The organism is Candidatus Limousia pullorum (assembly GCF_057405065.1).
Genome location: NZ_CM171614.1, coordinates 284,284 through 399,626, shown reverse-complemented (window position 1 = coordinate 399,626; position 115,343 = coordinate 284,284). Strand labels below are relative to the sequence as shown.

At 41.2% G+C, this 115,343-nt stretch carries 97 protein-coding genes, 2 tRNA genes, 1 other RNA gene and 2 riboswitches (2 of these 102 only partly in view); of the genes, 65 read left to right on the top strand and 35 right to left on the bottom strand.

Going from position 1 to position 115,343, the window contains the following annotated elements; all coding sequences use genetic code 11:
* Positions 1 to 600, top strand: the 3' portion of a protein-coding gene (hemB, locus tag CGICJO_RS01795; RefSeq protein WP_486499413.1) for a porphobilinogen synthase. 366 nt of this gene lie to the left of the window's left edge; 600 of the gene's 966 nt are visible here — the last part of the coding sequence; its start codon lies off the left edge, out of view; it ends in the stop codon at positions 598 to 600.
* Positions 601 to 622: 22 nt separating this feature from the next.
* The gene (gene hemL / locus CGICJO_RS01790; protein ID WP_486499984.1) at positions 623 to 1,894 is read left to right on the top strand and encodes a glutamate-1-semialdehyde 2,1-aminomutase; all 1,272 of its coding nucleotides are present in this window, start codon (positions 623 to 625) and stop codon (positions 1,892 to 1,894) included.
* A 53-nt stretch (positions 1,895 to 1,947) separates the two neighbouring features.
* Here the strand turns inward: hemL and CGICJO_RS01785 are convergent, their stop codons facing one another.
* Positions 1,948 to 3,999: an RNA polymerase sigma factor gene (locus tag CGICJO_RS01785; protein ID WP_486499412.1), complete on the bottom strand. Its 2,052-nt coding sequence runs from the start codon at positions 3,997 to 3,999 to the stop codon at positions 1,948 to 1,950.
* Positions 4,000 to 4,484: 485 nt separating this feature from the next.
* Between CGICJO_RS01785 and CGICJO_RS01780 the strand changes: the two genes are divergently transcribed.
* The 12 genes from CGICJO_RS01780 (at position 4,485) to CGICJO_RS01725 (ending at position 24,437) form a co-directional block, all read left to right on the top strand.
* Positions 4,485 to 4,733, top strand: coding sequence for an IreB family regulatory phosphoprotein (locus CGICJO_RS01780; RefSeq protein ID WP_087378515.1), 249 nt, complete (start codon positions 4,485 to 4,487; stop codon positions 4,731 to 4,733).
* Between the two features lie 14 nt (positions 4,734 to 4,747).
* Positions 4,748 to 5,038, top strand: a complete 291-nt coding sequence (locus CGICJO_RS01775; RefSeq protein WP_087378513.1) for a hypothetical protein — start codon at positions 4,748 to 4,750, stop codon at positions 5,036 to 5,038.
* Between the two features lie 59 nt (positions 5,039 to 5,097).
* Positions 5,098 to 5,203, top strand: a riboswitch (TPP riboswitch).
* 267 nt (positions 5,204 to 5,470) lie between these two features.
* Positions 5,471 to 6,784, top strand: a complete 1,314-nt coding sequence (thiC, locus tag CGICJO_RS01770) for a phosphomethylpyrimidine synthase ThiC (protein WP_486499411.1) — start codon at positions 5,471 to 5,473, stop codon at positions 6,782 to 6,784.
* A 50-nt stretch (positions 6,785 to 6,834) separates the two neighbouring features.
* Positions 6,835 to 7,476 (top strand): thiamine phosphate synthase, encoded by a 642-nt coding sequence (thiE, locus tag CGICJO_RS01765; protein WP_486499410.1) that lies wholly within the window; start codon positions 6,835 to 6,837, stop codon positions 7,474 to 7,476.
* Positions 7,473 to 8,132, top strand: coding sequence for an HAD family hydrolase (locus CGICJO_RS01760; RefSeq protein ID WP_486499409.1), 660 nt, complete (start codon positions 7,473 to 7,475; stop codon positions 8,130 to 8,132). The genes thiE and CGICJO_RS01760 overlap by 4 nt, the downstream gene beginning before the upstream one ends.
* Positions 8,132 to 8,911 carry a bifunctional hydroxymethylpyrimidine kinase/phosphomethylpyrimidine kinase gene (gene thiD, locus CGICJO_RS01755; protein WP_486499983.1) on the top strand — a complete coding sequence of 260 codons (780 nt, stop codon included), beginning with the start codon at positions 8,132 to 8,134 and terminating at the stop codon, positions 8,909 to 8,911. Before CGICJO_RS01760 ends, thiD begins: the two co-directional genes overlap by 1 nt.
* 195 nt (positions 8,912 to 9,106) lie before the next feature.
* Positions 9,107 to 10,933: a DUF885 domain-containing protein gene (locus tag CGICJO_RS01750; protein WP_486499408.1), complete on the top strand. Its 1,827-nt coding sequence runs from the start codon at positions 9,107 to 9,109 to the stop codon at positions 10,931 to 10,933.
* Positions 10,934 to 11,322: 389 nt separating this feature from the next.
* A complete protein-coding gene (locus tag CGICJO_RS01745; protein WP_486499407.1) occupies positions 11,323 to 20,055 on the top strand; it encodes a DUF7601 domain-containing protein in 8,733 nt (2,910 codons plus the stop codon).
* A gap of 69 nt (positions 20,056 to 20,124) precedes the next feature.
* On the top strand, positions 20,125 to 21,993 hold the full coding sequence (locus CGICJO_RS01740; RefSeq protein ID WP_486499406.1) for a SpaH/EbpB family LPXTG-anchored major pilin: 1,869 nt from the start codon (positions 20,125 to 20,127) through the stop codon (positions 21,991 to 21,993).
* 98 nt (positions 21,994 to 22,091) lie between these two features.
* A complete protein-coding gene (locus tag CGICJO_RS01735; protein WP_486499405.1) occupies positions 22,092 to 22,952 on the top strand; it encodes a class C sortase in 861 nt (286 codons plus the stop codon).
* On the top strand, positions 22,942 to 23,790 hold the full coding sequence (locus CGICJO_RS01730; RefSeq protein ID WP_486499404.1) for a class C sortase: 849 nt from the start codon (positions 22,942 to 22,944) through the stop codon (positions 23,788 to 23,790). The genes CGICJO_RS01735 and CGICJO_RS01730 overlap by 11 nt, the downstream gene beginning before the upstream one ends.
* Positions 23,787 to 24,437 (top strand): LPXTG cell wall anchor domain-containing protein, encoded by a 651-nt coding sequence (locus CGICJO_RS01725; RefSeq protein ID WP_486499403.1) that lies wholly within the window; start codon positions 23,787 to 23,789, stop codon positions 24,435 to 24,437. The genes CGICJO_RS01730 and CGICJO_RS01725 overlap by 4 nt, the downstream gene beginning before the upstream one ends.
* A gap of 47 nt (positions 24,438 to 24,484) precedes the next feature.
* Here the strand turns inward: CGICJO_RS01725 and CGICJO_RS01720 are convergent, their stop codons facing one another.
* Entirely contained in the window at positions 24,485 to 24,796 is a 312-nt protein-coding gene (locus tag CGICJO_RS01720) for a YbjQ family protein (RefSeq protein WP_486499402.1), read from the bottom strand.
* A 337-nt stretch (positions 24,797 to 25,133) separates the two neighbouring features.
* Here CGICJO_RS01720 and CGICJO_RS01715 point away from each other — a divergent pair, with 337 nt between their 5' ends.
* Both CGICJO_RS01715 and CGICJO_RS01710 read left to right on the top strand, forming a co-directional pair.
* Complete coding sequence (locus tag CGICJO_RS01715) at positions 25,134 to 26,510, top strand: citrate/2-methylcitrate synthase (protein WP_486499982.1); 1,377 nt, start codon at positions 25,134 to 25,136, stop codon at positions 26,508 to 26,510.
* A 41-nt stretch (positions 26,511 to 26,551) separates the two neighbouring features.
* A riboswitch (Fluoride riboswitch) is annotated at positions 26,552 to 26,625 on the top strand.
* A 151-nt stretch (positions 26,626 to 26,776) separates the two neighbouring features.
* Positions 26,777 to 27,955, top strand: coding sequence for a cation:proton antiporter (locus CGICJO_RS01710; RefSeq protein ID WP_087378488.1), 1,179 nt, complete (start codon positions 26,777 to 26,779; stop codon positions 27,953 to 27,955).
* 47 nt (positions 27,956 to 28,002) lie between these two features.
* Here CGICJO_RS01710 and cimA read toward each other — a convergent pair whose 3' ends face one another.
* Genes cimA through CGICJO_RS01695 form a run of 3 tightly spaced genes read right to left on the bottom strand, consistent with a single transcriptional unit; the run spans position 28,003 to position 31,107 of the window.
* A complete protein-coding gene (gene cimA / locus CGICJO_RS01705) occupies positions 28,003 to 29,604 on the bottom strand; it encodes a citramalate synthase (protein WP_486499401.1) in 1,602 nt (533 codons plus the stop codon).
* Positions 29,605 to 29,661: 57 nt separating this feature from the next.
* A complete protein-coding gene (locus tag CGICJO_RS01700) occupies positions 29,662 to 30,357 on the bottom strand; it encodes a 5'-methylthioadenosine/adenosylhomocysteine nucleosidase (RefSeq protein ID WP_486499400.1) in 696 nt (231 codons plus the stop codon).
* A gap of 15 nt (positions 30,358 to 30,372) precedes the next feature.
* Positions 30,373 to 31,107 (bottom strand): 16S rRNA (uracil(1498)-N(3))-methyltransferase, encoded by a 735-nt coding sequence (locus CGICJO_RS01695; RefSeq protein ID WP_486499399.1) that lies wholly within the window; start codon positions 31,105 to 31,107, stop codon positions 30,373 to 30,375.
* A gap of 130 nt (positions 31,108 to 31,237) precedes the next feature.
* Here CGICJO_RS01695 and CGICJO_RS01690 point away from each other — a divergent pair, with 130 nt between their 5' ends.
* The 5 genes from CGICJO_RS01690 (at position 31,238) to CGICJO_RS01670 (ending at position 36,385) form a co-directional block, all read left to right on the top strand.
* On the top strand, positions 31,238 to 31,786 hold the full coding sequence (locus CGICJO_RS01690) for a CinA family protein (RefSeq protein WP_486499398.1): 549 nt from the start codon (positions 31,238 to 31,240) through the stop codon (positions 31,784 to 31,786).
* A 177-nt stretch (positions 31,787 to 31,963) separates the two neighbouring features.
* On the top strand, positions 31,964 to 33,697 hold the full coding sequence (gene malQ / locus CGICJO_RS01685; RefSeq protein WP_486499397.1) for a 4-alpha-glucanotransferase: 1,734 nt from the start codon (positions 31,964 to 31,966) through the stop codon (positions 33,695 to 33,697).
* 395 nt (positions 33,698 to 34,092) lie between these two features.
* The gene (locus tag CGICJO_RS01680; RefSeq protein ID WP_087378476.1) at positions 34,093 to 34,830 is read left to right on the top strand and encodes a sigma factor; all 738 of its coding nucleotides are present in this window, start codon (positions 34,093 to 34,095) and stop codon (positions 34,828 to 34,830) included.
* Positions 34,827 to 35,450 (top strand): anti-sigma-I factor RsgI family protein, encoded by a 624-nt coding sequence (locus CGICJO_RS01675; protein ID WP_486499396.1) that lies wholly within the window; start codon positions 34,827 to 34,829, stop codon positions 35,448 to 35,450. Before CGICJO_RS01680 ends, CGICJO_RS01675 begins: the two co-directional genes overlap by 4 nt.
* Before the next feature lie 116 nt (positions 35,451 to 35,566).
* Positions 35,567 to 36,385, top strand: coding sequence for a PepSY domain-containing protein (locus CGICJO_RS01670; protein ID WP_486499395.1), 819 nt, complete (start codon positions 35,567 to 35,569; stop codon positions 36,383 to 36,385).
* 74 nt (positions 36,386 to 36,459) lie between these two features.
* Here CGICJO_RS01670 and CGICJO_RS01665 read toward each other — a convergent pair whose 3' ends face one another.
* The 6 genes from CGICJO_RS01665 to CGICJO_RS01640 all read right to left on the bottom strand — a co-directional run bounded on the left by CGICJO_RS01665 (position 36,460) and on the right by CGICJO_RS01640 (position 40,539).
* Positions 36,460 to 37,656, bottom strand: a complete 1,197-nt coding sequence (locus CGICJO_RS01665; RefSeq protein WP_486499394.1) for a class I SAM-dependent rRNA methyltransferase — start codon at positions 37,654 to 37,656, stop codon at positions 36,460 to 36,462.
* Positions 37,657 to 37,728: 72 nt separating this feature from the next.
* On the bottom strand, positions 37,729 to 38,532 hold the full coding sequence (locus CGICJO_RS01660; protein ID WP_486499393.1) for a Cof-type HAD-IIB family hydrolase: 804 nt from the start codon (positions 38,530 to 38,532) through the stop codon (positions 37,729 to 37,731).
* Between the two features lie 136 nt (positions 38,533 to 38,668).
* Positions 38,669 to 38,744 (bottom strand) — tRNA-Ala (locus tag CGICJO_RS01655).
* A gap of 129 nt (positions 38,745 to 38,873) precedes the next feature.
* Positions 38,874 to 39,395 carry a GNAT family N-acetyltransferase gene (locus tag CGICJO_RS01650; RefSeq protein WP_486499392.1) on the bottom strand — a complete coding sequence of 174 codons (522 nt, stop codon included), beginning with the start codon at positions 39,393 to 39,395 and terminating at the stop codon, positions 38,874 to 38,876.
* A 31-nt stretch (positions 39,396 to 39,426) separates the two neighbouring features.
* Positions 39,427 to 39,696 (bottom strand): hypothetical protein, encoded by a 270-nt coding sequence (locus CGICJO_RS01645; protein ID WP_486499391.1) that lies wholly within the window; start codon positions 39,694 to 39,696, stop codon positions 39,427 to 39,429.
* A 21-nt stretch (positions 39,697 to 39,717) separates the two neighbouring features.
* Positions 39,718 to 40,539, bottom strand: a complete 822-nt coding sequence (locus CGICJO_RS01640) for a hypothetical protein (RefSeq protein ID WP_486499390.1) — start codon at positions 40,537 to 40,539, stop codon at positions 39,718 to 39,720.
* A gap of 335 nt (positions 40,540 to 40,874) precedes the next feature.
* On the opposite strand from CGICJO_RS01640, the gene hrcA reads away from it, so the two are divergent.
* The 7 genes from hrcA (at position 40,875) to CGICJO_RS01605 (ending at position 48,717) form a co-directional block, all read left to right on the top strand.
* A complete protein-coding gene (hrcA, locus tag CGICJO_RS01635) occupies positions 40,875 to 41,903 on the top strand; it encodes a heat-inducible transcriptional repressor HrcA (protein WP_486499389.1) in 1,029 nt (342 codons plus the stop codon).
* 54 nt (positions 41,904 to 41,957) lie between these two features.
* On the top strand, positions 41,958 to 42,512 hold the full coding sequence (locus tag CGICJO_RS01630; protein ID WP_486499388.1) for a nucleotide exchange factor GrpE: 555 nt from the start codon (positions 41,958 to 41,960) through the stop codon (positions 42,510 to 42,512).
* Positions 42,513 to 42,572: 60 nt separating this feature from the next.
* Positions 42,573 to 44,438: a molecular chaperone DnaK gene (gene dnaK, locus CGICJO_RS01625; RefSeq protein WP_486499387.1), complete on the top strand. Its 1,866-nt coding sequence runs from the start codon at positions 42,573 to 42,575 to the stop codon at positions 44,436 to 44,438.
* 207 nt (positions 44,439 to 44,645) lie between these two features.
* Positions 44,646 to 45,797, top strand: a complete 1,152-nt coding sequence (dnaJ, locus tag CGICJO_RS01620; protein ID WP_087378454.1) for a molecular chaperone DnaJ — start codon at positions 44,646 to 44,648, stop codon at positions 45,795 to 45,797.
* A 113-nt stretch (positions 45,798 to 45,910) separates the two neighbouring features.
* On the top strand, positions 45,911 to 46,828 hold the full coding sequence (gene prmA, locus CGICJO_RS01615; protein WP_486499386.1) for a 50S ribosomal protein L11 methyltransferase: 918 nt from the start codon (positions 45,911 to 45,913) through the stop codon (positions 46,826 to 46,828).
* A gap of 144 nt (positions 46,829 to 46,972) precedes the next feature.
* A complete protein-coding gene (locus tag CGICJO_RS01610) occupies positions 46,973 to 47,665 on the top strand; it encodes a hypothetical protein (RefSeq protein WP_486499385.1) in 693 nt (230 codons plus the stop codon).
* Between the two features lie 218 nt (positions 47,666 to 47,883).
* Positions 47,884 to 48,717, top strand: a complete 834-nt coding sequence (locus CGICJO_RS01605) for an Mrp/NBP35 family ATP-binding protein (RefSeq protein ID WP_087378448.1) — start codon at positions 47,884 to 47,886, stop codon at positions 48,715 to 48,717.
* A gap of 84 nt (positions 48,718 to 48,801) precedes the next feature.
* Here the strand turns inward: CGICJO_RS01605 and CGICJO_RS01600 are convergent, their stop codons facing one another.
* Together CGICJO_RS01600 and CGICJO_RS01595 are read right to left on the bottom strand one after the other, a co-directional pair.
* Positions 48,802 to 50,418, bottom strand: coding sequence for a dockerin type I repeat-containing protein (locus CGICJO_RS01600; protein ID WP_486499384.1), 1,617 nt, complete (start codon positions 50,416 to 50,418; stop codon positions 48,802 to 48,804).
* Positions 50,419 to 50,436: 18 nt separating this feature from the next.
* The gene (locus CGICJO_RS01595; RefSeq protein WP_486499383.1) at positions 50,437 to 51,930 is read right to left on the bottom strand and encodes a DUF4874 domain-containing protein; all 1,494 of its coding nucleotides are present in this window, start codon (positions 51,928 to 51,930) and stop codon (positions 50,437 to 50,439) included.
* Between the two features lie 291 nt (positions 51,931 to 52,221).
* On the opposite strand from CGICJO_RS01595, the gene CGICJO_RS01590 reads away from it, so the two are divergent.
* The 8 genes from CGICJO_RS01590 (at position 52,222) to CGICJO_RS01555 (ending at position 60,612) form a co-directional block, all read left to right on the top strand.
* On the top strand, positions 52,222 to 53,094 hold the full coding sequence (locus CGICJO_RS01590) for a helix-turn-helix domain-containing protein (RefSeq protein WP_486499382.1): 873 nt from the start codon (positions 52,222 to 52,224) through the stop codon (positions 53,092 to 53,094).
* Positions 53,095 to 53,258: 164 nt separating this feature from the next.
* Positions 53,259 to 54,320: an aldose epimerase family protein gene (locus tag CGICJO_RS01585; protein ID WP_486499381.1), complete on the top strand. Its 1,062-nt coding sequence runs from the start codon at positions 53,259 to 53,261 to the stop codon at positions 54,318 to 54,320.
* Positions 54,321 to 54,341: 21 nt separating this feature from the next.
* On the top strand, positions 54,342 to 54,734 hold the full coding sequence (locus tag CGICJO_RS01580) for a DUF2500 domain-containing protein (protein WP_486499380.1): 393 nt from the start codon (positions 54,342 to 54,344) through the stop codon (positions 54,732 to 54,734).
* Between the two features lie 61 nt (positions 54,735 to 54,795).
* Positions 54,796 to 56,070 carry a galactokinase gene (locus tag CGICJO_RS01575; protein ID WP_486499379.1) on the top strand — a complete coding sequence of 425 codons (1,275 nt, stop codon included), beginning with the start codon at positions 54,796 to 54,798 and terminating at the stop codon, positions 56,068 to 56,070.
* A 598-nt stretch (positions 56,071 to 56,668) separates the two neighbouring features.
* Positions 56,669 to 57,730: a galactose ABC transporter substrate-binding protein gene (locus tag CGICJO_RS01570; RefSeq protein WP_486499378.1), complete on the top strand. Its 1,062-nt coding sequence runs from the start codon at positions 56,669 to 56,671 to the stop codon at positions 57,728 to 57,730.
* A gap of 143 nt (positions 57,731 to 57,873) precedes the next feature.
* Complete coding sequence (locus CGICJO_RS01565) at positions 57,874 to 59,382, top strand: sugar ABC transporter ATP-binding protein (protein WP_486499377.1); 1,509 nt, start codon at positions 57,874 to 57,876, stop codon at positions 59,380 to 59,382.
* A gap of 16 nt (positions 59,383 to 59,398) precedes the next feature.
* Positions 59,399 to 60,421, top strand: a complete 1,023-nt coding sequence (locus CGICJO_RS01560; protein WP_087377042.1) for an ABC transporter permease subunit — start codon at positions 59,399 to 59,401, stop codon at positions 60,419 to 60,421.
* A 29-nt stretch (positions 60,422 to 60,450) separates the two neighbouring features.
* Positions 60,451 to 60,612 (top strand): hypothetical protein, encoded by a 162-nt coding sequence (locus CGICJO_RS01555; RefSeq protein WP_158096224.1) that lies wholly within the window; start codon positions 60,451 to 60,453, stop codon positions 60,610 to 60,612.
* A gap of 138 nt (positions 60,613 to 60,750) precedes the next feature.
* Here CGICJO_RS01555 and CGICJO_RS01550 read toward each other — a convergent pair whose 3' ends face one another.
* The 4 genes from CGICJO_RS01550 to CGICJO_RS01535 form a co-directional block, all read right to left on the bottom strand.
* Positions 60,751 to 61,095 carry a type II toxin-antitoxin system PemK/MazF family toxin gene (locus CGICJO_RS01550; RefSeq protein ID WP_087377066.1) on the bottom strand — a complete coding sequence of 115 codons (345 nt, stop codon included), beginning with the start codon at positions 61,093 to 61,095 and terminating at the stop codon, positions 60,751 to 60,753.
* A gap of 122 nt (positions 61,096 to 61,217) precedes the next feature.
* Positions 61,218 to 62,192: an NAD(P)H-dependent glycerol-3-phosphate dehydrogenase gene (locus CGICJO_RS01545; RefSeq protein ID WP_486499376.1), complete on the bottom strand. Its 975-nt coding sequence runs from the start codon at positions 62,190 to 62,192 to the stop codon at positions 61,218 to 61,220.
* 106 nt (positions 62,193 to 62,298) lie between these two features.
* Positions 62,299 to 62,493: non-coding RNA, 6S RNA (gene ssrS / locus CGICJO_RS01540), on the bottom strand.
* A 47-nt stretch (positions 62,494 to 62,540) separates the two neighbouring features.
* Entirely contained in the window at positions 62,541 to 62,843 is a 303-nt protein-coding gene (locus tag CGICJO_RS01535) for a DUF1292 domain-containing protein (protein WP_087377037.1), read from the bottom strand.
* A 260-nt stretch (positions 62,844 to 63,103) separates the two neighbouring features.
* Here CGICJO_RS01535 and CGICJO_RS01530 point away from each other — a divergent pair, with 260 nt between their 5' ends.
* From CGICJO_RS01530 to CGICJO_RS01485, 10 genes are all read left to right on the top strand, one after another.
* Complete coding sequence (locus tag CGICJO_RS01530) at positions 63,104 to 65,038, top strand: NAD(+) synthase (RefSeq protein ID WP_486499375.1); 1,935 nt, start codon at positions 63,104 to 63,106, stop codon at positions 65,036 to 65,038.
* Between the two features lie 15 nt (positions 65,039 to 65,053).
* Positions 65,054 to 65,539 (top strand): LURP-one-related family protein, encoded by a 486-nt coding sequence (locus tag CGICJO_RS01525; RefSeq protein WP_486499374.1) that lies wholly within the window; start codon positions 65,054 to 65,056, stop codon positions 65,537 to 65,539.
* 28 nt (positions 65,540 to 65,567) lie between these two features.
* Positions 65,568 to 66,047, top strand: a complete 480-nt coding sequence (locus CGICJO_RS01520; protein ID WP_087377031.1) for an Lrp/AsnC family transcriptional regulator — start codon at positions 65,568 to 65,570, stop codon at positions 66,045 to 66,047.
* Between the two features lie 7 nt (positions 66,048 to 66,054).
* Positions 66,055 to 67,239, top strand: a complete 1,185-nt coding sequence (locus CGICJO_RS01515) for an aminotransferase class I/II-fold pyridoxal phosphate-dependent enzyme (protein WP_486499373.1) — start codon at positions 66,055 to 66,057, stop codon at positions 67,237 to 67,239.
* A 17-nt stretch (positions 67,240 to 67,256) separates the two neighbouring features.
* Positions 67,257 to 68,144, top strand: coding sequence for a 4-(cytidine 5'-diphospho)-2-C-methyl-D-erythritol kinase (gene ispE, locus CGICJO_RS01510; protein WP_486499372.1), 888 nt, complete (start codon positions 67,257 to 67,259; stop codon positions 68,142 to 68,144).
* Between the two features lie 63 nt (positions 68,145 to 68,207).
* Complete coding sequence (spoIIR, locus tag CGICJO_RS01505) at positions 68,208 to 68,807, top strand: stage II sporulation protein R (RefSeq protein ID WP_486499371.1); 600 nt, start codon at positions 68,208 to 68,210, stop codon at positions 68,805 to 68,807.
* 89 nt (positions 68,808 to 68,896) lie between these two features.
* Positions 68,897 to 72,247 (top strand): PD-(D/E)XK nuclease family protein, encoded by a 3,351-nt coding sequence (locus tag CGICJO_RS01500; RefSeq protein ID WP_486499370.1) that lies wholly within the window; start codon positions 68,897 to 68,899, stop codon positions 72,245 to 72,247.
* Positions 72,247 to 75,837 (top strand): helicase-exonuclease AddAB subunit AddA, encoded by a 3,591-nt coding sequence (gene addA, locus CGICJO_RS01495; protein ID WP_486499369.1) that lies wholly within the window; start codon positions 72,247 to 72,249, stop codon positions 75,835 to 75,837. Before CGICJO_RS01500 ends, addA begins: the two co-directional genes overlap by 1 nt.
* A gap of 62 nt (positions 75,838 to 75,899) precedes the next feature.
* Positions 75,900 to 76,217 carry a LysM peptidoglycan-binding domain-containing protein gene (locus CGICJO_RS01490; RefSeq protein WP_158096223.1) on the top strand — a complete coding sequence of 106 codons (318 nt, stop codon included), beginning with the start codon at positions 75,900 to 75,902 and terminating at the stop codon, positions 76,215 to 76,217.
* A 14-nt stretch (positions 76,218 to 76,231) separates the two neighbouring features.
* On the top strand, positions 76,232 to 76,471 hold the full coding sequence (locus CGICJO_RS01485; protein WP_087377018.1) for a helix-turn-helix domain-containing protein: 240 nt from the start codon (positions 76,232 to 76,234) through the stop codon (positions 76,469 to 76,471).
* 41 nt (positions 76,472 to 76,512) lie between these two features.
* Here CGICJO_RS01485 and CGICJO_RS01480 read toward each other — a convergent pair whose 3' ends face one another.
* Entirely contained in the window at positions 76,513 to 77,928 is a 1,416-nt protein-coding gene (locus CGICJO_RS01480) for an AI-2E family transporter (RefSeq protein ID WP_486499368.1), read from the bottom strand.
* 23 nt (positions 77,929 to 77,951) lie between these two features.
* On the bottom strand, positions 77,952 to 78,800 hold the full coding sequence (locus tag CGICJO_RS01475; RefSeq protein WP_486499367.1) for a PHP domain-containing protein: 849 nt from the start codon (positions 78,798 to 78,800) through the stop codon (positions 77,952 to 77,954).
* Between the two features lie 244 nt (positions 78,801 to 79,044).
* Between CGICJO_RS01475 and CGICJO_RS01470 the strand changes: the two genes are divergently transcribed.
* The gene (locus tag CGICJO_RS01470) at positions 79,045 to 79,614 is read left to right on the top strand and encodes a hypothetical protein (RefSeq protein ID WP_486499366.1); all 570 of its coding nucleotides are present in this window, start codon (positions 79,045 to 79,047) and stop codon (positions 79,612 to 79,614) included.
* A 35-nt stretch (positions 79,615 to 79,649) separates the two neighbouring features.
* Here CGICJO_RS01470 and galE read toward each other — a convergent pair whose 3' ends face one another.
* The 3 genes from galE to CGICJO_RS01455 form a co-directional block, all read right to left on the bottom strand.
* Entirely contained in the window at positions 79,650 to 80,663 is a 1,014-nt protein-coding gene (galE, locus tag CGICJO_RS01465) for a UDP-glucose 4-epimerase GalE (RefSeq protein ID WP_486499365.1), read from the bottom strand.
* A 155-nt stretch (positions 80,664 to 80,818) separates the two neighbouring features.
* Positions 80,819 to 82,057: a DNA recombination protein RmuC gene (locus CGICJO_RS01460; RefSeq protein WP_486499364.1), complete on the bottom strand. Its 1,239-nt coding sequence runs from the start codon at positions 82,055 to 82,057 to the stop codon at positions 80,819 to 80,821.
* A 97-nt stretch (positions 82,058 to 82,154) separates the two neighbouring features.
* The gene (locus CGICJO_RS01455; RefSeq protein WP_486499363.1) at positions 82,155 to 83,084 is read right to left on the bottom strand and encodes a S1 RNA-binding domain-containing protein; all 930 of its coding nucleotides are present in this window, start codon (positions 83,082 to 83,084) and stop codon (positions 82,155 to 82,157) included.
* Positions 83,085 to 83,290: 206 nt separating this feature from the next.
* Between CGICJO_RS01455 and CGICJO_RS01450 the strand changes: the two genes are divergently transcribed.
* The 6 genes from CGICJO_RS01450 to CGICJO_RS01425 all read left to right on the top strand — a co-directional run bounded on the left by CGICJO_RS01450 (position 83,291) and on the right by CGICJO_RS01425 (position 88,947).
* On the top strand, positions 83,291 to 84,253 hold the full coding sequence (locus CGICJO_RS01450; RefSeq protein ID WP_486499362.1) for a peptidylprolyl isomerase: 963 nt from the start codon (positions 83,291 to 83,293) through the stop codon (positions 84,251 to 84,253).
* A 33-nt stretch (positions 84,254 to 84,286) separates the two neighbouring features.
* Positions 84,287 to 85,144, top strand: coding sequence for an HAD family hydrolase (locus CGICJO_RS01445; RefSeq protein ID WP_486499361.1), 858 nt, complete (start codon positions 84,287 to 84,289; stop codon positions 85,142 to 85,144).
* 343 nt (positions 85,145 to 85,487) lie between these two features.
* Positions 85,488 to 86,444, top strand: a complete 957-nt coding sequence (locus tag CGICJO_RS01440; RefSeq protein ID WP_486499360.1) for a metal ABC transporter solute-binding protein, Zn/Mn family — start codon at positions 85,488 to 85,490, stop codon at positions 86,442 to 86,444.
* Positions 86,444 to 87,184: a metal ABC transporter ATP-binding protein gene (locus CGICJO_RS01435; protein ID WP_486499359.1), complete on the top strand. Its 741-nt coding sequence runs from the start codon at positions 86,444 to 86,446 to the stop codon at positions 87,182 to 87,184. Before CGICJO_RS01440 ends, CGICJO_RS01435 begins: the two co-directional genes overlap by 1 nt.
* Positions 87,177 to 88,097, top strand: coding sequence for a metal ABC transporter permease (locus tag CGICJO_RS01430; protein WP_486499358.1), 921 nt, complete (start codon positions 87,177 to 87,179; stop codon positions 88,095 to 88,097). The genes CGICJO_RS01435 and CGICJO_RS01430 overlap by 8 nt, the downstream gene beginning before the upstream one ends.
* The gene (locus CGICJO_RS01425) at positions 88,081 to 88,947 is read left to right on the top strand and encodes a metal ABC transporter permease (protein ID WP_486499357.1); all 867 of its coding nucleotides are present in this window, start codon (positions 88,081 to 88,083) and stop codon (positions 88,945 to 88,947) included. Before CGICJO_RS01430 ends, CGICJO_RS01425 begins: the two co-directional genes overlap by 17 nt.
* A 45-nt stretch (positions 88,948 to 88,992) precedes the next feature.
* Here the strand turns inward: CGICJO_RS01425 and CGICJO_RS01420 are convergent, their stop codons facing one another.
* The 3 genes from CGICJO_RS01420 to CGICJO_RS01410 all read right to left on the bottom strand — a co-directional run bounded on the left by CGICJO_RS01420 (position 88,993) and on the right by CGICJO_RS01410 (position 92,279).
* Complete coding sequence (locus tag CGICJO_RS01420; RefSeq protein ID WP_486499356.1) at positions 88,993 to 91,206, bottom strand: polyribonucleotide nucleotidyltransferase; 2,214 nt, start codon at positions 91,204 to 91,206, stop codon at positions 88,993 to 88,995.
* Positions 91,207 to 91,388: 182 nt separating this feature from the next.
* Positions 91,389 to 91,652, bottom strand: a complete 264-nt coding sequence (gene rpsO, locus CGICJO_RS01415; protein ID WP_087376993.1) for a 30S ribosomal protein S15 — start codon at positions 91,650 to 91,652, stop codon at positions 91,389 to 91,391.
* 183 nt (positions 91,653 to 91,835) lie between these two features.
* Positions 91,836 to 92,279 (bottom strand): helix-turn-helix domain-containing protein, encoded by a 444-nt coding sequence (locus CGICJO_RS01410; RefSeq protein WP_486499355.1) that lies wholly within the window; start codon positions 92,277 to 92,279, stop codon positions 91,836 to 91,838.
* 295 nt (positions 92,280 to 92,574) lie between these two features.
* Between CGICJO_RS01410 and CGICJO_RS01405 the strand changes: the two genes are divergently transcribed.
* Together CGICJO_RS01405 and CGICJO_RS01400 are read left to right on the top strand one after the other, a co-directional pair.
* Positions 92,575 to 92,651 (top strand) — tRNA-Thr (locus CGICJO_RS01405).
* A gap of 87 nt (positions 92,652 to 92,738) precedes the next feature.
* Positions 92,739 to 93,278 carry a DUF4358 domain-containing protein gene (locus CGICJO_RS01400; RefSeq protein ID WP_486499354.1) on the top strand — a complete coding sequence of 180 codons (540 nt, stop codon included), beginning with the start codon at positions 92,739 to 92,741 and terminating at the stop codon, positions 93,276 to 93,278.
* A gap of 89 nt (positions 93,279 to 93,367) precedes the next feature.
* Here CGICJO_RS01400 and trhA read toward each other — a convergent pair whose 3' ends face one another.
* Positions 93,368 to 94,021 carry a PAQR family membrane homeostasis protein TrhA gene (trhA, locus tag CGICJO_RS01395; RefSeq protein ID WP_087376987.1) on the bottom strand — a complete coding sequence of 218 codons (654 nt, stop codon included), beginning with the start codon at positions 94,019 to 94,021 and terminating at the stop codon, positions 93,368 to 93,370.
* A 303-nt stretch (positions 94,022 to 94,324) separates the two neighbouring features.
* Between trhA and nagA the strand changes: the two genes are divergently transcribed.
* Together nagA and nagB are read left to right on the top strand one after the other, a co-directional pair.
* Positions 94,325 to 95,458, top strand: a complete 1,134-nt coding sequence (nagA, locus tag CGICJO_RS01390) for an N-acetylglucosamine-6-phosphate deacetylase (protein ID WP_486499353.1) — start codon at positions 94,325 to 94,327, stop codon at positions 95,456 to 95,458.
* Positions 95,459 to 95,538: 80 nt separating this feature from the next.
* Positions 95,539 to 96,306 carry a glucosamine-6-phosphate deaminase gene (gene nagB, locus CGICJO_RS01385; protein ID WP_486499352.1) on the top strand — a complete coding sequence of 256 codons (768 nt, stop codon included), beginning with the start codon at positions 95,539 to 95,541 and terminating at the stop codon, positions 96,304 to 96,306.
* 130 nt (positions 96,307 to 96,436) lie between these two features.
* Here the strand turns inward: nagB and CGICJO_RS01380 are convergent, their stop codons facing one another.
* From CGICJO_RS01380 to CGICJO_RS01370, 3 genes are all read right to left on the bottom strand, one after another.
* Positions 96,437 to 97,429, bottom strand: a complete 993-nt coding sequence (locus CGICJO_RS01380) for a sensor histidine kinase (RefSeq protein ID WP_486499351.1) — start codon at positions 97,427 to 97,429, stop codon at positions 96,437 to 96,439.
* A gap of 13 nt (positions 97,430 to 97,442) precedes the next feature.
* On the bottom strand, positions 97,443 to 98,114 hold the full coding sequence (locus CGICJO_RS01375) for a response regulator transcription factor (protein WP_486499350.1): 672 nt from the start codon (positions 98,112 to 98,114) through the stop codon (positions 97,443 to 97,445).
* Positions 98,115 to 98,284: 170 nt separating this feature from the next.
* A complete protein-coding gene (locus tag CGICJO_RS01370; protein ID WP_486499349.1) occupies positions 98,285 to 98,995 on the bottom strand; it encodes a DDE-type integrase/transposase/recombinase in 711 nt (236 codons plus the stop codon).
* Between CGICJO_RS01370 and CGICJO_RS01365 the strand changes: the two genes are divergently transcribed.
* The 8 genes from CGICJO_RS01365 (at position 98,964) to CGICJO_RS01330 (ending at position 107,543) form a co-directional block, all read left to right on the top strand.
* Complete coding sequence (locus CGICJO_RS01365) at positions 98,964 to 99,083, top strand: AraC family transcriptional regulator (protein WP_486499348.1); 120 nt, start codon at positions 98,964 to 98,966, stop codon at positions 99,081 to 99,083. The genes CGICJO_RS01370 and CGICJO_RS01365 overlap by 32 nt on opposite strands.
* Before the next feature lie 247 nt (positions 99,084 to 99,330).
* Positions 99,331 to 100,470, top strand: coding sequence for a cysteine desulfurase family protein (locus tag CGICJO_RS01360; RefSeq protein ID WP_486499347.1), 1,140 nt, complete (start codon positions 99,331 to 99,333; stop codon positions 100,468 to 100,470).
* Between the two features lie 21 nt (positions 100,471 to 100,491).
* On the top strand, positions 100,492 to 101,664 hold the full coding sequence (thiI, locus tag CGICJO_RS01355; RefSeq protein ID WP_087376970.1) for a tRNA uracil 4-sulfurtransferase ThiI: 1,173 nt from the start codon (positions 100,492 to 100,494) through the stop codon (positions 101,662 to 101,664).
* 40 nt (positions 101,665 to 101,704) lie between these two features.
* Positions 101,705 to 103,519 (top strand): class B sortase, encoded by a 1,815-nt coding sequence (locus CGICJO_RS01350; RefSeq protein ID WP_486499346.1) that lies wholly within the window; start codon positions 101,705 to 101,707, stop codon positions 103,517 to 103,519.
* A gap of 12 nt (positions 103,520 to 103,531) precedes the next feature.
* Positions 103,532 to 103,972 (top strand): hypothetical protein, encoded by a 441-nt coding sequence (locus CGICJO_RS01345; protein ID WP_486499345.1) that lies wholly within the window; start codon positions 103,532 to 103,534, stop codon positions 103,970 to 103,972.
* Positions 103,973 to 104,498: 526 nt separating this feature from the next.
* Complete coding sequence (locus CGICJO_RS01340) at positions 104,499 to 105,263, top strand: ABC transporter ATP-binding protein (protein WP_087376962.1); 765 nt, start codon at positions 104,499 to 104,501, stop codon at positions 105,261 to 105,263.
* Positions 105,260 to 107,296: an ABC transporter permease gene (locus CGICJO_RS01335; RefSeq protein ID WP_486499344.1), complete on the top strand. Its 2,037-nt coding sequence runs from the start codon at positions 105,260 to 105,262 to the stop codon at positions 107,294 to 107,296. Before CGICJO_RS01340 ends, CGICJO_RS01335 begins: the two co-directional genes overlap by 4 nt.
* A gap of 19 nt (positions 107,297 to 107,315) precedes the next feature.
* The gene (locus tag CGICJO_RS01330; protein WP_087376958.1) at positions 107,316 to 107,543 is read left to right on the top strand and encodes a hypothetical protein; all 228 of its coding nucleotides are present in this window, start codon (positions 107,316 to 107,318) and stop codon (positions 107,541 to 107,543) included.
* A 90-nt stretch (positions 107,544 to 107,633) separates the two neighbouring features.
* On the opposite strand, the gene CGICJO_RS01325 is transcribed toward CGICJO_RS01330, so the two are convergent.
* The 6 genes from CGICJO_RS01325 to CGICJO_RS01300 all read right to left on the bottom strand — a co-directional run.
* Complete coding sequence (locus CGICJO_RS01325) at positions 107,634 to 109,832, bottom strand: hypothetical protein (RefSeq protein ID WP_486499343.1); 2,199 nt, start codon at positions 109,830 to 109,832, stop codon at positions 107,634 to 107,636.
* Positions 109,829 to 110,710: an ABC transporter ATP-binding protein gene (locus CGICJO_RS01320; protein ID WP_486499342.1), complete on the bottom strand. Its 882-nt coding sequence runs from the start codon at positions 110,708 to 110,710 to the stop codon at positions 109,829 to 109,831. The genes CGICJO_RS01325 and CGICJO_RS01320 overlap by 4 nt, the downstream gene beginning before the upstream one ends.
* 35 nt (positions 110,711 to 110,745) lie before the next feature.
* Entirely contained in the window at positions 110,746 to 111,912 is a 1,167-nt protein-coding gene (locus tag CGICJO_RS01315; protein ID WP_486499341.1) for a hypothetical protein, read from the bottom strand.
* Between the two features lie 82 nt (positions 111,913 to 111,994).
* Positions 111,995 to 113,515, bottom strand: coding sequence for a hypothetical protein (locus CGICJO_RS01310; RefSeq protein ID WP_486499340.1), 1,521 nt, complete (start codon positions 113,513 to 113,515; stop codon positions 111,995 to 111,997).
* A 27-nt stretch (positions 113,516 to 113,542) separates the two neighbouring features.
* Positions 113,543 to 113,974: a hypothetical protein gene (locus CGICJO_RS01305; protein WP_486499339.1), complete on the bottom strand. Its 432-nt coding sequence runs from the start codon at positions 113,972 to 113,974 to the stop codon at positions 113,543 to 113,545.
* A 236-nt stretch (positions 113,975 to 114,210) separates the two neighbouring features.
* Positions 114,211 to 115,343, bottom strand: partial view of a hypothetical protein gene (locus tag CGICJO_RS01300; RefSeq protein ID WP_486499338.1) — the 3' portion only. It continues 385 nt past the right edge of the window; only the last 1,133 of its 1,518 coding nucleotides appear in the window; its start codon lies off the right edge, out of view — the gene reads right to left on this strand; it ends in the stop codon at positions 114,211 to 114,213.

The following is a 115,343-nucleotide window of genomic DNA, read 5'->3' as shown; positions in this document are numbered from 1 at the left end:
CACGGTCACTGCGGAATTGTCAACGAAGGCGAAATCTTAAACGATGAAACACTTCCATACCTTGCAGAAATGGCTCTCACCTGCGTTCAGGCCGGAGCTGATATGGTTGCCCCGTCAGATATGATGGACGGAAGAGTTGAATATATAAGAAAGGTTCTTGACAATAACAACTTTAAAAATGTGCCGATTATGGCATACAGCGCAAAATATGCCTCCGCATATTACGGACCTTTCAGAGATGCCGCACACTCTGCCCCAAAGTTCGGCGACAGAAAAACATATCAGATGGATTTTGCCAATGTAAAAGAGGCAATGAGAGAGATTTCCAACGATATAGAAGAGGGCGCAGACATTGTAATGGTAAAGCCTGCTTTGGCTTATCTTGACGTTATAAAGGAAGCTTCCCAGAGATTTGACGTTCCTGTTGCCGCCTACAATGTAAGCGGAGAATATGCAATGGTAAAAGCGGCGGCTCTTTCCGGCTGGATTGACGAAAAGAGAATTGTTCTTGAGAACCTTTACGCCATAAAGCGTGCAGGCGCAAATATTATAATAACCTATCACGCCATTGAAGCTGCTCAGTGGCTGAAAGAAATTTAAAGATTGATTAAGGGTGAAGAAGTTGAATACCGAAAAGTCACACAGTCTTTTTGAAGAGGCAAAAAAATATATGCCCGGCGGAGTTAACAGCCCTGTCAGAGCTTATCAGGCGGTAAAGAGAGAACCGCTGTTCATAAAAAGAGCAGAGAAAGGTTATATATACGACGTGGACGGAAATTCCTATGTGGATTTTGTATGTTCATGGGGCCCGGGAATTTTGGGTCACAGCCACCCTCAGGTTATAGCCGCGGTGCAGAAAGCCTGCGAGGACGGACTTACCTTCGGCGCTCCCACCGAAAAGGAAACAATACTTGCAAAATTGATTTCCTCATTGATGCCCTCAATGGAAATGATGCGCCTGGTAAACTCCGGAACAGAGGCGGTTATGAGCGTTGTCCGTGCCGCCAGGGGATTTACAGGAAAAAATAAGGTAATCAAGTTTAACGGATGTTATCACGGCCATTCCGACTGTATGCTGGTAAAGGCGGGCTCGGGACTTTTGACCCAGTCAATACCATCCGGCGCAGGTGTTCCCGAAAACTGCACAAAGGATACCTTGATTGCAGAATATAACGATATTTCCTCTGTGGAAAAGCTTATAGAGAGCAACAAGGGAGAAATTGCCTGTGTGATAATCGAGCCTGTTGCGGCAAATATGGGCGTTGTTCCTCCTAAAAAGGAATTTTTGCAGGAGCTTAGAAAGCTCACCGAAGACAACGGTATTCTTCTTATTTTCGACGAGGTTATAACAGGTTTTCGACTTGCTTTGGGCGGAGCTCAGGAGTATTACGGAGTAAAGCCGGACTTGACTTCTCTTGGAAAAATCGCCGGCGGCGGTATGCCTTTGGCGGTGTACGGCGGCAGACGTGATATAATGGAAAACGTGGCTCCGATCGGTAAAGTGTATCAGGCGGGAACTCTTTCAGGAAACCCAATCGCCGTAACCGCAGGAATTGAAACACTTAAAATTCTCAGAGAGAATAAAAATATATATACAGAGCTTGAAAAGAAATCAGAGATTTTGGAAAAAGCCTTTAAAGACTCAGGCTTTAACGTGAACCGTGTGGGTTCTCTTCTTTGTCCTTTCTTTACCGATAGAAAGGTGGAAAGCTATACTGACGCACTTTCAAGCGATACGGAAAAATACGCAAAATATTTTTCATTTATGCTGGAAAAGGGAATATATATAGCCCCGTCCCAGTTCGAGGCGATGTTTGTATCTTACGCCCACACAGATGAGGACATAGAGAAAACAGCCGCCTGTATCCGTGAAGCCGGAAAATATATGTTTTAAATAATAAAGGACTGCATTTTGAATTGCAGTCCTTTTTGTTTTAACTTATTATTTTAATCCGGAAATGCGGAGGGGTTTGCCCTGTGGAACTGATTTGAAGCATCTGTTCCCATTGTATATGTGTATTCCGAAGCAGAGGAAATCACAAAGCTGTCGTTTTCTATTGTTGCCCTGTGGAAATTCTCCTCTCCTGTGCCACGGCTGAAATTATAGACAAAAAGTCCGTTGCCGTCCTCAGGGATTAAAAGATTTAAAGCGGATAAATCATCTGAGATTGTTTTAAGAGTGTAGGTGTCGCCCTGGTGGTCATAGCCGTATACCCTGTAATTGTACACTATAAAAGGACCTTCCGCAGCTCTTGCCGCCACAACAAGCTCCAGCTTTCCGTCATTGTTAAGGTCACGTATGAAGTATGAATATTCGCCGTTGTAACTGCTGTCAGGATAGGTTGTAAAGGCAAAACCGGATTCCTTGGCTTTTACTCTGTTTATTGTGTCCTGATACAGTTTGTTTACTTCATCCTCGCTGTCCTGACTTGATTGAGAGGATTGGCTGTCCTGAGTCTGGGATGTTTCGGCTTCGGTTGGTTCCTCTTCTTCGCTTCTCTCGTATATGTCGGTTATCTGATAGAGTCCCTCGCTGTTTGGAACTAAAACGGCTTCCTTGTAGAGGGTGTAGCTTCCGCTGCCGCCGCCTGAGGTGTAGTTATAGGTGAAATCTATTATAAGTTCATCGTCGGTATACTTGGCAGATGTTATGTCGGAAGTAATCATATGTCCCACTGTGGCAGGGGAAAATATAATTGCGTCGCCGCTTACATATGCGTTGGCTTGTGAAGCGTTGTCTGCGGTGAATCTAAAGTCTGTAAATGAAGAGAACAGTCTGTTTACATCGCTGAGAGAATACATTGCTTTCCAGTCGGAGGTGTTTCCTAAATCGGCAACGTAATTTCCGTTGCGGCCTGAAGGCTCACAGAGATAATTCAAAAGCTCTGCATAACTTTGTGTGGGAACACCGTCGGTCATTTCCTTAGGACCATAGGAAAGAATATATTTAAACTCGTCCATTGTAAGATTTCCCGCAATCATAGTTGGGTACATCTCTTCGGTAAAATCTTTTGGCTCAGTGTTTTCTGTGGTCGGCTCAGTGGTTTCCGTGGTGGACTCTGTTGTTTCTACAGTTTCTGTTATGGCTTCCGCGGGCTGATTGTTTGAGTTTCCTGCAAGCTTTACAGCCACGGTGGCTCCTCCCGCAACTATAGCCACTGAAAGCAAACCTATCAGAGTTTTTCCCAGGGCGGTGTGAATAAAGGTGTGGCCTGCGGCGGTTTTTGCGCCGGCAGAGGCGGCTGATTTTCCTGCTGCTGTCTGGACGCCTTTGCCAACGTGATTTGCGGCTTCTCCTATGGAATTTAAAATTTCCTTTTTGCAGACTTCTTTTGCTATGTTTGCGGCGGTCTGGATTTCCGGGAAAAATTTTTCCTGACGGAGCAAATACAAAAGCAGAGAAATCGGGGAGATACCCAAAAGCTTGTAGCCTTTCTGTTCAAGCTCGTCGGCTTTTTTCTTTAATGCTTTTCTTCCGTAATTCAATCGGGACTTTACGGTATTTTCCGGAATTTCAAAGGATTGAGCAATGTCCTTTATGCTCTGACCCTCAAGGTAAAACATGAGAATACACAATCGCTGTTCATCTGAAAGACTGTCTATCATCTCTCTTACAAGCTCCTGAGTTTCTTTTTTTGTGTAGTTAAGCTCAGGCTGGTAATCTCTGTTTTCGTCTTCCTTATCGTAAATAAAGCTGTCGTCCTGGTCTTCCGGCTCTATCTGGGAGAATAATGTAGGATTTTTCTTTGAAAGAAGATTTTTTGCAGTGTTGGCGACTATTCTGCTGAGCCAAGAACGGAAGCTCTCCGGGTCTTTCAATGTGGGCAGATACTGCCATGCTTTGATGTATGCGTCCTGAACAACGTCCATAGCGTCTTCTTTGTTTTTTGTGTATTTAAGAGCTATGTAGTACATGTCGTTCTGTGTTTCCTCGTATAAAGTCGCCAATGCTTCTTTATTTCCGTTTACGGCGTCAGTTATTGTTTTTGTGTAATTCATTTTCGTTACCTCTCTTTATAATGTTTTCGTATATTTTTTCCTTTGTTTCTCTGTCTGTCTTGTTTTCACAACGCTCTTTTTTCAAAAGGGCGGAAAACCATTTTAATACATTAAGCTCTGTCATAATAACGCTTGCTTTCATTAAAAAAGCAGACCGGAGAAGAGGAAAGAATTAAGATTATTTTTTTCATGTTGATTACTCCTTTTGTTTGTAATTTTTGGTTGTTACACTATATAGACAAGTCAAAAGGAGAAAAGGTTTTAAGTTTTCAAAAAAATTTTTATTTTTTATCATTTTTATTTTGATACCTGATATAATAAATGTCAAGAGAAAATAAATTTATTATAAATCAGCATAGAAGTCAGTTAAAAGAGTTTGTGTATTAAAATTCACATAATTGTCACAAACACATCAAATTTTGTACCTTATACTATTGTAATATGTTAATAATTGTAGTATAATAACATAGTTAGGAGGTGTTTCCATGCACGACAGAACAATGGTATTTTCGTTGCAGAATGAAAAAGACGATCAGATTAAAACATCTATGAAGATAGTTTATGAGGCGCTCAAGGAAAAAGGTTATAATCCTATCAATCAGATAGTTGGTTATATTCTCTCTGAGGACCCCACTTACATTACAACTCATAATAATGCGAGAAACATTATCAGTAAAATTGACCGTGATGATTTGCTGGAAGCACTTGTGAAGTCCTATCTAAACTTAAAGTAGTAGGAGGTTTTACAGTGACTAAAAAGAAGTTTTTTACCTATAAGGGTAAGCCATTGGTTCGCTGCGGTGACGAGTTGTACTACGGCAGTATGGCTGACCCTTTTGTTATAAGACTTGCAATCAAAAGCAAAGAAGAGATAAACGGTCTTGAAACCGCAACAAAGGTTTCTGTTCAGCTGTTAAGCACCGACCAGGATTTAAGCCCAAGAAGAAGAATAATAAAATCCAGCGAAAAGCCGGGACTTTATGCGGCAATAGATATAGCCGATATCTGGCTTGAAAGAGCTTTGTCGGGCAAGGGCTGATAAAAGGAAAATGTTGACACTGTATAATTTTGATGTTATACTTTGTCTGTAAAATTTAATAGGATGAACCGGGGAGCTTGTGTGCAGGCTGAGAGGAAGTGAAAGCTTCGACCCGTATACCTGATTTGGGTAATGCCAACGTAGGAATTTTCAAAAAAACTTTAGCGATACCCCAAAAAGGTATCGCTTATTTTTTTTTATTTTCTATGACCCGACAAAGGAACGGATTATTGAAAAAAAGAATAATAAAACCTAATTGAAAGCGAGCCATTCCAAAGATTTAGGAAAAGGTTTCGCCCGCCTTGTAATGAAGTTTAATTTTAAGGAAAAGCCCTGCAAGGCGGAAACAAAAGTTTCGCCCGCCTTGAAACGGTGTTTATTTTTAAGCAGAAGTTTTGCAAGGCGGAACTAAAAAAGAAAAGGAGAAATGGTATGAGAGAGTATTATACACAGATGGAAGCGGCCAAAAAGGGGATAGTTACACCTGAAATGGAGATTGTTGCCGCAAAGGAAAATATGGGCGTTGATAAGCTTATGAAGCTGGTTGCCTGCGGACAGGTTGCAATCCCTGCAAATATCAACCATACATCACTGTCGCCGGAGGGAATCGGTTCAGGACTTAAAACAAAAATCAATGTAAACCTGGGTATTTCCGGCGACTGCAAGGACTACAGCGTGGAAATGCAGAAGGTTGATATGGCTATAAAGTTTGGCGTTGAGGCTATTATGGACTTGAGCAACTACGGTAAGACAAATACTTTCCGTCAGCAGCTTATTGAGAAATCTCCTGCAATGATAGGAACTGTTCCTATGTACGACGCTATCGGTTATCTTGATAAGGACTTGCTTGAGATTTCAGCAAAGGACTTTTTGAAGGTTGTTGAAGCCCACGCAAAAGAGGGCGTTGACTTTATGACAATCCACGCAGGTATCAATAAGAGAGCGGTTGAGGCTTTCAAGCGTGAGGGAAGAAGAATGAATATCGTTTCCCGTGGCGGCTCTTTGCTTTTCGCATGGATGGAAATGACAGGAAATGAAAACCCATTCTATGAGTTCTATGACGATGTTCTTGAAATCCTCCGTGAATATGACGTTACAATCAGCTTGGGCGACGCTTTAAGACCAGGCTGTATCGACGACAGCTCCGACGCAGGACAGATTGCAGAGCTTATCGAGCTTGGAAATCTTACAAAGCGTGCATGGGAAAAGGACGTTCAGGTTATGGTTGAGGGCCCAGGTCATATGGCAATGAATGAGATTGCAGCCAATATGGTTATGCAGAAGAGAATTTGCCATAACGCTCCTTTCTATGTTTTGGGACCGCTTGTTACAGATATCGCTCCGGGCTATGACCATATAACATCAGCAATCGGCGGAGCAATCGCCGCAGCTAACGGTGCAGACTTCCTCTGCTATGTAACACCTGCCGAGCATTTAAGACTTCCTGATATCAACGACGTTAAAGAGGGAATCGTGGCAAGCAGAATTGCCGCTCACGCCGCAGATATTGCAAAGGGAATCCCAGGGGCAAGAGATATCGACAACAAGATGTCAGACGCAAGACATAAGGTTGACTGGGAAGAGATGTTCAGCCTTGCAATAGACGGAGAAAAGGCAAGAGAATATTTTGAAAGCACACCTCCAAAGGATAGACATACCTGCTCAATGTGCGGTAAAATGTGCGCAGTAAGAACCACCAACATGATTTTGGAAGGAAAAAAGGTAGAATTCTGCACAGAGAAATAATTTTGTGATATAATAAAGCCGTATTATTTATTTACATACGGAGGTACACAATGAGTATATCAAAGGAAACCATGCTGCTTTACGGAGTCACCGACAGGGGAAACCTCCACGGAAAAACTCTTTTGCTGCAGGTGGAGGAAAGCTTAAAGGGCGGCGTTACTTTGGTTCAGCTCAGGGAAAAGCACCTGAGTTTTGAGGAGTTTTTGGAAGAAGCCAAAGAGATGAAAGAGCTTTGCCATAAATACGGAGTTCCGCTGCTTATAAATGACAATGTGGAAATCTGCATAGAAAGCGGAGCCGACGGCGTTCATGTGGGACAAAAGGACATGGAAGCCGGAGCGGTAAGGGAAAAGCTTGGCAAGGATAAAATAATAGGAGTTTCCGCAAGAACAGTGGAACAGGCAATGGCGGCACAAATCGCCGGCGCTGACTATTTGGGAGTTGGAGCGGTTTTCTCAACCTCCACAAAAGAGGACGCAAAACCTCTTGACCACGAAATTTTAAAGGCTATAATCAAAGCGGTAGATATTCCGGTGGTTGCCATAGGCGGAATCAGTTCCGAAAATGTTTCACAGCTTAAAGGAACAGGAATAGACGGAGTGGCGGTGGTTTCCGCAATTTACGGCAAGGAAAACCCAAAGGAAGCCGCAGAAAATCTTAAAAGACTTGTTTCGGAAGTGGTAAAAGGATGAATTTCCCCAGTGAAATAACCGGAGCAATTTTCGACGTAGACGGAACTCTTTTAAATTCCATGAGGGTGTGGGAAGGCTTGGCGGAAAGATACCTCATGTCAAAGGGAATTACACCGGAAGAGGGACTTAGCCAAAAGCTAAAAACCTGCACGGTTTCCCAGGCGGCGGACTATTACAGAACTCATTACGGTTTGGATTTGTCCACAGATAGAATTATCTCGGAAACCAACGATATAATAAGAGAATTTTATGAAAATCAGGCGGAAATGAAGCCGGGCGTAAAAGAGCTTTTAAATAAATTTTCAAGTATGAAAATAAAAATGTGCGTGGCAACCGCCACCGACAGAGAGCTTATAGTTCCGGCACTGAAAAGAAACGGGATTTATGATTGCTTTTGCGCAGTTCTTTGCGGCGATGACATAAAGACAGGAAAGGACAGTCCGGAAATCTTTTATAAAGCTTTGGAAATTCTCAAAACCGATATTAAAACAACATGGGTTTTTGAGGACGCTCTCCATGCGGCGCAGACCGCAAAAAAAGCCGGTTTTAAAGTCGCTTGCGTATATGACAGCTGTTCCCATGAAAATCAGCCGGAGCTTGTGAAGCTTTCCGACCTGTATTTAAAATCTTTTGATGAATTGGATTTGATAAAATGATAAAAAAAGTATTGACCATCGCCGGTTCCGATTGCAGCGGAGGAGCCGGTATTCAGGCTGATATAAAGACAATTACCGTTCATAAAATGTACGCCATGAGCGTTATCACAGCTTTGACCGCTCAGAATACCACAGGTGTTTACGGCGTTATGGAGGCAACTCCCGAGTTTGTAGTCCAGCAGATTGACTGCGTGTTCAACGATATAAGACCTGACAGCGTGAAAATCGGCATGGTTTCAAATAAAGACATTATAAAGGTGATTGCCGATAAGCTTAGAGAGTACAAGGCGGAAAATATTGTGGTTGACCCGGTTATGATTTCCACCAGCGGAAGCCGTTTGATGTCCGAGGACGCTTCTCAGATGCTTATAAATGAGCTTTTGCCATTGGGCAGAGTTATAACCCCGAACCTCCACGAGGCTCAGGCTCTCTGCGGCTTTGAAATAAAGAGCCACGAGGATATGAAAAATGCAGCTGTTAAAATAAACGAAATGACAGGGGCAAATGTTTTGGTTAAAGGCGGACACCTTGAGGATACCGCAGACGATTTGCTCTATGGTGACGGCAAGTTTTATGTGTTCCCCGGTGAGAGAATAGACAATCCAAACACCCACGGAACAGGATGTACACTTTCCTCAGCCATAGCCTGTAACCTTGCCGCAGGAAAAAGCCTTGAAGAAAGCGTAAAATGCGCCAAGGAATACATAACAGGAGCTTTGAAAGTAAACTTCGACTTAGGCAAAGGCAGCGGCCCCCTTATGCACAATTATCTTTTGTGATTTTAAAATTTAATACATATTTGCAGCGTCGGAAACGGCGCTGTTTTTTTATTTGAAGTTAGTCTGTATATTCTGTGAAGATTTACTAAATAATTATTGTAAGACTGAGATTTTTGTTGTTTTTCGGCAAAATGATGATATAATTATTTATAACTGTATAGGTATTGCGTGATTATAAGGAAAGGGTTGATTTTATTGAAGAAAAAAATCTCGAGGGAAGCTTTTAAAAAGGCTTTGGCTCTGCTTCTCTGTGTGATAATGGCTTTTGGTTTTTCCGGGTGCAATCTGATAGGTATGACCGGAATGATTACAGATGTTTTGCTTAACCAGGGAACTCAGGAGGAGTTTGAAGAGCTGGTGGAAACAATGGCTGTGGAATCCGCCGAAAGCTCATATATGACCACACATATTATGATGGAAAATCCGGAGGATTACGGCGTTGATAAAAGCCTTTGTCCTTTGGAATTGTCCCCTCATTTTGACGACAGCACATGGGAGGAAAGTAAGGAATCACTTGAATATATGAAATCTGAGCTGAAGAGATACAATCCGAAAACCTTGTCGAATGATATGCAGGCGATTTATTATTATCTGGAATTTTATATCGAATCTTCTTTAAGGCTCAGCCAGGATGAGTTCAGATATTACGGCTGCGCATTTGAGTCAATTAGTGGAATACAAGCCCAGCTGCCCAGTGTTTTATCAGAATGGGATTTCCGTTCGGAACAGGATATAAAGGATTTAATAGAGATTATCAGGGACATTCCCGCCTATATTGATTCACTGATAGATTACACAGAAATTCAGGTGAGCAGAAAGGAATGGACTGGAGACGCCCAGGAGGTTACCGACTACTGTCAGGATATAATCGACCAGGGCGAGGATTGCTCCATGCTTCATGGAATGCTTAATAATATTAAAAAGGTTGATTTGACCGAGGAACAGCTTGACCGGTATACAAAAGAGATTACCGAGGTTTACAACGAATGCATTATACCTGCATATCAGAGTATAATCGACGAGATGAAAAGCATAGATGAAAGCGTTCAGCCCAGAAGTATTTGGGAGCTTGAGTACGGTCAGGAATATTACGAAGCTCTGTTTTATTCACAGACAAGTGTGGACGAGGATATCGACGATATTGTAAGAGAGCTGAACAGCCTCAGACAGCAGATTCTGTATCAGCTTCAGATGATTATATATGAAAATCCCCAGCTTGCCACAACTTTGGGAGAGGATATAACAACAGGCTTTAGCAGCTATGAAGAAATAATAGAGTATTTAAAGGGAAGATACCAGGAGGATTTCCCTGCAATAGATTTTCCGGACTATGTTGCCGACCCGCTGGAAGAGGATATGGAGGTTGAGGGAGTTGCGGCGTACTTTGTTATTCCTGCCCTTGACCAATCTTCACCTATGAAAATACGAGTAAATACAAGCTCCCAAAGCGATGTGTCCTCGGCAAGCACCTTTACCACAATAGCTCATGAGGGTGTTCCGGGACATATGTATCAGACTGCCTATTCTTACGAGAATTTAAGCCCATGGGCAAATATTCTCTGTGGATTTACCGGATATACAGAGGGTTATGCAACATATGTTGAGTTATACAGCCTGCAATATCTTTCCGATGTTGAGGGTATTTCCGATGATGACCTGAACTTTTTAAGACTTTACAATATGTACGACTATTTTACAGTAGCATATCTTGATATACAGGTAAACTATCACGGCATGACATTGGAGGAAATGGCAGCAGAGCTGGGATATTCCGTAAATGATGCGGAAACCCTGCAGCCTGTGTATGACCAGCTTGTATACAATTCTGGAATATTCCTGCCATATTATATAGGCTTTTTGGAGTTTTACCAGCTGAGAGAGGACGCACAACAGGCGTTAGGTTCAAAGTTTGACGATAAGTCTTTCCACGAGGCAATCCTAAAAAGCGGTTCAGTGCCCTTTAACGTAGTTGAACAAAACGTAGAGGAATATATATCCTCAAAACAGTTTGCAGCAGCATAAATTGAATTTTATAAAATAGTATTTAAAAGCGTTTAGAATTCGTTGATTTCAATGAATTTTAAACGCTTTTTATTTTTGATTAATATACAAAATTGTTTTTTGGTGTATTTATAGAAATTTTGAAAAGTTTTTTTGCTATTTAGTACAATCAATTCTGATAAGTCTATAATTTACTGATATATTTTAATATTTCAATTATGCAAAAAAAGCGAATGTAAAAAAATGGTTTAACAAACTTTTTGAATTGGAAGTATCTCTTGTAAAAGAATTGTAAAACAATATTATTATAAAAATTAAAGGGATCTCTCGAAGGGTTTTTGAATTCTTTTGTATGATATTGCTTGATATAAACCTATAAAAAAGCTTTAAGTGCTTTTTTGTGCTTTGTTTTGGCTTTTGAAAGTCTTAGTATTGCAGCTGCTGTCGATGAGCCGGATAATAGTGACAAACAACAAACCATAGCCGTAAAGGATATATCCGGAAATAACAATCTCGTATTCTCTATAGCCGGTATGGAGGAAACTCAGGATGAGCTTGCGTATAATCTGAGCTTGGATTTTATGGTTGAAAATCCTCAGGGTGACTATAAGGTGAACCCGGGGGATAAATTCAGCTTTAGTCTGCCGTCAGATATTTTCACCGCTGAAGATACACAGGAAGCGGTGGCAATTTACAGCGAATCCTCAGCATCTTTTGGTGATATAAAAACCGAGGTGAAAGGAGAAAAGATTGCAGAATATACTGTGAAATCTCAAGTAGTTGAGGTTGTGTTCTGTGATTATACCGAGCAGGTGGAGAATATCCAGTCATTGTTTGGTAGAATAATGATAAAGATAAATCTTATGAGAAAAGCTCTGACCTTTGAGGAACAAAAGTCAAAGTGGGATATTCAAACACTTGAGGACGGAACTGTAAGAAGTCTGGAAATACAGCTTCCTGCAAGACAAACTGTTGAGTGGTCTGAAAGAACAGAACAGTTCACAGTGTCACAGACAGACAACGGCGAAAACGAAAAGACAGTTCAGTTTTCATTTAACGAAAGCAAGGACAAATTCCCTCCTATGGAAGGAGATACAGCTGTAATTGCCGTAGGTGAGGAATGGCAGATTAAATCAGAGAAGATCGATGCTGAGCCGGCAGAAGCTGAAAATGCGGAAGAGTCTGAAGCTGAGAAATCTGTTGTTACAAATTATCTTTTAGTTGAAGGCAACACAGAGCCTTTTGCTTTGTACAAATTAGAAAACGGCAATCTGGTTATTACATTTGAAAAGGAAGTTGAAAACATCGACGATATTTCAAAAATAAATGGTCAGATTTCTTTGGAAAAGATTCCTGAGCCGACTGAAGAAGAGACTGCCGAAACAACTGAAGAGATTACAACGGAAGAGGTTACAGAGCCTGCAACAGAGGAAACAGCTCAGACAGAACCTACAGAGGAATCTTCACAGGCAGTTTCAAACGCTGAGAATAACTCCGATGTGTCTTTGTTGGCAGACGACTATGACATTGATGAAAACGGAGTTTTAATTAAATTTACAGCATATAACTCACAGGCTGAAGAACAGGATATTTATTGGATAGACAATAATAATTCCAATAATGTAAGACCCGATGTGGATGATGTAAAGGAACAGCTTTATAACAACGTAAAGTTTACCGCTACATACACATATACAGAGAACAATGAGGAGCATATAGGAACGTTCACAAGAACCTTAGCTGAGCTTGGTGTTGATAAAAGCAAAGTGACAGTTACAGATTTGGGCGGAACAAATCATTATGTGTTTAATGTTGCTAGTTCAGGTCTTCCGTCAGCAGCAAAAATTACTGTTGAGGATAAGACATATGAAAATATAAAACTTACATGGGATTACACCCTTGATACAGAGCTCTACAGAGATCAATATTATTACGTTGATGTAAATGAAAATACTGTAGATCAGTGGCCTAGTTCAGGCGAAAATTTTGGCTGGTATTTCTCAAAATCCATGGATTACAGCATAGACATTGAAGTAAGACATGGACAGCAGGCTATGTATGGTATAGATGAGGTTATTGCTGATTTGTACCACTTCTACTATGTTACAAATGTTTATGTAGATGGAGAGCTTGTAGAAGATCATTCAGCTATAAGTGATTTGACAAGTCGAAATGATATTGTTTGGGGAGAATGGGATTACGATACAAATACATTTAAGGGAACAAATACCTTTACAGTAAAACATCTTCCTATGTACAATCTTGACGGTTCAGAAATTTTGTATTACATAGACAGACCTGAAGAGGGCGAAGAATCTAAAAAGATAGAAAGTCTTATTTACAACGGAGAAGACCTTCTTCCAGGTGATGACTATCTTTTGGAAACAGTTGAAAACGACTTGGTTTCCAACTTCGGAACAGATACAGAACGAGTACATACAGGCGGTTTGCTCATCCTCACAAGAACAGGATATAGAGAGTATAACGCAACTAAAGAATGGCACGACGAAGCGGACAGCAGTACAAGACCAAGGCTTGAGTTCCAGCTTTGGCGTGTTGCGTATAGACCTGGCGATGACCTTTCTACTCTGTATCAGTCAGCAACACCTGTAAAAGATAAAACAGATAAACAGACTGCAACCTTTGTTATTGAGGCAAACAGTACAGAAGATACACAGCAAATATCTTTTGAAGAAATGTTTAATCCGATTGCAGGAATAAAAGAAGGTTATCTGCCTAAATACGATAAGGAAGGTTATCCCTATATATACTTCACAAGAGAGTATATGAGCGGAGAAGGTGTATCAAAATATAAGGTTGTATACGGAAGCGTTCAGCCTGACGGAACAATAAAGGATACTCTTCTTTATGACCAGACCGAAAGAGACGGTTTCGACAACAGTATTTATAACGGAGGAACTGTAAGTAATATACTTATCGGAAATGTAACGACATCGGTTGAAAAAATTTGGGACGCAGCCGCTTTCCAGAGCGCATTGACAGATGTAAGGGTTGTTTTAAAACTTCAGTGCAGACCGGTTGATGCAGATCAAGGAGATGAAGACAACTGGGTTGATACAGAAATAACCCATGAAATGGACAACTTCATCGCTGAAAATCTTGAACAAAGTTACTCACAGAGTATGTCGAAGTATGATAACTTCGGACGTGAACTGGAATACAGATGGGTTGAAGAGGAAATATATCAAGGAGAAAACAATGATACCAACCTATTGAACCCTGACGGAAGTTTTATCCTTAATCAAAATGGATATGAAGTTTATTATAATTCCACGTTGTCAATAGATAAAACAGAGGCTGGTGTGTATCACACGTCTATTCTTAATAAGATTGAAGATAAGACAGAGGTTATCGCAATAAAGGAATGGAGCGATGAAATACCTATAGAACAGAGAACACCTGTTGAACTTATGCTCTATAGGGCAGGGTACGATTCCACAAGATATCCTTTAAGAACCATAAGTCAGAGAAACTTTGAAATCGACGGAAATGTGGATGAAGAACCTACACCGCTTTATATATTTGCAGATGGAACAGGAAACCATTTTCTTGCGGGCTATGTTCAGGAAACAGAGCCTTGGAAAGCTCACTTTACAGAGCTGGACAGATATGATAAAGACGGACATCCATATGACTATATTCTTCTTGAGGAAACACATGGAAACTGGTATACAGATTATTCCACAACAACTGATGATAAAGGAATAATAACCACAGTTATCACCAACAGCCCTCCTGTTGTAGATATATTTAAGATTTATCTGCGTAAACGCTGGATAGACGATGGTGACGCACAGCACAGAGAAGATGTAACCTACACTATATACTGCCAGGAAGATGACGGAAGCTTTACGGAAATCGCAAAACAGGTGATTACAGCTCAGGATAACTGGTGGAAGCGGGTTAATCTTAATGCGAAGTATAAAGACAAAAAATTACTTGTTCTTGAAACACAAGTAGGAAACGTTAGGATAGACTACTTTGACCAAGAAGGAAATCCAATGGACCCAGGAAGTATTAAAACAATTTTCAATATACAAAATGGAATAAACGAGGATTCTCCATTTATACAATATGAAACAGACTATCATAAATATGAAGCTACATATATGATGGTTCAGCTGGAAAATCTTAATTTCTATACTGTTTCCAACAGACGTCTGGGAAATATAGATATTACCGTTGAGAAAAACTGGGTTGACGGTGAGGATGAATATATTTCTAACGAGACACGTAAGAAGTTTATATCTGAACTTAAAAATCTGGGATACAAGCTTGTTTTGAAATTGGAGTTTGCTCCCGGATACGAAGATAAGGGCGATATTGATTACGAAGAAAATACAGTTACCATGGTAAATGAAAAAGAACCTATTAAAGATAACAACAACAATTATGTTTCAGCAGTTCAGGATGTTTCAAAAGAAACAGCAAACTCCACATACTATTTCTGGAATCTTCCAAAATATGATGAGTTTGGAACACTTGTAAGTTATCAGGTTACTGAGTATGTCTATGATGAAGCTAAAAATGAGTATTATTCTTTAGATGAATTAAAAGCTAATGGAATTATAGATACAGAGTATAATTCAAACTCTTATCAGGTAAGCTATGAGCTTTCAGAAGGTCATCATAAAAATGACAAACAGGGAGTTGCAGTTACTAATGGTTTGTCAGGAAGCAAAGAAATCTTTTTCAGAAAAGAATGGAAAGATGCTTATCGCTATAAAAACGGTGAACGTCCTGACATATACTTGTATCTTTACAGAGTAATTCATGTGAAAGATGAAGAGGGTAATGTGGTTGAAAAAATAGAGAACATCTATTTGGATAGTAAGTGGAGTTTCCATAATGATGTAAACTATTCAACCTGTAACTTCGGTTCGATGCCTAAATATGACTCTTTGGGATATGAAATTTTCTATTATGCCCGAGAGAAAATGAGAATCAATAAAGAAATATTTGACTATACTGAGGTTGAATATAAGTACTGGGAAGACCCTTCCGATAATTCGGTAATTGATGAGGAACATCCTAACTGGGAAGAATACCGTGATATAGGTACCGAATACGGCGGCCTGCTGTCTACAGAAAAAGATAAAACATTGCTTAGAGAGTATGTAGAAAACGGCGAAAAAGTTTACCTGCTGAAAGAAAGAGGAATGTTCGTAAATAAAATTGCCGCAAATGTAACCATAGACGGTAAAAAGATATGGGCAAATCTTCCATCAGGATTTTTGCAGGCATATCTTCCGGAAGTAAAGTTTTCTATCTATCAGTTTATAGAGGATACAGACCCGGGAAATGACGAAGATTTAAACCAAGAAACTCCGATAGCAACGCTTACAGTGAACGACTGGTCAAAACAGCTTGTTAAAGGTGAATATCACTTTATGATTTCTTACGATGGTGAAAATACCAATAGCATAGATAGTGAAGGTAATTTGGTGGCTGAACCTGTTGGGGAAGACCAAGGAAGACTTCCTAAGTATGATGATAACGGTGAGCTCCATATTTACAGACTTCGTGAAGAGGTTATAGGCTTGAACGGTTCAGATGCAAATGACATTAAACTTGTATTTAAACAGCCTGTAATAAATAACTACGCTATCACAAACGGTTATAATCCTCAGCTGGGAAGTGTAAGTGTAAGAAAATGGCTTGATACAACGCCGTTTAATGACGACGAGGAAAAGCCGACAATCTATTTTGCCCTTACACGAACATATAAAAACGATGAAGGAAATGTTGTTTCCGACCCGCATTTCATACAAGTTATGAAAATGGACTACAAAGACTTTGTAAACGGAGTTGCCGATATAACATTTAAAGACCTACCGATTTATGCGCCGAACGGAAACTATTATACCTATAAAGTTGCCGAAAATGCTAATAAGCTTATGCAGGGCGGTTACGATATGACCGCAGGCAATGGACTTTTGGCACAGGATGCAAACGGAAAATACACTGTAACTGACGACAATAAAGACGGTATAGTAGAGGTTGACGGACTTATTCCTATAAAGAATAACGATGATGGAACTATTCCTGATCCACCTGCACACCCGAACAGCAATCTTACAAACTGGGCTACATTTAAAAACGTGTACAACACAGGTGATGACGCTGCACTGTATTTCGGAAAAGAGTGGGTTGACAATAACAATACAAACGGTTCAAGACCTAAAACTCTAACTTTTGAAATATACAGAAGCGCAGACGCTCAGTCAGGACAGGGAAACGCTATTTCTGAAACAAAAATAGGCACATTTACAGTAACTATGCCCGATAATTGGAATGAGATAAACAGTATTAGCAATAATCCTGCAAATGAAAATATAACCATTGATAACACATCTATAGAGATGGTTAAAAACTTAGATATTTCAGTAATATCAGCCTCCGGAAATTCTGCCGACTGGACAGGCACAGGTGATTTTGCAACATCCAAATATTGGCTGTTCCAGCTTGAGGGATTGGAGATTTATGCGCCTAACAGTATGCCGTGGAAGTACAAAATAACTGAGATTGACACAGGTTTAAATGGCTACAACATAGCTATAGGCTCCGATGGTGTCCAGTTCACATATTCAAAGGGAACAAATAGTTACAACACAATGGGAAATGCAATTTCAAAATTGTTTAAAAACAGTGTTGAAACCTCATATACTATGTGGAAGAACTGGAGAAAAGATATCGGCGACTTTCAGAATTCAACAAATAAAACAGGATATAATATAAAGCTTGATTCAACATTATATGTTGCGGGAGTTCAGGCAGAATCTGACGGAACAGCTCCGGATGCTGAACAGTATAATAATCCTGATTTGTGGAAAACTGTTACCTCTTCAGAATTTAAAGATATTCTTAGTGCATACAACGTACAGGAAACCAGAAGCGTCACAATAAATAACGGCGCAACTTTGGGAGCGAAGGATGCGGCAAGCAGTATATTTGCTGAACATCTTCCTGTGACGGTTATGTATAACGGCAATGTTTACTATCTCAAATATTATATGATTGAAAGTAAACTCAGCTTTATAAATTCTTCAAATACTACCGTTTATTATGAGGAATTCACACCGACATTTAAACTTTATAATAAAAAGGGAAAAGATTATCCAGACGTTTCAAGAATAGGTTTTTATCTTGATACACAGTCATATATTCTTAAGGATACAATCCATTATATTTATGAGGAAACTGCATTAAATATTTTTGAACCTGTTGTTTCCAGTGAAGAAATTCTTGATAATATCCACGTTGCAGGACTAAGGTCAGTGTATACAAATACACAGGATAGTACAACGGATAAATCTATTTACCCATATATTAACTTCTATGATGGAAATACCAAAAAGGAAAGCACTTTTGTTAACCTGTATGGCGAAACAAATCTTAAGGCTGAGAAAACTTGGGTGGATGACGCCGAGAATATTTATGGTACAAGAGAACCAAACGGTGACGGATGGAAGATTGTCTTTAATATACAATATAAAGACAAGAACGACCCAAGCAGTTCCTGGGAAAACTTTAAATATGGAAGCAATGCTGCTGCCATAACAATTACCGGTGAAAACAGCGAGGATAACAAGAGCAATACAGTTACTAATCTTCCGGTATTGGGTGTTTTACCTAATGAGGACAACACAGGTTATGATATTGTGAAGTTTGAGTATTGTGCAAGAGAAGTTTACAACAGCATAGTCATAAATAATGAGGAAATCTACAGAGATATCTATAAGGCTATTTATGACGAAGATACTCAGCCTGATGCAGAGAATAACCTTTATACCTCATCTGTAACAAACCATATGATAACCATTGAGCTTGAAGCCACAAAGAATTGGGAGGATACATACGGAGAAATAACTCCGATTGATATGATTTCACCTGTTACCTTTGAGCTTCAGTATCAGGATACAGCCGGTCAGTGGACTTCATTTAATACACCTGCAAAGGTTACTTTAAATGGTGAACCTGATGATGTTGACCAAAGTGACCTGCCGGCTTGCTATGAGGACATAGCATGGCACGCAGTATGGAACTTTGTTCCAAAGGTTATGCCGGGTTCAGCAACTACCGGAGAGGGAGACGCTAAGCAGACAATCTACAGAATAGTAGAAACATCTGAAAATGCATATCCAACTGACGGTGATACTGAATTGAATAAGGATAATACAGACCCGACGAAAGAAAATGCATACTCAATCACCAATGAGCTTACAGAGCTTAGGATTGAAAAGGTGGTTGAAAAGTATGTTGACGGAGCTGTTGTAAATGATAAGTTTATTTTCACAATTTCCGGAGATATGGACAATATCAATCTTTATTATAAAAAGTATAATAAGGGTAACGGAGCTGCAGTGCAGGATGAGCTTGCAGAGCAAGGTCAGATGGTAATTGCTTCGGGAAAAACAAACTTTGAACTTTCCGATAATCAGTATATTGTAATCTATGGTTTGAAGAAGGGTAAAACCTATACTATAACCGAAAATTCCGGAAAATATACAGCTTTCTATAAGGTAAACAACGGAACGGAAACAGAGGGAAATACCGCCTCGGTAACTATTCCTAACAGCAAGCCTGCCGATATGGATTACGTACTTTTTACCAATAAGCGATTTGGCAAGATAACAATCAATAAGGTTGATGAGAATGATAAAAAGCTTAACGGAGCTACTTTCCTCCTGGAGAAAAAGGTAAATGATTCAGCCACAGGAACTGAAAGCTGGGAAGAAGTAGAAAGAAAAGTAACCGGAGCTGACGGAGTTGACGGTGTTGCTGTATTCGACAAGCTTGACCTTAATGTGAATTATAAGATTACAGAGCTTAGTTCCGCAGACGGTTATAACAAGCTTATCAATCCTATAGAAGTATATCTGCCGCTTGGAAGTGATACTAAGGGCGAAAATCCGTTGTATGATACAGAGATAAACGGACTATATTACTACGCCGAAATAACATACACAATCGGAAACAATGCATCCCTTGAAATCCCGACAACAGGCGGAAGCGGATTCTTTAATCCGGGTATTTTAGGAGTATCAGCTCTTATTCTCGTAGCATTCTTCTATGTAATAAGAGAAGACAGAAAACGCCGTAAGGCAAAATCAAAGCTTTAATATTATGCAGATTAGAGGACATCTGCTTAATAGAATAAAAACAAAATTTTTGAAAGAAAGGTGTAAAAAATGAAGACAAATAAACTGTTTAAAAAACTGATTGCTTTCTTTATGACAGCGGCATTGGCAGTAGGATGCTTCTCAATGACAGCGTCCGCAGCCGCAAAACCTTTGAATGAGGCTGATGTAACAATCGCAGACACAGCCTATTACAAAAGCCTTATAGGAGCTGCTGCTCCTGATACTGCTACAATCAATATCAGCAAGTACGTTGAGGTTGATAATTCTGATCCTGCACAGGCAGATACAAATGCACCTGTAAGAGGAGTAGATTTCAGCATTTGGAAGATTGGTGATATCTTCCAGGTACAGGATGGAACTGATACCCTTATGGCATATGGTATTTCAGATTCATTGGCAAAAACTATAGGACTTATCGGTGACTACACCGTAACAAAGGACGGAGAATACGTTCTTGTTAAGGACTACAAAGAAATAAATGAAGCCCTTATGAAGACATTCCCTGAAGGTTATAATGATGAATTGGGCTACAATATTACAGACGATAATACAAAAACTACAAATGATAACGGTCTTGCTACTTTTACAGAACAAGAATATGGTCTTTATCTTGTAGTTGAATCAAGCGTTGCAGAGGCAGAAATTAAAGACGCAGAAGGAAATTGGAATTGGATAACAATCACAAGAAAGCAGGCTCCTTACGTTGTTTCTGCTCCTATCTATGATGATACAGCTGATAAATGGCTTGCAGAAATCAATGCAACAGCAAAGAACGTAACAGGTACAGCTGATATCGACAAGAAGATTGTTCGCTCCTATGACGGAACACTTGGATATGCTGACGGAGAAGTTCTCAATGATACTGACGTAACAAATGTTAACGATGTTGTAGAGTTTAAATTTATATCAAAGGTTCCTGACCTTACAGACAGTAAAGATAATACAGCTATTGATATTGACAAATATGTAATCACCGACGCAATAAGCAAGGGTCTTACACTTCCGGAGTTCTCTGCTGAAAATATTGTAATCACAGATAATAAAACAGGTACAGCTCAGAATTACACATTTGATACTGATTATACAGTGACTAAAGTAGATATAAATAATATAGGCGCAACTACCGGCTCTGACTCATATGCAAAAGGAAGCGCATTTACAGTAACATTCACAGATAAGGGTCTTGAAAAGCTTACAAATCTTGCAAAATCTATGAGTGACGGTGAAGTTTACGTTTACTACACAGCTACAGTAAATTCTGGTGCAGTTGTGGGAGTAGAAGGTAACCCAAACAAGGTTAAGCTTACATTCCAGGCAGGACAGAGCCATGAAATTGATACAACATGGAAAGAAGTAAAAGAATTTATCTTCGGTATGGAAGCAAACAAGCTGTTTGACAATGCTCAGAAAAATGATTTGGCAGAAAAAGTTAGATTTAAACTCTATATGGATGAAGCTTGCACACAGGGTGTTGTAGTTACAGGAGATAACGGAAATTATGTATACAGCGGTTCCGGAGAGGCAACAGAACTTAAGCTTGACGGAAACAGCAAGCTCTACATAAAGGGTGTTCCTACAGGCGTTGACCTCTATTTGAAAGAAACTGCAACATCAACAGGCTACAACAAACTCCAGAATCCTGTAAAAGTTAAGCTTGTTCCTGCTTTTGATGCAACAGACACTGACGAATACACAGGACTTCTTTCTGGACTTCTTTCTAATGGTTCAACAGTTAATGATGAGGCAGCAACATTGACAAATCCTGCAACAGCTGTTACATTTATAATTAACAATACCTCCGGCTTCAAGCTTCCTGAAACAGGCGGAATGGGCGCATGGATATTCGCAATCCTTGGTGTTCTTGTAATCGGCGGCGGCGTAACATTCTATGTTATTACACGTAAAAAGAGAGCATAATTTAAGGAATAAAATAAATTAAAAATCCGCAAATAATTGAAAGGTACAGGGAGTTTTTATGCTCCCTGTACACTGGCAGAAAGGACTGATCCCCTTAAATGAAAAAATCCGTAAGGGTGACAATTACTGTTTTTGTTGTCGCCATAGGCATATGTCTTGCGGCATATCCGTTTGTCAGCAATTATCTTTATGAGCTTCGTCAGGACGAGGTTATAACAGATTATGTGACGGATGTGGAAAATCAAGGGGACAGAGCGGTAGAAGAGGAAAAACAAAAAGTAGTAGAATATAATAAGAGCCTTTTAAATGCCAATGTTGTGCTTACCGACCCGTTTGACCCTGACGCAATCAGAAACGCACAGGCAGAGCCATATAATTCTCTGCTTAATTTAAACGGCGACGGAGTTATGGGATTTTTGTACATACCTGCTATAGATGTGAGGCTAAGTATTTATCACGGCACAAGCGCAGAAGTTCTGGAAAGCGGCGTAGGTCATCTTGAATATACCTCAATGCCAATGGGCGGAGAGGGAACACACACGGTTATGTCTGCACATACAGGACTGCCGGGAAAGAAACTTTTCACAGACCTTGAATTATTGGAGGAAGGCGACATATTCTACATATATGTTCTGGATGAGGTTTTGGCATATCAGGTTGACCAGATAAAGATTACCGAGCCTGATGACGTTTCAGAACTTTCAATTTATCACGACAAAGATTATGCTACTCTTGTAACCTGTACACCATATGGTGTAAATTCTCACAGACTTTTGGTAAGGGGAGAGAGAATCCCTTACGAAGAGGCAGAGGCGGTTTCCCAGGAAACAGAGAAAAAAACCGGAAGCCAATGGATGAGACAATATTTTTACGGAGTAATTGTGGGCTTGATAATTTTCCTTATTTTGCTTATGATTTTCTTTAAGCTCCGTTCATGGAGGAAAAAATATGAAGGATAGCACAAGAAAGAGAATTTTATTTCTGTTTGTACTTGTGGGGCTGATGATTATAAACTATCCTTTTGTAAGTCAATGGGTAAATAAAGGAAGCGAAAGCCGGGTAATTAACAATTACGAATCCATAGTACAAAATATGTCGGAGGATGAGAAAGCCGAGATTATCACTTTGGCAAATGAATACAACCAGCGGCTTGCCCAAAGTCAAACCGGAATTACCGACGCTTTTTCAACTGCATATAAAGCCGATGAAGAATATAACGAACTTTTAAATCCGGGCGGCGACGGAATAATGGGATATATAAACATACCGAAAATAGATGTAAATATACCCATTTATCACGGCACCTCAGCATCTGTTTTGGAAAGCGGAGCGGGTCACCTTTACGGAAGTTCATTGCCGGTTGGCGGAGAAAGCACACATGCAATCCTGTCTTCTCACAGCGGACTGCCGTCAAAGGAGCTTTTCACAAATCTTGACCAGCTTGATACTACGGATTACTTTTATATAAAAGTAATGGGTGAGACACTTGAATATCGCATTGATTCAATAGAAACGGTATTGCCTAATGAAACGGAAAGTCTTGTGATAAAACAGGGCGAGGATTTGGTAACTTTAGTGACATGTACGCCGTACGGAGTAAATTCTTACAGGCTTCTTGTAACGGGACACAGGGTTTACTCTGTAGAGGGAGAAGAAGCGGAAAGCACTCCGGAGCATATCGAAGAGGGCATAAGCGGCATGCTTAAAATAATATTTATAATTTCTATAATAGTATTGATTTTAGCGGGGAAGATTCTTCTTTTTCCCTGCCGTAAAAGGGAAAGGAGGAAACAATGAAAAGCAACTTCAAATTTAAAAAGTTGATATTTGCAGCTGTGTTGATTTTCTGTCAGCTTGTTTCCTTTGTAAGTGTCAGCGCCGCAGCAACCGGCGAAAAGGGCAGTATCCATGTGAATTTAAACGACCTGGGTACAGACTTTGAGGGAGTAGAGCTTACCTGCTATCAGGTTGGCGTGCCTCTTGGAAGCAATGCTGTTGAATGGACCTTGACTGAAGAGTTTAAGTCCTCAGGTGTGGTTTTTAACAAATTGGAAACTGCTCAGGACAATATAAACGCTGCTTCTAAACTCAGCGCAGTTGCAAAGGAAAACGGTGTTGCAGGAATTACTGCAGAGTCCGATAAAAACGGAGTGGTTAAATTTGATAATCTGGATATGGGAATATATCTGATTGTTCAGACAGACTCCGCAGATTACGGATTGGTAAATTCTTTCCTTGTATCTGTTCCATATAAAAATGCGGAGGGCGACTGGGTAATGGATGTTGAAACCCAGACAAAAGGAGAAAGCTTTGAGCCTACTCCTCCGCCTCCTCAGACAGGACAGGAAAACAATAACAATATGCTGCTGATATTTATCTGCGGAATATCTGTTATTTTAATAGGTGTTATGTTGTTTGCAGGTAAAAGACAAAAGACAGAATAAAAAAATTCGCCGGCAGGTTTTCCTGCCGGCGTTCTTTATAAATATAATTATTTGTATCTTACCGCTGTTCCGTAAGCCATTATTTCTGCTGAACCCTGCATAATTTCAGAGCTTGTATATCTTACGCCTACTATAGCGTCAGCACAAATTCTTGCGGCGTCGTCTATCATTCTCTGAGTTGCGATTTCTCTCGATTCTCTCATCATCTCGGTATATTCTGTAACTTCTCCGCCCACGATGTTTCTAAATGAAGCCATAAAATCTTTTCCCATGTGTTTTGCCCTTACGGTGCTTCCCGTAACAATTCCCAAAGCCTCAAACTGAACGCCGGGGATAAAATCTGTAGTAACCAATAACATATGTATGTCCTCCTTTGGTTAAAAAATTACAGTTTGATTATAACATTTTTTTAATTTTTAGTCAATATTGCGGAGAAATATAGCTGTGTTTTTTAAAATAATATAAGCTTTGATTATATTTTATTTTTTATAAGTCATAAAAGAGGGAAACTTTGGTAAAAAACGGAAAATTAGGGTAAAATAAAACTGTGAATGCAGGATTTTGAGTTTATTTATTCATTTTTATTTTTAAAAACTTAGAAAATTCAAGTATTTGTAAAATATTTAATTTTAATTGAAAAATATATTGATTATTCCTGCATATGGTGGTACAATAACAAATGGTAAAAACAAATTCATGGGAGTGATTGCAGTGCAGAACAGCTACAGCGATTTAATACCGGAAATTTTAGAATACAGTGAACTTTGTAAGAAAAACGGAAAGATTGACCCTGAACTTTACAATAAATATGATGTAAAGAGAGGTCTTAGAGATAAAAACGGTAAAGGTGTTTTGACAGGCCTTACCGAGATTTCAGAAATTAACGCCTTTGAAGTTGTGGACGGCAAAAGAGTTCCTATTGACGGCCAGCTTTTCTACAGAGGTTATAATATAAGCGATTTGGTAAACGGATTTATCAACGACAAGCATTTTGGCTTTGAAGAAATAACCTATTTGCTTCTTTTCGGCGAGCTTCCAAACAGGGAACAGCTTAAAAAGTTTAACGAGCTTTTGGGTTACTACAGAACTCTTCCAAACAGCTTTGTAAGAGATATAATCATGAAAGCCCCAAGCCGTGATATTATGAATGCCCTTTCAAGAGAGGTTTTGACACTTTATTCCTATGACCTTAAAGCCGACGACACTTCTATTGAAAACGTGTTAAGACAGTGCTTGCAGCTTATTGCACTTTTCCCTGTTTTGTCTGTTTACAGCTATCAGGCATACAACTACTACCACGACAATCAGAGCTTGTTCATACATTCTCCTCAGCCTAATCTTTCAACTGCGGAAAACTTTCTCCACATGCTCAGACCTGACAGCTCATACACAATGCTTGAAGCAAAGCTTCTTGATATGGCTTTGGTACTTCATGCAGAGCACGGCGGCGGTAACAACTCCACCTTTACAACACACGTTGTAACAAGTTCAGGCACAGACACATATTCAGCCATTGCGGCGGCTTTGGGTTCACTTAAAGGACCTAAGCACGGCGGCGCAAATGTTAAGGTTGTTCAGATGTTTGATGAAATCAAGGAAAATGTCAAGGACTTCCACGACTACGACGAGGTTGAAGCCTTTGTTTCAAAAATTCTCGATAAGGAAGCATTTGACAGAACCGGTCTTGTTTACGGTATGGGTCACGCAATCTATACAAAGAGCGACCCACGTGCAATGGTATTCAAGGGTTATGTTGAGAGCCTTTCCAAGGAAAAGGGCAAAGAGGATGAGTTTGCTCTTTATCAGAATGTTGAAAAGGCAGCAGAAAAGCTTATTTCCCAGCGCAGACATACATTCAAGGGCGTTTCTGCAAATATCGATTTGTACAGCGGCTTTGTTTACAGTATGCTCAATCTGCCACTTAAGCTTTATACACCGCTTTTTGCAATCGCAAGAGTTACAGGCTGGAGCGCACATAGAATTGAAGAACTGGTAAATCCAAGCAAGATTATCAGACCTGCTTATGAAAATGTACAGCCAAGACATGAGTACAAGACAATGGACGAAAGATAATTGTTTTATCTTGTAATTTATAAATAAATATGTTATTATAAAAAGGTAAGGGGAATGAAGTTCTCCCCGGGATAAATCCCGAACCGCAATTATTGCTGATGACTTCTGCGAAATTTCCACGCAGAAGTTGTCGGCTTTTTTTGTTTTATAATAATGTATAAAGCAGAAAGCTTGCCTGGAGCGGTAAAGGGATTCCAAAGGGACCACCGTCCCTTTGGCAGGAGGTTTGGAGGGCAGAGTCCTCCAAGGAGAGGAGTTAAAATTTTATGTTGAGAAGTTTGGCGTTAATTTTTCTTGTGGGTCTGCTTATGGGAAGTATTTTTAATAAATTGAAGCTTCCCTCACTGCTGGGCATGATAATAACCGGAATGATTTTAAGTCCCTATGCTTTAAATCTTCTTGACCCGTCAATTATGGGAATATCGGCTGATTTAAGGCAGGTGGCGCTGGTTGTAATTCTCACCAGAGCAGGTCTGTCGCTGAATATTGAGGATTTGAAAAAGGTGGGACGTCCGGCAATTTTGATGTGCTTTGTGCCTGCATGTTTCGAGATTGTAGGGGTAATTTTAATAGCCGTACCGCTGCTTGGGGTTTCTGTTACGGAAGCCGCAATAATGGGAAGCGTGCTGGCGGCGGTTTCTCCGGCGGTTGTAGTTCCCAGAATGTTAAGAATAATGGAAGAGGGCTACGGTGTGAAAAAAAGTATACCTCAGCTTATTTTGGCAGGCGCTTCCGTTGACGATGTTTTCGTAATAGTTTTGTTTACAGCCTTTACATCCATAGAAAGCGGCGGAGAGGTTTCTCCCGTGTCCTTTGTTCAAATTCCAATATCAATCCTTTTGGGCGTGGCTTTGGGTCTTGTATGCGGACTTGCCCTTATATGGTTTTTCAAAAAGTTCCACATGAGGGATTCGGTAAAGCTTTTGATTTTTTTGAGTATTTCCTTTTTGCTTATTGAACTGCAAAATGAACTTGAGGGAATAGTTCCTATATCGGGACTTTTGGCTATAATGAGCATGGGCGTTGCCCTTTATAAATGGTACAATGTGCTGGCGGTTCGACTTTCCTCAAAATATAACAAGCTGTGGGTAGCGGCTGAAATTCTGCTCTTTGTGCTGGTGGGCGCAACTGTCGATTTAAACTATGTGGCAACTGCGGGACTTTTGTCTGTATGCGTTGTGGTTTTCGCTATGATGTTCAGAATGGCAGGTGTTTTCTGCTGTCTGCTTAAAACAAAGCTTGATAAAAAAGAGAGAGGCTTCTGCATGGTGGCTTATACACCAAAAGCCACAGTACAGGCGGCAATCGGCGGAGTGCCACTTTCAATGGGTCTTGCCTGCGGAAATCAGGTTTTAGCCCTTGCGGTAATAGCCATACTTATAACCGCACCTTTCGGAGCTATCTGCATTGATAAGCTTTATAAAAAGCTTTTGAAAAAAGAATAACAAAACAATAAACGCCATGCAGAAATAAAAACTGCATGGCGTTTGTTTTAAACATTTACCGGAATAAGGGTGACTGCGTTGTCTACAGTGTCCTTTATAAGCTTGTACTCTATGGACTCGGTGAGGGCAAGTCTTGAGGCGTCCACAACGTCGCCGGAAACTCCTATTGTTGTCCAGATACGCTTGCCGTCGGTGGAGGTTATCAAAACTCTTACCGGTGCGGCGGTGGCTTTTTTGCTCTCCATAACTCTAACCTTGTAGTCGATAAGCCGCATTTTCACAAGGCTTGGGTAAAATACCTCAAGGGCAAAACGCAGAGCCTTGTCAAAGGCGTTGATAGGGCCGTTTCCCTCTGCCGCCATAAGCTGGGTTTTGTCGCCCACCTTTACCTTTACTGTGGCGGTGGCTGAACATCCCTCTTCGCAGGGTCTGCCTGTTACAATCTTATAATTGAGAAGCTCGAAAAAGTTCTTGTAAGCTCCCAGACAGCGGCGGATAAGCATTTCAAAGGAGCTGTCCGCACCCTCGAACTGATAGCCCTGAGCCTCAAGCTTTTTAAGCTCTTCCAAAACCTTGAGAGTTTCGGGACTGTCCTTTGTTATGTGAGGATTTATTTTTTTAATCTCCTGCAAAACTGCGCCACGTCCGGTGATTTCGCTCATGAGAATTTTTCTTGTGTTTCCCACGGTTTCCGGACTTATATGCTCAAAGCTTCTGGAAAGCTTCAAAACTCCGTCAGCGTGCATACCTGCCTTGTGGGCAAAGGCGGCAGTTCCTGTGTAAGGCTCGTTTCTCTTTATGCTGATGTTGCATATCTCCGCAATCTTTCTGGCGGAGGGAGTAATCTTGGAAAGTTTTCCCTCGGGTATGCAGGTTTTGTTAAGCTTTATGGTGAGATTTGGGATTATGGTGGAAAGGTTTGCGTTGCCGCATCTTTCGCCGAAGCCTAAATATGTTCCCTGAACGTGGGTAGCTCCGGCTTTTACCGCCATAACTGTGTTGGCAACAGCCATACCCCTGTCGTTGTGGGTGTGTATTCCTATTTTATCCGGGAAAAGGCTGTTCATTTCCTGACAGATTTCAAAGATTTCATCGGGGAAAGCTCCGCCGTTTGTGTCGCAGAGTACAAGGGCGTCTGCGCCTGCATCGTAGGCGGTCTGCAAAACCTTTACGGCGTATTCCTTGTTGTCCTTGTAGCCGTCAAAGAAATGCTCTGCGTCAAAGAAAACCTCTTTGCCTTTGTCTTTGAGATATTTTACCGTGTCGTATATCATGCTGAGATTGGTTTCACCGTCTGTAGCAAGGATTTCCGTCACGTGGAGAAGCCATGATTTTCCGAAAACCGCCACGGCTGAGGTTTCGGTATCCAAAAGAGCCTTTATGTTTTTGTCCTCTTCAACGGTTTTGTCCTTGCGCCTTGTGCTTCCAAATGCCACAAGGGTGGAATGTTTAAATTTTTTCTTGGTTTTCACCATTTCAAAAAATTCCATGTCCTTGGGATTTGAAAAAGGGTTTCCCGCTTCTATGTAATCTATTCCCAAATTGTCAAGGGCGGTGGCTATAGCAAGCTTGTCCTGCAATGAAAATGAAATGCCCTCTCCCTGAGCTCCGTCACGGAGAGTGGAATCAAGTATTACAACTTTGTCCATTTATCTCGCCTCTATCATTTTTATTTTTCCTCTAAAAGTTGTTTTTAGCAAATGTAATTAAATATTTGATATGTATTCTTCAATAACCGCTATGGATTTTTCTGCGGCTGATTTGCAAAATTCCATGTAGTCTGTTCCCTCGTTGGATTTCAGGTCGTCGGAAATGCTTCTCAGAATAGAGAAAGGAACTCCGTTTCTGTAGCAAACCTGTCCGACGGATGCGCCCTCCATCTCACATGCCATTGCTTCAAAGGTTTTGCCGATTTTAAGTCTTTCCTCAACATCGGAAATAAACTTGTCGCCGGAGGCTATAGCTCCTGTTAAAACAGTTGTGTTTTCAAGCTTTTTGCAGGCTGAAAGAAGTCTGTTTGTCACGTCCGGGTCGGAGGGGATGTAGATAAGATGTTCATCGTTGAAGCTTATCTGTCCCAAAGGGTCGCCCAGGGCTGTTATGTCCATGTCGTGCTGTAAAACCCTGTCGGAGATAACAATGTCACCTACGGAAAGCTTCTCGCTGAGAGAGCCTGCAACACCGCTGTTTACAATGGACTGGGGTTTGTATAAATCAATCATAATCTGGGTGGACATGGCGGCATTTACCTTGCCTATGCCGCATTCAGCCACAACAACGTCCTTGCCGTGGATTTTTCCCTTTGTAAACTCGATTTTTGCCACGGTTGTTTTTTCTATGTCGCTCATCATATTTTTAATGCCGTCGGCTTCAATAGCCATGGCGCAGATAATTCCTGTCATGTTAAAAATCCTTTCTCAATCCATATTTCCTGTTTCGTACATAATTATTGTGAGAGCCGCCAAAGGCGCTGTTTCCGCACGCAAAATTCTTTTTCCAAGGGTAGCGGTGGTTCCACCTGTTTTCAAAAACTCTGAAACCTCCTCAGGGTCGAAGCCGCCCTCGCTTCCTATGAAAATTCCCAGAGATTCGATATCTTTAATTCCCGAGTCGGAAATTTTTTCTCCGCCCTTTTCATAGAACAATATGTTTTTGCTGTTTTCTCTGCATTGCTCCAAGGCTTTTTTAAAGTCCAGAGGTTCGCCGATTTCAGGTATAATTCCTCTGTGGGACTGCATTGACGCCTGCTGGGCGATTTTCTGCCAGCGCCGGCACTTTTTCATAAGGCTTTTTTGGTCGGGTCGGGAAACACAGCGTTTTGTAATAACCGGCACAATCTTGAAAACTCCAAGTTCAACTGCCTTTTGGATTATGGTGTCCATTTTGTCGCCTTTTGTAAGAGCCTGATAAAGTGTGACCTTTATTGAAGCCTCGTTTTTGCAGGGCTGGCTGTAGAGGATTTCCGCAGTTACAACGCCGTTTTGAATTGATGTTATTTTGCAGAAATGCTCCTGTTCATTGGAGTCGCAGACGGCTATTTCTTCACCCTGAGCCATTCTCAGAGAACGCTCAATATGGCGTCCGTCCTCTCCGTCAATTATAATGTTTGTTTCTTCCCTGTCCACAGGGCGGTCTATAAAAAATCTGGGCATAAAACCTGCCTCTTTTCTTAGAAAATTCTAACATATATAATAACAAAATTGAGAGTAAATTGCAACCGAGCTTTCTTTCCCTTTTATCTCAAAAGGTGTATAATGTATAAAAGCAAAGGAGGTCGGCTTTATGAAAACCGAAAGAATAATAAACGAACAGTACGTTGATGAAAAATGCAGAGCTTACGGAATTTCACAGGATGAAATCCAGACAGAGCTTGTAAAAAAACTCACCCAAAAAGGAATAAAAATCTCAACAGCGGAAAGCTGTACAGGCGGCCTTGTTTCCAAAAAGATAACGGAGGTTTCGGGAGCTTCTGAAATATTTGAGTGCGGTGTGTGCTCCTACGCCAACGAGATAAAAAACAGGGTTTTGGGCGTTGAAAATTCTGTTTTGGAAAAATACGGCGCAGTGTCCTATGAAACCGCCTGCCAAATGGCACAGGGCGTGAAAAACCTTGCAAAGGCACAGATTGGAATATCCACAACAGGAGTTGCAGGCCCTACAGGCGGAACCCCTGAAAAACCGGTGGGACTTGTATACATGGGAGTATGTGTAAACGACAGCGTTTTTGCGGTGAGAGGGGAGTTTTTCAAAACCTCAGGAAGAGAAAACATAAGGGAAGCTGCGGCAAAAACGGTTTTGCTGTTGGCTTTTGAAGAGGTTTCAAAGCTATAATTTTATAGGCGTATTTTGGTTATATTGTAGAAAAAATACAAAAAGACTTGAATTTTATTTCATTATATGGTAAAATTAACAAGCTTTGATTTTTCCCTTTTCTGATTTTTAAAAACTGAAAAGGGAAAAGTCTTTATTATATATTTTTTTGCAATAACCGAAACGGAGCTGATATAAATGGAAACTGTAAACAACAAAAGAGCGGCGGGAATACTGATGCCTATATCATCTCTGCCGTCACCCTATGGAATAGGAACAATGGGCAAGGAAGCAAGAAACTTTGCAGATTTTCTCAAAAAATCCGGACAGAAAATCTGGCAGATACTGCCTGTAGGCCCAACAAGCTACGGCGACTCACCTTACCAGTCATTTTCCACCTATGCGGGAAACCCATACTTTATCGACCTTGAAGCATTGTGGGAAGAGGGACTTTTGAAAAAGAGCCTTATCGAGTATTTTAACTGGGGCGAACATGAAAATTACGTTGATTACGAGAGAGTTTACAAGTGCAGATTTGTTGTGCTTGAGGACGCCTGCGCAAGATTTTTCGGAAACAAAAACAATCCGGAAAAGGATGCCTATGAAAGCTTCTGCGAGAAGAACAAGGACTGGCTTGAGGACTATGCACTTTTCATGTCAGTAAAGGCTGAGTTTGAAAACAAGGCATGGACAGAATGGGACGACGAGGAAATCCGTCTCAGAAAGCCTGAGGCTTTGGCAAAATACAGGGTTAAGTGCGCAGATAAAATTCTTTTCTGGAAATTTGTTCAGTTTAAATTTTATCAGCAGTGGGAAAAATTCAGAGGCTATGTAAACTATCTGGGAATAAAAATTCTGGGCGATATGCCTATTTATGTTGCTATGGACAGCGCAGACACCTGGGCAAACCCGGATGTGTTCTGGCTTGACGAAGAGGGCAAGCCGGTGCGTGTTGCAGGATGTCCGCCGGATTATTTTTCAGCTAAAGGTCAGCTTTGGGGAAATCCTCTCTATAACTGGGATTACCTGAAAGAAACCGGCTATGAATGGTGGATAAAGCGTGTAAAGGCGGCAACCGAGCTTTTCGACATAACAAGAATAGACCACTTCCGTGCTTTTGATACATACTATGCAATTCCGTATCCTGCCGAGGACGCAGTAAACGGCGAATGGCTCAACGGCCCCGGAATTGAGTTCTTTGAAAAGCTTAAAGCAGAGCTTGGTGACCCTGAGATTGTTGCAGAGGATTTGGGTTCACTTGCAGACAGCGTTTATGTGCTTTTGGAAAAAAGCGGTTATCCCGGCATGAGAGTTTTCGAGTTTGCTTTTGACGGAGACGACCGCAACGGATATCTGCCACACAACTACTGCGAAAACTGCGTTGCCTATACAGGAACCCACGACAACGATACACTTAGAGGCTGGTTTGAGAAAGAACCTGCTCTCACATTGGGCAGAATTTACAGCGAATGTTATCCCGATAAAGTTCCTGAAATAGAAGAAGAGGAGCCGAAGAAAACCAAAGAGGAAATCGAGAAGGAAGAAAGAGAAGCAAAGGAATTAAAGGAAAAGCTTGAAAAGCTTACTCCAGAAGAGCTTGAAGAGTATAACAAAAAGCTTGAGGAAGAGAAAAAGAAAAAAGAGCGTGACCGCAGACTTACTATAAAATACAAGCAGGACGCAAAGCTTGCAGAGGATTTGAAGCTTTCCGACGAAGAAGTTCTTGACATGATTCTCACAGCCCTTTATAATTCAAAGGCAAACACAGTTATAATTCAGCTTCAGGATATTTTGTGGCTGGGAAGCGAAGCAAGAATGAATACACCTTCCACCTTGGGCGACAACTGGAAGTGGAGAGCAAGCAGAGAATATCTCACAGATGAAATAGCTGAGCGTTTAATGAACTATGCTAAAAACTCAAACAGAATATAACACTTCGATGTGTGGTTTGATTACTTTTGTGAGGTAATAAACAGGGTGAAATTGTGATGTATTCTGAAAATTTTATTAAAATTAGTTGACAATTATGAAAAAATATATTATAATTTAACACAGTTGAAGACATTTCAGGTGTTTTTAACACTGAACATTCTTTTCATCATTTTTTTCATTCTTCCTTGTTTTATTTTTATGTGCCCATCCCGCAAATTGGCACATAATTACAGATTGTATTGTCGTGAAATACATCTGGTGAGAAACGGAGAAACCGCAGGCAGTAGGTCTGCGGTTTTCTTTTTATATAAAAAATTTATTTTAAACACCGAAAAATTGATTTTTTCTGCGTAATCTATTATTATAAGAGTGAATAATAAGTCAGGGGTGAGAAAATGGCGGATAAAAACAACGAATTGATGGAAATGATTTACAAAGCGAAAAACAATTCCCGTGAAGCGGACAACCTTGTGCGCCTTTACATGGGTTTTATAAAGTCTGAAACCACAAAGTTTTTAGGCAGAGAGGCGGTGCTGGGTCAGGACGATGAGCTGAGTATTGCCATGATTGCTTTTCATGAAGCGGTGCTTGACTACAGCCGTTTTAAAGGGCCTTTTATAAATTATGCTCGTTTGCACATTAAACACAGGCTTATAGATTTTTACAGAAAAGAGAAACGTCACCGTGGCTTGATTTCTCTTGATACGGAAACGGAATACGAGGACAGTCCCGCCCTTGTTGATACTTTGGAGGAAACAAAAAACGAGCTGGAGGAGTTTAAGGCTTTAAGCGATACAAAGGCGGAAATTAAGGAGTATTCCACCCAGCTTGAGAAATTTTCCGTTGATTTAACAGAAATCGCCGAAAACACCCCAAAGCAAAAAAGAACATTAAACGCCTGCTTTAAAGCTTTGGAATACATGGTAAACGACAGCCGCCTAATGGAAAACTTTCTTAAAACAAGAAAAATCCCCATAACGGAGATTTCAAAGAACACCAAGGTGGATAAAAAGACTTTGGAACGCCACAGAAAATACCTTGTGGCAATTACTCTTGCTTATACCAACGGATACGACATTATCAGAAACCACATTAAGGGAATAAACCCTAAAAAGGAGGGAGAAAATCCATGAAATATCTTGTAATGGAACGACACGAAAGCTATGTTATTGTCCTTGACGAAAACGGCAGATTTTTTAAGGTTGCAAATATGGATTATGCTCCCGGCCAGACTTTGACAAAGGTTGTGCCAATGGAGGATATAAAAGCTAAAAGAAAAAAACGAATGGGCTTTTTGGCTCTGTTTATAGCGTTGATTGCCATTGTGGGAATAGGGGCATGGTTTTTACTGTTTTCCGGGGTTATTTCCGGCGGCGGTGACTCAAGGGTCTACAGGTTCTATATGGGCGGAGATATTGCGGTCACCTGCGACAGCGAAAATAAGGTGACAAAGATTGAGGGTCTTGACGAAACGGGAAAGGCAGTTTCTCAGGTTGATATAGAAAATAAAAATATTACGGATATATCTATCGAGCTTCTTGAAAAGGCTTACTCAATGGGTTATCTTAACGAGGACAGCGAGATTTTTGTGGCTATTGAGAATGAGTATAACGACGACAACCCTGCCCTTGAAAGAGCGGCGGACAGCCTTGAAAATTACGCCGAGGAGAAATACGATATAGAGGTTGAAAAATCATCTTGGGATGATTATCTTAAAGATACATCAAATCAAAAATATCAAATAGATGATTAAATAAAAAAATTTAAAAAAATTTTTATGAGACCCCGATTTTAGAAAATTTTCTGCGTATTCTTTTTATGAAAACAAAATAAAACAGTTTTTCAAATAAAGAAAGCGAGGAATTGATTATGAAAAAAACATTATTTAAAAAGACAGCGGTTTTGGCAGTGGTATTGACATTGGCGGTTTCTGTATTTGCAGGCTGCGCAGGTTCACCGGCGGCTACAGAACCACAGCCAACAACACAGAACCAGGTTGAAACAACAGCTGAAAGCACTTCAAATACACAGACAACAGGCGAAATCTCACTTGAAGAGGCAAAGACAATAGCTTTGGAATATGTGGGAATATCACCCTCAGACACAGATATCTACAAGGCTGAGCTTGACGATGGAGTTTATGAAATCGAATTTATCTACGACAACTTTGAACACGAGGTTGATGTAAGTAAAACCACAGGCGAGGTTGTAAGATATAAAAAGGATGCAAACTACATGGGCAACGGAGACAGCCAGACAGCTCAGAATGAGATTGACTTGGAAACAGCCAAAAAAATAGCCTATGAGTACGCAGGTGTTTCAGCGGAAAACGTGACAATGTATAAAGAACAGCTTGACGACGGAGATTACGAGATTGATTTTTCCGACGGAACCTATAAGTATGAGGTTGACGTGAGAAAAGCAACAGGCGAAGTTGTAAAGTTTGATAAAGAAACCATTAACAACATCCCTTCATCAACAAGTGCTGGCTCAATAAGCTTTGACGAGGCTCTGAACATAGCCTATAACCATGCAGGAATTTCAGCGGACGCAGTGACCAAAAAGGAAATAGAGCTTGACCACAACCGTTATGAAATTGAGTTCAAAGCAGACGGCTATGAGTACGAATATGAAGTTTCCCTGGACGGAACAATTTTAAAATCCGAAAAGGACAGAGATTTCTTTTAATAGTTAATTATAAAAATATAACCCATGATTATGTTTAAATCCATAATCATGGGTATTTTTATTGAGTAAAGTTTTTAATACTCATTGCAAACCTGGAAAATGTAGAATTTCAGGTAATATGACTCGTCAGCCGCCCAGAGTATTGGATGGTCTGGAGCCTGTGTTCTGAATTCAACCTGACGGAGTCTCTTGTGTACATTTTTTGCCGCCTGACCGATTGTCTTTGTGAAAAGCTCGTAGGTCATAAAGTGGGAGCATGAACAGGTGACTAAAAATCCTCCGTCCTTAACAAGCTTCATGGCTCTTAAATTTATCTCTCTGTAGCCCTTTGTGGCGTTTTTAACTGAGTTTTGAGACTTTGCAAATGCCGGAGGGTCAAGTATAACCACGTCGAATTTTTCGCCCTTTTCCTCAAGCTCAGGAAGAAGCTCGAAAACGTCACGGCAGATAAACTTAACCTTGTCGGAAAGTCCGTTAAGCTCTGCATTTTTTGTTGCCTGTTCAACTGCAAGCTCGGAGGCGTCAACGCCTAAAACACTTTCAGCTCCCGCAATTCCTGCGTTGAGAGCAAAAGAACCTGTGTGGGTGAAGCAGTCCAAAACAGATGCGCCCTTGCAAAGCTTTTGAATTGCAAGACGGTTGTATTTCTGGTCAAGGAAAAATCCGGTTTTCTGACCGTTTTCAATGTCCACATGATATTTAACACCGTTTTCGGTTATGATAACGTCTGTGTCAAAGGGCTTGCCCAAAAATCCCTTGGTGCGTGGCATTCCCTCCAAAGACCTTACCTTTGCGTCGCTTCTCTCATAAACTCCACGGATTTCAATTCCGTCCTTTTTCATTTCTTCCACGAGAAGTGACATTAAAAGCTTTTTGTGAATGTCAATTCCCAGAGCCAAGGACTGAACCACCAAAACATCGGAAAACTTGTCAACAACAAGTCCGGGGAGAAAATCTGCCTCGCCGAAAATCACACGGCAGCAGGAGGTGTCCACAGTCTTTTTGCGGTACTCCCATGCGTTTCTAACTCTCTCACGAAAAAAGTTTTCGTCGATTTCAGCTTCAGGATTTCTTGTAAGCATTCTAACTCTGATTTTTGAATTGCTGTTTATAAAACCCTTGCCCATTGGGTAATCGTCAAAATCCAGCACATTTACAATGTCGCCGTTTTTATAATCCCCTTTAACCTTGGAGATTTCGTTGTCAAAAATCCACATTCCGCCGGATTTTAAAAGTCTGCCTTCGCCTTTTTTTAATATTACGTTTGCCATAAAGCTCAATTCCTCTTCTTTTTTCTTTGTTCTGATTATAACATAAATTTCAATAAAATAACAAGGCGTACATTAAATATGATTTAATATAAATTTCTCGATTGCTAAAGCCACGCCCTCGTTATCGTTGGAAGCGGTTATGTAACCGGCGGCTTTTTTTACTTTTTCCGAGCCGTTTTCCATGGAAATCCCAAGACCTGCGTATTCAATCATTGCAAGGTCGTTGTCGCCGTCGCCTATAGCTATCATCTCTTCGACTTTAATGCCGTAAAGCTTGCCCAAAAACTCCATAGCTGCCGCCTTTGAAACACCGCTGTTAAAAAACTCCAAAAACTCAGGCTTTGAGGTGCAGAATGTAACCTCATTAAAGCTCTCATTTTGTAAAGCTTCCTGAAAGCTTTTTATCTTTTCCGTATCGTCGTACCAGAGAATTTTTGTAACGCCCTTTTTCGCAAGAGCTTCTTTACTGTCAATCAAAATGGGTTCAACTCCGGAAAGCCTTTTGTATTTGTTTACCCTTTCGTCAATGCGGTTCACAAAAAGCCGGTTTTCGCACCAAAGACAGATTGTGACGGAGCGTTCCTCTCCTAACTTTAAGATTTTTAAAGCGTCATCTTTTTCCAACGCTTTGTGGAAAAGTATTTCGCTGTTTTCGGGATTTACAATCATAGCCCCGTTGTAGGTGATTGCAGGAAAATTAAGGGGCAGAAATTCGCCGTATTTTAGTATGCCCTGAATTGGTCTGCCTGAGGATACGGTAAAAACAACGCCCATGTCAACAGCCTTTTTTATGGCTTTTGAGGTTTTAGGACTTATTTTTCCATCACTGTTTAAAAGAGTCCCGTCCATATCTGCGGCAATAAGTTTGTATTTCATATAATCACTTCATTTTCTTTTGTTGATATTTTCATTATACCATAAAATCAAAAAAAGTTTTAGTTGTACATTTTATATTTATATTTTATAGAAAATTTAAAATCCGCAGTGTGTTTTTGCAGACTGCGGATTTTTTTGGTGGACCTGGAGGGGTTCGAACCCTTGACCTCTCGGATGCGAACCGAACGCTCTCCCAGCTGAGCTACAGGCCCATTGCTTTTATATTTTTATATTATATCACTAATTTAGAATTTGTAAATTCAAAAAATAAACCCCAATGTGAGCGAGCCATTCCAAAGACTAAATAAAAGGTTTCGCCCGCCTTGAAATGGGGTTGATTTTTAAAGAGAAGTTTTGCAAGGCGGAGTTAAAAGACGAAACATAATGTATGTGTCGGTGTATGTGTTGTCTGGGTTTTTGTATCCGCCGGGGACGGTTGCTAAAATCTTAAAGCCCAAACGCTGATAGAGCTTTATCGCCGCATAGTTTGTGCTTACAACTGCGTTGAACTGTATTCCTCTGAATCCCGCCTTTTGCCCCTCTGTTATGGAGTCCTCAACTAAAAGTCTGCCGAGACCTTTGCCTCTTGCGCTTTTGGTGAGTCCGTAAGAGCAGTTTGCTATGTGTCCGCAGTTGCCTGCGTTGTTGGGATGAAGAATGTATATTCCAATCATCTTATCGCCATCAAAAAGACAGGCGGTTCTTGTCTGGCTTTTGAAAAACTCGTCAGCTTCCGTTTCTGTAAAAGGCACGTTTTGCGGAAAGCTGTTTTGCTCCTCAACAACCTCGTTCCAGATTGCGGCTGCGTCTTTCAGATATTTTTCTTCATAAGGAATGATTTTGTGATTTTCGTTTTGGGTCAACTTTAAGACTTCTTTCCTTTTTAATTTAATGTTATTTATCATCGCTGCTGCGAACTTTTTTAAAGTAGATGATTACACCTACAATCAAAAACAGCGCTATTATAACTCTGTATACAATGGCTGCCGTGCCGGAAAACAGGTCGGCGGTCATAAGCTGGTCGGCAAGACTCCATCCGAACATGAAAAATAACAGCAGACTTATATAATAACAAAACTTGTGTACCGTTTTACCCATATAGACAAGATAAATTCCTATAACTGCCCATACTGCGGTAAAAAGATAACCTGTAAATTGATCCATGTAATTCCTCCGGATTTATTATTATTTTCTGTATCTTCTGCCCCTTAATGTTTCTAAGTCATCATCGTCATCGTCAAAATCAACATAAAGGTCATCGTCGTCGTAATCGTCGGGGAGTTCTTCCTCTTCTTCCTCATCATCCAGCATATCGTCGTCGAAGTCGTCGTACAAATCAACCTCTTCTTCGTCCTCGGTATCCTCGTCTGTATTATCATCGTCGTAATATTCCAAGTCCTCGTCGGTGATTTCTACGTTTTCCAGCTCGTCTGCTTCGTTCTCGTCCTCATCGTCGAACTCGCTGTAAAGCAGGTCCTCATCATCTATGCTGTATTTAGATGCGCCCTTACTGTTTTCTTCAAATCTGCTGCTCTTTTTAGGAGCGACAGGTTCATCGTCAATATAGGTTGATGTGATTTCCGGTTCTTCTGTTTTTTCGGTATAACGCTTTTTCTTTGTTGAAGCTATAACAGAATCGAAATCCTCGGAGTCATCCTTGTATCTTGGCTGACGTCGTTTTGGTTCAGCTTTCTTTTCTTTAACAGGAGTTGACTTTTTGGCTTTAACAGGTTTTTTGCCTGAATTGCCTTTGTTTTTCTGAGAGGTGAAATAAATAAAGAGAAAATACAGACAGAAAACAAAGCTTCCGATGTAATTCAAAACAGTCATAACCTGATTTGTAGGGAAAAGCTGATTTACAGGGTAGCTTAAAAGAGTCCAGATACCCTGATATGCCATATAAACACCGAAAGGCTTAAAAAACGGGTACTTTCTGAACTTTGGCATAAAAAGAATTATTGCGGAGATAAAATACATTACCGCACATATGATTGTAAATATTATCATAATGAAAATCTCCTTTGTCTGCGAATAATAGCTGTAGTTTAACAGACTACTAAATAAATACTTTATGTTAATTATATCTTTGTTTAACAGTGGTTGTCAATCGGTTTTTATTGTAATGTGTCAAAAAATATCATAAATCATTAAATATGGTGATATACAGCATTTATCGGATTTACTTTTCCTTATATGAAAGAAAGGTGAATAGAAAATGAATATTAAAAAATTTAAAATAAACACTTGACTTTTGCTGACTTTAATGGTACATTATAGATGTAGTTAGCACTCGGGTTTATAGAGTGCTAATGAATAACGGCGATTGATTTGAGGTGAGTGAAATGCAGCTTACACAGAGAAAACAAAAAATCTTATCCGCCGTTGCAGAAAACTATCTGATGACCGGTGAACCGGTGGGCTCCAAGTTTCTTCAGACCGAAACGGATTTGAATGTATCCTCGGCAACAATAAGAAACGAGCTTGCGGACCTTTCCGCAATGGGTTATCTTGAACAGCCTCACACTTCCGCAGGAAGAATCCCCACTTTGATGGGACTTAGGTATTATATAGATAACCTCATGGAGATAAAGCCCATAAACCCCAGGGTTGCAGAGTACATCACAAGGTCGCTGGAGTCGCATTCTGAAGCTCCTGAAAGCATATTGTCCGAAGCCTCAAAGGTTGTGGCAACGGTCACGGGACTTACAGCGATAACCACAACGCCTCCTTCTGAGGACGTGAGAGTTCACAGACTCCACTTTGTACAGACAGGAAGGCACACGGGAATGACGGTGCTTGTGACCTCCTCGGGAATGATTAAGACCCAGCTTTTCAGAACAGAGTTTGTTTTAACTCCTGAAATGCTCAGGGTGTTTGATGCGGCTTTAAACGAGTGCTTTGCGGGAATGCCCCTTGAGGACATCACCATTCCCTTTATCCAGACCACGGCGGCATCATTCGGAAATCTTTCATTGTTTATGCCAAGCGTGCTGGTTTCGGTAAGTGAAGCGGCTCAGCAGGCGACAAAAACCCAGATGACAGTTTCCGGTATGACTAATCTTATGTTCTCCGGCGGAGAATATATGACAGATGTAAGGGCGGCAGTTAGTTTTTTAAACGACAGAGAAAGACTCTCTGAACTGCTCCATACAAAGGTTTCCGAAAACCGTATATTTATAGGTGAGGAAAGCGGAGAGCCGGAGCTTAAAAACTGCTCGCTGGTGGTATCGAGATACGATATTGCAGGCAGAACGGCGGGAGCCGTAGCAGCGGTAGGAATAGGAAGAATTGATTTTGCGGCGGTTATGTCGGTTGTAAAGTTTACAGCAGAGAAAGCCGGAAATCTTATAAATGAACTGGTTGAAGTTTAAAAGTTAACTATAATATATAAATAAAAATCCCTTTCATTTTAAGGAGATGAAAACATGGGTAAGAAAAAAGAAGAGAAGAACACCGAAGCTCAGGAAACCAAGGTTCAGACTGAGGCTGAGGCAAATCAGGAGCCTGTGGAAGAAACACAGGACAAAAATGCAGAAGAGCTTAAAAAGGCTCAGGACGCATTGGCGGCTCAAAAGGACAGCTATTTAAGACTTGCCGCAGAGTACGACAACTACAGAAAGCGCACTCAGGCGGAAAAGCTTTCAATTTATGACGACGCTACCGCAAAGGCAGTTGAACAGCTTTTGCCTGTAGCAGACAGCCTTGATATGGCACTGATGAATATGGGCGACGCTCCGGATGAATTTAAAAAAGGACTTGAGCTTGTAAAAAATCAGCTTGCCGCATCACTTGCTAAATTAAAGGTTGAGGTTTTCGGAGAAGTTGGAGAAGAGTTCAACCCGGAAATTCACAACGCAATTTCCACAGCGGAAAATGCAGAACTTGGTAAAAACACAATCTCTCAGGTTTTCCAGAAAGGTTACAAAATAGGAAACAGAGTAATCAGACACGCAATGGTGCAGGTTGCCAACTGTGACTGATAAAAATTAAACAGACAACATACTAATTTATGATATAAGTATTATCGGGAGGAATTTATTATGGCAAAGACAATAGGTATAGATTTAGGTACAACAAACTCTTGTGTAGCAGTTATCGAAGGCGGCGAGCCTGTAGTTATCCCTAACGCTGAGGGTTCAAGAACAACTCCGTCAGTTGTAGCATTTAAGGGCGGCGAGAGACTTGTAGGTCAGGTTGCAAAGCGTCAGGCTATCACAAACCCTAACACAGTTTCTTCAATCAAAAGAGAAATGGGCTCCGACTACAAGGTAAATATCGAGGGCAAGAGCTACACACCACAGGAAATTTCCGCTATGATTCTTCAAAAGCTTAAGGCTGATGCAGAAGCATATCTGGGCGAGAAAGTAACACAGGCAGTTATCACAGTTCCTGCATACTTCACAGACGCACAGCGTCAGGCAACAAAGGACGCAGGTAAGATTGCAGGTCTTGACGTTAAGAGAATTATCAACGAGCCAACAGCTGCGGCTCTTTCATATGGTATAGACAAGGAAAAAGACCAGAAGGTTATGGTTTACGACTTGGGCGGCGGTACATTCGATGTATCCATCATTGAGATGGGCGACGGCGTTCAGGAAGTTTTGGCAACAGCAGGTAACAACCGTCTCGGCGGCGACGACTTTGACCAGAGAATTATCAACTGGATGATCCAGGGCTTTAAGTCAGAAACAGGCATCGACCTTTCAGGCGATAAGATGGCTATGCAGAGACTTAAAGAAGCTGCTGAAAAGGCAAAGATTGACCTTTCAGGTATCACAACAGCAAGCATTAACCTTCCATTTATCACAGCAGACGCAACAGGTCCTAAGCACCTTGACATGACTCTTACAAGAGCAAAGTTCAACGAGCTTACTTCAGACCTTGTTGAAAGCACAATGGGTCCGGTTAGACGTGCTCTCTCCGACAGCGGACTTCAGATCGGCGAAATCGATAAGGTTTTGATGGTTGGTGGTTCTTCAAGAATTCCGGCTGTTCAGGAAGCTGTTAAGAACTTTATCGGCAAAGAGCCATTCAAGGGCATCAACCCTGACGAGTGCGTTGCAGTAGGTGCTGCTATCCAGGGCGGCGTTCTCGGCGGCGAAGTTGAAGGACTTCTCCTTTTGGACGTTACTCCGCTTTCACTTGGTGTTGAAACAATGGGCGGCGTTATGACAAAGGTTATCGACAGAAACACAACAATCCCAACAAAGAAGAGCCAGATTTTCTCAACTGCTGCTGACAATCAGACACAGGTTGAAATCAACGTTCTCCAGGGTGAGCGTGAATTTGCAAGAGATAACAAGCAGCTCGGTCTCTTTACACTTTCCGGCATTGCTCCTGCAATGAGAGGTGTTCCTCAGATCGAAGTTACATTTGATATAGATGCTAACGGTATCGTTAACGTATCCGCTAAGGACCTTGGCACAGGCAAGGAGCAGAAGATTACAATCAGCTCTTCAACAAACATGTCCAAGGACGATATCGACAGAGCAGTTAGAGAAGCAGAGCAGTATGCAGCAGAGGATAAGAAGCGCCGTGAAGAGGTTGACGCTAAGAACGAAGCTGAGAACATGGCATATCAGGCTGAGAAGCTTGTAAACGAGAGCGGCGACAAGATGGATGCTGCCGACAAGGAAGCTCTCAAGACAAAGGCTGCTGCTGTTAAGGACGCTATCGCTAAGAACGATAAGACAATGATTGACGCTGCTAAGGAAGACCTCCAGAAGAAGCTCTATGAGGTTTCTTCAAAGATGTATCAGCAGGCTGCTCCACAGCAGAACCCACAGGGCGCACCTGACATGGGCAACATGGGCGGCAATCCTTACGGCCAGGCTCCAAACGGCGGCGCACAGCCAAACGGAAACGTTTATGACGCCGACTTTACAGATGTTGACGGTCAGAACTAATTGATTGAAAATACTAAAAGGCGGCGGCAGTAATGCTGTCGCCTTGACTTGTGATTTAAGATAAAATAAAAAATCTTTAAAAATACTTGACAGACAGCGGTGTTATTAAATATATTATTATAGGTCTGACATTGTCAGAGTCAAAACCTTGTTATGGTTTTACGGTGCAAAACGACTGCATTATTTTTTAAAAGTTAGGTGAGAAATTTGGCAGATAAAAGAGATTATTACGAGGTTCTGGGTATCAATAAGGATGCCTCAGAAGATGACATAAAAAAAGCTTTCCGTAAAATGGCTAAAAAATATCACCCTGACCTTAACCCCGGTGATAAAGAGGCGGAAGCTAAATTTAAAGAGGTAAACGAAGCCTACGAGGTTTTGTCGGATAAGGAGAAAAGGGCAAGATATGACCAGTTCGGCCATGCAGGAGTTGACCCCAACTTCGGCGCAGGCGGAGCAGGCGGCAGTCCTTTCGGTCAGGACATTGACCTTGGAGATATATTCAACAGCTTTTTCGGAGGTTTCGGCGGATTTGGCGGCAGAAGAAGCGCAAATCCTAACGCCCCTGTCCGTGGCACTGATGTTGAAACAACAATTTATATTTCTTTTGAAGAAGCTGCAAAGGGCGCTAAAAAACAGGTTAATTACAATCATATTACAACCTGTGACGAGTGTAACGGCACAGGCGCACAGAAAGGCACTTCACCGAAAACCTGTCCAACCTGCGGCGGCTCTGGTCATGTTACAATAAATCAGAGAACACCTTTCGGCGTTGTTCAGACCTCAAGAGTCTGCGACACCTGTAAGGGCAAGGGAAGAGTTGTTGATAACCCATGTAAGAAGTGCGGCGGCAACGGCAGAGTTAAGAGAAACGGAACAGTTGACGTTACTATTCCCGCAGGTATCAATGAGGGTCAGATTTTAAATGTAGCCGGAAGAGGCAACAGCGGTACAAACGGAGGCCCGGCAGGCGACCTTCATGTATATATAAATGTAAGACCTCACCCGATATTCGAGCGCCGTGGTGACGATGTATGGTGTGAAATCCCGATTACATTTGCTCAGGCGGCTTTGGGTGCAGAAATCACCGTTCCTACAATCGACGGAAAGATAAAGTACAGCGTTCACGAGGGAACACAGCCTAACGATATCTTTAAGCTTAAAGGCAAAGGTATTCCGCATCTTGGCGGAAGAGGCAGAGGCGACCAGTATGTTAAGGTCACAATCGAAGTTCCTAAGAACCTTACAAATGCTCAGAGAGAGCTTATTAAGAAGCTTGACAACTCAACGGGAGAGAAAAATTATGCCCGGAGAAAGGGCTTCTTTGAGAAGATAAAGAGAATGTTTGAAGAGAACTGATACATTTGCATAAACAGACGCCATGTAAGAGATTATAAAAATAATTGTTTCACAACATGGCGTCAATTTTGTATATAATAAAATCGTTAAAACAGACAGAAAGGAAGAGAGGCATGGAGTGGACAGAGATAAATATTTCAGTTTTGCCCCAGGATGCGGATAAGGCTGGAGATATTGCCCAGATGGTTGTACCTTACGGAATTTATATTGAGGACTACACAGGACTCGAGGAGCAGGTTCAGGAGATTGCGCATATTGATTTGATTGATGAGGAGCTTCTGCAAAAGGACAGAAGCCGTGCAATTATCCACGTTTATATAAGCCCAGAGGAAAATCCCGCAGAGGCTATTGCTTTTCTCAGCGAAAGATATACAGCAGAGGGTATCGACCATAAAATCGAAACAAATGGCTGTGAGGAAGAGGACTGGCTCAATAACTGGAGACAGTATTTCCACCCAACACCAATAGGAGAGAAGCTGCTTATCCGTCCTACATGGAGAGATAACTACGATGCAGGCGAAAGAATTGTTTTGAATATTGACCCGGGTCTTGCTTTCGGTACAGGCAACCACGAAACAACAAGACTCTGCCTTGAAACCTTGGAAAAATATATCCACGGCGGAGAAAAAATGCTTGACGTTGGCTGCGGAAGCGGTATTCTGGCTATTGCAGGTCTGCTTTTGGGAGCTAAAGAGGCTCTCGGTGTAGATATCGACCAGATGGCAGTAAAGACAGCAGAAGAAAATGCAGAAATCAACGGAGTTGCCGACAGATTTAATGTTGTGTGCGGAAACCTTACAGATAAGGTAAGCGGAAAATACGACGTCATCGCCGCAAATATTGTGGCTGACGCCATTATCATGCTTTCATCAGGGGTTAAAAACTTTATGGATGAAAACACAGTTTATATTATGAGCGGTATAATCGACACAAGACGTGACGATGTGGTAAATGCAATTAAAAATGATTTTGAAATCGTTGAGGAAATCGCAGACAACGGCTGGGTATGCCTTGTGGCAAATGCAAAATGATAGTTTTTAAGAAAATAAAAGTGGTTTATATGTAAACGAACTGTTATTTTTGTACATCATTATAATTTTGTCAAACACTTATCACATTGATATAATAATATATACGTTGTTGAAGAAATTATAAAACGGTCGGAGGTTTCAAAAGTGAAGAAAAACAACAAAAGAGATACTATAAACCTGTTCTTTTCAGCGTTTCTTGTAACCGCTTATGTTATTTGTTCATTTTTCTTTTCTCAGCTGGCATCTACAATGAATCCAAATATGAGCGGAATTATAAATGTTTTGATTTATTCCGTTTTCGGTGTGATTCTTTTCTATGCCACAAGAGTGGGAGAGGGCAAACAGGTTTTGCGTTTCAGTCCAATGACCCTTGTATTTCTTGTTCTTCCAACATTCTACATAATTTTGGCTTATCTTATTCCGGCAATGCCTTTCGGAAGCGCTATTGCTGAAAATGCCCTGATTATGACTGTGGCTGCTGTGGCTTTCGGTTATGGTTTGCCTTATACTTTTGTCAGCGGATATGAAATCGCTCCGGAAGAGGAAGAGCAGCAGGAAGAAGAAAATGCTGTAGCACTTCTGGAGGATAAGACAGCTTCTGAGGATAGCACTGAGGAAACAGAGGAAGCTCAGGCAAGCGAAGAAGAGATGGCTGACTTGGAAAATACAGAATATTTTCCGGAAGAAGAACAGGAAATCCTCGGCGAGCAGGATATGCTGGACGCAGAGAACAATGCGGAAGAAGCAGCTTTCTATTACGGCGAAGAAGCTGAAAAAGAGGAAAGCTCTGAGGACAGCGATGAAGCAGAGGATGAAAAGTCAGAAAAAGTTGACTAAAATTCTCCTGTGTGCTTGATATTTTAAATTATTGGTGTATTATTGTTAGAGTGGCAATACGACTGGTAATTTAATTTCTCTAAAACTTAATTAAGAGAAAATAAAACCATAGGGAGCGAATTGCCCGTATGGTTTTTATTTTCCCGTTTTGGAAATTTGATTATGTGTGTATTATAGGGTATAATAAAGAAAAGTAAAAAAATTCGGAGGGATTAAAAATGGGTTGTACTCACGATTGCTCAAGCTGCGGAGAGAATTGCAGCGGAAAGACAAACAGCCCCGAAAGCCTTATTGAAAAGCTTAACGACCTCAGTTCCGTTAAAAAGGTAATTGCGGTTGTTTCAGGTAAGGGCGGAGTAGGCAAAAGCATGGTTACTTCCATGATGGCTGTTACATTTAACAGAAGAGGTTTTAAAACAGCGGTTTTGGACGCAGACGTAACAGGCCCGTCAATTCCAAAGGCTTTTGGTATTAAAGGCAAGTGCCTTGGAAACGAGTTCGGTATAATTCCAAGAACATCAAAGACAGGTATCGACGTTATGTCAGTAAACCTTTTGCTTGAAAACGAAACAGACCCGGTTATCTGGAGAGGTCCTGTTATTGCAAATACAGTAAAGCAGTTCTGGAAAGACGTTATCTGGAAGGATGTTGACTACATGTTTGTTGATATGCCTCCAGGAACAGGCGATGTTCCACTTACAGTTTTCCAGAGCCTGCCTGTTGACGGAATTATCGTTGTTACATCACCGCAGGATTTGGTTTCCATGATTGTTGGAAAGGCTGTTAAGATGGCAGAAATGATGAACGTGCCGATTTTGGGTATCGTTGAAAACTACAGCTATTTCATGTGCCCTGACTGCGGCAAGAAGTACAGCATTTTCGGCGAAAGCCACATTGACGAGATTGCCAAGGAATACGGCACAGACGTTTTGGCAAAGCTTCCTATTGACCCTGATATGGCAAAATGCGCCGATACAGGTACAGTAGAGCTTTATCCGGGAAATCTTTTGGAAGAAGCAGCGGATATTATCGAGAATAAACTTAATAAATAAAACAGCTAAGCCGGCATCATTTAAGATGCCGGCTTTTAATGTTAAAAAAGAAGATTTATGAAGAAAATATGGTTTGCTGTTTTATCACTTGCTGGAAATTGCAATCTGAATTGAGGTTGCGTCCTTGATTGATATTACTCCATCATTGTCAACGTCTGCAAGGTACTCATCAAAGAAATCTGTTTCCTGCAATAATTCCACAATGTGCTTTTGTATAAGTGTAACGTCCTCAATTTCAAGGGAACCGCTGTGGTTTACATCTCCCTTTTCATACTGAGCAAGTCCGTCAAAAGCGGAAATTGCTTCTGAAAGGAGCTGGGTAATTGTATCAATTTTTCCCTGATTTGCAAGAATTGAAGTTTCCTGATTTTCAGCAGGTGAAAGAACAATTTTCAGAATATCCAAAAGGTCTGGGTAATCGGAGGAGGCAGGATTTTTAATTATTGAATTTGCCTTATTTATAAGATCATCCATTGCAGAGGTGTCTGTGTCATAAAGTCCGTCCCAGAGGATTTCATAAACTGTAAAGCTTTCAGCTGTAGAACTGTTGATTTTAATTCTGAATTTTGAAGCTGTGCAGGAGTCAAAGGTAATTTTGTGTCCCTCTGTTCCCTGTACGTCACAGCGGTAGTTAAAATCTGTAGCTGCGGCGATTTCTGTCCATACTCCGTCGATTTCAGCTTCCGCACTCATATTTAAAGTGAATTTATCTGATGAGGAGGCAAGGAGTGTAAGTCCTGTAGCGTTGAGATTTCTTCCGGAAAAATCAAGTGTCAGATAAGCAGGATTTTCACTGTCTGTAAAGGAAACGGTCATTCCTGTTGAAATCTGTCTGTCTGTAAGATATGCTGTGTTTCCCAAAGATACTGTGAGATTTTCGGCTTCTGCGGCAGGTGCGTTCTCCATTGGGTTTTGTGAGGAGGTAAATTCCTCTATTGCAGTTTCTATCTGCTCAATCAGTACAGGAATGTCATCTGCTGTTACAAGTCCTGCGTCAAGCTTTTCCTTTATCTCATTTGTAACAGCATTAAGGCTGTCAACTGCGTCCTGAGAAAATTCTCCGCCCTTATCGCCTATGAGAACCTGTGATACAAGCTTTTCCGCCTGAGCTATTGCGTCTGTAAGTGGCTTAAATTCTGTAACTATGTATCCGTTTGGACGCATAAGGTGCATACAGATTTTATCTGACCATGAATGATATGCGCTGTTGATTTTTACTCTGAATTTCATGGTGGTAACAGGTTCGGTGAGAGTGATTTCAACCTCTTCTTCTGTTCCGCCTGAGGTTTGCCATGGTACTTCAATATTTTCCTGTGCAGTTACCCACTGACCGTCCTTGAAATACTCAAGGCTGATATTTTTTACTGCCTGGTCTTTTGGCCACCAGCCTACAAGTGTCAATGACTCTATCATAACCTCGTTGCCGTAGTTGTATACGATGTATGCGTCCTGCATGTTGTCGCTTCCGGGACCGAAGTCAAAATCTCTCATGGTCGGAGCTGTTTCGCTGTGGGGCGGATTGTCCACAAGATAGGTTGTGCTTCCTCCTCTTACCTGAAGATTTTCAAGGGTTATTTCAGGGATGTTAAGAGGTTTTTTCTCATCTCCGTCTGCCGCCAAAAAGCTTTGACAGGACATAACCAAAAGCATTATGGCTATCAATGATGATAAAACCCTTTTGGAAGTTTTAAAAGCTTTCATTTGTACAATCTCCCTTCATTATATCAAGTCGCCAAGGATGTTGTATCCGTCGGTGTATTCTATGTTGTTGGCAAGTCTTGCTGTATCGCCGTTTCTTGAAGAGAGTCTCAAAGCAAGTCTGTAGCCTCTGCCGTTTTCCGGACGCTGAAGCTCTATTGTCTTTTCAACGGTTGAGCCTGACTGAAGCTCTTCAAGACTGCAAAACTCACTGCTGCTTACCGGGTTTCCGTCTGCGTCCAGAAGCACAAGCTCGATTTTATCAAGTGTAAGAGGTGCGGCAAAACCGTAATTCTTTAATGCTACAGTGGCGGTAACAGTGTCGCCGTTTACAACCGCTGAAGCTTTTTCGGCTTTCAGATAATAGCCCAAATAATCCTTTATATAATCAAACATGGTTCTCGGGAGATTGTTTCCGTTTTCATCAAGGAACCAGCTTTCATCGTAGAGAAGTCCGTTTTCGTCAAGGATATTTTGGTTGATATACTCTGTTTTCCAGTACTCCATTGAGTAGTATCCGTCTTTTTCCTTGTAGTTGTGGGTAAGGCTCAAGGATGTAAAATGATGCTCTGCCATTCTCTTTGCCATTTTTATGGAGCTTATGTAATCTCCGCCGATTTCACCTTTGTAATAATCGTTGGCGCTGCCCCAAATCATCTCTCCGTCAACGGGAACATAACAGCTTTCCTCTGACATCTGCTGATATCTGTCTGACTGAGGGTCACTGCCTGCTGTGTTCCAGCCGTGAAGATTTCCAATAAGGAAGTCGTCGTGGAAACCTATTCTGTCATAGTCAGGGTCGTCTTTGCTGAAATTATCTGTCTTTATATAGCTGTATCTCACCTGTACATATAAGTCGTCGGGAGTGTTGTCCATAATGGCGTCAAGGATTTTTTTGTAGTCAACTCTTGACATTGCGCCTGAGTCCCATTCTCCCCAGGCTCCTACACAGCCTGCCTGCAATACGGAAATCTGGTCACGTCTTTCTTCTATAAATGGTGCAAGCTGTTCCCAGTGTCTTACAACCATGTCGTCCTCTGGTTCCTGGGAAAGCGGGTTTGTGTCGTCGGAAATGTAGGCAAATCTCAAAACCGCCTTGAGATTGTTTTCTTCCAGCATGTCGAAATATCTGTTCATGTTGTCAAAAGCGGTTTGGTCAAGCTCCTTGTCCTTGTAGCCTGTAAGGTAGAAATAAACCTGCACAAGGGTTGGATTGTCGGACTTGTACTTGTCGATTTCGTCCTGAAGCTGCTGGAATGCGTCCACATCCGCATATTCAAAAAGGCTCATTCCTGTGGCAACGTCCAGATATACCTCCATGCGAAGTCCTCTGTCAGGGTTTGCGGACATCAATTCGGTGGTTTTATCGCCGGTGAGTCCCTCGGTGGAGAACTCGTAGGTTTTGCTGTCCGGTATCTTGCTCTTATAGGCAGCTTGTATGCCGGCAATGGATATGCTTGCGGTCAGTACAAGGGCTACAGCGGCGGCAAGAATTTTAGATACTTTAGTTTTCATTGTTTACCGTCCTTTCTTTTAGTTGTTATCTATATATTATCATTTAAGTGATGAAAAAACTTATACAATACGGTGTAAATGTAAGGTCAGTTATAAAATATGGCAGAGATTTCGCTTACCTATTGATTATTTCCCGTGTTTATGATAAAAGTATACTGTAAATTATAGAATGAGATAATAGAAAAATAAAATAACTTATAAAATATAGAACGAAAAACCGTTATAATTTAAAAAATAAAGCACAAAGTTATTTTATATGGAATTGCCAATATTTATAAAGAAGGTGTCTGTATGCAGGAAAAGGATGTAATAATGGAGGCACTGCTCAGCAGTAACGACAAAAAAAATATAATACACAACGCATTGATAAGATTTTTGGAGTCGGATTTTTTCTTTGGCCCACACTGTCATCAAAATGTGGAGCTGTGCCTTATGCTTAAAGGGGAATGTGACATTATAGTAAACGGCGAGGTTGTGACAGTTCATGAAAATGAATTTATGGTTCTTTTTCCAAACTGCATACATTCCTTTAGAGTTAAGCACGACAAAACCGCAAACTTCCTCCAGATGCATTTCAGAAGCGAAAGCTTTTTAAATATGGACCCAAAAACCTACAAGCAGGTAAAATTTTTATTCTATATGGCTACAGAATCCAAGGCGTATATGAAAGCAAAGTACAGCCACGAGATTTTTTCCTGTGTTAAAAGAATTGTTTACGAGATAAACGAGGACAAGCAGATAAATAATATAGCTTTGGCAAACCTCTATATTTACGAGCTGATACTGCTTCTTTCAAGGGACATCCAAAATTCCTTTAATTCTGTTTTAAAGGTTGACCATCCCATTACAGCTGCGGCGGTTGAATATATAAATAACAATATTGAAGCGAAAATTTCCTTGTCTGATGTGGCGAAAAACTGCAATGTAAGCAAAAGATATCTCACGGAAATATTTAAAAAGCATATAAATGTAACGGTCAATGAATATATAAATATCACGAAAATAAAGAAGGCTATTGAATATATATACGATAGCGATGAAAGCCTTACGGATATTGCGTATCGGCTTAACTTTGGTTCTGTGCAGTATTTTTCCGCTGTTTTTAAGAAATACGCAGGGGTAGCGCCCAGAGAATTTAAGAATCTTAACAGTCGTCAGGTATAATAAAAACAGGCAGTAAAAATACTGTCTGTTTTTTAGTAAAATTTTTCGTTAGATTTTTATTAAAATAGTAGAAAATTTTCCTTTGTATTGTAATTAGGTTTACCTCGTGGTATACTTAGTGCGTGTTAAGCGATATTTAATGTATGAATAAATGGGGTGATATTTTGACTGAAATATTTGATTTTGGTAAAATAGACAATGAAAATAAGGTTTATTTGCTCAAAATAACCAATAAATCCGGCGCTTTTGTCACAATTACAAACTATGGCTGTACAATAGTCTCAATCTGCGTTCCGGATAAAAACGGTGTTTTAACAGATGTATGTCTTGGTTATGACACTCTTGAAGAATACAGGGAAAACGACGGATATTTGGGCATGTTCGTTGGAAGATGTGCAAACAGAATTGCAAACGGTGTTTTCAGTCTTAACGGAGTCACCTATAAGCTTGCAGCAAATAACGGCGTAAATCATCTCCACGGAGGAGTAAACGGGTTCAGCAGTAAGGTGTATGACTTTGAAATAAAGGAAAATACCGTTAAATTTACCGCTGTTTCCAAGGATGGAGAAGAGGGCTACCCGGGAGAAATGAAAATAACGGTGGAATATACCTTTACAGATGATAACCAGTTGATATTTAACAGCCGTGCTGTTTCCTCAGAGGATACCATTGTAAATTTTACAAACCATGCCTATTTTGATTTAAACGGCCAGGGAAGCGGAAAGGCTTTGGAGCAAAAAGTTCAGATTTTTGCAGACGGAATAACGGAAATCAACGAAAATCTTATTCCTACAGGCAAAATTCTTCCTGTAAAAGAAAACAAAGCTTTTGATTTTACAGAGCCAAAGGCTTTGAAACAGGATATAAATATGGATGACCGCCAGCTTAAAATAGCCAACGGCTATGACCACAATTTTGTGCTTTCAGGATATTATGAAAAACCTTACCAAATTGTAGCTCTTCAAAAAGCGGCACGCCTTATAGGTGAAGAAACCTCTATTGCTATGGATGTTTATACAACACAGCCGGGTATGCAGATGTATACGGCGAACTTTCTCACAGAGAGAAAGGGAAAAGAGGGAAAAATCTACAGAGAAAACGACGGCGTGGCTTTGGAAACCCAGAATTTCCCCGACGCCGTAAACCACAGTAATTTCCCGTCGCCGATATTGAGAAAAGGTGAAATATACAGTCAGACTACAATATACAAGTTTTCTGTAGTATAATAAATTTTATGAGGTTATAATATGGGATTTAGATACGAGTTTGACGATACATCACCCTTTTTCTGGGTGTTTCTTGTGGTGTTTATTCTGATTTTTCTTGTAGTTATAGGCATATTTGTTTATATAATAGTCCGAAACGTAGGTCAGTGGAATAAAAACAACCATTCCCCAAGACTTACCGTAAACGCACGGATTGTGGGTAAAAGAATGGATATCACCAACCGTCACCGTACACGTATGGGAGGTACAATGTATACGCCCAGCTCAACATGGTATTATGTAACATTCCGGTTTGACAGCGGCGACAGAATGGAATTTCCTGTAAACGCTTTCCAATACGGAATGATGGCTGAGGGAGATTACGGACAGCTTACCTTCCAGGGAACCAGGTGTATAGATTTTAAAAGACAGTGATTAAATTTTGTTTTGCCGGAAAAGATTCGGCGAATGATAATATATAATAACGAGGTGCAATATGAAAACTATAAATCAATGGAAAGAAGATTTTTCCTGCGGCAAAATGGATGCAGAGCTTAAAAAGCTTTACAATGAAACAGAGGAGAACAAGAGCCGTTACATAGAGGTTCTTGAGGGATTTGAAGAGTATTTCGGCGCTGACCAGAGAGAGGTTATGCTTTGCTCTGCTCCTGGACGTACAGAAATCGGCGGAAACCACACAGACCACCAGCACGGAAGATGTCTTGCCGGAAGTGTAAATCTTGACATAATCGCAGCAGTTGCTCTCAACGGCACAGATAAGGTTAGAGTTAAATCAAAGGGCTACAATGAAGATTCAATAGATATAAACGATTTGGAGATACATCAGGATGAGATAAACAAGTCAGCTTCTCTTATCCGTGGTGTTTTGAAGAAGTTCAGCGAAAAGGGCTGTGATATCAAAGGCGTTGACGTTTACACAGTTTCCAATGTTCTCAAGGGCAGCGGACTTTCATCATCTGCCGCTTACGAGGTTTTGATAGCTTCATTTTTAAATCATCTTTTCAACGAGGACAAAGCATCCCCTGTTGAGATTGCCCAGATAAGCCAGTACGCAGAGAGCGTTTATTTCGGAAAGCCCTGCGGACTTCTTGACCAGACAGCCTCTGCCGCCGGAAATATGGTTGAAATGGATTTTAATGACCCTAAAAATCCTCAGATAACAAAAGTTGACTTTGATTTTTCAAAATCGGGATATGCTCTCTGCATTATCGACACAGGAGCAGACCACGCCGACCTTACAGACGAGTATGCGGCAATCCCGGTTGAGCTGAAAAAAATCAGCAATTATTTCGGCAAAGAGGTTTTGAGAGATATTCCAAAAGAGGACGTTATGTCCAATATAGTAAAGCTTCGCAGCATTGCAGGCGACAGAGCTGTACTCCGTGCCGTGCATTTCTATAATGATGACGAAAGAGTTCCAATGCAGGCTGAAGCTCTGAAAAACAATGACTTTGACACTTTCCTCCGTCTTGTTAAGGAATCCGGCAGATCCTCATGGATGTATTTGCAGAATGTTATTCCGGCAGGCTACAAAGAACACCAGGACGTGGCACTGTCATTGATGCTCTGCGACAACTTCCTTGAGGGCAGAGGAGCATACAGAATTCACGGAGGCGGTTTTGCAGGCACTGTTCAGGCTTTTGTTCCATACGATATTTTGGACAGATTTAAAACAGGAATAGAGTCCGTTCTCGGCGAGGATTCATGTCATGTGCTCTTTATAAGACCTGTTGGATTCCATATAATGTGATACATACAGCAAACATATACATAAGATAGTGTTTTTAACCGCAGACAGCGATATTGGTTGTTTGCGGTTTTTTATATGTGCATTAATTTCAGTGAACAATTTTTGAATATAAAAGGTGTATCGATGGGCTGATACACAGGTATAAAGCTTCGGAAAATTATAACAGTATCTTTATTTTATAATAAGAATAATCGTAAAAAAGCTATGACATAGGGTAAAAAGCGGCGGTAGAGCAAAAAAATTGAATATTTAACCTTTATGCATAATGTAAAATGTAACACGGTGCTGTTTTGTGTATATTGACGAAACTTGTTGGAAGAATTACTATAGAAAACTTGAAAAAAAACGATTTCACAGTAAATAATAGATAAAATTTTTTAGTGTGTGTAAAATTTATATATATTATGTTGACATGGAATTTTCGTTTTGATAAAATATAGATGAAAAATTTGTGAAAAAAACGTGTAAAAAGTGGTTTTTAAGTAAAATAAGCGGTAGATTTTACGTTAAAAACTCACTTTTTGCTCTTTAGTTTGACTTTCACAATGACAAAAATCCTAAATGGTAATTTTTTATTTAAGAAAAGGAGAAAACACAAATGAAGAAAATGAAAAAAATTATTGCACTGATGCTCACAATCTTTATGATGGCATCTTTGGCAGCTTGCGGCGGAAATGAAGCTACAGACGAAGCTACAGACGGCGGCGACAAGAAGGTTGTAAACATAGGCGCTGCTATTTATCAGTATGACGACAACTTCATGACTCTTTACCGCACAGAGATGGAAAACTATGTAAAATCTCTCAACGAGTCTTCAACAGATGTTGAATACAAGCTCACATTGGTAGACGGCAAAAACGACATGGCTACTCAGACAGAGCAGATCAACAGCTTCATCACACAGGGTATGGACGCAATTATTCTCAATCCTGTTCAGACATCTTCCGCAAAGGTTCTTGTTGACAAGTGCGTAGAGGCAAACATTCCTGTTGTAATCATCAACCGTGAGCCTGACGGAAGCGTTATCACAAGCAGCGACAAGGTTTGCTATGTTGGCGCAGATGCAAAGCAGTCCGGTACATATCAGGGCGAAATCATCCGTGACCTTCCAAACAAGGGTGACGCAGACGGCGACGGCGTTGTTCGTTATATCATGATTCAGGGCGACCCTGAGAACTCCGACGCACAGTTCCGTACAGAGTATTCAATCAAGGCTCTCACAGACGCAGGTATCGAAGTTGAAGAGCTTATGAACCAGATCGGTAACTGGGCAACAGACCAAGGCCAGCAGATTGCTGCTAACGGACTTGCACAGTTCGGCGACAAGGTTGACGTTATCTTCTGCAACAACGACGGTATGGCAGTTGGCGCATCAGCAGCTATCAAGCAGGCAGGCCGTACAGTTGGTGAGGACATCTATCTCGTAGGCGTTGACGCTATCGACCAGGCTATGGATCTTCTCAATAAGGGCGAATTGACAGGTACAGTTCGTAACAACCACATCGACCAGTCACACACAGCTGTTGACGTTGCTATCAAGGCTGTTAACGGCGAGGCTATCGAGGATTACTACTGGATCGACTATGAGAAGGTTACATCAAGTGATTCTGCAACCGAAGAAGAGACAGAGGCTGATGAAACAACAGAGGCAGCAGCATAATTATTGAGTCACTTGCATTGTGTGCAGGGAGCTTATTAAAGCCGATTAAATTTTAAATAATATTGAGTTTAATTTGCAGGTGAGCTTCATTGTCTGAATGAAGGTCACCTGCAATATTTTTTGAGAACAGGAGGAAAAACAGCATGGCAGATACACAGTATCGTCTGGAAATGAGAGGCGTTGTTAAAACATTTCCCGGCGTTAAGGCTCTTGATCATGCCCAGCTTAGACTCAGACCCGGTACGGTTCATGCGCTTATGGGTGAAAACGGCGCAGGAAAGTCCACTCTTATGAAATGTATGTTCGGTATATATAAGATGGACGAGGGAGAAATTTTTTACGAGGGAAAGCCTGTAAAAATAAAAGACCCGCTGGATGCTCTTCACAAGGGCATAGCAATGGTGCATCAGGAATTGCAGCCTATACCGGCAAGAAGCGTCGGTGAAAATATATTCTTGGGACGCTATCCAAAAAAATTCGGTGGATTATTTGTTGACCATAAAAAGATGTACAGTGATACCGAGAAGCTTTTGAAAAAAGTTAGAATGGACTTTGACCCAAAGCAGCATGTTGGTACATTGAGCGTTTCTCAGATGCAGTCAGTTGAAATCGCAAAGGCGGTTTCCGCAAACTGTAAGGTTTTGATTTTGGACGAGCCTACCTCTTCACTTACCGCAAAAGAGGTTGAAGCTCTTTTCAGAATTATAGAGGACTTAAAGGCAGAGGGCGTTTCCATTGTATATATAAGCCATAAGATGGACGAAATTCTTAGAATTTCAGACGAAGTTACAATCATGCGTGACGGTCAGTACATCGGAACATGGGACGCAAAAGAGCTTACAACCGATATGATTATTACAAAGATGGTTGGTCGTGAGCTTACAAACCTTTTCCCGCCTAAGATAAATCAGCCGGGCGAGGTTGTATTCAAGGTAGAAGATTTTACATCCATAAATCCCAAGAGCTTTAGAGATATCAATTTCGAGCTTAGAGCAGGCGAAATTCTCTGCGTTGGCGGACTTGTAGGCGCACAGAGAACAGAGCTTATGGAGGGTATTTTCGGTATCAGAAGCCACAGCAAAGGAAAGATTTACTACAAGGGCAAAGAGCTGAAAATAAGACGTCCTAAGGACGCTATCGACCAGGGAATTGCGATGCTTACCGAGGACAGAAGAGCCACCGGTATTATGGGAGTTCTCTCAATAGCTGATAATATTTCCATAGCTTCACTGAAAAAGTACAGAGACTTCGGTTTTCTTATCAACAATAGAAAAATAGAGAATCTTGTTCAGGACAACGTTAAAAAGATGAACATTAAAGCGCCGTCAAGTAAAACGCTTATTCAGTCTTTGTCCGGCGGTAACCAGCAGAAGGTTCTCATAGGCAGATGGCTTGCCAATAATCCGGATGTTTTGATTCTGGACGAGCCTACCCGTGGTATTGACGTAGGCGCAAAATACGAAATTTACTGCATTATTTCCGAGCTTGCAAAAGAGGGAAAAGCTATTATCCTTATTTCCTCAGAAATGAGCGAGCTTATCGGAATGGCGGACAGAGTAATGGTTATGTGTGACGGACGTATCACCGGATTCATCGATGGCAAGGACGCAACACAGGAAAATATTATGGAACTTGCCACACAGTTTGCATAAGGAGGATTAACCGAAAATGGGTAAAATAAAAAGCACAAAAATAACCCCGAAATCAGTGGGAAGATTTCTGCTGAATAATGCTATTATTGAATTGCTTATCATAATGGCTTTAATTGTTGGTTTTACAACAAACAACTTTTTCACAATGGGTAACTTCAACAACCTGGCTATGAACACATCAATCAGATTTTTGATTGCTCTCGGTGTTTCAGGATGTTTGATTACAAAAGGTACCGACCTTTCAGCCGGACGTGCCGCAGGTCTTGCAGCCTGTGTAGGCGGTGTTTTGATGCAGGATATAGACTATGTAGGCCGTATGTTCCCGGGAATGCCTCAGATGAATATGTTTATTGCATTCCTTATAGTTGTAGCTATTACAGGTGTTATCGGTCTTATCAACGGACTTATCATCAGTATCCTTAAAGTTCCTCCATTTATCGCAACTTTGGGTACACAGACAGCTATCTACGGTACTACACTTATCTTTACAAACGCAACACCTATCGGTGGTTTCCAGGAAAGCTATACAAAGTTTACAAGCGGCGCTTTGTTTAACATTAACGGTGAAAAGGTATTGCCTTACCTTATGATAATCGCTGTAATTTTTGGCGTTGTTTTCTGGGTTCTCTACAATAAAACCACATACGGAAAGAATATGTACGCTATCGGCGGAAACGAAAACGCAGCAGAGGTTTCCGGTGTTAACACAGTTCGTTCAAAGATACTCATTTACACAGTAGCAGGCGTTATGTATGGCGTTGCAGGATTCCTTCTTGCAGGTAAGTCCGGCGGCGCAGCTTCCAGCCTTGGTATGGGCTACGAGCTTGAGGCTATCGCAGGATGTACAATCGGCGGCGTATCCACAACAGGTGGTATCGGTAGAGTAGGCGGCGTTCTCATCGGTGTTCTGGTATTTGAAATCCTCAAGATTTGCCTCCAGTTCATGAACGTTAACCCATACTACAACTACATTGTTCAGGGTCTTGTTATCGTATTGGCAGTATCCTTGGATATCCGTAAGTATTTGGCTAAGAAATAATTTCTGTATAAAGGGAAAGGAGATTGAAAATGGAAGAGAAAAAAGACCAGAAACCAAAAAGCGCATTCACTCAAAGCAAAGAAAATTTTTACGAAAAACTGCCTTTTACCCTTAAACAGATAGATATAATAATCGCCATTTGTATTATTGCTATTGTGGGAGTGCTGGTTTTCGGTTACCTGACCAGATAATGTCTAAAAAGATATTTCATGACTGACTACATATTTTTCTTTATTATTCATTTGCCATAAACCTAAAAACAGGAGAGCGTACAATGTGCGCTCTCCTGTAATATTTTTTAGGGTTTGTCCTTTTTATAAAAAGTTATTTTAAAGCAATCCGAAAGAAATGGAAATAGCCTTGTTTATCTTATCCATGTAGCCGTTGTCAACGCTGCCCATTTTTTCACGAAGTCGTTTTTTGTCTATGGTTCTTATCTGCTCCAAAAGCACAACGCTGTCCTTTGCAAGACCGCTTCCCGTTGTGTCAATGGCTATGTGTGTGGGCAGATTGGCTTTTGACTGCTGGCTTGTAATGGCGGCGGCAATTACGGTGGGGCTGAACTTGTTTCCCACATCGTTTTGCACAATCAGAACAGGTCGTATACCCCCTTGTTCCGAGCCCACCACCGGACTTAAATCTGCATAATATATATCACCACGTCGTATGTTCACATTGTTCACGCTCCATGTTTTTGTTTTCAATAATATTTTTGCCATGGGATTTTTCTTTTATACCGTGACATTACATATTATTTAAAAACATGAAAATGGGTGATATTTATTTTTTTATGATATCAGTCAGCCTGCCAGAATTCGTCTCTGATTTCTCTTGCGAACAAAGCGTCAAGGGTTTCTTTTATGGAGTTGCCGTCAAACAATACGTTTGTTACAGCTCTTACAATCGGCAGGTCAACATCGTAGCGCTCGCCCATCTTTAAAAGAGCCTTTGAAGTCATAACGCCTTCTGCAAGCTTTTCAAATCTTTTGCCGTGGGCAAAGTCCTCGCCGAACTGTCTGTTGTGACTCCATTTTGAAAACAGTGTGGCTTCATAATCTCCAAGATGGCAAAGTCCGTATGCGCTTTTCTCGTTTCCGCCAACGGCTTTTATAAGTCTTGAAACCTCATATGGAGCTCTCGCCATCAATGCGCCTTTAAGTGAGGTGAAATTAAGACCGTCCAGAATACCTGCGGCAATTCCCACCACGTTTTTGGCGGCGGCTCCTATTTCAGAGCCGATAAGGTCTGTTCCTATATAAAAACGTATGATGTCTCCTGAAAATTCCTCAACAAGCTTTGTTTTTACATCCTTGTTGTTGCTGTCTATAACCATGCAGTTTGGTATTCCCTTTACAAAATCCTGAGGATGTCCCGGGCCTACCCAAACGGCGATAGGGGTTTCCTTTTCGTCTACAAAATCCCCTACAACCTCGCTTAAACGGCAGCCTGTGGAAACCTCAATTCCTTTCATGCAAAGCACAATAATTTTATTTTTCAAGTCGTGTTTTGCGATGTCCACCATGTAGGAACGGAGATGCTGACAGGAAATGGAAATTATTATAACCTCGGCTGTAGAGATAGCCTGTCCCAAGTCTGAGGTTACGGTTATTGAAGGAGGGAAAGACAGATAATCGTTTTTTCTCTCGGTAGAAAGCTGTATAAATTCCGGGGCGTCCGCAAGTCCGCAGGAGGTAACATTGTGACCGATTTTATCAAGATACCAAGCTATGCAGCTTCCCCATCTTCCGCAGCCCAAAACAGAAACGTTCATATTATTCACCATCTTTAATTTTATTTTAAAAGACGCAAGGGCGTCAGATTTCAGTCTTAATAAAAGAAAAAAGACCGGGTATTCTCTGCCCGATCTATCTCATAAAAGTAACCCCGCTTAACCGTGTGTTGTTTAAGATAACCTGCCTACGAAAAGAAAAGCAGGTGGGTGCCGCCTTTTGGCTTTAGGATTCCTTCGTCCCGAAAATCGGGGAGGTCTTCACACCGTCAAAAGAGATTAGGCTCCCTATTTATTAGTTGTAGGGTTATTTTAACAACTTTCACGCATTAAGCAGGGAATTAAGCAAGTTTAAGTTTACAACAATATTATATTCTGAAAAGAACGGGATTATTCTTCGGTTTCGTCGTCGTCAAAAAGCTCTTCAAAACGCTGTTCAAAAATCTCAGCAAGCTTATCCAAAAGCTCGTCGTCCTCTACTTCGGCCAATTCCTCTTCGCCGTTTTCTTCAACAACTTCCATAATATAATATTCGCCGCTGTCTTCAACGCTTTCTTCTGCGTCGTCGAATACGGGATAAAGAGCATAATATTCCTTGTCTTCGTACTCTAAAGTGTCGAGAATTTCAAAAGTATGCTCGTTATTGTCTTCGTCAATCAAAGTGATCAAATCAGCAGAAAATTCATTGTTCATTGGTATCACTCCTTTTCTTTGATTTAATTTTACATCATTTCATATTTAAAGTCAAGCAATTTGACGGATATTTTGAATTTGCAAATGTAAAATATATTGAAAATGCGTATTATGGAAATTTGAGGAAATTTAAAAGTTTTGTGAATAACAATGTTTTATTACATCACTTGTAAAATTAACACGTGTGGAGTATAATGATAAACAGAGATATCCCGAGTTTTTTCGGGAATTTATTACATGTTTTTTTTGCGGGTGATGGTATGAATTACGGTTTTTTAAGAGTCAGTGCTGCATCTCCTAAGGTTCATCCTGCGGACTGCCAGTATAATATTGAAAAAATAAAAGAACTTATAATTGAGGGAGCGGACAACAGAACTTCTCTTGTTGTTTTTCCGGAGCTTTGCGTTACCGGCATAACCTGCGGAGATTTGTTTTTCCACAATACCCTTTTGGAAAGCGCCGAAAATGCGGTTAAAAAGCTGCTGGAGGAAACGGCGTTTCTTATGACCGCCTTTGTTATAGGCGTTCCCGTAAAATACGGTGGAAAGCTTTACGACTGCGCCCTGTTTTGCAGCAGAGGCAAGGTTGTGGGAGCTGTTCCGAAAAGAAAAATAAAAAGACATGACGAATTTTCCCTGGCAAAATATTTTTCAGACGGTATAGGCCTTGACGGAACTATCGACTATGCAGACTGCAAGTCAGTGCCGTTAAATCCGTATATTGTTTTTGAAAATCAGAAAAACAGCCTGTTTTCAGTGTGTGTGGATATGGGAGAGTCCCTGTTTTCTTCTATTCCAAACAGCGAATATCTTACGGCTGTGGGCGGCGCAAAAATAACAGTTTGCCCATCTGCCTGCGCCGAGATTATCGGAAAGGCTGATTACAGACGTTCCGTTGTAAAATCCCAGAGCGGAAGAATGCTCTGCGGCTATATCTTTACATCCGCTTCCTTGGGAGAGAGCACAACGGATATTGTGTGCGCAGGACACAGACTTATTGCGGAAAACGGCGTAATTGTTACAGAAAGCGAGCTTTGCACCAACGGCGCAGTTTACGGCGACCTTGACTTGGAAAAAATGGAAAGCGACCGCAGAAAGAGCGCAGTTTTTGCAATAGCCTCCGACAACATCGACGTGTGTGTTGACCGCATAATTAAAAAGGTTTATTTCTCAATGGACGAAAGAGAGATTATTTTAAGAAGAGAGATAAGCCGTCTGCCGTTTATTCCAAAGGAAGAGAATATGGACGAAACCTGCCGCCAGATACTCACAATGCAGGCATCTGCCCTTGCGGTTCGTATGGAGCATATAAAATGTGACAAGCTGGTTATCGGTCTGTCAGGAGGACTTGACAGCACATTGGCACTTATCGCCTGTGTCAAAGCCTGCGATATGCTTGGAATAAGCAGAAAAAATATTCTCACTGTGACAATGCCATGCTTCGGAACTACAAGCAGAACAAAGTCCAACGCCCAGAAGCTTGCGGAGTGCTACGGCACAGAGTTTAAGGAGATAAATATTTCCGCTTCCGTGCGCCAGCACTTTATAGATATAGGACATGACGAAGCCATGAGAAATGTCACCTATGAAAACAGCCAGGCAAGAGAGCGCACACAGGTGCTTATGGATTTGGCAAACACAAGGGGAGCTATAGTTGTGGGAACAGGCGACCTTTCCGAAATTGCTTTGGGATGGGCTACCTACAACGGCGACCATATGTCAATGTATGCGGTAAACGCAGATATCCCGAAAACACTTATAAGAGTTTTGACACAGTACGAGTCAGACCATTGTGACGAAGAGCTGGGCGCAGTTTTGAAGGATATTCTCGACACACCTGTAAGTCCTGAGCTTTTGCCTCCGTCAGATGATGGAGAAATCGCTCAAAAGACAGAGGATGTTGTAGGTCCTTACGAGCTTCACGACTTCTTCCTTTATTACTTTGTGCGCTACGGATTTTCACCGTCAAAGGTGTTTTATCTTGCAAATACAGCTTTCGATGGAATTTACAGCGACGATACGATAAAATCATGGTTAAAGGTATTTATCAGAAGATTTTTCACTCAGCAGTTTAAGAGGTCTTGTATGACCGACGGACCAAAGATTGGTTCAGTTTCATTGTCCCCGAGGGGAGATTTTACAATGCCCAGCGACGCAGCTTTTGCAGTCTGGATGGAGGAGGCAGAAAAACTCTAAAAAGGACGTGTGCTTATGAAAGTCTTTCTGAAAAGAGAAACAACATCAGGAAATGTTATTTTTACAGTAAAAGACTGCATGAGTGATGATAAATACACGGTCACAGCCAAAGAGGGAACGCCCATGTCAAAGGCGTATATAAAGGACAATTCCGGAATAAAACGACTTGTCATAAGGAGGATAAATCTTCCCATGTATTCACTTTACTCCATTTCGGCGGGAGGAGAGAGGATTTCTCTTGTGACAAGCCACGGCACAGTGCCGGAATGTATTTTTTACGGAATAAGCTGGCACATCAGAGGGGATGTGCGGAAAAAATCCTATGATATAGTGGACGCTGATAACTCTGTTGTGGCGGCGGTTTCAAAAGCGGGAGTGGGAAAGTGCGACGCCCTTGCACTGAATATATTCTGCGAACAGAGGGAGCTGTTTTCCATAGGCGTTGCCGTATGCCTTTCAATGGAAAAGGCTGTTGACTGCGAAGTGTTCCAAACAATATAAAATAACCCTATGAAAAGGTGGTAATGTTATGAATCGTTTATTGGCTTTACTCAGTGAAAGTACAAATTTCTCCACAGCTCAGCTTGCCATGATGCTTAATGAGCCTGAGGATTATATAAAAGCACAGATAAGAGAATATGAAAAAAGCGGTATAATCGTGGGCTACAAGGCTCTTGTAAACTGGGAAAAGGTTCAGGACGCAGGAGTTACCGCTCTTATTGAGCTTAAGGTAACACCTAAGATGGAAACCGGTTTTGACGAAATTGCCCAGAGAATTACCGAATTTGAACAGGTTGAGTCAGTTTACCTTATGGCAGGAGCTTACGACCTTGCCGTATATGTAAGAGGCGAAACCATTCAGGATGTGGCGACCTTTGTTTCCAGAAAGCTTTCCGCTATGGAGGGAATCATTTCCACAGCCACCCATTTCTTGCTTAAGAGATATAAAGAGGGCGGTATTCTGCTTGATTCCAACATAGAGAAGCAAGAGGAAAGAGAGGGTATTTGAGAAAACAATGGTGGATTATTCAAAGATATTAAATAAAAAGATAAAAGAGGTCAAACCCTCCGGCATAAGAAAGTTTTTTGATATTGCCAACGAAATGGAGGACGTTATATCACTGAGCATCGGTGAGCCGGACTTTCAGACACCTTGGCATATAAGACAAGCCGGAATTGACTCTCTTGAAAAGGGAAAAACATGGTACACCCCAAACAGGGGATTTATAAAGCTCAGACAGGAAATTTCAAATTACTTTGACAGAAGATTTAACGTAAAGTACGACCCCAACGATGAAATCCTTGTAACTGTAGGCGGAAGCGAAGCTATCGACGCAGTTTTGAGATGTGTGGTTGAAGAGGGTGACGAGGTTTTAATTCCTCAGCCGTCTTTCGTCTGTTATGAGCCGCTGGCTGTTATGGCAGATGCCACTCCTGTTATCATCGAAACCAAAAAGGAAAACAACTTCAAGCTTACACCTGAGGACATAGAGGAAAAAATCACCGACAAAACAAAGGTGCTGATACTTCCTTTCCCAAACAACCCCACAGGTGCTATTATGGAGAGAGAGGAACTTGAAGCTATTGCCGAGGTTATTGAAAAGCACGACATTTTTGTGCTGTCCGATGAAATTTACGGAGAGCTTACCTACAACGGAAAAGGCCATGTGGCTTTTTCTTCCATAGGAAATATGAGGGAAAGAACCGTTGTGGTTTCCGGATTTTCCAAAACCTACGCAATGACCGGCTGGCGTCTGGGCTACGCTTTAGGCCCGAAGCCTGTTATCGACCAGATAACAAAGCTTCATCAGTTCGGCATTATGTCAGCTCCCACAACCGCCCAGTATGCGGCTATTGAAGCCCTTAAAAACGGCGACAAGGATATAGAAAACATGAGAAATCAGTACAACATGAGAAGACGTCTTTTAGTGGGAAGCTTTAACAAAATGGGACTTACCTGCTTTGACCCACAGGGCGCATTCTATGTGTTCCCATGCATCAAGTCAACAGGACTTTCCTCAGAGGAGTTCTGCACAAGACTTTTGAAAGCAAAGCATGTGGCTGTTGTTCCGGGCAACGCTTTCGGAGAAAGCGGCGAGGGCTATGTGAGAGTTTCCTATTCCTACTCCCTTGCCCATCTTAAAGAGGCTTTAAAGAGAATAGAAGAATTTTTAAAGGAACTTAAAGAGGAAAATTCCTGAATAAAAGGAGAAACTCTATGAAAATAAATGTTTTGGCTCCGGCAAAAATCAACCTGTCACTGGATGTAAACGGCTTGAGAAGCGACGGCTATCACTCCGTTTCAACGGTTATGCAGGCTGTGTCCATTTACGACGAGATAATACTTACCTCCAACGACAGCGGAGAAATCACTGTTTCCTGTGATTATCTGGGAGTTCCCTGCGACGAAACAAACATAGTTTACAAGGCGGCTGTGCAGTTTTTTAACTATACCCAAATACCACAGTCGGGAGTTCATATCGAGATTAAAAAAATCATCCCCACACAGGCAGGCATGGGCGGCGGAAGCAGCGACGGAGCGGCTGTGCTTGTGGGACTTAACAGAATGTTTGACGCACATTTAAAGACAAAGGAGCTTTGTCAGATAGGCGAAAGGGTGGGCGCTGACGTTCCCTTCTGCATAAACGGCGGAACTCAGTACGGCACAGGAACCGGCGCAACTCTGGAAAAAATAAGGTCAATGCCGAGGGCTCAGATTGTAATCTGTAAGCCTCAGGATGTTTCCGTTTCCACAAAGGAAGCTTACGCCAAGGTGGACGAGATGCCGGAAAAGGTCGCTGATTACAGCAAGTACCTTATCAGGTCTATTTATAACGGGGACTTTAGAAATTTCTGCGCCACACTCTATAACGATTTTGAAGAGGCTCTTCAAATTCCTCAGGTTGCCGAGATAAAGAAAATTATGTACCAAAACAAGGCAAAAGGTGCTTTGATGACCGGTTCAGGTTCGGCTGTTTACGGACTTTTCTCCTCGGAAAGACATGCGAAAAAATGCATAGAGGTTTTGAAAGAAAACTACCAGGATGTATTTCTCTGCAAGCCTGTAAAGGACGGCTGTAAAATTGTTTCGGTTGATTTGGATTAAATGAATATTAAAAAAATACCTGCCCATAATCACGTTAAGAAACGTGAAGGGCAGGCTTTTTTTATGAAAATAATGTTTAAATCCATGTGCGTGGGATTTGTTCTCACTGTAATATTTTCCTTTTTACCTTTTCAGACAGTGTGCGAAACGCTGACCCAGGATGTTCTGAGATTACATATACTTGCAAATTCAGACACAAACGAAGACCAGGAGTTAAAGCTTTTGGTAAGGGACGAAATAACCAAGGAGTGCAAGGAGCTTTTTTCAAAAGCTCAGTCTTTGGAGGAAGCAAAGGAAATAACCCTTGAAAACCTTGAAGAGCTGAACAAAACTGCAGCCACCGTTATTAAAGAGCAGGGGAAGGATTACACTGTATCGGTGCAGCTGTGTGAGGAATATTTTAATACAAGATACTACGGAAGCGTAACAATGCCGGCGGGAAAATACACAGCTTTGCAGATTAAAATAGGCAAGGCGAAAGGTGAAAACTGGTGGTGCGTTTTGTATCCCTCATTGTGCGTTGGGACGTCCACAGATTATGAAAGCTTTGAGGAAAACCTGACGCCCCAGGAATGCAGTGTGGTTTCCTCGGGAAATAAATATGAGTTCAAATTTAAAATCGTTGAGACGGTAACAAGCTTTTTTAAATTTCTGGGATTTTAAACATGACCTTTTTATGACCTGTAAATTGTGATATAATTTAAAAATAATATGATTGATGAGATGAAATATAATAATCAAGAGGTGATAATGTGATTAATATAATAACAGGACGAAGCGGATGCGGAAAAACCCGGAGAGTTTCTCAAATATTGGCGGAAATTGCCGCCCGTGGGGAAAAATGCATGATGATTGTCCCTGACCAAAGCACCTTTGAAAACGAAAAAATGTTTTTGCGCTTGCTGGGGCCTAAGCTTGCAGGAAATGTTCTGGTTTTCGGATTTACAAGACTTTGCAAGTATATTTTTGAAAATACAGAGGGAAAAATTCCCTTGTGTATAGATGACGGTGACAGACAGCTTGTTATGTCTCTGGCTTTGGAGGAAACCGCCCAGAATCTTTCCCTTTTCTCCTCGGAAAAAAGGCGAGGGGAGTACATAAAAACACTTTTGCAGACCGTCACCGACTATAAAAAATGGGGAATAACGCCTCAGATGCTTGATGAAGTTTCTTCAAAAACAAAGGATAAAATGCTTAAAGCCAAGCTTTCTGAAACCGCATTGGTTTACAGCGCTTACGACGCAATTTTAAACGACAACAGGGAAAACAAAATAGACCCCTTTGACATGACAGAGGCGGCATATGACCGCCTTGCAGGCACAGACCTTTTTAAAGGAATGGTTGTGGCGGTGGACTCTTTCAGAGATTTCACCGGCAGGCAGACAAAACTTCTTTCAAAAATAATGGAGAGAAGCTCACAGTTTTACATGACCGTAACCGACGACCCAACTGCTCCCGACGGCTCGGGACTTTTCGCCTCCACAAGAGCCAACAGGAGAATTTTTGAAAACCAGGCCAAAGAAAATAATATAGAAATCTCAAAGCCTGTGGTTTTGCAGGAAAACAAACGCTTTGAAAATGATGAGCTTTTGTATCTTGAGCGTGGTTTTCTTTCCGGAAGCTCTGAAACCTGCGACGACACAGTTGAAAATGTTTTTCTTTCACGATGCGGAAGTATTTATTCCGAGGCGGAAAATGTCGCCTGTGAAATTAAAAAATTGATAATTGAAGAAAATTTTAGATACGGTGATATTTCGGTGGTGTTTCGCCACGGGGAAAGCTATGCGCCGGTTATTACAACGGTTTTTGACAAGTACGAAATCCCATATTTCTGCGATATTCCCGAGGACATAAGCGTAAAGCCCCTCATTAGACTTATAAAAGGCTGTATTTCCGCCGCAGTTTCCGGCTTCGACCGTGAAGAGGTTTTAAAAATTATGAAAACCGGACTTACAAATGTGACTGCTTACGAAACCTCGGTGTTTGAAAATTACCTGCTTATGTGGTCTATAACAGGAAAAAACCTGACAAAGCCGTTTACCGCCAACCCCTCGGGCTTCGGTGCTGAGATGGGGGAAAAGGAGCAGGCGGAGCTTATGGAACTTGAAGCCATAAGACAGAAAATAATGACGCCTCTTATGAATTTTAAAAACAGCTGTGATGATACGGGTTGCAGGGAGATTTCAAAATCACTCTATCAGCTCTTAAAGGATTTGCACACAGAGGAACAGCTTGAAAATATGTATCAGAGCCTTTCAAAGCTTGGACTTGAAAACCAAAGCGAGGAACAGGTGCGATTGTGGGAAATGGTCATGGGAATCCTTGACAAAATGGTTTTGATTTTAGGTGACAGCGGACTGAGCCTTAAAAGATATTCGGAGCTTATTGATTTACAGTTTCAAGCCTCGGAAATCGCCTTTATCCCCGAGGGTTTGGACAGGGTCACAATGGGTCAGGCGGACAGAATAAGACTAAACGGAGCAAAGGCTGTTTTCATTGTGGGAGCTATAGAGGGACAGTTCCCCACCGTGCCGGTAGAAGAGGGAATTTTCAGCGACAGGGAGAAAAAGGAGCTTTATAATCTGGGACTTCCGGCTTCCGATTTCTTTGAAGAGGTTTTAAACAAGGAAAAGTTTATCGCCTACTATGCCCTTTCCGCTTCAAGTAAAAAGGTCTTTGTTTCCTGGTACAGAACATCACTTTCAGGAGACGAAAACGAACCATCGGTAATAGTACGTGAGATTTTGAGAATTTTCCCTCAGATACATATAGAAACAGATGAATTTTTAGAGCCGGAACAGGTACTGTGGTGTGAAAAGCCCTCCTTTGAGCTTTGCGCAAAAAAATACGGCGACAGAACAAGCGACGGTTTTGCTTTCGGACTTGTAAAGTATTTTGAAAATTCTGAGGAATACAAAAACAAAATGAAAGCTTTGGAAAGAGCGGTAAAGCGCAGTCATTCCGTTATAGAAAATCCCGATACAGCAAAAGCCTTGTTCGGTAAAAACTTTGCCATGTCCGCTTCCCAGGCGGAAAAATATCATCTTTGCCCCTTTAGCTATTTCTGCACCTACGGACTGAAAGCCCAGGAGAGAAAAACCGCAAAGATGACACCAAGCGAGTACGGAACTATCATACATTATATTTTGGAAAACTATTTCAAGGACTTTGACAGGGAAAAAATTCTCACTAAAGAGGAAATAGTTTCAAAGGTTCAAGAGCTTTTGGAGCAGTACAGCGAAAAATACTTGGGTGAGGAAGCAAAGGAAAATCATTCCCTTATGTTCCTTATGGAAAAGCTCAGGGATAACGCCGCAGGACTTATCGAGAGAATAAGCGAGGAGCTTTCCCAAAGCGAATTTGTGCCGAGAGATTTTGAATTCAGCATAGGAAAAGATATAGAACCCTACAAAATAGAAACCGAAGAGGGCGCAAGTATATCGGTTTACGGAGTTATCGACAGGGTTGACGTTATGGAGAAAAACGGCGAAACCTATGTGAGAATAATAGACTATAAAACCGGAAAAAAGGAGTTTAAGCTCTCGGATATTCTTTTTGGTCTTAATATGCAGATGCTCATATATATGGAAGCTCTGTGTCAGGGAACGGGAAAATACAAGGGTACAAAACCAATCCCCGCAGGAATACTCTATATGCCGTCGGGCAGTGTCTTTGTTGACTCGGATTTCTCCATGGACAGCGGAAAAATCCAGCAGGAGATAGACAAGGAAAGAAAAATGAAAGGCCTTGTGCTCAATAACGACACAGTTATAAAGGGCATGGAAAAGAACGTAGGGGGAGTTTATCTTCCTGTAAAGCTCAACAAAAGCGGCGATAAGTACACAAGCACGGAAAGCCTTGTAAACGCTGTGGAAATAAAGAGAATATTTGATAAGATAAATTCCATTCTTAAAAAGATGGTAAAGGAACTGCTTAATGGAAAAATAGGTCAGATTCCCGCAAAGGGAACAACAGACGCCTGCGCCTTTTGTCCTTACTGGCAGGTGTGCGGCTATGAAGAGGGAATGGAGAGCAGGGAAGTATTTAAGCTTAGCAAAGCAGATGTTATGGAGATTCTTGAAAATGAGGAGGGCGGACAGTAATGGGCAGACAGTGGACTGAAAATCAAAAGAACGCAATAAATGCAAGGGGAGGTTCCCTGATAGTTTCCGCCGCCGCAGGTTCGGGAAAAACAGCGGTTTTGGTTCAGAGGGTAATAGAGAGAATAACCGACAGTGAAAAACCCTGCGACGCCGACAGGCTTCTTGTGGTTACCTACACAAGGGCGGCTGCTGCGGAAATGCTTCAAAGAATAAACGACAGGATAAGCGAGCTGCTGGAAAAAGACCCATTAAACCCTGCATTAAGACGTCAGCAGAACCTTTTGGCAAAGGCGGACATCTCCACAATACACAGCTTTTGTTCACGAGTTATAAGAGAGTTTTCCTCAAGCCTTGATATTTCCGCCGATGTGAGAATAGGCGAGGACGGGGAGCTTATGGTAATGCGCAACGAAGCCATGGACTTAACCCTCACCAAATTTTACGGCGAAAACAATGAGTATTTTAACCAGCTTGCCTCCGCCTTTTCCTCGGGACGTGACGACGTTAAGCTTAGAAATATCATATTCAGATTGTACGATTTTTTAAGGTCACACCCATTTGCCGACAGCTGGCTTCAGGAAAAGCTGAGCTTTTACAGAGAGGGACAGGAGGTTTCACAGACAGTATGGGGGAAAATTATCCGTGACTACTGTGTGGGCGCCTGTCAGTACAGCTTGTCTGTGGCTGAAATTTCCATGGAGATTTCCACAGAGGAAGAAAAAATCTACAACGCCATAAACCTTTTGCTGGCTTCCGATTTGGCTTTTTTAAGGAGCATGAGCGAAACTCTTGAAAGTGGCACATGGGATGAAATAAAACAGAAGCTTTCATCATTTGAAAAGGGAACTTTCAGAACTCCAAGGGGTTATAAAGACCACCCGTTGGCGGTAAAGCTTAAACAAAACAGGGAAATAATAAAAAGCACAGTTGAGGAAATGCAGAAGCTTTTTGCCCAAAGCGAGGAGGAATGTCTTAAGGATATAGATTATCTCCGCCCCATTGTTGAACAGATGTTTTTGTGCATAAAGGAGTTCGGGGAGAATTTTTCAAAGCTCAAGGAAAGCAAAAACATAGTTGACTACAGCGATTTGGAGCATTACACTCTGCAAATTCTTGTAAAAAGAGAGAACGGCGAAATAACCTTTACCGAGGAAGCGGACAGAATTTCTCAGAGATTTGATGAGGTTATGGTTGACGAGTATCAGGACGCCAACGAGGTTCAGGATTTGATTTTTAAAGCTATAAGCCGTGAAAAAAATCTCTTTGTGGTTGGCGACGTAAAGCAGAGCATTTACGGTTTCCGTCAGGCGATGCCGGAAATATTTCTTAGAAGACGTGAAAGCTGTGAAAGATACAATCCCGACAAGGATAACTACCCTGCGAAAATAATTCTGGAAAAGAATTTTAGAAGCCGAAAGACAGTCACCGACGGGGTAAACTTTGCCTTTGAACGCCTTATGTCAAAAGAGGTGGGCGACATGGAGTACAACGAGGATGAAATGCTTGTGTCCGGCGCATCCTATCCGGAAACGGAAGAAGCCGGCGTGGAAGTTCATTTTCTGGAATACCCCGGCGGAGGAGATATGTGCGTATTTGAAGCAAGGCACATTGCGGAGGAAATAAGAAAACTCCGTTCAACAATGAAGATAACTCGTGACGGACAGCAGGTACCGCCTGATTTCGGCGACTTTGCAATACTTTTGAGAAACGCAAATTCCTTTTTCCCTATCTACATAAAGGAGCTTGAAAAATACGGAATACCTGCGGTTTACGAGAAGTCCGAGGGATTTCTCAAAAACAAAGAGGTAGCTCTTGCTATGAATATCCTCAGAATAATCGACAATCCGGTGCAGGATATACCTCTTATCTCGGTGATGATGAGTCCCCTTTACGGATTCAGCGCAGATGAAATGTCAATGCTGAGAATTTTTTCAGATTCACCAAGACTTTACGGTTCAATGCTGGATATAATTTCAAAATATTCGGAGGGAAACAAAACAGGAGAAACTACGCCCCCTAAAAGCGTGGTGGAGCGTTTTGAAAAGTTTACAGAGGAGATTTCAAATTTCAGAGCCATGGCGGCGGTTATGTCCGCTCAGGAGCTTATGAGCAAGGTCTATGACGTTACGGGAATAGAAGCGGTTGTCAGCGCCTCGGGAAACGGAGAAACAGCGGTAAACAACCTGCGCAGACTGAGAGAATATGCCGCAGACTATGAGAAAAACTCCGATAAGGGTCTTTCAGGCTTTATAAGATATGTGGACAGCTTGTTTGAATACGGCTCTGATTTAACAGGAGCGGCAAATACCCAGTCACAGGGTTCAAACTCTGTAAGAATAATGAGCATACACAAAAGCAAGGGGCTGGAATTTCCAATATGCTTTGTAGCCGCCATGTCTAAAGGTTTTGTATCGGACGCTTCCCAAAACGTGCTTATACATTCAAAGTTAGGCGTTGCCATGAAGCGAACATATCCTGAGCTTATGTGCAGAAGAAGCACAATGCCCAGAGAAGCTCTCGCCATAGAAATGAAGAGAAGCGAAAAGTCGGAGGAACTTAGAGTTTTGTATGTGGCGATGACCAGGGCAAAGGAAAAGCTTATAATGCTCTGTTCCTCAAAGGATGTGGAAAAAGAGCTTAAAACTGTTGGAGCTGGAATGACAGGCGTTGGGAAAATTCCATCCCATTTTGTAAGGGAAGCCGGTTCTCCGGGAAAATGGATAACAATGTGCAGTCTTTTGCATCCATGCTGTGGAGAACTGAGAAAGCTTGCGGACTGCGAGGATATTTACAGGGCGGAAAACGTACAAAGGGAAGTTTGGAAAACAGAAATCTTTAAGTACACTCAGGAGGAAGAAGAGGAAATCACCACGGAAGCTTCCTGCGATGAAAACAGCCTCAAGGAAGAGGAAAAGAGAATTGAGAAAATCCTCACGGAAAGAAAGAATTTTAAATATCCTTACAGTGAGCTTGCGGACATACCTGTAAAGGTTACGGCTTCTGCCTTAAACGAAAAGGAAAGACCTGTATATTTCAAAAAGCTTGCACCCCCTGCATTTTTGGGAGAGGAGAAGCTCACCGCCGCCCAAAAGGGAACGGCAATGCACCTTTTCTTCCAAAGCTGTGATTTTAATTTACTTAAAGAAAATCCTCAGAATGAAGTAAAAAGACTTGCGGAAAAAGGTGTTTTGTCGCCTGCTCAGGCGGAAGCTATAGACATAAAGCTTGTGGAGAGCTTTACAGAAAGTCCTCTGTTTAAGAGAATTACAGCTTCAAAAAATGTTATGAAGGAATACACGTTTTCCGTTGAAATTCCTGTGTCCATGGTAAATCCTCAGATACAAAAGGAACTTTCAGACGAAAAGGTCATATTGCAGGGAGCGGTTGACCTTGCCTTTGAGGAAAAGGGTAAGCTTGTGATTGTGGACTATAAAACCGACAGAGTGAAAGAGCCGGAGTTTTTGGCAGAGGAATACAGAAAGCAGATAGCCCTTTATAAAAACGCCATGGAGCAAACCACAGGACTTGAGGTTTCCGCCTGCCTTATCTATTCCATAGCCTGGGGAAAAGAAATAGAGGTTTCAGTTTAAATTTATCACCGTAAAATTTTATTATCATATTATGTCATATGAGAATTTTATACGGTGATAATATGAAAGACTATTTTATGTACAGAGTAGAAAAGGGAGATACCTTTTGGAAAATAGGGGAAAAGTTCGGAGTTTCTCCCCTGGATATTTTTACAAAAAACTCCATAGATAAACCCAGAAGAGCCTGCCCGGGAGAGGTTTTGAAAATCCCTCTTAAAGGAACAAAAATCCCTATGTTTTACAGGGTAAAAGAGGGCGACACTCTATGGAAAATCTCCAGGGAAAACGGAGTGCCTATAAACGTACTTATAGACATAAACAACCTTGAAAACCCGGGAGGACTGCGAAAAGGAAAGATAATAAAGCTTAGGGAAAAATAAAAGGCGGTGGATGAATGAAGCTTAACGAGGCGGTAAGATGCCGGTTTCTGGAATTGTTAAAAGAAAAAAACATGACCCAATATCAGCTTTACATGAAAAGCGGCGTTCCGAAATCTACAATAGGAAATATAATAAACTGCTCTTACGAGTCCGTAAAGCTCAGGGTCATCCATGAATTATGTCAGGGTTTGGAAATCGACCTTAAAACATTTTTCAATTCTCCACTTTTTAATGAAGAAAATCTCGAACCATAAAACAACCCCTTCGATACGTTTTTTGTACCGAAGGGGTTTGATTATTTTTTATCTTCTCTTTTAATGTATTCTTCCGAGTCCAAGTCTATGTCGATGTTTAATTCTTTTCTGTTTATAGGCTTTTCAGCAGGCTTGCTCTTTTTTGCAGGAGCAGGCCTTGTCTTTGGCTCGGCTTTTTTGTCCTCGTGGGATATTACTTTTTCGGCTTGACCGGAGGTTTCTTTTACAGTCTTAACCGACACATTTTTTTCGTGTACGGCTTTTTGCTTGGTTTTTGCCTTTTCTTCCTCGGCTTTCAGTCTTTCAAGCTTTTGTCTTTTAACACGCTTTTTGACGGTCTGTTTTATGAGAGCGTAGACAACAGAGGTTAACGGGATAAAGAGTATCATTCCGGCTATGCCGAAAATGCTTCCGCCCAAAGTTACCGCCGCCAAAACCCACATGGCGGGAAGTCCTATAGAGCCGCCCACAACTCTCGGGTAAATGAAGTTTCCTTCAATCTGCTGTAAAACAAGGAAGTAAACCACAAACCAGATTGCCTGTATAGGGTTTTGTATGAGGATGAAAAATGCTCCTACAAAACATCCGGTAAAAGCTCCGATAATCGGGATAAATGAAAGCACTGCAATAAGTACGGATATCATTGCCGCATATGGGAAGCGGAAAATGCTCATTCCTATGAAGCACAGAGAGCCTAAAATCAAGGCTTCAAGACACTGACCGGAGAAAAATCCGGAGAATACAGAGTCGATAAGAACTGTGATATCGAAAAATTTCTTGTATGCCTTTTTGGGGAGGAAAGAGCGAAGCACAATTTTAACCTGACGTGCAAGGCTTTCTTTTCCCAAAAGAATGTAAAGAGCGAAAATAAAGGACATGAAAAATGTTCCGATACCGCTGAACACCGCAGTTGCCGCCGATATGGAGGAGGAAACCGCCTGAGTTCCGAAACTACTTAAAAATCCGGTTATCTGTTTTCCAACATTGTTCCAGTCGATTTGAATGTTCTCAAGGAATGAAAGATATCCAGGCAGGGATTTTGAAACCTCCTGGAAGAACTTCTGACATTCTCTCATAAATCCGGGGATTTCCGCAGAAAGTGAGGAAACGGTTTCGCCTATCTGAGGGGCTACGATAAATGCGGCGCCAATCAAAAGGGCTAAAATCAATACAATGGCAAGGACAAGACTTACAAGCCTTATGACCATTGATTTTTCTTTTTTCGGTTCTTTTTTTCTGATGGCTCTAACAAGCTTTGTGAGATTGCGCTCGATAAACCGCATTGGGATATTTAAAAGAAATGCGATAAATCCGCCTAAAATAAAAGGAAAAATAAATCCGATAACAACACCCAGGAAATCAAATATGGGCCCCAAGTTGTTAAGCGCCCAGTATAGAACAACGCCGCCGCCAACTATGAATCCAAGGCGTTTAAAAAATAGTTTTTGGTTATCCAATATATACACCTCTTTTTTTAATTTTATAGTACATCAAACTGAGAATATTCATCTGTATCAAAGGAAATAAAGTGATTTCTCTTGTTTTTAAAACCGTGAAAATCGCTTCCGCAGGTTACAAACAGTCCGTATTTTTCTGCAAGCCTGCAAAGGCTGAGTCTTTCTTCGTGAGTAAAATCTCCGTAAATGGCTTCAATACCGTCAACGCCTAAGCTTATGGCTTTTTTCAGAATTGCTTCCGCCTGGCTTTCGTCAATAAGCTGTTTCTTAAAATTTCTGTATACATTGAAGGGATGCGCCCATACCGCTTTGCCGCCTGCCTTATGTATAAGATCTATGGATTCTTTCAGAGAAAAATTCTCGCTGTCCAGAGCAGAACTGTAGTTATAGACGTCCTCCACTGCTTTTTCAAGGTTTGGATTGTCGCTGTAGTTTTTCTCTATATGTGCGGCGATATCAAGCATCTGCATTACAATTCCGCAGCTTATGTCAACCTGAGTGTAGTCAAAAAACATTCCGTATTTTTCAAGGCTCTTTATAAGAACATCGTAGGTCTTTCTTACCCTTGCGGCTCTGTCGTCCAGTGCATCGTTGAGTTCTTTGTTATGAATATCAAAGCCGTATCCCAAAAGGTGCAGGCAGTATTTGCCGTCGCAGTGAGGATAATGTTCTTCCCTTGTGGTGAACTCCACGCCCGGGAGAAAATCAAGCTTTCCCTTTGAGTAATTTTGGGCGGTTTCCAATCCCTTTATGCTGTCGTGGTCTGACACTGCCAGTGCGGAAACGCCTTTTGAAACTGCCAAATCTATAAGCTCCTCAGGAGTTTTTGTGCCGTCGGAATTACCTGTATGTGTATGATAGTCTTTAATCATTTAAACCATCTTCTTTTTTAGATTTTTATTCGTATCTATATTATCATACCTATAAATTTAAAGCAATAAGATTTTTTGTGTATTATAGGAGAAAAATAGATTAAATTTGCAACATAATTTCAGATAAAATATAAAATTATTACACTTCTTTTGTTTTGTAAAGTAAAGAGTTAACCGGTCACGAAAAAATTAAAAATCTCAATAATTACGGATAAATTATCCATAATATATTTGAGGTGATACAATGGCTCGAGATTTGATTAAACTATTGAAAATGTTACTGATTTCCTTTGTTTTGATTTACGTTGTTTTTCCTTTGGTTCACGAGGGGGGACATGCCTTTTTCTCTATTTTAGCAGGAGCGGAGGTTTTGTCCGTGGAGATTTTTCCAACGCCCTCGGTGCTTTGTTCCTCTGTTGGACTTGAAACCTTTGAAATCCTTTTTATTGGAAGCGGCGGAATGGTGATGACATTTCTTTTTTCGGTGATATTCAATTTTAAAAAGAATTTTTATCTGTGGTATTCCGGTTTTTTCTTTAGAATGATAACATCAATTTCGCTTCTTATTTCCTGTGTGTCCTCGGTGCTGTGGGGCTTTGGTATCTCCCTTGAAAATGAGGACGCAGTTATAATGCTAAATTTCTGTAACCCTGCCCTTTATCCCATTATTTTAGGTACAGCATTACTTTTGTTTTTTACCATTGTAATGATAAAAAGGGATAATTTCATAAAACGAATAGGGGAATTTTTCAATGTGAGATTTACAGAAAAAACAAAGAATTATGCAAAAGAAAACGAAGGCCATAAAATATGACCTTCGTTATTTTTAGTTTAATTTAAGCGGAGCAATTAAGCCTCGTATCCGTTAGGATTGCTTGACTGCCAGTGCCATGAATCACGGCACATGTCCTCGAGAGTCTTTTCTGCTTTCCAGCCAAGGCCTTCGTAAGCCTTCTTAGGATCTGCATAGCACTCTGCGATATCGCCTGGGCGGCGTGGCTTGATTTCGTAAGGAATTTCAACGCCGTTAACCTTCTGGAATGCATTTACGATGTCAAGAACGCTGTAGCCTGTACCTGTACCCAGGTTGAATACCTCTGCACCCTTATGAGCATCAGCATAGTCGATAGCCTTAACATGACCCTTTGCAAGGTCAACAACATGGATAAAGTCACGAACACCTGTACCGTCGTGTGTTGGGTAGTCGTTTCCGAATACGCCCAAGCATTTAAGCTTGCCAACAGCAACCTGTGTTATGTAAGGCATAAGGTTGTTTGGAATACCGTTTGGATTCTCACCGATTCTTCCGCTCTCGTGAGCACCGATTGGGTTGAAGTATCTGAGAAGAACAACAGAGAGGTCAGGGTCAGCAACGCATGCATCCTTGAGAATCTGCTCAATCATAAGCTTTGTCCAGCCGTATGGGTTGGTGCAGCTTGTTGGCATTGTTTCTACGAGAGGAACTCTCTCAGGAATACCGTAAACTGTTGCAGAAGAACTGAATACGATGTTGTGAACTCCGTGCTTCTTCATAACGTCGAGAAGTGTAAGTGTGGAGTCGATATTGTTTCTGTAATATTTAATCGGAATAGCAACGCTTTCGCCAACAGCTTTAAGTCCTGCAAAGTGGATAACTGCGTCAATCTTGTTTTCCTCAAACACTTTGTCAAGAGGCTCGAAGTCGCATACGTCTACATTGTAAAGAGGTACTTTCTGTCCGATAAGCTCTTCAACTCTTTTTACTGCTTCAGGGCTGCTGTTGCAGAAGTTATCTACGATAACAGCAGTGTGACCAGCCTTGTAAAGCTCGATGCAAGTATGAGTACCGATGTAGCCGGCTCCGCCTGTCAATAAAATGTTCATTTCAAATCTCTCCTTTATTAAGGCTTCTAAACCTTTTTTACACTAAAATGATACACCTTTTTAATGAAAAAAACAAGAGATTTTTAAACATTTATTGCACAATATTTAAAACTTACAAGTTTTTTACAGAGTGCATGATTTTTAAAAAATTATAATTAAATCTGTGAATCCGTGCTGTCACTCTGGAGCTTTTCCAGTTTTCTCTGAATCTGTCTTGTGCGTACTCCCACCAGCTTGTCCAGCTCGTTGTTTGCCTGTTCAAGTCTTTGCTGTGTGTTTTCCAAAACAGTTGAAAACTTGTCGAACTCACCTTTAACAGAGCTTAAAACCTCCCACACCTGTGCGCTTCGCTTTTGAACAGCCAATGTTTTAAATCCCATTTGCAGGCTGTTAAGCAAAGCCGCCATGGTGCTGGGGCCTGCAAGGTTTATTTTGTATTCACGCTGTAAAACCTCAACCATTCCACGGTTCACCGCTTCCGCATAAAGTCCCTCAAAGGGCAGGAAAAGAATTGCAAAATCTGTTGTATAGGGCGGGCATACATATTTTTCGTGAATGTCACGGGCTTCACTTTTAAGTCTTGAAACAAGAGCCTTTGCCGCCTCGTCGATTTTTGCCTTGTCGCCCTGCTCGTATGCCTCCACAAGGGCTGTGTAGGTGTCTCCGGGAAACTTTGAGTCTATAGGAAGATATATAAAGCTGTTGTCCTCAGCCGGAAGCTTTACCGCAAACTCAACGGGATTTTTTGACTTGGGAACAGTAACAACATTTTCGCAGTACTGCTCCGGTGAAAGTATCTCCTTGAGTATTGCTGAAAGCTGAAGCTCTCCCAAAATACCCCTTGTCTTTACGTTGGAGAGAACCTTTTTCAAATCTCCCACACCTGCGGCCAGGTTTTGCATTTCTCCCAGTCCCTTGTAAACCTGTTCCAGTCTTTCCGTAACAAGGGAGAAAGAGCGTGTCATTTTTTCTTCCAGTGTTTTCTGAAGCTTTTCGTCAACGGTCGCCCTCATCTGTTCCAGCTTCCGGCTGTTTTCATCCCTGATAAACTCAAGGCGTTTTTCAACGGTCTGACGTATCTGTTCCAGCTTCTGCTGGTTGTCCGAAGAAAATGTACCCAGCCGATGTTCCAGCTGCATAAGCTTTTCCGTCTGGGAAGCGGAGAAGTTCTGCTGGTTTACGGAAAGCATGTTTCCCATTGAAGAAATGCTCTGCTGGGTGGTTTTCTGCATCTCCTGACGCAGCGCCTGATTGTTTTTGTAAAGGGCGTCGGTGAGAGCTTTTTCGGAAATACCACCTGATGAACCGTTCTTCTTTGAGAACAAAAGATACACGACGGCTGCGGCAAGGATAACCACTGCCACAGCCAAAATCCATGTCAGTACATCGTTCATATTATCACCTCTTAATAATTACTAAGATGATAATACCATAACAAATGTTCGATGTCAATTGCAGGCTGTTATTTTCTTGAAATATCTTTTAATATTTTCAGTTATCGGAAAAATCCGTGCATATTATTTTTTCACAGCCCTCAGGGGAATACATAAAGCTTTCCATTCTGTCTCCGTTAAAGAAGTATTCCGGAGTATGGGGACTGTAGCTGTATGGGAATGTATCGATTATAATAAGCTTTATTTTCATTTTAGATGGGATAATGCTCTTTATGTAAACGCTTGCCTGCTGACCTACCTTGACGCCCTCTTTTGTTTCCGCCAGTCCTGCAAGGTTCGGGGAAAGCTCCACAAATGCCCCGTAATTTTCTACTGAACGGACAATTCCCGTGACTGTTTCTCCCGGTGTAAATCTTTGGGCGTTTTCTTCCCATGTTCCCAAAAGCTCTTTATGGCTTAAAGAAATTCTTCCGTTTTCTATGGACTTCACCACTGCTTTTATGTCCATGCCGGGATAAAATCTCTCTTTAGGATGTTCAATTCTTGAAACTGAAATTGAGTCAATGGGCAAAAGAGCCACAATTCCGCAGCCTATATCAGCAAAGGCTCCGAACTGCTCCAAATGGGTTATCTTTGCAGGGATAACGTCGCCTTTTCTCAGGCGGCTTGTGTAGTTTTCCATGCATTTTTTCTGAGCCTTTTCCCTTGACAGTACAATAAGGGGAGAACCGTTTTCATCGGCGGTTATTTCCGTAATCACAAAACAAACCGGGCGGTTTACCCTTGAGATAACGGCGATATCCCTGACAGTGCCTTCTTTTATTCCTGCCGCACCTTCTTCACGTGGGATAATTCCTTTAATTCCGCCCAAATCCACAATTAAATTGTGCTTTGCGTCGCAGACCACCGCCACCGCCTCTAATATTTTTTCCTCACGCATGGCGTCACCCAGGGTTTGGAGGTTTTTAAGGCTGTTTCGGTTTTCTTCTGTGTTTATTAGATTTCCTTCCGGTAAATATGCTGTCATTTTAACGCCTCCGTTTTGTTATCTTTTCTCAATATACTATGAAAAGATTTTTCCTAATATAACCAATGTGACGCTTTTTTGAATTTTGAAAGTAAAATTCAAGTTCTATTGAAATTGTAGTAATTTTATAATAAAATATATGGTGCAGACCTATTTTTGCAACAAAAGATATATATGGTCAAAGGATAATGAAAGGAAAGAACACAATGAAAAATTCAAAGAAAATCATAAGCGTACTGCTTGCTGTAATGATGGCGGCAGCTTCCGCTTTTTCAATGGCAGGATGTTCAGGCGATAATAATGGAACAACATCAACAGACGAGTCAGCACAGACAACAACAGAAGCATCAACTACCGAAGAGGGCGCAACAGAAGAAGCTACCTATGACCCGGCAGACCTTGATGAAGTTGCCGAAGTAGTAGGAAAGTCCTACAAGGAAGATACAGAGCACGACTACGGATACCAGCTTGAAATGCCGGAGGTTGGAGAAACAATCGCAATTATCCACACATCTATGGGCGATATTTCTTTAAGACTCTTCCCGGAAAATGCTCCTAACACAGTAAACAACTTTATTGAGCTTGCTAAGGCAGGTAAATATGACAACACTATTTTCCACAGAGTTATAGACGACTTTATGATTCAGGGCGGCGACTTTGAGAACGGAGACGGCACAGGCGGTTCTACCTACAATGATGAAATCCTTGAGGATGAGTTCTGCGACAAGCTTTTGAACCTGAGAGGCGCAGTAGCTATGGCAAACTCAGGCCGTGACACAAACGGAAGCCAGTTCTTTATAAACCAGGCAGGCCCTGAAAATATTGACTGGGATGCACTTCAGAAGCAGTGGGAATACATGTATGAGGGTCTTTCAATGTACCATGCACAGGGCGTTGCAGACTACTTTGCAGGAATGTACGGTTCATACTGCTATAATCCTGAATCCGTTCCGGAGGAAGTAAAGGAGCTTTACAACCAGTACGGCGGAAATCCTACACTTGACGGCGCATACAACGCAGTTGACAGAGGTCACACAGTATTTGCTCAGGTATTTGAGGGAATGGATGTTGTAGACGCTATTGCCGCAGTTGAGACAGATTCCGAAACAAACAAGCCTTACGACGATGTTATTGTAACATCAGTTGAAATCACAACATATCAGGGATAATTTTTCCTGTGTAAATAGGAGAGGAGAGCAGTCATGTCAGAAAAATCCATTGCGGCTATAATGTACGATTTTGACAAAACCCTTTGTACAAGGGACATGCAGGACTATCAGTTCATACCCAGCCTTGGCATGACCTCCTCACAGTTTTGGCAGGAAGCCAATATATTCGGCAGGGAAAAGGAAATGGACAGCGTTCTTGCCTACATGTACACAATGATTAGGGAAGCCAAAAGAAAAAACGTCCCCATTTTCAGGGAAACTTTGGTAAACCAAGGCAAAAGCGTAGAGCTTTTCAAGGGACTTGACACATGGTTCGACAGAATAGATGAGTTCGGAAAAAGTCAAGGCGTACAGGTAGAGCATTATGTAATTTCCTCGGGACTTAAAGAGATAATCGAGGGAACATCCATAAGCCACAAGTTTAAGAAAATTTTCGCCTGTGAGTTTTATTACGACGATGAAACAAAGCAGGCTGTATGGCCCATAACTGCGGTAAACTACACAAACAAAACCCAGTTTGTCTACAGAATAAACAAAGGCGTTTTGGATGTTTCCAACGACGAGGACTTAAACCGTTCCATGCCCGACAGCGTAAAGCGAGTACCATTCACCAACATGGTTTACATAGGCGACGGACTTTCCGATGTGCCCTGCATGAAGATGATGAAGTCCTACGGCGGTCAGGCGATAGCTGTTTATCAAAACGACAACCCAAAGGTCAGAGAGCTTTTAAAGCGTGGAAGAGTTGACTATATTTTCCCCGCCGACTACTCCGAAAACAGCAGTCTTGAGATAACAATAAAAAATATTATCCGCAAGATTGCCGTCTGCGACAAACTCTACTTTGAAAATGCTCGCCAAAAGTTTTTTATATCCGGCGTGCAGGGGTGACTGCAAGAAATAAACGTCATCACACGCCGGGCGAGACCTTAGTTTTAGAAATGATAATGGCTCTGTCACAATTAAGTTTGTGGCAGAGTTTTTTATTTCCGGTGTGCAGAGGTTTGATTAAGAAATAGACGTAGTTACACGCCGGGTGAGACGTTAGTTTTAGAAATAACAATGGCTCTGTCACAATTAAGTTTGTGATAGAGCCTATTTTTTTAAATAAAAATTAACCTATTACATAGGGGGTAAATATACAATCCACTTTTACTATTAGACTATAAAAGTATTAACACCTTTTAACCCTCCGTCATATATTGACATAGAGAATTAAAAGGGGCGAAAAGCTTTGGAGGAAAAATATTCAAAAATTTTTAAAAAAGAAATTCCCACATTGATTGTGGTTTTTGCGGTTTTTCTGTTTTCTTTTGGCTATGGGGTTTTCGGCACAGGAGAGGAAAGGGAAGAACCCGATAAAATAAAGATAGTCACAACAACCACCATGCTCTGTGACATGGTGAAAAATATTGCAGGGGACAGGGCAGAGGTTACGGGACTTATGGGAAACGGAGTTGACCCTCATCTTTATCAGGCGGGAGCAGGCGACGTTTTCACAATGGAAAACAGCGACGTGGTCATATACAACGGTCTGCACCTTGAGGGCAAAATGGGGGATATTTTTGAAAACCTCAGTTCCATGGGGAAAACGGTTATCTGCGCTTCCGACGGAGTGGAAACCTCACACCTCATAGAAACATCATCGGGAGTTTACGACCCACATATATGGTTTGACGTTTCAATATGGAAGGAAGCCGCAGAGCATGTAAGCAAAAGCCTTTGCGATGCCGACCCAAAAAACAGTATATATTATGAGGAAAATCTCAGAAATTATCTGGGTGAGCTTAATGACTTGGAAAATTATATAGAGGATAAATTAAAAGAATTGCCGCAGGAAAAAAGAATACTTGTAACAGCCCATGATGCTTTCGGTTATTTCGGAAAAGCTTATGGATTTCAGGTTGAGGGCTTGCAAGGTATAAGCACCGACGCCCAAACCGGAACTAAGGATATAAGCCTTATGGCAAAGTTTATTTCAGACAATAAAATAAAAGCGGTGTTTGCGGAAAATTCTCTGCCAAAGGCCACAATAAACGCATTGTGCGAAGCGGTGAAAAATAAAGGATTTGAAACAAAAATAGGGGGACAGCTTTACTCTGATTCCTTAGGCGATGAGGAAAACGGCGGAGAAACCTATATAAAGGCAGTAAAAAGCAATGTAGACACCATAGTCAGGGAGTTGAGCTGATGGAAAATCCGGTACTAAGTGTGAAAAATCTCACCGTCGCCTATGACGGCAAGCCGGTTTTGGAGAATATAACCGGAGAAATAAAAAAGGGAAGCCTTACTGCAATAATCGGGCCAAACGGAGCGGGAAAAACTACATTTTTAAAAGCTATTATGGGTCTGTTAAAGCCGCTTTCCTGCGAAGTGACCTTTGGTTTTGAGGACAAGGAGAGAAAAACAAAAATTGCCTATGTTCCCCAGACCGGAAGCACAGACAGGGACTTTCCTGTCACGGTTTTCGATGTGGCGTTGATGGGCAGATATCCTCACTTGGGATGGTTTAAAAGGCCTAAGAAAAAAGACAGGGAAATAGCCTTTGAAATGCTTAAAAAAGTGGGAATGGAAAAATATATCCACAGACAGATTGGGACGTTGTCGGGAGGACAGGAACAAAGGGTATTTCTCGCCCGAGCCTTGGCTCAGCAGGCAAAGCTGTATTTTTTGGATGAACCATTTAAGGGAGTGGACGCCGCCACGGAAAAAGTCATTGTGGAAATGCTCAGAGAAATCAGAGAACAGGGCGGAACAGTGGTTGTGGTTCACCACGACTTGAATACTGTAAAAAAGTATTTCGACTCGGTGATAATGATAAATAAAACCCTTGTGTGCTGGGGAGATACTGAAAGCTGTTTTAATGAAAAAACAGTTTCAAGGACATTTAAAACAGATATTTTTCCGGAGATGAAAAGAAGCTATGACTGATTTGTTTTTGCTCTTTCAGGATTATACCTTTTGTGTGGTTTCATTGGGTTCTGCCCTTTTGGGAATACTCTGCGGAGTTCTGGGAAGCTTTGCGGTTTTGAGGAAACAGAGCCTTTTGGGCGACGGAATTTCCCACGGAGCACTGCCGGGAATCTGCGCAGCTTTTCTCATAACACTATGCAAGGATGAAGAAATTTTACTTTTGGGAGCTTTGGCAGGGGGAGTGATTTCCCTGTGCTTAATAACATTGATTACAAGGTTTTCAAAAATAAAATTTGACTGCGCCCTTGCAATGACGCTTTCCGTAATGTTCGGCTTGGGACTTGTGCTTTTGACCTTTGCCCAAAAGCTTCCCAACTCCTCCCAGGCAGGACTTAAAAAATTTATCTATGGTCAGGCGTCGGCAATGACTTCAAAGGATGTTTTTATTATTCTAATTTCCACGGCGGTTGTGCTTGTGACCGTGGCACTGTTTTGGAAACCCTTTAAGCTTGTTACCTTTGATAAGGTGTTTTCTCAGGTGGTGGGAATTAAAGTGTGGATGGTTGATTTTGTCCTGTCATTTTTCGTCACCTTGGCTTCCGTGGTTGGAATAAAAACCGTGGGCGTAATTTTAATGAGCGCCATGCTGGTGGCTCCGGCAGCGGCTGCAAGACAATGGGTCAGCCGTCTTGAAACAATGACATTGCTTTCAGCAGTTATAGGAGCCTTTGGGGGAGTTTTGGGAACCGCCGTAAGCTCTTCCTTTAAGTCGGTTCCCACAGGGCCGGTAATAGTTGTGTGTCTTGGAGTTATGGCGGTTTTTTCAATATTGTTAGCTCCAAAAAGAGGAGTGCTTTGGAAGCTTATCAAGCGAAAACAAAACAGGAAAAAGCTTATTGAAAGGGTGAAAAGCTTTGAATCCTCAGATTGAAATACTCTTAACAGCGGTTTTTATGTCAGCCGCCTGCGCTTTGCCCGGGTCGTTTCTTGTGGTGCGAAATATGTCCATGACCTCAGATGCAATAACCCATACGGTTCTTTTGGGAATAGTTTTGGGATTTTTATTGACAGGTGACCTAAACTCGCCCATATTGATAATCGGTGCGGGAATTGTGGGAGTGCTGACCGTGTGGTTTACGGAAACTCTTGACAATACGGGACTTGTGGACAGCGACGCTTCCAACGGTTTGGTGTTTCCTCTGCTGTTTTCCGTGGGAGTTATACTGATAACACTCTGCGCCGACTCGGTTCACCTGGATACGGACTCGGTTTTGCTGGGAGAACTTGCCTTTGCGCCCTTTGATAGGCTTACGATTTTTGGAAAGGATATAGGGGCGAAAAGCGTGTATTTTTCAATGCTCTTGTTTGCCCTAAACCTGATTTTTGTTCTTGTATTTTATAAGGAACTAAAATTTGCATCCTTTGATGAAACCGCCGCCAAAACAGGTGGATTTCATCCGGAGATTTTGCATTACGCCTTGATGACCTGCGCTTCTATAACAGCGGTTGTGGCTTTTCAGTGGGTAGGCTCAGTTCTGGTTGTTGCGTTTATGATAGCTCCACCTGCCGCCGCTTTGCTTCTGACAAAACGTCTGTCTGTGGTTTTGGCACTAAGCTGTGCAATAGGAGGAACCGCCGCCGCATGGGGCTATAAGCTTGCGTCAACCTTAGACGTCTCCATCTCCGGCACAATGGCGGTTATGACCGGGGTAATTTTTATAATAATTCTGATAATAACTAACCTAAAAATCACTATAAATAAAAAAACAGCACGTTTCTGATTGTCGGAAACGTGCTGTTAAATTTATGCTGATATAAACAGAAAATTACTTTCTATTGTTTCTGTTGTGGCCGCCACGGCGGTCGTTTCTATCTCTATTGTTTCTGTTTGGCTTATGGTCTGCCGGGTCGTTTTCCGGAACAAGGCCGTCTACCTCGATGAGAACGTCACGTCTTGAAAGGTTAAGTCTGCCCTTATCGTCGATGTCGAGAACCTTAACTCTGATAATGTCGCCTACGTTTACAACGTCTGTAACCTTCTCTGTTCTCTTAACGTCAAGCTGGGAAATGTGTACAAGTCCCTCTTTACCTGGAGCAATCTCTACGAATGCGCCGAAGTCCATGATTCTTGTAACCTTACCAAGGAACATAGCGCCTGGCTCTGGGTCAACTGCTATTGTATTTACAATCTCAACTGCTCTCTGGCACATTGCTGTGTCTGTACCGGAAACGAATACCTTACCGAACTCGCCGTCTTCCTCGATGTCGATTTTGCACTGGCACTCTGCCTGGATTTCCTTGATAACCTTGCCGCCCTTGCCGATAACTTCGCTTATCTTATCAGCCGGGATTGTTGTTGTGAACATCTTAGGAGCGTATGGTGAAAGCTCTGCTCTTGGCTCAGGAATAGCCTTCAGCATAATCTCGTCAAGGATGTAGTTTCTTGCCTTGTGTGTCTTTGCCAAAGCTTCCTTAACCATATCAGGTGTAAGACCGCTGATTTTAAGGTCCATCTGAATTGCTGTGATACCGTCGTGTGTACCTGCAACCTTGAAGTCCATATCGCCGAAGAAGTCCTCAAGACCCTGGATATCAACCATTGTCATCCATCTTTCGCCCTCGGTGATAAGTCCGCAGGAGATACCTGCAACAGGAGCCTTAATCGGAACACCTGCGTCCATGAGAGCAAGTGTTGAACCGCATACGGAACCCTGTGATGTTGAACCGTTGGAGGAGAGAACCTCGGAAACAAGTCTCAATGCATATGGGAATTCCTCAACTGATGGGATAACAGGAACCAAAGCTCTTTCTGCCAATGCACCGTGACCGATTTCACGTCTTCCCGGGCCTCTGCTTGGCTTTGTTTCGCCAACGGAGTAGCTTGGGAAGTTGTAGTGGTGCATATATCTCTTTGTTTCCTCATCGTCAATTCCGTCGAGGAGCTGCTGGTCGGATACAGGGCCCAGTGTTGCGATTGTGAGAACCTGTGTCTGTCCTCTTGTAAAGAGTCCTGAACCGTGAACTCTTGGAAGAAGACCAACTTCAGAAGCCAAAGGTCTGATATCGTCCATACCTCTTCCGTCAACACGCTTCTGCTCGTCCAAAAGCCAGCGTCTAACTACTGTTTTCTGAGTTTTGTAGAGGCACTCGTCGATTTTTGCCTCGCACTCAGGATATATCTCGTCGAATTTCTCGTGAACAGCCTCGTAAATTGGCTTGAGTCTTTCGTCACGAACTGTTTTGTCGTCTGTGTCAAGGGCAACCTTGATATCCTCTTCTGAGAATGCCTTGATAGCCTCGAACATGTCGTGGTCAGGCTCGTTGCTTGGATATTCAAACTTAGGCTTTCCGATTTCTGCCTGAATTCCCTTGATGAACTCGATAATCTTCTGGTTAGCCTCGTGACCTGCCATAATGGCGTTGTACATAACCTCGTCGCTTACGCAGTCTGCGCCTGCTTCAATCATTGCGATTCTGCTGTCAGTTGAAGCAACTGTTGTTGCCATTTTGGAAACAGCTCTCTGAGCGGCTGTTGGGTTGATAACATATTCGCCGTCAACATATCCAACGGAAACGCCGGAAATCGGACCGTTCCATGGAATATCGGAAATTGAAAGGGCGATTGATGTTCCCACCATTGCTGCGATTTCAGGCATGCAGTCGTTGTCAACGCTCATAACTGTGCAGACAATGGAAACGTCGTTTCTCATATCCTTAGGGAAGAGAGGACGGATAGGTCTGTCGATAACACGGCTTACAAGAATAGCCTTGTCGGAAGGTCTGCCTTCTCTTTTGAGATAGCTTCCCGGAATTTTACCTACGGAGTAGAGCTTTTCCTCAAAGTCAACTGAAAGAGGGAAGAAGTCTATGCCGTCTCTTGGCTTTGCTGCGGCTGTAGCTGCAACGTGTACAACTGTGTCACCGTATCTTACAAGGCATGCGCCGTTTGCAAGCTGTGTCATTTTACCTGTTTCAACAACAAGTGGTCTGCCGGCAAAGTCTGTTTCAAATACTCTGAAATTATTAAATTCTTTAACCAAAATGTATCCTCCTTTAAAACTTTTGAAAAGCAGAAGAATATTATTGATTTAGCAATAACACCAAGGAAAAATATACTTTTTCTTTCGTGTTACCGCTAAATCTCAATAAGCTTTCTTCTGTTTTTCCTCTTTGAATTTACAAACATAGGGCAAACGGATAACCGCCTGCCCTGATTTTGCAATTATTTACGGATGCCGAGTCTTGCGATGATTGAACGGTATCTCTCAATGTCAACCTTGATGAGGTAGTTGAGAAGATTTCTTCTCTTACCAACCATCTGGAGAAGACCTCTGCGGCTGTGGTGGTCCTTCTTGTGAACCTTGAGGTGCTCGGTAAGGTCGTTGATTCTCTTTGTGAGAAGAGCAATCTGAACCTCAGGAGAACCTGTGTCGCCTTCGTGTGTTGCGTATTCCTGCATAATTGCAAGCTTTTCTTCTTTAAGCATTTTTATTCCACCTTTAACTTAAATATTTATAACCGAAATTCACAGGTAAGGGATTGGTGAAAATCCGTACAACGGCTTAAACCCCTATCCGTGGAACCGGCTTACGTCAAAACAGTATATCACAATTTTCCCTTGATGTAAAGAAAATTTTTCTGATTTTTTACTTTCGGACAACTGCAAAAATTAAATCTCAATGTCCTTGTATTTTTCGGTAAGTTTTTGAATTTCCTGAATTATTTCCTGTTTTGCTTCTTTGGGCAAAATTCTGTAATTTATTATAAGGCTCTGTTCATCGTTGCCAAGGCAGTATATTTTTTCGTTGTTTTGTTTTCTTGCTGCTGCCTGCTGAGGGTTTTCGTCCCTTTGAAGAGAAGAAAAATCGGAATCGCCCACATCATCCTGTGCTTCGGGTTCCATGGGCATAAGGTCGTCAACAGAAACATGATATATTTGTGCAAGCTTTTTAAGAGTTATAAGATTTGGAAGAGTCTTGCCGATTTCATAATAGGTATAGGTTGTTCTCTCTATGTGCAAGGCATCGGCTACTTGCTGCTGAGTAAATCCGCTGTTTTGTCTGTAAAATTTTAGATTTGATATAAGTGAATTCGATTTTGGTTTTCTGCCCACAATTCTGCCCCCTTTTCTTTATTATAATTAGCTTAAAGCTTTTTACGCTTTCTTTTTTCCTTATGGACATAGTATGCTTATTATCATCAATGAAATTATAACCTTTATTAGAAAAATATTCTTTGTTTAGTGATGAATTATCACAGTGAAAAAAAATCACATCACGCATTGCATAATTCCTTCACCTCCTCTTGCAATACAATTAAAAATACAGAACACAAAGGCTTGAAATTTTGTAAAACATGTAGTATAATACCACAGGTAAAGGTGAATTTTAAGAACAGAATAGTTATGCGCTGGAGTAGCTCAGTTGGTAGAGCAGCTGATTCGTAATCAGCAGGTTCGTGGGTTCAAGTCCCATCTCCAGCTCCAAAGCCGTGGCTTAAAACCATGGCTTTTTTACGGTCAGCCGCCTTGTATTGGCGGAATATAAATTATTTTACCGAAAGGAGAAAATCAATGAAAAAGGTATTTTCTGTAATGCTTGCTGTTTTGATGACTGCTGCTCTTGCTCTGAGCTTTTCAGGATGCGGCGGAAATAATCAGCAGGAAACAAAGGATATCGACCTTGAAAAGCTTCACCAGGATGTAAAAGCTGCATATGGCGAGAGTTATACCGCAAATATGGCTATTGACGCTGCTACACTTGAGACAGTTTATGGTATTTCCGAGGATCTTTACGACGAGTGCATTGCCGAAACAGCTATGATTTCTGCACAGACCGACTTCTTTATTGCCCTCAAGGCTAAGGACGGCAAGGCAGAAGAAATGAAAACTGCTCTTGAAAAGGCAAAGGAAGCAATCGTAGCTTCTGCATTCTATCCTGCAAACCAGGTTAAGGTTCAAAGCACACAGGTAATAGTTCACGGAGACTATGGCTTTGTATTTGTTTTGGGATATCCTGAAAATCTCAATGAAGAAGACGAAGAAGCCATGAGAGCCGCTTACGATGCAGAAAATCAGAAAGCTGCTGATGTAATCGAGTCATATTTTAAATAATAAATAAATCTGTTTTTCAGATATAAAAAATAACAACCGCATGTGGTCGATAAGACGATCTTCATGCGGTTGTTTTGTTTTAAGAAACTTTACGCATTTGGAAGAGCGATTGCTGTAAATACAGAAAAATAATGAAGTGTACTGCCTATAACTGTAAATATATGCCATACTGAGTGGAAATATTTTACTTTTTTGATTGCGTAAAATATGACGCCGATGGTGTAGAAAATTCCTCCTGCAACTAAAAGAGCGAAGCTTATAAACGGCATTGAGTTCATCAAAGGCTTTACTGCTATTATGATAACCCAGCCCATTGCAATATAGCAGACCACAGAAATTTTTGAAAATTTTTCAAGGTCGATGGAATTAAGCACAATTCCTATTGCCGCCGCTCCCCATACTACGCCGAACAGCACCCAGCCCAGAGGACTTCTCAGCACTGCCAGTGTATAAGGCGTGTAGGTTCCCGCTATAAGAAAAAATATTGTGTTGTGATCCATTATCCTGAAAAACTTTTTGGCTTTTTCGTTGGTTATGGAATGATAGAGTGTGCTCATTGTGTAGAGTATAATCAGGGAAGCTCCGTAAACGGCGGATGACACAACTGCAAAGGCGTCGCTGTTGATTGCAGAAAAAACAATCAAAACCACAGTGCCGGCGATTGAAAGCAGACTGCCCACGCCGTGGGTTACGGAATTAAAAATTTCTTCCCCGAGGGTGTATCTTTTTTTGACCGTTGACATTCCTGTTCCCCCTTGAGTTCTTTTTAGAGAAGTATATCACTTGATTGATAAAATAACAATCGAAAATAGGAAAAAATCAGGGGAAATTCAAAGGAGTTGTGTAATTGAACATAATAAAACAGAACCACCCGTGGAATAAGGCGATTTTTTTATTTTTTATTGGTACTGAAAAATAAATTTCAAAAAATTCTGTTTATTTTTCATAATATTCTGGATTTTTTTTAATTTTATGATATAATTTTAATAAGAAGGATTTCTGATAAACTTTTCTTTAATTCAATATTTTATGTGAGGTGTTTAGCAATGCAAATTAAAAATGGCAAGGTCTTTTTCAAAGACGGAAGTTTTAACGACGTAAATATTGACATCGAGAACGGCAAGATCAGTTCAGTGGGCGATTTTGCTACGGCAGACGATGCCATTGACGCACAGGGTTTGTATGTTGTCCCCGGTTATGTTGATATACATATTCACGGTGCAGACGGAAGCGACTTCTGCGACGGTTACAAAGAGAATATAGCTACTATTTCCAAGTACTTGGGACAGCAGGGCGTTACAACATTTGTTGCCGCTACAATGTCTTTTGATGAGGGTACTTTAACACAGGTTGCTCATGCAGCTAAGGAATTTGCAGCAGAGGACAACTGCGAGGGCGCAGCTCTCAGAGGTATAAACATGGAAGGCCCATTCTTCTCAAAGGCAAAGAAGGGCGCACAGAGCGATAAGTACATTATCGACCCTGATTATGATTTCTACAAGAGAGTTAACGACGAGTCCGGCAACATGATTAAGCTTGTTGACGTTGCTCCTGAGCTTAACGGCGCTATGGACTTTATCGATAAGGTTTCAAAAGAGTGCAGAGTAAGTATCGCTCATACAGAGGCCGACTATGATACAGCTGTTGAAGCTTTCAATCACGGTGTTTCCCATATTACACACCTTTTCAACGCTATGCCTCCGTTTACACACAGAGACCCCGGCGTTGTTGGAGCTGCTTCCGACTATGCAGAGCATGTTGAGCTTATCTGCGACGGTATTCATATTCATCCGGCAGTAGTAAGAACAGTATTTAAGATTTTCGGCGACGATAAGGTTTGCCTTATCAGTGACTCCATGAGAGCATGCGGACTTCACGACGGCGAGTATTCTTTGGGCGGACAGAAGGTTTATGTAAAAGCCGGCAAAGCAACACTTGAAAACGGAACAATCGCCGGAAGCGCTACCTGCCTTGCAGAGTGCGTAAGAAGAGCTGTTAAGTTCGGTGTTCCTATGGCTTCTGCTCTCAAGGCTGCAACAATCAATCCTGCACAGGCTGCAAGAATTGACGACGTTTGCGGAAGCATCGAAGAGGGCAAGGCTGCTGATATCCTTATCATGGGCGAGGATTTGGTTCCTAAGATGATTATCAGAGGCGGCAAGATTATTTACGGCGCATAATTTACATAGTTAATAATTATTGATTTATTCAATATATATTAGAAGAAGTAAACAAAATTTGGACAAAGGGGATAATTGAAATGAAAATTTTATTTGCAAAAGATTATGATGAGATGAGCCGCAAGGCAGCCAACATCATTGCTTCTCAGATTACAATGAAGCACAACAGTGTTCTCGGTCTTGCAACTGGTTCAAGCCCAATCGGAACATACAAAGAGCTTATCAAGAAGTATGAGCAGGGCGACCTTTGCTTCGACGGCTGCTACACAGCAAACCTTGACGAGTACAGAGGCCTTACAAAGGACAACGACCAGAGCTATGCTTATTTCATGTACAATAATCTTTTCAAGTATGTAAACATCAACATGGATAAGACAAACATTCCTGACGGTTCTAATCCTGACGCAGACGCAGAGTGCGCAAGATACGACAAAGTTGTTGAAGATTTGGGCGGCGTTGATATTCAGCTTCTTGGTATCGGCCACGACGGTCACATCGGCTTCAACGAGCCAGACGACAGCTTCCCAGTTGGCACACACTGCGTAAAGCTTACAGACATGACAATCGAAGCAAACAAGAGATTCTTTGCACGTAAAGAGGACGTTCCAACCGAGGCTTACACAATGGGTATCGGCACAATCATGAAGGCAAAGAAAATCCTTATGGTTGCTTCAGGTAAAGATAAGGCAGAAATCCTTTACAAGACAGCTTGCGGAGAGGTTAAGCCAGACGTTCCTGCTTCAATCCTCAGACTCCATGCAGACGTAACAATCGTTGCTGACGAAGCTGCTCTTTCAATGATTATCGAGAAAGCTCCAGAGCTTGTTATCGGTCTTCCAAAGAAATAATTTTTGATGTAATAAATAACATCAATTAAAAAAACTCCCCGTTTTGGATAATCCAAAAACGGGGAGTTTTCGTATAAAAAGGAAGTTGTTGAAATCAAAATATTTTTGTGTTTTTAAGCACTGCTGAATTTTAATCGGAAATAAAAATCTTTTTCTGGTTAAGATTTATTTTTATGGTTGTGCCTTTGCCTAAGACAGAGGAGGCTGTTATTTCATGTCCAAGATTTTTGCAAATTCTCTTGCATAGATACAGACCTATGCCGCTGGCTTTTTTGTCGTTTCTGCCGTTGTAGCCTGTGTAACCGTTTTCAAAAATTCTCGGCAAATCCTCCGGTGCAATTCCTATTCCTGTGTCCTTTATGCAAAGCTCTTGATTGTCGTTTACAAAAACGGAAATGCTTCCCTGCTTTGTGTATTTAAGGCTGTTGGATAAAACCTGCTCTATTACAAATAACAGCCACTTTTCATCGGTGACAACCTTTAAATCCGAGGGGCGATAGTCAAGCTTTATTTTCTTTCTTATAAATTGGCTGGCAAATTTTTTTATGCCCTGCCTTACAATACTGTCAATATCGTATTCACGGATTACGTAGTCGCTGGAATTTGAATCAAGCCTGAGATAACAAAGTACCATTTCCACATACTGCTCTATTCTCTGTAAATCCTCAGTAAGCCTGCGTGAAAAGTCAGAGTCTTCATTTTGAAGATTGAGCCTCATGGCGGCGATTGGAGTTTTTATCTGATGAGCCCACATGGTGTAGTAGTCTATCATTTCGTTGTAGCGTTCTTCCATTTTAAGGCGTATTTGTTTGTTTTCTTCAAAAAGAATGTTAGCCACATCTCCGTAGTCCTTTTCAATCTCGTTTTTGGCTTCCGGAAGAAATTCCATTCCGTAAACTGTAAGCTTTTTGATTTTTTCTAAATCCTTATGAGTTTTTCGTATGCTGTTAAAATCACGGATAACAAAAATCAAAGCCACCAAAAGACACAAGGCTAAAGGGTACAGCACAGCGCCCAAGGGAAGATGATAGAGGGCAAAGGATACGGAAAAAATAACGGCAAATATAAGGAAAACCAGTATAACCTTTTTTCTGTAGTTTAGATAAGAAATGAGAAATTTCATAATAAACCGCCTTTCACAGTATCACATAACCCACGCCGAATTTTGTGGTTATAAAATTTTTAAGTCCTGCGGCGTCCAGCTTTTTTCTCAGGCGGTTTACATTTACAGTAAGTGTGTTTTCGTCAACAAAGCTGTCGGTTTCCCAAAGTCTTTCCATAAGTCTCTCACGGCTAACAATTTTCCCTTTGCTTTCCATAAGGGCAAGCAAAATTCTGTATTCGTTTTTTGTGAGGATGATTTTTGTTTCGCCGTAGGTCAAGGTGTTGTCACCTGTGTTGAGCATTGCTCCTCTGTGTTCAAAGACAGTGACGGATTTTCCGAAATCGTAGGTTCTTCTCAAAAGAGCCTGAATTTTAGCCATAAGCACGCTTTGGTCAAAGGGTTTTGCAACAAAATCGTCGCCGCCCATGTTCATAGCCATAACTATATTCATGTTGTCAGAGGCTGAGGATATAAAAATTATCGGAACGCTTGAAACACGACGGATTTCACTGCACCAGTGATAACCGTTGAAAAATGGCAGGGAAATATCCAAAAGTACAATATGAGGGCTGAATGAAGCAAACTCAGCCAAAATGTTTCTGAAATCCTGAGCCACTTTGACTGTGAAATCCCACATTTCCGCCTGTTGTTTTATAGCTGAAGCGATAGAGCTGTCGTCTTCTACAATATATATCTTGTACATAGCTTTCTCCGTATTTTTAAATAATTCTTTTAATAAGTATATCACCAAAGAAAAGATATCTCAACAGCAAAAATCCCCACGGAAATAAACAAATTTGTGGGGATTCGTTTTAAAATCAGATAATTTTATAAATTGCGCTTTCGTAAGGTTTAAGCTCTATATTTTTTAAATCAAGGATTTTTTCTGTGGGGTAGTTTGAAATAAGTGTTTGATATTGTCAATATTACTTTACACTTTTTTCTCAAGGATGTTCGATCTATGCTGCCTCCTGCACTGTTCATGCTTTGGCGAATGCCATATTTATTGATTGCTTTACGGTATAATTCGCTTGTATACTGTGTGCCCCTGTCACTGTGAAGGATTGCACCACAAAGCATTGGGTATACTTTAACAGCATTATCCAAAGTCTGTTCGCACAAGCTTGCTTTCATATTTGTATCCATAGCCAAACCCAATACTGCCGGATCATAACAGTCAAAGATGGCAGAAATATAGAGTTTTCCATCAGATGCTTTTATTTCCGTCATATCGGTTACGCATTTTTCAAGCGGTTTTTCTGCTGTAAAGTTGCGTTTTATTAAGTCATCGGATTTGCGAGCCTCTTTGTCTGCTTTGGTAATCCCGTTTGGCTTGCGTTTTGGTTTATGAGTAAGACCAATTTCTTCCATGACCCGATAAACAGTTCTCTCACTTGGAATAGAAACTCCATCGGGCTGTTTAAGCTGTAATGCCCGATAAATACGGATTCTTCCATAAGTATCATTGCATTCATCTTCGCGACTGATATCCAGCATAGCGTCTGCCAGCGACTGATATTTCCATGGAGCATCCTTTGTTTTCAGATAATTATTGAATGCATGTCTGGAAACAGGTTTTGACAATTTCAGCTACTTTATCAGGAAGTTTAAGGAATACAAGGGAGTAACCCCGAAACAATATAAAGAGCTTGTAAAAGCCATAAAAACTTAATATCGGTAATTTATTTAAAAATCAAATTCAACATCCACTCACGAAATTGTTTTTTCTTTGTCACAGAAAGCGGATAAAATTTCTCTGTCTATAATAAGGATAAATAGGTTTTATTGATTAAAAAGCTCCATTTTCAACAATATATATTAGATGATTTCGCAATTTAGCGTTAAAGTCTTTCCAAGAATAAAAATTTGATGTATAATAAAAGGTACGAAATTTATTCTTACTCAAGGACAGGGATTTTATGACGGAGCATTATCTTGACAACAGCGCCACAACGGCGGTTTGCCGTGAAGCGGCACAGAAAGCTTTTGAAATGATGACAACAAAATACGGAAACCCTTCGTCCCTCCACAACAAGGGAATGGAAGCGGAAGACGAGGTGGAGAAATCAAGAGAAATAATCGCTAAATCCTTAGGCGTAACACCTGAGGAAATATTCTTCACCAGCGGCGGCACAGAAGCCAACAACACAGCTATAATCGGAGCCGCCCACGCCGCAAAGCGCAAGGGAAACAAAATAGTTATCTCCGCTGTTGAGCACAGCTCTGTTTTGGAAACAGCAGAAAGCCTTGAAAAGGAAGGTTTTGAAGTGGTTAAAATTTTCCCCGACGAGGACGGACATATCAATATAAAGAATATTGAAGAGGCTATAGACGAAAAAACCGTGGTTGTTTCCGTTATGACAGTGAACAACGAAACGGGAGCTATTTTCCCGACGGACAAGATTGCAAAGATTATAAAAAGAAAAAAATCCCCTGCTTTGTTCCACACGGACTGCGTTCAGGCTTACGGAAAAATTCCCCTTAAAGCTTCAAAGCTGGGCGCTGATCTTATAACCGTAAGCGCACACAAGGTTCACGGGTCAAAGGGAGTGGGCGCACTTTACATAAGAAAAGGCGTGAGAATACTTCCACTTATCCACGGCGGCGAACAGCAGAAAAAAATCCGTCCCGGCACAGAGGGAGTTCCTCTTATCTGCGCTTTTGGAACAGCGGTTTCACTTTTTGACATTGAGGAAAATATGAAAAATATAACCGCTCTGCGTGACTATGCCTTGGAAAAGCTTCTGCAAATCGACGGAGTACAGGTAAATTCTCCAAAGGATTGCCTGCCATATATTATCAACATTTCGGTTTTGGGAATAAAGAGCGAAACTATGCTTCACCATTTGGCTTCCAAGGGTGTATATATTTCCAGTTCCAGCGCCTGCGCAAAGGGTCAGAGAAGCTATGTTTTAAAGGCCATGAAGCTTTCCGACCAGAGAATTGACAGCGCACTTAGAATAAGCTTTTCAAAGTTCAATACAAAAGAGGATGTGGACGCACTTGTGGAGGGGATAATTTCCGGATGCGGTTCACTGGTAAGAAAAAAATACAACTGATAAAGAAAAGGATTTATGAAAATGAGAGAAATAATTTTGATAAAACTGGGTGAGATTACACTTAAAGGCCTTAACAGAAGAACCTTTGAGGATATTCTCAAAAAGAACATAAAAAACAATCTGCGTGATTTGGGCGCATTTAAAATTTCTTCCGCTCAGTCCACATTGTATGTTGAGCCTCTTTCCGAGGATGTGGATTTGGACGAGGTAAGCTCAAGAATTGAAAAAATCTTTGGAATAGTTGCATTTTCCCGTGCCTGCGTTTGCGACAAGGACATGGACGACATTGTTTCCAAGGGACTTGAGTATCTCTGTGAGGAATTGGAGGAGGCTTCCACATTTAAGGTTGAGGCAAAGCGTTCCGATAAAAAATTCCCTCTTAAATCACCGGAAATCTGCGCATATACAGGCGAGAAAATCCTTGAGAAATTCCCTCACCTTACCGTTGACGTGCATAACCCGGACATAATTGTAACCGTGGAAGTACGTGACTTTGCGGCTTATGTGCGTGGTTCTGTTATCAGGGGAGCAGGCGGTATTCCTGTTGGAACAGGCGGAAACGCCGCAATCCTTATAAGCGGAGGAATAGATTCTCCGGTTGCCGCATGGATGATGGCAAAAAGAGGAATAAAGCTCACAGCAATTCACTTTGCAAGCCCTCCATACACCAGCGAAAGAGCGGAACAAAAGGTTGTAAAGCTTTTGAAAAAAGTAAGCCTTTACAGCGGAAGAATGACAATGTATACAGTTCCTTTTACTGAAATTCAGGAGGTTATCCAGAGCAAATGCCCTGAGGAGCTTTTCACAATTATAATGAGAAGAATGATGATGAAAATTTCCTCAAGAATTGCCGCAGACAATGACTGCACTGCCCTTATCACAGGCGAAAGCTTGGGTCAGGTTGCAAGCCAGACAATTCACGCACTTGCCTGCACCGACGAAGCCGCCGACATGCTGGTTTTCCGTCCCCTTATCGGAATGGACAAGGAGGAAATAATAACTATTTCCAGAAAAATAGATACTTTTGAAACATCAATAGAGCCTTACGAGGACTGCTGCACAGTGTTTACACCAAAACATCCACGCACACGTCCGGTTCTTAAATATATAAAACAGGCAGAAGAAAAAGCAGATTTCGACGCTATGATTGAAAAAGCTCTTTCAGACCTTAAAGTAACTGTGATTGAGCCTTGAAATCAAAGCCGAAATCCGGTAAAGGAGGAATGTTTCTTAAATGAACTGTGAATTATTTTCAATTCGAGGAAATCAGGAAGAAATAAACCGTCTTAATCAAAATTTGGGAGCTATTGTAGCAGGTCTTGCAAAACTGGATATACAGATTTTATTTAAGACGGAGATTGACAGAAGCACCTCAAAAATAGAAGAAGCCATAATCAACAGTGTAAACGACCAGTCGTCACCGGAGATTATAATAATAGCTAACGCCATTGACGAAACCTGCGGAGCGGATTTTCAGTCAGTGTTTTCAAAAATTATTTATAACTGGGAAACCAGATATAAAAACTCTCTCCCAATTCAGGATAGAAACAAACAATTTCACGTTAAAGTGTTTACGATTGACAATCTGGGATGCGGTCAAAACGGATACTGCTTTACAATTTACAACACAAGGATAATTGTACTTCCCAGTGAAACCTTGGCGAAAAAAAATATTGTAAATTTAATATTTGAAGCCACAACCTGCGCTTTGAACAAGTTCAGGGGAAGCAACCTGCTTTTTCCGAATGGTTTTGATTTTTCTAATGATAATCAGAAACCCGCCGAGGAAACACAAAGCACAGGAAATAACGAAATCTACAGTAACTCAGAGCCTGAACCAACCGATGAGGAACAGGAGAGCATTGAGATTACTTCTTCCCAGGAAGAGGAAACCAATATCCAAAAGGATATAGAGTTTATTCCGGAGCCACTTTCCAAAAAAGAGGAAAAAAAGCTTAAAAAAGCCGAGAAGAAGAAAAACAAAAAGGGATTTTTCAGAAGAAATTTCCCGTGCAAAGGGGATAAGCCTCTTGAGATTGTGAGAAAGTCTGTTATCCTTGTGGCTTTTGTGACAATAGTTATAAGCGCTGCTATGATTGTAAACGAGGTTGTAATTCTTCCTGCGCAAAATGAAAAACGTCAAAACGAAATACAGAATATTTTCTATAATAAGCCTACAGCTAATACAGAAATTCAAGATGAAACCGAGGAAACAGAGGAGACCTCTGAAACTGAACCTGAAGAGATTTCATACAACTGGGACGCTCTCAAGGAAATAAACGACGAGATAATAGGCTGGATTTCCATAGACAATACGGTAATCGACTATCCTGTGCTTTCCCATGAAGGGGATGAGCCGGGAACAACAAACCCCTACTATCTTACACACAACTATGCCGACCAGTGGGACAGCTACGGTTCAATCTTTACCGACCCAACATCATACGGCGGACTTGATACTAAAAATATCGTTCTCCACGGTCATCACATGAACGACGGAAGCATGTTCGGAAATCTCACATATTACGGTACAGGTTTTGCTGACGGCAACGGAACGCCTAATGTAAATCTTGATTTTTATAAGTCAGCTCCGATAGTTCACTTCAATACACCTGAATGGAATGCGGACTGGAAAATCATTGCTGTAATCCATACAAACGCTCTGGAAAGTCACGGAGAATTTTTCAATTACCTTGCAGGTAATTTCAGTTCCGATGAGGAGTTTCTTGACTTTGTATACGATGTAAGAGAAAGGTCAATTATCGACACAGATGTAACTGTAAACGAGGATGACCAGCTTATAACACTTTCAACCTGCACATATGAGTTTGAAAATTTCAGAACCGCAGTTATTGCAAGACGTGTTCGTCCCGATGAGGACCCAACAGTAAATGTTGACAATGCGTCAGTGAATACGGATATGGTATGGCCGGATGTCTATTACTGGACCTACGGCGGCACAAAGCCGGAGGAAAAGAGTTTTTCAGAGGCATATGCAGACGGAGAGATAAGCTGGTATGACGGCGATCTGTACAGCTCAGAATCCTAATAGGTGACGGATATGAAATGTTATTTGATATATTACTTTGCAAAGAAAACCGCTCTCTGCGAAAAGGCTTTGAAAACAGAGCTTTCCGGATGCGGCGTCAGCATAATGAAAATCCTCGGTGCGGCAGATCCTGAGTATCTGGGAAATATGATGACCGACGGACTTAATCACTGCAATATAGTCATAACGGTGGGAGGACTTAACTCATCAGGTGATATTTCACTTGAGAAAACCCTTTCGTCGGCAGTTGAAAAAGCCGGCGGCACAATGGACGATGTTCAGAAGCTGCCTTACGGAAAAAATCACGATAAATTTGGTTATATAATCGAAAGGGGAAGCCAGTGTATTGTGGCTCTTCCCGATAGCCCGGAGGGAATTTCCGAACTTTTTGACGAACCGCTGTCGAAATATTTCGAGGAAAAAGTAAAAGCGGCAGAAAATAAAAAAGCTTAATAAAAAACGGGATACACAATGGAGGTATCCCGTTTTTGTTGTGTTGTATAATCAAAGGATATTTCAGGTTCAAATAAATTAAAAAGAAAAGTTAAATGTAATTAGCCTATTTCAAAATTAAGGAAAAGACCTCGCCCGACCTGTGCAGGTGTTAATCTTTTATTTCCTCCCTTTGCAGGTCGGAAATAAAAGATGTGACATGAATGTAAGAAATTGAGGGGGAAATGTAAGGGAGTTCTATGGCGTTTGGGTTTTGTTTTCTGTTACAATATAGACACAGAAAAAAAGAAAACCAACTGTAAGCGAGCCGTTCCAAAGATTTAGGAAAGGTTTCGCCCGACGGAAAACAAAAGCTAATTTCAAACTTGACCTTTCTATGCCGGAGATAAAAAACGAAAATAGAAAAGTCAACTATGAGCGAGCCATTCCAAAAGTTAAGGAAAAGGTTTCGCCCGACGGAAAACAGAAGCTAATTTCCAGCTTATCCTTTCTCCGTCGGAAATAAAATATAAAGGAGGATATATGAATGAGTATTTTGGAGGTCAGCGGACTTAGAAAGGTATATACAACACGACTGGGCGGAAATAGAGTTGAAGCCCTTAGAAACGTAAACTTTTCCGTAGAAAACGGAGAATATGTGGCAATTATGGGTGAGTCCGGTTCAGGTAAAACTACGTTGCTCAATATCCTTGCGGCTTTGGATAAGCCTACATCAGGAGTTGTTGTGCTGGACGGTCAGAATTTGGCAAAGATAAAGGAATCACAGGTGGCAACATTCAGACGTGATAATCTTGGCTTTGTGTTTCAGGATTTTAACCTGCTTGATACATTTTCTTTGGAGGATAATATTTATCTTCCGCTGGTGCTTGCGGGCAGACCCTATAGGGAAATGAAAGAAAGACTTGACCCTATAGCTCAAAGACTGGGAATTACCGAGCTTTTGAAAAAATATCCTTACGAGGTGTCAGGCGGTCAGAAACAGCGTGCGGCGGTGGCAAGAGCATTGATTACAAACCCAAAGCTGATTTTGGCAGACGAACCTACAGGAGCCTTGGACTCAAAGTCAACAGATGAGCTTTTGGAGCTGTTCGGAGAGATAAATAAGTACGGACAGACAATTTTAATGGTTACACATTCAGTAAAGGCGGCAAGCCATGCCGGACGTGTTATGTTCATAAAGGACGGAGAGGTGTTCCACCAGATTTATAGAGCGAATAACACAATACAGCAGTTCTATCAGAAAATTTCAGATACACTTACTATGCTTGCAACAGGCGGTGACAGAAGATGAAAAAAGGAATTTATTCACGCCTTGCCCTTACAGGCATAAAGAAAAATAAAAAGCTTTATATACCATATATTTTAACCTGCATAGGTATGGTTATGATGTTCTATATTATAACCTTTCTTTCAAGCAGTGATATGATGATGAACTACCCCGGCGGAGAAACTATGAGAGGTATTCTCGGCTTTGGAGTTTATGTAATTGGATTTTTTGCGGTGATTTTCCTTTTTTATACCAACTCTTTTCTTGTGCGAAGAAGAAAAAAGGAATTTGGTCTGTATAATATTTTGGGAATGGGCAAAAGAAATATCGCCCGTGTAATGCTTTGGGAAACATTGTTTATAGGCGCTTTTTCAATAGCTGTGGGAATGGCTTTGGGAGTTTTGTTTTCAAAGCTTGCAGAGCTTGTTATGGTAAACATAATGAGCATGGATGTAACCTTTGGCGTGACCATTGATTATAAAGCTATTTATTACACTGTGGTTTTGTTTGCGGTTATATTCTTTTTAATACTTTTAAATTCCCTCAGACAGGTTCATCTTTCAAACCCTATAGCCTTGCTTCACAGTGAAAATGCGGGAGAAAAACCGCCAAAAGCAAACTGGTTCTTTGCGGTTTTGGGAGTTTTGATTTTGGGATGCGCCTACTATCTTGCAGTTACAATTAAAGACCCTGTAACAACACTTGCGGCGTTCTTCTTTGCGGTTATTATGGTAATCATCGCCACTTACCTTATATTTATTTCCGGTTCTGTGGCATTCTGTAAGATTTTGCAGAAAAAGAAAAATTACTACTATAAGACAAACCATTTTGTTTCAGTGTCTTCTATGAGCTACAGAATGAAGAGAAACGGAGCCGGTCTCGCTTCAATATGCATACTCTGTACCATGGTTTTGGTTATGATATCCTCTACAGTGTGCCTTTATTTGGGAAAAGAGGATTCATTAAGGGAGAGATATCCCAGAAATATAAATATAACTATGACATCTCAGATATATTCAGATTTGATTTCACAGGACGCTAACAGCATTGCAAACATGAGCATTGAAACAGCGGAAAATATGGGATATAAACCCGTAAACGCCATTGATTATACAATGCTTTCCTTTGTAAGCTACATCAGAGACGGAGAAATTGTTTTTGACGACGGCGAGAATGGATTTAACTATGCGACAAGCGATTTATGGCAGATATTTATAGTATCTTTGGATGATTACAACAGACTGACAGGTTCACAGGAAAATCTAAACGAAGATGAAGTTATGATATATACATCGAAGGACATGGACTATAATTACGATGTTCTGAAAATAAAGGGTCAGGAGCCTTTGAATATAAAGAAAGTTGTAACGGATTTTGAAAATAACGGAGTTGACACAATGCAGATAATACCTGCCCTTTATATATTTGTTCCCGATTTGGAATTGCAGACGGAAATGATATCGGAACAGTCCGAAAATACCATAGGAAACATAAACAGATTTGTAGGCTATGACCTTGATGCCACTGACCAACAGCAGACAGATGTTTTTAATGAAATATACGATTGGCTGAGAACCTCACATGTTAACAGTGCGGACAGCAGTATGTACGTATATGTTGAGGGAGTAGCAAATGAAAAGTTTGAATTTTTCGGACTTTACGGTGGATTGTTCTTCCTCGGAATAATACTTGGTATAGTGTTCATATTTGCGGCGGTGCTTATTATGTACTACAAGCAGGTTTCAGAGGGATATGAAGACCAGTCCAGATTTGAGATAATGCAAAAGGTGGGCATGACTAAAAGAGAAATCAAAAAGAGCATAAACTCACAGATGCTCACAGTATTCTTTATGCCCCTTATCGCCTCAGGAGTGCATCTCGCCTTTGCGTTCCCGATGATTTACAAAATGCTTATACTTTTCGGACTTGTAAATAAAGTCTTTTTGATAATGGTGACGGTGGGATGCTTCCTTTTGTTTGCACTGCTTTATATGCTGGTGTATAAAATCACCTCGAGAGCCTATTATTCAATAGTCAGCGGAGGAAAGGAAAAATAATAAACCGGAGGTGACAACAGTGGAGGGAGAAATAACTTGCCAAGCGGGAGAAATATATAAGGTACATGAAAAAAAGAAAGAAAAAGGCATCGTGAAAAAAGCAATAAGCAGGGTAATAACCTGTACAGGGGTGGGTATAATTCTCCTTTTGGCTGTTCCTATAGCGGTTTGCGCAATGATGATAGCCGCTGTCTGGTGGACTACAGATAAAATAGTTTCGGCTATAAACAGCGGCGATGATTTTTAAACAGCTTTCACCTACATTACTCTATAAATAAAAAGCAAAAGCTCTGTGAACCGACATAGGTTTCACAGAGCTTTCGCTTTTAAGGATGAGTTAACATGTTTTCTGAGATTTTTTAAGTAAAACCGCTCCAAGGGCGGTGAGAATTATAATTCCCACAAGGGATAGAATAAGCTGTAAATTGTTGAAAAACAGCTTGTTTGCGGAAAGTATCGACACCATGCTGAAATTGTCAAGGATTTTAAAATCAATCATTGAAAGAATAGCAGGCGCTCCGAAAATTGCAAGATTTAAAAGCACGGAAATTATCTGAGATTTTAAAAGAGAGGAAATACCTAAGATAATAACCGTAAGGCTTATAACGCCCAAAAGCCTTATAAGATACAGAATTATCATATATACCATTATGGGAAGTGACATAAAGCTTTCGGAAAGCACCATAAGGTTTTGACTTTGGCTCATAAGATTTTCAAAGCCGTACATTTTCAGACAGTAGATAAAGTCAGGCGCAAAAGCCAAAACACACATGATTACGGAGAGCATAAGACAGGCTTTAACCTTTGTGCTTACAGTTTTTCCCTTGCCTTTAAGGGTGGTTGTTAAAATCTGATTCATTCCTGTGGCTTTTTCCATGGGGAAAAGGCTTGTAACCGATATCGCGATAAATAAAATCAGGAAACATGCAGAAGCTGACGCAGTTTTTGAGTCCGGATTAAACAGGTATGAATAACCGGAATAGGGGACAAACTCCGCATTTTCTCCCTGGGCTTCAAGCTCCTGCAAATGATAGGCAAGAGGGAGAAGCTTGCTTTCGATGCTGTATGCCTTTGTCCTTGCTGTGAAATTGTCACTGCTCAGAGCGGCGTTTTCATCGTACTCGGATTGCAGATAATTGAGTTTTTCCTCTGTGTATTCGCCCTTTAATGTTTCCATATAGCTTATTTCGCACTGCTCGTAGGCGGTTAGTGTGTCTTTTTTCGGGTAGCTTAGAAACTGCACCGCAATAAAAACAGCGAAAATAATAATTGCCCCGTTGCTTACAAAAAGCTTGAAACATTCGTAACTGAAAATTCCTGAGGAATATTTTTTCCTGTGGGGAGAGGGCAGGCGGGAAAAGATTTTAAGCTTTCCCTTTTCCTTTTTGGATTTTACAAATATTAAAACGCTTATTATGGGCAGAACCAGTGCAAGTACCGCCATAATTATAAGTGAAATGGTAAGCACGTCCATGGGGATTGAAAAGATGTTGAGGTTTACCTCGCCGCAGAACAGTGAAGTTCCGGAAAGAAAGTTTCCCAAGTTCAAAAAATGAAGCTGTGCCATCGGTGAGGTTACGGGAATTACAAAGTAGAGAACATAGTTTATTGCTAAAATTATTCCCGTTAAGCCATAGGCGGCAATGCCGTTTGCGAAAATCACAGAAAATACTATTGCGATTGACGCCACAATAAAAAATGCAAAGGCTTTTACAATCCATAAAAGAATGAAATACTGCCAGATGTTTATTTTTATGGTGCTTGCGGCAAAGCCCGGCAGTGACTGTACCGGTCTTGAAAGGTCGCCCAAGCCGTATACAACAGCGGAGTACAGCAGATTGACGGAAAGAAAGATAAGGGAAAGAAAAAAGCACATTATAAGCACTGCGAATATTTTAGCAAGTATAACCTGCTTTCTGCCTTTCTTTGTTGTCCTGATAACAGGCATTATGCCCTGCTGGTGTTCCTTTATAAGAAGCTCGCCCACAATCAAAAGGAGAATAAACACTGTTATAATGTCCCCGGTAAAAAGTCCCGTGGCGGCGGTTATGCCGTGGGTTTTGTCAAAGGACACAGGCGTTCCATGGAGGCTTTGAAAGTCCTCTGCCATTTTTAAAGCGTTGTTGTAGGCAAAGGAGCCTTTTTCTCCGAAGATTGAAACAGATGTCTTTTTCAAGGCGTTTTCCTCTGAGTCCGTGAGAAAATCCTCGTAGTTTTGTATAAACAAAGCTTCCTCGTAAAGCTCATTTAGAAAATCTTTTTCGTCGTACAGATTTTCGTCGTAGCCGGTTTCCGGGTCGTTTATTTTTTCCTGTATGACGTCTATTTTATTTTTAAGAAATGAAACCCTTTCGGATGTGTTCAGGTTTACCATTTCCGCAAAAACACTGCGGTAATTCTGGGGTGTGAAATAGGGATTTTCCTGGGTTTCAAGGCTTTCGGTGTAGTAGAAAATAAAAAGATTTATACCCAAAGCCATAATAAGCAGTAAAGCAATTTTTCCGGTGAGAATTTTTTTAAGTTCCCATAAAATCATTTTTTCTCACCTCTGTCGTTGAACATATACAGGTAAACATCCTCAAGTGTGGGAGGGAGGACGGAAAGTCTGGGGGCTTTGGGCTTTTTGTCGGAAACCACTCTTACCCATACCGTGTCCTTTTCGTCACGCCTTAAATTTCCCACCACAAAAAGCTTTTCAATAAAGGGAATGTCTTTCTCCCTTGCGGGAAATTCAAAAACCTTGCCCTCTGCTGTTTTAAGCCATTTTGACGGGGGCAGACAGCCGTAACACACGCCGCTTTTCAGCATAACCACCTTTTTGGCGATAAATTCAATATCAGGCACAACATGGGTGGCGATTATTACAATTCGGTCAAAGGCGATTTCCGAAATTAAATTTCTTATTCTTATGCGCTCCTTGGGGTCAAGGCCTGCGGTTGGTTCGTCAAAGATAAGTATTTTCGGGTCGCCCAAAATTGCCTGTGCTATTAAAACTCTCTGCTTCATTCCGCCGGAAAAGCCCCCAAGCTTTTTGTCCAAAACATCATAGAGATTAACTTTTTTTGCCGCCTGTTCCACCATTTTGGGGATTTCCCTTTTCGGGATACCCTTTAAAGCGCACATGTACCACAAAAAACGCCTTGCGGTAAAGTTGTCGTATATTCCCTGCTGCTGGGGCATATAGCCTAAAAGTGAGCGGTATTGGTCGCCCATTTTTAAAATGGGGGTGGAATCCCAAAAAACCTCGCCCTTTGTGGGGCTTATGTTGTCGGTGATAATTTTCATCATTGTTGATTTTCCCGAGCCGTTGGGCCCTAAAAGTCCGTATATGCCCGGCTTGAAGGTGAGGGAAAAATTGTCAAGGGCTTTTTTCTCACCGTACTGCTTTGTTATGTTTTTTAGTTTAAGCTCCATATAACCGCCCTCCTTTTATATAGTTTTTGCTATTGTCAATCCTCCCAGCTGTAAAAAGCAAAGGGTTCGCTTTGAGGATTGTTTTTATCTATTAAAACGTAGCTTTGTCCTGTTATAGTGTAAGAATTTTCACCTGTCGGAACTTTTTTGTCGGTTCTTGTGCCTATATAGCCGCTGTCCGTCAGAAAGTAGATATTTAAATCATCACTGCCGCCGGTTATGGCGTCTGCCTCGCTTTCGGAGAAGCCACGCTGTTTTTTCTCAAATTCTTCCTTGTCGATGGTTTTTTCTTCCTGAGTTTTAAGGTCAACGGCAAAATATTTTTCCGGAACAAAGGTCAGAGAATCATTCACCGTAAATGTGTAGCCGTATAAGAAATTATCGTCGGCGAAAACAGGGGAAGTCGCCGCTTTGTTTTCATAAATTACTGTGTTTTCACCTGTTTCAACATTGTATTTATATACATTGTAGGTTCTCTGTTTCTCGTACTCCATGAATTTTCTGCTGAATTCATCCCAGTTGTTACCCTGCAAATCGCTTTCGTAAAGCTCGCTGTACATGTCTTCGTCCATATGGGTGGTGAGATAAATTATTTCAGAACCGCAGACAGCTATGATGCTCAAATTGCTTGCCTGTGTTAATTGGTCTATAACAGTGGTTTCTTTTCCTGTTTTCGTTTTTACACAGTAAATTCCGTAATAGGATTCACCTGTGTTAAAGTTTGAAACCTCTGCCAAATAATAAAGGTAGTCGCCGGAAACTCGAAAGTCACTGGGAAAGACATAGTAGCCGTTTTCTGCCAATTCTTTTCCTAAAGCTGCGATTTCTTCAGGGTTTGTGTAGTCTATGTCCGATTTTATAACGGTTACAACTGCTTCTTCAGAATTCAATATGTAGATGTTGTCGCCGAAAACACTGTAACCTGAAGAGTAACCGACATATCCGTGACAGCTTTTGCCGGAGTGCTGACAGTCCTTTTTGTTGCACAGTATTACATCCTCTTTGGAAGAAGCGTCAAAATAGTGGAGTATACCGTTTCTGTCATTAAAAAATACTCCGTCCCTGTAGACAGTAAAATTATATGCGCTGTAATTGCTTTTCCAGCTTAAAGCCTGCTGTGTTTCTTCATTGCCGGAGCAGGCAGTAAATGCGGACATCAATAAAACAAGACACATAATCAGTGAAAGTTTTCTAAACTTCATAAAATCACCCCGTTAGCAATATGGCTCTGCTTTTTTATTCGCAGAGCCAATATTTTAATAAAAATTTAATTTTCAGAAAGAGCTAAACCTGCTCTGAAATACGGTCTATAATCTCTTGAATACCCAGTTCCTCAAGGTGCTGGGCGATTTCAGCCATATTTTTTTCTATGCTTTCTTCAGTTATATTTCCGTTTTCATCGGCTAAAACTCCGTTATCATAGAAAAAGTTTCTGGTTATTTCACAGACATAAAGGTCGATTTGTTCTTTTACATCCTCAAGTCCAGTAAGGTCAAAACCGTTTGGTTTGTCAATCTCCTGAGCGTTTTCCAATGCTTCAAGATAAGGGGCGATACGGTCGCCGTTTTCATCTTTTGGAGAGAAAGCTACTCTGCAAAGTTCCTCATCAAAAAGGCTCACATAGTATTGGTCACTTTCTGAGTAAAGGGACTTTTTAACATCCTTGTCTGTTATGAGGTCGTAAAGAAATGCTAAAGCTTCATCCTTTTTCTCGGTTTTTGAGGATACAGCAAGACCGCAGAGACTTGTTTTTTGTATGGATTCCGGAGAATAGTAAATATATTTTCCTGAACCGGTGGGCAGAAGAGTAAAATCGCCTGCCACTATAGGTAAATCCTTTACTCCGTGCCCCATTGAATTGTTTATATCAAAGGTGTCTAATTGCGTTGTATATCCCTTTTCACGATATCTCACCATAGCTTTTACATAGTCTATAAAGTATTCATCGGAGAAAAGGTTAAAAACTTTCGGCTCTGTTTCCCTTGTCATTCCCACTCCCGAAACCGGGAAAAGATAGGTATATATTTCAAGATAAAACATCAGATTTTTGGGTACAACGTAGTGAAAACCGTAAACACCGTATGGAAGAACGTATTTTTTATCAATGCTTGTGTCATGATTCACTATATCCACAAGGCTGTCTGTGGGAAGATATATAAGGGTGCTTGAATATTGTGAAAGCTTTTCAAGAAGCTGGTCGGCTTCTGTTATATCCACCATGTATTCTTCCATAGGCAGTTGAGCTTCCTCGAATAACTTTGTCTTAACTCCAAAGCTTGTGCCTACTGATATTGCATTTTTTACTGAGCTTATGTTGGTGGGGAATATGTACTGAACGCCGTCAAATTTTCCGTAATTCGGATTTTCCTCAAGCACGTATTCCTTTAAAATGGATTCCTGCTGTTCGTCCGAGAAAACACCATCGAGAGGCAGAAGACAGCCGTTATCAACGCAATTTATAATGTCTTGAAGATACAATGTAAAATCATCGGGATTGTTGCTGTTTTCCAGGTATAAAATATCGAAATCGGAGGAAAGTTTTTGGTAGTCTATTGTCATTGTTTCTTTGTCCTGATAGTCTGGATAGATAAATCCGGCAATATCTACACGATAGTCTTTTTTCAATTTCTCAAGTTTTGCATTGAGAGAGTTTTCAAGACTTACTGCATCTTCTTCAGAACACCTATAAATGCCAAATTTAAGCTCAACTATGTTTTTATCGCTGTCACAGGCTGTCAAAATAAATATTGACAATAACAAGCAAATGAGAACAGACAAAGCTTTTTTGCATATTCTGTTTATCATTAATTTCCCTCCTATTTTATAGTATTTTTATGGTACAGGTAATACAGGTGTTCCGTAAGATGTATTGATATAATGTCCGCCTCCCAAAGAGTGAGATCCTTTAGCGTAATAAAGCTTATTGATAGAACCGGGTGCTGAGTAATCACTTATAATAGCGGAATTGCTGGTAGCAGGACCGCCAGCTTCGTCATCAAAAGCTCTATTAATAGGGTCTTTTTCACTGGCGGTTTCGTATTGAATATACAGTTTAGCATAGCAATACTGTATATTCGGACGGTATGTTGTTGCTGTAACTTTGAAGTCACCTTCAACAAACAATGCACCCTCATATTCTACGCCGCCTGATTCTCCATAAGCATGGTCTACTTCCTCGGCATTAACAGATACGGAAAACAACGCTGTTGTCAAAATCACACCGGAAAGTATAGTGCTTATGATTTTTTTAACACGTCTCTTCATATAAAATACTCCTTTCTGCAGTAAATTATGGAAAAACCATTTATATCATTTTAATATTATTTATTTTTGATTTAAAAGGCTGGATTTTTAAGATAACAGCACATCGGACTCCCCTCATAAAATAGTTTACTGTAAATTACATATAAAAATAATCAATTTATTTAAAATTTATTATGGTAAGAGTATAACATATTAAAAATATAATTGCAAGCTTTTTGCGTCATTTTTTAAAAATTTCAAAGCTGTTCTTCAAGTCTGACTATAATCTCCTGAATACCCAGTTCCTCAAGGTGCTGGGCAATTTCTGCCATTCCTTTTTCTACGCTTTCATCGGTGAGCTTTCCGTTTTCATCGGCTAAAACTCCGCCGCTGTAGAAAAAGTTTCTGGTTATTTCACAGACATAAAGGTCAATTTGTTTTTTTACATCCTCAAGTTCAGTAAGGTCAAAACCGTTTGGTTTGTCAATCTCCTGAGCATTTTCCAGTGCTTCAAGATAAGGGGCAATACGGTCGCCGTTTTCATCCTTTGGAGAGAATGTTACATCGCAAAGCTCCTCGTCAAAAAGACTTACATAATATTGACGGTGTTCTTTGTACAGGGACTTTTTAACATCTTTGTCTGTTATGAGGTCGTAAAGAAACGCTAAAGCTTCATCCTTTTTCTCGGTTTTTGAGGATACAGCAAGACCGCAAAGACTTGTTTTTTGTATGGACTCAGGGGAATAGTAGATATATTCTTCCGAGCCGGAGGGCATAAGCGTCCAATCTCCCGTAACTATTGTCAAATCTTTTCTTCCGTGTCCCATGGAATTGTTGATATCAAAGGTATTTAACGGTGTTGTATAGCCTTTTTCACGGTATCTCACCATAGCTTTTACATAGTCTATAAAGTGTTCGTCTGAGAAAAGGTTAAAAACCCTCGGTTCGGCTTCCTTTGACATTCCCACTCCGGAAACCGGGAAAAAATAGGTGTAAGTATCCAGATAAAACAAAAGGTTTTGAGGAACCACATAGCTAAATCCAAAAGCGCCGTATGGAAGGGTATATGTTTCACCATCGCCGGAGTTGTGTTTTTCTATATCTAAGCTGCTGTCTGTTGGAAGATATATAAGGGTGCTTGAATATTGTGAAAGCTTTTCAAGAAGCTGGTCGGCTTCTGTTATATCAACCATGTATTCTTCCATAGGCAGCTGAGCTTTTTCAAATAACTCTGTCTTAACTCCAAAGCTTGTGCCCACAGTGCTTGGATTTTTTACGGAGCTTCTGTTGGTGGGGAATATGTACTGAACACCGTCAAATTTTCCGTAATCAAGATTTTCTTCAATGACATATTGCTCCATAATTGTGTTCACTATAATTTCCTCCTGAC

What these genes read in the sequence shown, in the direction of transcription:
- CGICJO_RS01785 (WP_486499412.1), bottom strand. Translation starts at nt 3,999, where the DNA reads ATGAATTACACAAAAACAATAACTGACGCCGTAAACGGAAATAAAGAA.
- CGICJO_RS01780 (WP_087378515.1), top strand. Translation starts at nt 4,485, where the DNA reads ATGCACGACAGAACAATGGTATTTTCGTTGCAGAATGAAAAAGACGAT.
- thiC (WP_486499411.1), top strand. Translation starts at nt 5,471, where the DNA reads ATGAGAGAGTATTATACACAGATGGAAGCGGCCAAAAAGGGGATAGTT.
- thiE (WP_486499410.1), top strand. Translation starts at nt 6,835, where the DNA reads ATGAGTATATCAAAGGAAACCATGCTGCTTTACGGAGTCACCGACAGG.
- CGICJO_RS01760 (WP_486499409.1), top strand. Translation starts at nt 7,473, where the DNA reads ATGAATTTCCCCAGTGAAATAACCGGAGCAATTTTCGACGTAGACGGA.
- CGICJO_RS01740 (WP_486499406.1), top strand. Translation starts at nt 20,125, where the DNA reads ATGAAGACAAATAAACTGTTTAAAAAACTGATTGCTTTCTTTATGACA.
- CGICJO_RS01735 (WP_486499405.1), top strand. Translation starts at nt 22,092, where the DNA reads ATGAAAAAATCCGTAAGGGTGACAATTACTGTTTTTGTTGTCGCCATA.
- CGICJO_RS01730 (WP_486499404.1), top strand. Translation starts at nt 22,942, where the DNA reads ATGAAGGATAGCACAAGAAAGAGAATTTTATTTCTGTTTGTACTTGTG.
- CGICJO_RS01725 (WP_486499403.1), top strand. Translation starts at nt 23,787, where the DNA reads ATGAAAAGCAACTTCAAATTTAAAAAGTTGATATTTGCAGCTGTGTTG.
- CGICJO_RS01720 (WP_486499402.1), bottom strand. Translation starts at nt 24,796, where the DNA reads ATGTTATTGGTTACTACAGATTTTATCCCCGGCGTTCAGTTTGAGGCT.
- CGICJO_RS01715 (WP_486499982.1), top strand. Translation starts at nt 25,134, where the DNA reads ATGGGAGTGATTGCAGTGCAGAACAGCTACAGCGATTTAATACCGGAA.
- CGICJO_RS01710 (WP_087378488.1), top strand. Translation starts at nt 26,777, where the DNA reads ATGTTGAGAAGTTTGGCGTTAATTTTTCTTGTGGGTCTGCTTATGGGA.
- cimA (WP_486499401.1), bottom strand. Translation starts at nt 29,604, where the DNA reads ATGGACAAAGTTGTAATACTTGATTCCACTCTCCGTGACGGAGCTCAG.
- CGICJO_RS01700 (WP_486499400.1), bottom strand. Translation starts at nt 30,357, where the DNA reads ATGACAGGAATTATCTGCGCCATGGCTATTGAAGCCGACGGCATTAAA.
- CGICJO_RS01695 (WP_486499399.1), bottom strand. Translation starts at nt 31,107, where the DNA reads ATGCCCAGATTTTTTATAGACCGCCCTGTGGACAGGGAAGAAACAAAC.
- CGICJO_RS01690 (WP_486499398.1), top strand. Translation starts at nt 31,238, where the DNA reads ATGAAAACCGAAAGAATAATAAACGAACAGTACGTTGATGAAAAATGC.
- malQ (WP_486499397.1), top strand. Translation starts at nt 31,964, where the DNA reads ATGGAAACTGTAAACAACAAAAGAGCGGCGGGAATACTGATGCCTATA.
- CGICJO_RS01680 (WP_087378476.1), top strand. Translation starts at nt 34,093, where the DNA reads ATGGCGGATAAAAACAACGAATTGATGGAAATGATTTACAAAGCGAAA.
- CGICJO_RS01675 (WP_486499396.1), top strand. Translation starts at nt 34,827, where the DNA reads ATGAAATATCTTGTAATGGAACGACACGAAAGCTATGTTATTGTCCTT.
- CGICJO_RS01670 (WP_486499395.1), top strand. Translation starts at nt 35,567, where the DNA reads ATGAAAAAAACATTATTTAAAAAGACAGCGGTTTTGGCAGTGGTATTG.
- CGICJO_RS01665 (WP_486499394.1), bottom strand. Translation starts at nt 37,656, where the DNA reads ATGGCAAACGTAATATTAAAAAAAGGCGAAGGCAGACTTTTAAAATCC.
- CGICJO_RS01660 (WP_486499393.1), bottom strand. Translation starts at nt 38,532, where the DNA reads ATGAAATACAAACTTATTGCCGCAGATATGGACGGGACTCTTTTAAAC.
- CGICJO_RS01645 (WP_486499391.1), bottom strand. Translation starts at nt 39,696, where the DNA reads ATGGATCAATTTACAGGTTATCTTTTTACCGCAGTATGGGCAGTTATA.
- CGICJO_RS01640 (WP_486499390.1), bottom strand. Translation starts at nt 40,539, where the DNA reads ATGATAATATTTACAATCATATGTGCGGTAATGTATTTTATCTCCGCA.
- hrcA (WP_486499389.1), top strand. Translation starts at nt 40,875, where the DNA reads ATGCAGCTTACACAGAGAAAACAAAAAATCTTATCCGCCGTTGCAGAA.
- CGICJO_RS01630 (WP_486499388.1), top strand. Translation starts at nt 41,958, where the DNA reads ATGGGTAAGAAAAAAGAAGAGAAGAACACCGAAGCTCAGGAAACCAAG.
- dnaK (WP_486499387.1), top strand. Translation starts at nt 42,573, where the DNA reads ATGGCAAAGACAATAGGTATAGATTTAGGTACAACAAACTCTTGTGTA.
- prmA (WP_486499386.1), top strand. Translation starts at nt 45,911, where the DNA reads ATGGAGTGGACAGAGATAAATATTTCAGTTTTGCCCCAGGATGCGGAT.
- CGICJO_RS01605 (WP_087378448.1), top strand. Translation starts at nt 47,884, where the DNA reads ATGGGTTGTACTCACGATTGCTCAAGCTGCGGAGAGAATTGCAGCGGA.
- CGICJO_RS01600 (WP_486499384.1), bottom strand. Translation starts at nt 50,418, where the DNA reads ATGAAAGCTTTTAAAACTTCCAAAAGGGTTTTATCATCATTGATAGCC.
- CGICJO_RS01595 (WP_486499383.1), bottom strand. Translation starts at nt 51,930, where the DNA reads ATGAAAACTAAAGTATCTAAAATTCTTGCCGCCGCTGTAGCCCTTGTA.
- CGICJO_RS01590 (WP_486499382.1), top strand. Translation starts at nt 52,222, where the DNA reads ATGCAGGAAAAGGATGTAATAATGGAGGCACTGCTCAGCAGTAACGAC.
- CGICJO_RS01580 (WP_486499380.1), top strand. Translation starts at nt 54,342, where the DNA reads ATGGGATTTAGATACGAGTTTGACGATACATCACCCTTTTTCTGGGTG.
- CGICJO_RS01575 (WP_486499379.1), top strand. Translation starts at nt 54,796, where the DNA reads ATGAAAACTATAAATCAATGGAAAGAAGATTTTTCCTGCGGCAAAATG.
- CGICJO_RS01570 (WP_486499378.1), top strand. Translation starts at nt 56,669, where the DNA reads ATGAAGAAAATGAAAAAAATTATTGCACTGATGCTCACAATCTTTATG.
- CGICJO_RS01565 (WP_486499377.1), top strand. Translation starts at nt 57,874, where the DNA reads ATGGCAGATACACAGTATCGTCTGGAAATGAGAGGCGTTGTTAAAACA.
- CGICJO_RS01560 (WP_087377042.1), top strand. Translation starts at nt 59,399, where the DNA reads ATGGGTAAAATAAAAAGCACAAAAATAACCCCGAAATCAGTGGGAAGA.
- CGICJO_RS01555 (WP_158096224.1), top strand. Translation starts at nt 60,451, where the DNA reads ATGGAAGAGAAAAAAGACCAGAAACCAAAAAGCGCATTCACTCAAAGC.
- CGICJO_RS01545 (WP_486499376.1), bottom strand. Translation starts at nt 62,192, where the DNA reads ATGAACGTTTCTGTTTTGGGCTGCGGAAGATGGGGAAGCTGCATAGCT.
- CGICJO_RS01535 (WP_087377037.1), bottom strand. Translation starts at nt 62,843, where the DNA reads ATGAACAATGAATTTTCTGCTGATTTGATCACTTTGATTGACGAAGAC.
- CGICJO_RS01530 (WP_486499375.1), top strand. Translation starts at nt 63,104, where the DNA reads ATGAATTACGGTTTTTTAAGAGTCAGTGCTGCATCTCCTAAGGTTCAT.
- CGICJO_RS01525 (WP_486499374.1), top strand. Translation starts at nt 65,054, where the DNA reads ATGAAAGTCTTTCTGAAAAGAGAAACAACATCAGGAAATGTTATTTTT.
- CGICJO_RS01520 (WP_087377031.1), top strand. Translation starts at nt 65,568, where the DNA reads ATGAATCGTTTATTGGCTTTACTCAGTGAAAGTACAAATTTCTCCACA.
- CGICJO_RS01515 (WP_486499373.1), top strand. Translation starts at nt 66,055, where the DNA reads ATGGTGGATTATTCAAAGATATTAAATAAAAAGATAAAAGAGGTCAAA.
- ispE (WP_486499372.1), top strand. Translation starts at nt 67,257, where the DNA reads ATGAAAATAAATGTTTTGGCTCCGGCAAAAATCAACCTGTCACTGGAT.
- spoIIR (WP_486499371.1), top strand. Translation starts at nt 68,208, where the DNA reads ATGAAAATAATGTTTAAATCCATGTGCGTGGGATTTGTTCTCACTGTA.
- addA (WP_486499369.1), top strand. Translation starts at nt 72,247, where the DNA reads ATGGGCAGACAGTGGACTGAAAATCAAAAGAACGCAATAAATGCAAGG.
- CGICJO_RS01490 (WP_158096223.1), top strand. Translation starts at nt 75,900, where the DNA reads ATGAAAGACTATTTTATGTACAGAGTAGAAAAGGGAGATACCTTTTGG.
- CGICJO_RS01485 (WP_087377018.1), top strand. Translation starts at nt 76,232, where the DNA reads ATGAAGCTTAACGAGGCGGTAAGATGCCGGTTTCTGGAATTGTTAAAA.
- CGICJO_RS01475 (WP_486499367.1), bottom strand. Translation starts at nt 78,800, where the DNA reads ATGATTAAAGACTATCATACACATACAGGTAATTCCGACGGCACAAAA.
- CGICJO_RS01470 (WP_486499366.1), top strand. Translation starts at nt 79,045, where the DNA reads ATGGCTCGAGATTTGATTAAACTATTGAAAATGTTACTGATTTCCTTT.
- galE (WP_486499365.1), bottom strand. Translation starts at nt 80,663, where the DNA reads ATGAACATTTTATTGACAGGCGGAGCCGGCTACATCGGTACTCATACT.
- CGICJO_RS01460 (WP_486499364.1), bottom strand. Translation starts at nt 82,057, where the DNA reads ATGAACGATGTACTGACATGGATTTTGGCTGTGGCAGTGGTTATCCTT.
- CGICJO_RS01455 (WP_486499363.1), bottom strand. Translation starts at nt 83,084, where the DNA reads ATGACAGCATATTTACCGGAAGGAAATCTAATAAACACAGAAGAAAAC.
- CGICJO_RS01450 (WP_486499362.1), top strand. Translation starts at nt 83,291, where the DNA reads ATGAAAAATTCAAAGAAAATCATAAGCGTACTGCTTGCTGTAATGATG.
- CGICJO_RS01445 (WP_486499361.1), top strand. Translation starts at nt 84,287, where the DNA reads ATGTCAGAAAAATCCATTGCGGCTATAATGTACGATTTTGACAAAACC.
- CGICJO_RS01435 (WP_486499359.1), top strand. Translation starts at nt 86,444, where the DNA reads ATGGAAAATCCGGTACTAAGTGTGAAAAATCTCACCGTCGCCTATGAC.
- CGICJO_RS01430 (WP_486499358.1), top strand. Translation starts at nt 87,177, where the DNA reads ATGACTGATTTGTTTTTGCTCTTTCAGGATTATACCTTTTGTGTGGTT.
- rpsO (WP_087376993.1), bottom strand. Translation starts at nt 91,652, where the DNA reads ATGCTTAAAGAAGAAAAGCTTGCAATTATGCAGGAATACGCAACACAC.
- CGICJO_RS01400 (WP_486499354.1), top strand. Translation starts at nt 92,739, where the DNA reads ATGAAAAAGGTATTTTCTGTAATGCTTGCTGTTTTGATGACTGCTGCT.
- trhA (WP_087376987.1), bottom strand. Translation starts at nt 94,021, where the DNA reads ATGTCAACGGTCAAAAAAAGATACACCCTCGGGGAAGAAATTTTTAAT.
- nagA (WP_486499353.1), top strand. Translation starts at nt 94,325, where the DNA reads ATGCAAATTAAAAATGGCAAGGTCTTTTTCAAAGACGGAAGTTTTAAC.
- nagB (WP_486499352.1), top strand. Translation starts at nt 95,539, where the DNA reads ATGAAAATTTTATTTGCAAAAGATTATGATGAGATGAGCCGCAAGGCA.
- CGICJO_RS01380 (WP_486499351.1), bottom strand. Translation starts at nt 97,429, where the DNA reads ATGAAATTTCTCATTTCTTATCTAAACTACAGAAAAAAGGTTATACTG.
- CGICJO_RS01375 (WP_486499350.1), bottom strand. Translation starts at nt 98,114, where the DNA reads ATGTACAAGATATATATTGTAGAAGACGACAGCTCTATCGCTTCAGCT.
- CGICJO_RS01360 (WP_486499347.1), top strand. Translation starts at nt 99,331, where the DNA reads ATGACGGAGCATTATCTTGACAACAGCGCCACAACGGCGGTTTGCCGT.
- thiI (WP_087376970.1), top strand. Translation starts at nt 100,492, where the DNA reads ATGAGAGAAATAATTTTGATAAAACTGGGTGAGATTACACTTAAAGGC.
- CGICJO_RS01350 (WP_486499346.1), top strand. Translation starts at nt 101,705, where the DNA reads ATGAACTGTGAATTATTTTCAATTCGAGGAAATCAGGAAGAAATAAAC.
- CGICJO_RS01345 (WP_486499345.1), top strand. Translation starts at nt 103,532, where the DNA reads ATGAAATGTTATTTGATATATTACTTTGCAAAGAAAACCGCTCTCTGC.
- CGICJO_RS01340 (WP_087376962.1), top strand. Translation starts at nt 104,499, where the DNA reads ATGAGTATTTTGGAGGTCAGCGGACTTAGAAAGGTATATACAACACGA.
- CGICJO_RS01335 (WP_486499344.1), top strand. Translation starts at nt 105,260, where the DNA reads ATGAAAAAAGGAATTTATTCACGCCTTGCCCTTACAGGCATAAAGAAA.
- CGICJO_RS01325 (WP_486499343.1), bottom strand. Translation starts at nt 109,832, where the DNA reads ATGATTTTATGGGAACTTAAAAAAATTCTCACCGGAAAAATTGCTTTA.
- CGICJO_RS01320 (WP_486499342.1), bottom strand. Translation starts at nt 110,710, where the DNA reads ATGGAGCTTAAACTAAAAAACATAACAAAGCAGTACGGTGAGAAAAAA.
- CGICJO_RS01315 (WP_486499341.1), bottom strand. Translation starts at nt 111,912, where the DNA reads ATGAAGTTTAGAAAACTTTCACTGATTATGTGTCTTGTTTTATTGATG.
- CGICJO_RS01310 (WP_486499340.1), bottom strand. Translation starts at nt 113,515, where the DNA reads ATGATAAACAGAATATGCAAAAAAGCTTTGTCTGTTCTCATTTGCTTG.
- CGICJO_RS01305 (WP_486499339.1), bottom strand. Translation starts at nt 113,974, where the DNA reads ATGAAGAGACGTGTTAAAAAAATCATAAGCACTATACTTTCCGGTGTG.